The sequence below is a fragment of the Chlamydiales bacterium genome (assembly GCA_031292375.1).
Lineage (GTDB): Bacteria > Chlamydiota > Chlamydiia > Chlamydiales > VFKH01 > JARLHF01.
In genome coordinates, this window is sequence record JARLHF010000001.1 from 1 (window position 1) to 114,257 (window position 114,257).

Consider the following 114,257-nt stretch of genomic DNA (forward strand, 5'->3'; position numbering starts at 1 on the left):
ACCACTTTATTTGGATATCCTAAACGGTGTAGAACGCATCATAAATGATAAATTATAAGTCTCCGTGTCTCCGCGTCTCCGTGTTTTAACTATTCAAGTTATTGATTAGCAGATAGTTGAAAATCGAGCTGGCGTTATTTAATGTGGCGCCGTTATTCTCAAAAACAATATTCACAAGCCCTCTTCTATTGTACACTACCAATTATAATAGCCGTGATTTGTTATTTTTTAATCGAATCTCTTGGATCGTTTATTTTTTCATAAATCAATTACTAAATCCTATGGACCAATGGTGGACCAAAAGAATACATAAAAAAACTTCAAAATACAATAAGTCGCAGTAGATTAAAATTCATCTTTTCCTCTAGAATACTTGCTGCCAGTAACTGTAACTTGATGCTGCATGGAGAAGGCCAAGCCTCTCATAACCTGCTGGTCCCTGGTCTTCCCAGGCATTCTGAGCCGTCAAGTTGCCCCAAATAAATTGATTATTGGGATCGACTCCATGCCCATGGATTAATTTGGAGACTGGTAATATATCTCTTTTTGTTTCGCCATGCCTTACTTCTTGCTCCCTTTCCGCTGCCAAAACCACCCATATGGATTTTATCCGAAATTTATAAGCTAACTTTACCTATTTGTATTTATTTCTATCAATTATGATTTCATTAACTGTGGTTTCAAGAATCCAATCAGATACTGTATTTAAAACTACAGGCGCAATAGTTTCTTCAATTATTCCATACTCCAAAACAGATCCAGTTTCACATGTTTGAAAGAAATGATTCAGTTTTGGAAATTCAATAATCCTATAATTTCGGTTTCCAGTTCCTTCAAGAATTTTTGCGATAACAGGAAGGTTTTGTTTTGGAGAAACTTGTGAATCGAGTTCACCATTGATTACCAAAATAGGAATCTTAAGGTGCTTTAATGAAGTTATCGGATCGTAAGTCAGATAATATCGGAACCATCTTGAGTTGCAACGCTTCATCTGGGCTTCTATGGCGTCCGCACTTGCTTGTTGCTCTTCTTTGGGTAGATTGACCAACTGTTTTGCGACGATTTCTCGTAGGAGTTTCTCAGCTTTTTCAAGATCAGATTCATTTTTGATTACGGAGAACACTTGCTGTTGAAAAGCCAGTTGATGACTTAGCTGTTCTTCTGTAACTCCCATAGCGCGAGAAATTAGAGCTTCTTGCTCATAAACAATAGCTTCACCAGTGACGCAGGGTCCTGCCATTAACACGATAAAGGCTACATCACTCGATTTAACCGCTACTATTGGAGCAATAAGCCCCCCTTCACTATGACCAATCAAACCTATCTGTTCTGCATCAACTTCCTTCCGAGTTTTTAAATATTCGACACCAGCCAATGCGTCAGAAGCAAAATCTTCAGAAGTAGCAACGCCGTAATTTCCCGTGGACTCTCCAATTCCACGCTTATCTACTCGTAACACTACAAAACCTTGTTTTGTAAGATGGTCAGCTAAGACTAAAAAAGGCTTGTGTCCAAATACGGTTTCATCACGATCAATTGGGCCAGAGCCAGCAATAAGTAAAATAGCAGGAGATGGTTTTTCTGATCTGGGAAGGGTTAAAGTACCAGCCAAGGTCACATTTGCAGTTACGTTAGAATATTTAACTTCTTCTACATCGTAAGAAATGGTGCTTTTTGGCTCCTGAGGACGTAAAGGCGAAGAAACACCTTTAAGCAATTCATCTGAAGCAGCTAACAGACTGAATACAGTAAATAATTGCATAATCATCTAAGTCCTTGTTTTATTTTCTAGGCTCTCCAGAAAGCTAGAGGATGTGATGGCAGATTATCGCAGATTAAACATAATGTTTCAATTGAGAAGGATACAATTTGGTGCATGCGATTTTCTAAATCCATGGCACGCCAGGGGCACAATAGCCTTGACATACGATGAAATAATACTTCATAATACGCACAGATTTGATTTAATTCTTGATACCCATAAAGAATCAATTAGCAGTATGGTACAAGCTATTCAAAAAAAGACACTCAGCCCTATTCGTTCCGAAATTCAAAGAATTATAAATTCTATTGTACCCTTTGATAGCAAAGAAAACGAACATCTCAATTTTACAAAGCATTGGTTAGAAACAGGGGCTGATCTTTTTCGAACTACAAAACCTGCAACACCCGATCCTCATCTAGTTGCATATTTTCTACTAGTTGACCTTAACACTAATAAGGTATTGCTAACTGACCACAAAAAATCTGGACTTTGGCTGCCTACTGGTGGACATGTTGAAATAAATGAACATCCAAAAGATACTGTAAAGCGAGAGATCATTGAAGAACTTGAAATAGAAGCTATTTTCCTATCCCATGACCCTCTTTTTCTCACTGTAACTAAAACAGTAGGGCAAACAGCAGGTCATACCGATGTCTCTCTTTGGTATATTCTCAAGGGTTTTTCTTTCGATACCCTAAACTATGATAAAAACGAATTCCATCAGATTAACTGGTTTTGTCAGGCCGAAATTCCTTACCAACAATCAGACCCACATATGAATAGATGCATCAAAAAATTGATACACTTTAATATTCTGAAGGATGATTAATGTCATTTAATATGAGTCAAGACTTCGAGAATCAAACTTTTACAAAAAAAGATTTCACAAACATCGATCTTAAAAATAAATCCTTTTCATCCGTTCACTTTGAAAACTGCGATTTCACCCAAAGTGACATACGCAGCACAAGGTTTTTAGACTGTAGATTCAGTGGGTGCAATTTAAGCCTTAGCAAAGTAGATAATTCTAGATTCCAAAATGTAGAATTTCAAAGCTGCAAACTTGTTGGAGTTAACTTTACTCAATGCGACAATCTGTTCTTATCTATTAAGTTCCATAAGTGCCTAATTAATACATCCAACTTTTCAAATTTGAATTTAAAAAACACGCCTTTTCGTGATTGTATAATTCGTGACACTTATTTCTCTGAAACCAATTTAATGGGAGCAGATTTTTCTGAATCAGATTTAAAAGGCAGCACATTTCACAGCACAAATCTAAGTAATGCAAACTTTATTAGCGCTCTCAACTATTCTATCAACCCATTAACAAATAAATTAACAAAAGCTAGATTCTCTAGTCCAGAAGTCCTCACATTTCTAGATTACCTAGAAATCATCATCGAATAATTGAAGGCCAAATTAGCATATACAGAGAACTAAGCATCATAAAAAAATGTTCTCTTCGCAATTACCTTAAGGTTTTTCAAATAAAGCTAACATGCGAGAATGTAGCGCCTCTCGGATGGTGGGATTTGCTTTGTCAGGAGATCCAACATCAAAAGGTGGCTTAGGATCATATTCAATGCCAAGTTGTATTGCTTGAGCAAATTGAGGCCCTGCAATTTTTTCGGAAAGAGTCAATTGTCAAAGAGCAGCGAGAACGACCCACTTGGCGAGCAGCTCTTTGACAATTTCACCATACGAAGGCGAAACATTATCAAAAATAATTGATATCCACGCTAAAGCACTAGAAATTTATGATTTCGAAAAAAGGCTCAAAGCGATAGAGGAAAAGATGTTAAATGAAAAGTTTAAATAGAATTTGTTTAGAGAAATTAGAGAAGGCCATGAACGTAAACCCCAAGAAGAAATTTGCACTCGTGATATGTGACAACCCTTGTGACTTTGATACTTCAATGATCGAGGCTGATCATATTTCTCATGATCTGCACAGAAAAGTGCTGTTTTATTTGTATGACCAAAACTTAGCTAATTTCATGAATTTTTGAGATAATCATTGCTTTAGTTTTCTTTTTTAGCCCAGCATTTTACATTGCTTTTATACTCAGAAATATCGCATTTTTATGAATCTTTAATAGAAGGAGGTAGTATATGTTTTCAGTTGGTGGTCTTACAGGTGGTTTTACCCCTTCGCTAATAGATCAACAGAAAGAAGATCAAATTAGCAAGTTGATAGATGGGTTATTCATAAACAAGGAAAATATTGATATAGCATTTGACATTGCTAAAACCATGGAATCAGTTACCCTCCATTTTATGTTATCCGATATTTGCAATGCTTATCTAAAATTGGGTACCGAGGAAGGGTGCAGAAAAGCTTACAAAGTTGCTCAATATAAAGAACAACAACGGGCCGATGTAAGGAAACTTTTTGATTCTATTATTGAAACTTGTATTCAAATTAGAACCCCAAATTCAATAGTTTTAGCTGAAGAAATATATGAGGATAATTCAAAATGTTTAGCACTCTCCTCACACAAAAATGATTTTCACATGGCTAAAGCTCAATTAGAATACGATTATGAAACTGAAGTTGAATTAAAAAAAAAGAAATCAAAAGAATTAGATACGGTTTTTATTTCTGAAGAAAAACCTGTTAGTAGTGTGTCAAACATTAAAAGTCTTTCAGCTTCCTTGAATAGTAGTGATATTCAAGAAATTAGATCTAAAGACGTTCCTCTTCCAATCACTGAAGAATACATAAAAAAATCAATCTTTTACTTATTACAATCTGGTGAATTAGAAGCATTGTGTATTCATCTTGGTTCTTTAGATTCTTTGCAAAAATCAAAATATTTTTCATCTACTATGAAATTTGAGACTTCTTGGGCAAGAGGTGAGGAAGAAATGACTCCCTTACAATATGCATGTTTTTTAGGTAATATTGATGGCGTCAAATTATTAATAGAGAACGGAGCATCAGTAAATGACTTTCGTAACACATCGGACTCTACTCAAAGAGGTTCGTTGCATTTTGCAATAGATGCCGACCATTTTGATATTGCCTTGCTGCTTCTATCAAAAGGAGCCAAAGATCGCGTGGCTTCTTCCGATACATTTCATGCATTTAGAAAATACCAATTACCAGAAGAATGGGGTGGTAGCTGGACATGTTTATCAGCGCTCCATATGGCTATAATAAAGAATTCGCATGAGGTAACAAGGGAACTTTTAAGGACTGGTGATGCAAAAATTCTAGTAAAAGCGAGCGGGGTTAATTCGCCCCTTCACTTAGCAGCTCGAGGCGGAGATGAAGAAATGACTAAACTATTGCTTTCTTCAGGAGCAAATGCAACTTTGAATCTTAAAGATAATTTCGGAAAAACACCTAAGCAAGTAGCTGCAAGCAAAAAGCACGATCATTTACTGACTTTACTATCTTAATTTAAAAAATAAGTGACACATTTTTTTTTGAGTCATTTATTTTCGCTAACTCTCTTTTCTTTTCGATTTCACGGGTTTTTCATAGGGCTTTCTTTAGTACAGCCGCGATGCACTAGCGGTGCAATGATGTGCCCATTGCACCATCAAAATCCAATAAATTCCAGTAGCATTTTAGCCTTTAATCCTTTAGCATCATACTCATAGCGGTTGGATGATATTGGGTTATATGGTGGACCACCGCCCTCATAACCCGCTGGTCCCTGGTTCAAGTCCAACCTTTAATTTATTTTTTCAGTATATCCCTCAATCCAACCCTCATGTGTTTCCATTGCTTTAAGCAGTTTTTCGTATTCTTCATCATTTAGCGACTTAACAGTACGTTCCATATCTAATTTGCTTATGACACGAATGGCTTTTCGGTAAAGAATCACTTCTACTGCATCAATTGTGATAATTTTATTTTCATAGAGTTCAATATTGTCTGGCTCTTCTGTAAAAGAAGAATCTAAAGTTACCAAATTAGCATCGGATTCATCTTCTTTAAAGAGGCTCTAGATTATTTTTGTAGCCTTATTCCTCATCTCAAAAACTACACCAATCATGCTTTTGCAAGAATGAATAATAACGTAGCAGAGTGTACTGTAAGACCACTGGCAATTGGTCGAAAAAATTGGCTAGGCAACGAGAATGGTGGAGAAGCTGCTGCCATTATATTCTCTCTCGTTCAAACCTGCCGCACTCTCGGAGTTAATCCACGTGAATATCTTGAGGATGTCATGCGTCGTCTTATGTCCCATAATTCTCAAAAGTTATATGAACTTTTGCCTGATCAATGAATGGCTACTAAAAGTTCATTAATGCTAGATGGCCTTATTTGACGCTAACAATGCTAGTGTGGGCCAGTCATTTGCAGAAAGTTTTCTTTTATCTAGAAAATAAACTTTATTGTTGAAAGCTTACGAGCATGCTATATAAAACTTAAAGTTTAGTTATGTAAGGGAGATTCTTATGTTAAAACCTGTGAAATTGGGTATTGCTGCTGGAATAGTCTGGGGAGTATGCATGTTTATTAGCACGATTCTTGCAATTTATACTGGCTATTTTGAACAATTTTTAAGGTTGATGGCTGGCATCTATCCAGGCTTTGACATTTCATGGATAGGTGCTTTTCTTGGTTTAATTTATGGCTTTATTGATGCGGGAATTGGTTTCTTTCTTATTGCATGGATTTATAACAAGTTGAATAAACAAAAATAATGGCAAAGCTAGAATCTCTTGATGATTTAAAATCCCTACCCTTGCCTGAAGTACAAAAGAGATTAGGCTTTTCTTCAGAAGGTCTTAATAGCTCTGAAGCTAGAGAAAGGCTGATTCAGTATGGACTTAATGAGATTTCTGAAAAAAAAACGAATATCCTCTTAAAAGTTCTATCTTATTTTTGGGGGCCCATTCCATGGATGATAGAGATTGCAGTTATTTTGTCTGCTGTAGTTCGTCATTGGCCTGATTTTTTTATTATTATTCTTTTGCTTATTACAAATGGTATAGTTGGTTTTTGGGAGGAGTACCAAGCAGGCAACGCTATTGCAGCCTTAAAAGCCAAGCTTGCAATAAAAGCTAAGGTTAAGCGCGATGGGAAGTGGACTATTTTAGAAGCCAGAGAATTGGTTCCAGGAGATATTATTCATTTACGTTTGGGAGACATTGTACCTGCAGATGCACGCTTGCTTGCTGGTGACTCAATAGAAGTAGATCAATCAGCGTTGACAGGAGAGTCACTGCCCATTTTACATAAAGCTGGAGAAGCTGTATTTTCTGGATCTATAGTTCGTCTTGGTGAAATCGATGCGCTAGTTTATGCTACAGGTGCCAATACTTATTTTGGTAAGACTGCAAAGCTCGTTCAAGAGGCGCACACAGTCAGTCACTTTCAGAAAGCTGTTCTAAAAATAGGCAATTACTTGATTATTCTTGCAGCTATTATGGTGGCATTAATCATTACTGTTACAATTTTTCGTGGTGATCCCCTCTTTACGACATTGCAGTTTGCTTTAGTACTAACTGTTGCTGCCATACCTGTTGCAATGCCTACTGTTTTATCTGTAACGATGGCAGTAGGAGCTCGTTTACTTGCTAAGAAAGAAGCAGTTGTTAGCCGGCTTGTAGCCATTGAGGAATTAGCAGGAGTGGATATTCTATGTGCAGATAAAACAGGTACTTTGACAGAGAATAAGTTGACGCTTGGAGAAGTGTTTTGTGTAAGCAACACGACTGTTGATCAAGTTATTTTCTATGCTGCATTGGCATCGCATACAGACAATGAAGATATGATCGACCAAGCTATTCTGAAGGGCTTAAAAAACAATCAAGAGCTAAAAGATTATCAAATCATTCATTTTCAATCCTTTGATCCGGTACACAAACGCACTGAGGCATCTGTAAAAGCTATTAGTGGTAAAGAATTCAAGGTAACTAAGGGGGCTCCACAGGTAATTTTGGAATTATCGACAAATGTGGATCAGGTTAGAGTTGAAATTGGAAAAGTGATCGACAAGTTTGCAGAGCGTGGTTTTAGATCATTAGGTGTGGCTTATTCTGAGGGCAATAGTGGATGGCAGTTTCTTGGCGTACTTCCTCTTTTTGATCCTCCTCGAGAAGATGCAAAAGCTACCATTGCTACCGCTAAAGAGATGGGAGTGCACATTAAGATGATTACCGGAGATCAGATAGCTATTGCTTCAGAAACTGCTAAGAAGCTTGGAATGGGTACAAATATTTTTGATGCTAGAGCTTTGGGTGATGTAATACATCAACATCAAGATGAAGCTGTATGTATTGAGTCCATTCAAAAGGCTGATGGTTTTGCAGAGGTATTTCCGCAGCATAAATTTTACATTGTAGATGAGCTTCAAAAATGTGGTCATATTGTTGGTATGACTGGAGATGGGGTGAATGATGCGCCTGCACTTAAAAAAGCTGATTGCGGAATTGCAGTTTCTGGTGCAACAGATGCAGCAAGAGCTGCAGCAGACATTGTTTTATTAACACCTGGCCTTTCTGTAATCATTGATGCAATTAAGGAGAGTCGTCGTATTTTCCAAAGGATGAACAGTTATGCTATTTATCGCATTGCAGAAACTTTACGTATACTTTTGTTTATGACCTTGGCTATACTTGTTTTTAATTTCTATCCACTGACTGCTGTGATGATTGTGATCCTAGCATTGCTTAATGATGGAGCCATTTTATCCATTGCCTACGACAATGTTCATCACAAGAGCCAGCCAGAAGCTTGGAATATGCGTATAGTGCTTGGCATTGCTACGGTGCTTGGCATTATTGGAGTTTTTTCTAGCTTTGGATTGATTTATCTTGGAGAACAGATCTTTCATTTAGATCGTGATTATATTCAGACATTGATGTATTTGAAGTTATCTGTGGCTGGTCATTTAACAATATTCCTCACACGTACACGTGGACCTTTTTGGTCAATTGCTCCAGCCAAGATTTTATGGGTGGCAGTACTTGGCACACAAATGCTTGCGACATTGATAGCAGTTTATGGCCTGTTTATGACACCTTTAGGCTGGAGTTTTGCACTTTTTGTATGGGGCTATGCTTTTGTTTGGTTTCTTTTGAGCGATCGTATAAAACTACTTGCTTATCGGATTTTAGGCTCACAAACTTAAGTTCATTTCTCAAATTAAAATTAAAAAATAATATTTATAATCAGAAATTTACAATTGTTTGTTAGTCAAAAATAGTGTATCTTTGTCGTGGCTGTGTTAAAAAAAGTCACGTAAGTCCTTGAACAACTTTAGAATTTGATCCCATTATCAATGACTTACTTGATTTTTTCAACACAGTCCTTTGTCGTTTTTTTTACCTTAGATTAACGGAGGATTAATGTATTTAAAATTTAATGGTTCAGCTACGTCTACTATTGGCCTAGAGATTGAGTTACTAATTTTGGATGCACAAACTTTAGAGCTAACTCCACAATCAGAAAGTCTTTTGGATTTATGTGATTCTTATGGTTTACAACGAGTAAAAGCAGAAATACATCAGTCTATGATTGAAATTGACTCTGAAATTTCAGCAAATGTTAAAGAATGTCGGGAATTTTTGAGAAATAGGATGAGACAATTGCATGAAATCGCAGAAGAAAAAGGGCTGAAGCTCGCAATCATGGGTACTCATCCTACGCAACGCTGGACAGATCGTTTGATTTCAAAAAATGAGCGATATCAATATTTGCATGAAAAATATCAATGGCTAGCAAGAAGAATGAATGTTTGTGGCATGCACGTTCATGTGGGAGTAGAGGATGGAAAAAAGGCTTTAGCAATATCACAAGTAATGATTCGCTTCCTTCCACATCTTTTAGCTTTGTCTGCGAATTCTCCTTTTTGGCAAGGAATTGATACGGGCATGCATTCAAGTCGAGTTAATATTATGGAGTCTTTTCCTGGAGCGGGACTGCCTATTCTTTTTAACGATTGGAAAGAATTCAATCATTATTACCATACATTGAAGATGGCTGGTACTATTATTTCTTTTAAAGATTTTTATTGGTTTATTCGTCCAAATCCAGAATATGGAACCATTGAATTTCGCATATGTGATGCTATGTCTTCTTTAGATGAGACAATGTCTCTTGTCGCATTAATTCATTGCTTGGTAGTTTGGGTTTCAGAGGGTATAGAAATAATGCCTGATGCTTTTAAGTGGAGTAAAGAGCAACATTGGTTAGCGACTGAAAACCAATGGATTGCAGCAAGGGATGGCTTAAGTGGGTTAATTATTACTAATTTAGAAGGGAAACAAGAAAAAATTGCTGATGAAGTTCTTAATCTTGTAAATAAACTATCGCCTATTGCAGTAAAATTAGATTGTTTTGAGGAACTTCAAGGTTTAAAACATATCATTATTAATGGCAATGGTGCTGAAAAACAACGAAAAATCTATGACAAAACACAATCCTTTAAAGATGTAATTTCTGCAGCTATTAGAGAGTACCAATTGAGCTTTTAGATATTACGTACATAATATAAAAATTAATAATTTATGGATTTTTAACTGTAAATTTTAAATCTATTTTGACTTAAAAAGTTTGCCTATTAGCGCTCCTAGTTTTCTTTGCCTTACCGATTTTGTTAGTGGAATACCCATTAGCCTTGAAACACGGAATGTATCTAGCAAGGGCATAAGCTATAAATTTAATCAAAAGATGTTATTATTTAAATTTTTATTACTCTTAATAATTTTAAACAATTTATATAAAGCATCTTATGAGTAACTCTTGTTACGCAAAAACTTCAAAATAAGAAAGAAAGATTTCGCTGCTTTTTCTTAGCTTCATTCCCTTAGGAAAGATCGCACTGATGCGATATTCTTGTCGCTCTATACCAAGATCCCAAGACTTTAAAACGTCCTTACGCCTTATAGCGATATAGTCAGGAAGATAGCCAATACCCATTCCCTCTGCAACCAAATTGGCAATGGTCTCCCAACTCCCAACCTCCAAAACACAAGTGATTTCTCGGCCGTATTTCTTGAAATATGCCTCACTCAGCAAGACCATTTCCTTATTATGAGATGGTGTTAAAATAAATCCCAAATTTTTCAATTCTGAATGCTCGATTTTTGAAGAAGTATAGAACTCAAAATTTCCATAATAAACAGTGCGCTTTTCAAATGTTGCTAAATCCTCTTCATAAGGCTGACACCGTTGATTGTGACATATTTCCAAGGGCAGAATGCTAAAATCTACTGACCCATTCTTGACCAACTGAAGAATGTGATCATTCTGGCCCAAATAGAAATTCACTCTTACATGAGAATACTCTTCTCGAAATCTCTTCAAATAGGCGGGAATTACAGCAAGGGAAAAACTGTGTGTACAGGCAAATTCAAGATTCCCTATCTGAAAAGACTCTTCTTGGGACAAGTTCTGTTGAAATTGGCTAACCCTCTTTAAGAGATCAATGGCCTCTTTAAAAACACTCAATCCTTGGGGGGTTGGTCTCAAACGATTTGGATGGTGAGCTAGAAGAGCCACTCCTAACGATTTTTCAAGCTTGGAAATCCCCTGACTAATAGCTGATTGAGTGACAAAATTCGCTTTTGCAGCGGCAGATAAACCACCTAATCGAATAGCATCGCAAAAATATTTGAGATTCACCAAATTTAATATTTCTTCTTTCATAAGACATTAATTTATCTTAAGCATGGATTAACATCTATTAATTTTTCTTAATCCATGGAGTCGTTTACAATTTGGACATCTAAACCAAGGTATCCAATGAATTTATTATTTAAGAAGCTAAAGCCCGCTCCTCATCTCCCGGAAATAGCAAACACGGCAATAGTTAAAGAAAAATATAACTATTGGCGTATCCGCATTTTATATTCAATGTTCATTGGGTACGCTTTTTATTATTTCTCTAGAAAAAGCTTTGTGTTTGCCATGCCCGGCATTATGCAAGAATTGCAATTGGACAAAAGTCAACTTGGCATTGTAAGCAGCATTTTTGCGCTTACTTATGGAATAAGCAAATTCGCGAGCGGTGTGCTATCAGATCAATCTAACCCTCGCTATTTCATGGCTTTTGGCCTTATTTGCTCTGGGATTCTAACTATTTTTGTTGGATTTTCTTCCTCTCTTTATCTATTTGCAATTTTATGGGGACTTAATGGCTGGTTCCAGGGATTTGGTTCGCCTCCTTGTGTGAGGCTTCTTTCGCACTGGTATTCTCATTCTGAGCGTGGCTCGTGGTGGTCAAGTTGGACGGTATCACAAAATGTAGGCGCTTTTTTGATCCCTTGGATCGCAGGAATTTGCCTGCACTATTACAATTGGCAATTGGCTATGTTTGCTCCGGGGCTTTTATGTATCTTGGGCGGTTTTTTCCTCATTAACCGTTTGGCGGACACCCCCCAATCTCTTGGGCTTCCTCCAATTGAAAAATTTCGCAATGACTATATAAGTCAGAAGCGTAATGACCATGAAGAAGAAGAGCTGTCAACTCGATCGCTCCTCTTAAGCGTCTTAAAGAATAAATGCATCTGGATACTTGCTGTTGCCTATTTCTTTATTTACACTGTACGTGTTGGAATAGAGAGCTGGACAGCGCTTTTTATGATTGAATCGGAAGGGTATACCCCTATTTATGCCTGTGGCTTAGTCTCTCTTTTTGAAGTGGGCGGTTTTTTTGGAGGACTTTCCGTAGGTTGGATATCAGACCGTCTCTTTAATGCAAAACGAGGCCCTGTCAATGCCTTATTTGCAATCGTTTTGCTAGTTTCAATCCTTAGTTTTTGGTCTATGCCAAAAGGATGTGCCTGGCTCAATTCCTCTGTCATGTTCATTATCGGCTTTGCCACTTTCGGACCTCAAATGTTGATCGGGATTGCGGTCACAGAATTGGCTCACAAAAAGGCATCCGCAACAGCCAATGGTTTTGCAGGATGGGTAGCCTATATTGGCGCTGCATCCGCGGGATTCCCCCTTGGCAAAATCATTGATTATTTAGGCTGGAAAGGTTTTTTTCTCTCAATGATCCTCTGTTCAGGTATCTCCATTACCCTGCTTCTGTGGAGCATGACCTTTTCCCTCAAAAAAGAGATGAGTCAAATTTCTCCTTAGAATCAAAGATATTTTTTAACTCTAGGTTTTCTTGTAAATGCGTTTTAGATCTAAGACTCTTTTTCAGAATTCTTTGTGGTTGGCTTCCTCACGTAAATACTGTAACCTATTGTAATCATATGATATACACAAACAAGTTCAAGAATTATTTGTGTATAATTATTTTGATAGATGAAATAGTCGAACATTTACCAAGAGGACGCGCTTATCTTGCGGATCAACTTCAAAGAGCAGGTACTTCAGTGCTTCTCAATATTGCTGAAGGTGCTGGAGAATACTCTAGTAATGAGAAAGCTCGATTTTATCGAATGGCAAAACGATCTGCAACAGGATGTGCAGCGATTTTTGATGTATGTATCCGTTTAAAATTAGCTAACGAAGAACAATATAAACGAGGAAGAGAGCTATTGGTGCATATAGTAGCAATGCTTACAAAAATGACTCAAGCATATAGTTAAGGGGATTAATCGGGCAATGGCACGTATAAACAATTCTTGAACTTGTTTGTGTATAAATAATAACAGGGTAGACAGGATCAGCCGAAACGGCTAGCAGGATAGCCTTTGATTAAAAAAGCAATGTTTCTTAAAAAATGCTTTCTTGCCCTATCCTATCAGCCGTTTCGGCTGATCCTGTCTACCCTGTTATTATTAATTATTTTAAAGTTTTTGCGTAACATAAGTTAAGAATAGAAATAATCGATTTCCTCATTTTTTTTAGGGCCGATTACCCTCCAATTCAATCGAAGATTATACTGGTTAAAATGAATCTGCCCAAAATAAGTATCTCCTTCACAAAGATGCGAATCGACAGACGACAGGGAATGTTTATCAGAAGGCGCAAGGTGAAAAAGAAAAACAGGATGATCTGGACCTCGACGTAAATGTTCCAAAGAAATCACGCCAGCATTGCGATCTAAGGTCCAACGAAATATGTTGCTAAAACTGACCTCTCCACCCTGCTTGCCTTGCCAAGTCCCTTTTTCATTAAAGATTAACGTATTGGAACCATCCCTTAACATGACGACATCACCTTGACCTTTCCCATTCCATCCTTTTTCTTCTTTAGATTTTGTCCTCGCATGGAAGGTAAGCTGAGTAATGCTCGTGAGCTTCTCCCAGAAAGCCAGGAGAATCTGAGCTTTATTTTCTTGATAGGCTGATGATGTTTTAAACCCCTCCTTTACAACATAGTATTCTTTCTTGTTATGGGCTGGAAGCAGAGTATATGCTTTTTTTAGCAACTGTTCAAGTTCGCTCATTAAGGGATAAGATGGGTTAAATTGATACAGACGAGTCTTTCCTTCATAATAGCTTGTAATGAGCCCACCTTTTTCCAAACGATTCAATGCCTTTTGAAGAGGTGTAAGCGATGTGTCAAGAGATCGATGCAATTGGGTCCCATAGCATTTTCCATTTACAAACAGGAAAATCAGGATTCTTTGAACATTTTTGTTGCCGCATAAGACTTCAAGCATAAAAAACAACCTTCTTTCGAATTTTTATAAACTACTTTTTAGTTTTTCAGAATCGCATCATTTCCTTCGATAAAATCAGAAAAAGATCCATTTCTAAACTATTTTCGATTTTTTATAAACTATTTTCTAGTTTCAACAAGTCAATTTATGGATCATTTCCTATTGAAAATAGTAAAAAACCAGGCTAAAATCCATATTTCAAATACAAAACAGCTGAAATATGGGAGGCTTAAATGTCTATCAGACATGACTGGACTATTGAAGAATTAAAACAATTATATGCAATGCCCCTTCTTGAACTCATTGCAAAATCCAATCTTTTTCACAATCAGTTCCATGAACCAACTCAAGTTCAAGTTTGTAGTCTAATCTCCATTAAAACAGGAGGATGCCCTGAAGATTGCAAATACTGCGCCCAGTCATCTCGTTATCAAACATCTGTCTCTGCTCAACTAATGATGCAATATAAGACCGTCCTCAATGAAGCAAAAAAAGCCGCTGAACGAGGGGCCACTCGAGTTTGCTTGGGAGCTGCCTGGAGAGAAGTGCGTGATAGCAAGCAATTTGAAGAAGTACTCCAAATGGTTAAAGGGGTTACCGATTTGGGTGTAGAAGTATGTTGTACTTTGGGAATGCTTAAAGAGAATCAAGCTGAGCAGCTTAAAGAAGCTGGACTATACGCCTATAATCATAACCTTGATTCCTCTGAAAAGTTTTATAAAACAGTCATTACGACACGAACTTATCAAGATCGGTTAAATACATTAGACATTGTCGAGAAAGCCAATTTAAACGTCTGTTGCGGTGGCATCTTAGGACTGGGAGAAGAGCCTATAGACCGACTAGAACTCCTACTAACGTTGTGCAGGCGAAATCCCCATCCTGAATCTGTCCCTATCAATCGATTAAGTCAAATTCCTGGCACACCCCTTGAAAATCAACCAAAAGTATCTATTTGGGAAATGGTCCGTGTCATTGCTGTGGCTCGCATCGTTTTACCTGAGGCAATGATTCGATTATCTTGTGGACGCATTGAAATGTCCTATGAGCAACAAGCATTATGTTTTCTAGCTGGTGCCAATTCGATTTTTGCAGGCGAAAAGCTTTTAACAGTCGCCAATACTCCTGTTGACAAAGATGAGGAAATGTTCCAGCTCTTAGGCCTTAAGAAGCAACCTGCATTTGCCAAGGGCTACTCAAAATGACATTACATCTAGAAAATAGATTACAGAAACGCACAAAACTGGGAAATCTACGAACCTTAAAAATTACCCAGCCAATTATCGATTTTTCTTCTAATGACTACCTGGGGCTTGCTCGCTCCCCTCAACTAGCCACATCTGTTTTCCAAGAATGGGAAGCACACTTAAGCCATCTCAATGGGCTAGGATCAACAGGCTCTCGTTTACTGACAGGTAATTCGATCTACGCTCAAGAGTTAGAGGAGAAGATTGCCAAATTCCATGGCTACGAGGCAGGACTGCTATTCAGCTGTGGATATATGGCTAATGTAGGTCTTCTCTCAACAATTACAAGTCAAGAAAGTGTCATCTTCTTTGATGCTGCAATACATGCTTCCACTCATGATGGGACCCGCTTAAGCCGAGCCAAAGCATTTCCTTTTAGGCATAATGATCTCAGGTCTCTTGAAAATCGCCTTAAAAGCTGCCTCTCTCAAAAAGATTGCTTTATTTGCATTGAATCCATCTATTCCACCGATGGTTCCATGGCCCCACTCACTGAAATCAGTCAACTTGCCAGAGAATATAAGGCTCATCTCATCGTAGATGAAGCTCACGCTGTAGGAGCTTGTGGACCACAAGGACGAGGTCTTGTCGCAGAACACAACCTTATGGCTCATGTTTTTGCTCAAGTGACAACCTTTGGAAAAGCACTTGGCACTTACGGAGCCATTGTTCTTGGCAATCATACCTTAAAGCAAGCGCTCATCAATTTTGCAACACCTTATATTTATACAACAGCTCTTCCCTTTCAAACACTTGCAGCCATCAAATGTAGCTACGATTTATTCCCGGAAATGTCTCAGGAACGAAATCAATTGCAAAAGCTCATTCAAATTTTTCGTGCATCCTATCCAAGTTCTTCTATGAGCCATATCCAATCTGTGTCAATTGAGGGAAACGAATCCATAAAGCAAGCAGCTCAAGCTATTATCAAAAAAGGATTTGATATAAGACCTCTCATGAGTCCAACAGTCCAGAGAGGACATGAAGTGCTCCGTGTCTGCCTACACGCTTTTAATACAAATGATGAACTAGCACAGTTAATAAACAACATCCAACTCCATAGGAGTCCTTGCTATGCATAAAATTATGGTAGCAGGAATAGGCACTGATGTGGGAAAAACGGTGGTTAGCACCGTCCTTGCTATTCTTTTGAATGGTGATTATTGGAAACCAATTCAATGTGGCGATGAGGAAAATTCTGATACCATTATGGTAAAAAGATGGCTCGATACAACGACACATACTATCCACCCACCTGCTTACTCTTTAAAGGCACCCTTATCACCTCATCAAGCAGCTCGCTTAGAAAACACTCTAATTAGGCTAGATTCCATCATCCTGCCACAAACAACACGTCCCTTGATCATCGAAGGCGTCGGCGGTATTCTTGTTCCTCTAACTCCAAAAATTTCTAGTATAGACCTGTTCAAATCCTGGGATTGTCAATGGATTATTGTTTCAAAGCATTATCTTGGTAGTATTAATCATACCCTTCTTACCATTGAAGTCTTAAAAAAGCTTTGCCTTCCTATCCTTGGCATCATTTTTAATGGAGAACACAACCCCGATAGCGAGTCCGCCATCTTAGAAATTTCACAAGTTTCTGTTTTAGGAAAACTACTTCCTGAAGCCAATTTAAACCCTCAAACCATTCAAAGGTATGCAAAACAATGGCAACCACTCTTTTCCAAACTCCTTCTTTAATTGAAAAGGATCGCGCTTGCATTTGGCATCCGTTTACTCAAATGCATATAGCACGTCCACCAATCCCTATCATTCGAGCTAAAGGCCCCTATCTTTATGCTGAAAATGGAAGTAGGTATTTGGATGCCATTTCCTCCTGGTGGGTCAATCTTCACGGACATGCTCACCCTTATATTATTGAGAAAATCAAATCTCAGGCCGAAGTATTAGAACATGTGATTTTTGCAGACTTTACTCATGCCCCAGCAGTTGAATTAGCATCTAAGCTCCTTTCGATCCTCCCTGGAGCTATGTCAAAAGTCTTCTATTCAGATAATGGATCAACAACCGTTGAGGTTGCCCTCAAAATAGCACTACAATATTGGCATAATCGCAACACTCCTAAGACAAAAATTATTTGCTTCAAAAATAGCTACCACGGTGACACTTTTGGAGCCATGTCAGCTGCAGGGAGAAACGAATTCAATAGACCATTCTGGAAACATCTTTTTGATGTTGAGTCGATAGATCCGCCTCTAAAGGGCCAAGAAGATCTTTCTTTATTGCAACTTCGATCCATTCTAAATCAAGGCAACGTCGCTTGCTTTATTTTTGAGCCACTTGTGCTAGGATCTGGAGGGATGATTATGTATCCACCACAGGGACTAGATAAACTCATCCAATGCTGTAGGCAATATCATGTTTTAACTATTGCTGATGAAGTCATGACAGGATTTGGTCGCACCGGAACTCTTTTTGCCTGCCAGCAGCTAACTGAAAATCCAGATCTTATTTGTTTATCCAAAGGACTAACAGGGGGCTTTTTACCGTTGGGAGTCACTGCTTGTACAGAAGAAATTTTTAATACCTTTTTGAGTGATCAGATTTCCCAAGCATTTCTTCATGGCCATTCTTACACAGCCAACCCTCTTGCCTGTAGTAGTGCTCTTGCTAGCCTTGACCTTCTCTTGGATAATAACTGTTCTCTACAAAGGGAGATGATTGAAGCTTGTCACCAAGATTTTTGTAATCAATGGCGCTTTCATCCCAAACTAAAGCGGTGTGAACATCTTGGAACGATTTTAGCTTTGGAATACCAGACGAAAAGTCGTTCCTATTTTCAATCAATCCGTGATCGTCTCTATTATTTTTTCCTCAATAAAGGAATTTTGCTTCGTCCTTTAGGTAGCGTACTTTATGTGCTACCTCCTTATTGCATTCAAGCAAATGAACTACAATTTATTTACGCTCAGATCATTCTCACTCTTGAAGAAAATTTATGACTTCATTTACTTCTAACGCCTATCAAATTGAGCAGCTTCTAACTACTATTGTTGCTTCCAATACGTTGCATGCTAAATGGCTCAATACTCTTTCTTTTCTTGAAAACTGCGGGGCTAGGAAAATCGCAGCTTGTGAGCATCCTACACTTGTAAAAGAAGAAATGCTTAAACATGCAGCAGAAGAATTTCGTCATGCCCATCATTTAAAGTGCCAGATTAAAAGAGTTTCCTCTAACCCAATGGACACCTATTCTCCTTTCTTTATGCTCGGAGAAGCTGCAGCTCTGCATTATTTGACAGCCTTAGACTTAAAAGCATCACGCTATCTTAAGATGCTCGGGCTTTCTAGGCATTCCATTAAAGAAGCAGCCTATCTACTTGTTACCTATGCAATAGAGCTTCGAGCTGACGAGCTTTACCCAATCTATGATAAGGTCCTTCGTAAAGCGGGTTCGCGTGTTGCAGTTAAATCCATCCTTTTAGAAGAAAAAGAACACCTCAATGAAATGAAAGAGGGATTGAAGCAACTTCCTTCAGGATTTACACATGCAGCATATGTCTGTGCAATAGAGAGCGATTTATGCAAGCTGTGGCTGGCCGGAGTTGCCAAAAGTATACATCGAGTAATTCCCGCAGCAAAGAATTCCTCGATGTATAAACCAGTAGACTAAAAGCCATAAGCCATTTATCATCCTACCCATAGCGGTTGGATAAAATAATGGCGCGCGCCCAAGACATCAAAGTTTACGAACAAAAACCAAATGATTTCTCACACAAAGTAGAAGTAGCTGCGACCTATGTAAACGTGAGGGGCAAGTTGTTATTACTAGAACTTTCCCATAATAAGTCTGAGGCTGGAGCTTGGGGTGTACCTGCAGGAAAGCTTGAAGAAAATGAAACCTCCTTAAACGGTGCCAAAAGAGAACTATTAGAAGAGACTAGTATTGATGTTTCAAAAAATCAATTTCAATCATTCGGTCAGCTATATATTCGTAAACCAGATATTGATTACATCTATCACGTTTTCTCAGTTCGTTTAGCTAAGCTGCCGACTATCATCCTATCTTCTGAGCATTTATCATACAAGTGGGTCTCTTTGAAAGAGGCTGAAAACCTACCTTTGATGGATGGTGCACAGCAGGCCTTGGACTTTTATTACCGGCACTTATAGTTTCTAAATGTGAGTAATTTATTGATTTAAATTTTCTGATATATTTTGATCAACGGTATGAAAAAGAAACTTTTGCTAGGCTTGTTTGCAGTGATCATCGCAGTGATCGGTATTGTCATTGTATTGGCAAGTGAAAATGCTTTGGTAGTTCATCCTAAAGGGATAATTGCGAAAAGCCAACTAGAACTGATTATTACGAATATCATTCTCATGCTAATTATCATCGTTCCAACCTACCTCCTTTTATTTACAGTTGTATATAAATACTGCATCAAAAAAAAACATGCAAAATATAATCCAGATCACTCTTTTGGCCTTATTGGAGAGCTATTAATGTGGGGAGTTCCTTCCATTATAGTTGCTGTGATGGCTGTTGTGACATGGGATGCCACACATAAACTGAATCCCTATAAACCTATCGAGAGCGATATTAAACCACTTGCTGTGCAAGTCGTTGCTATGGATTGGAAATGGCTATTTATTTATCCAGAGCAAGGTATTGCGGTATTAAATGATTTTCATATTCCAGAGAGAACTCCAATTCACTTGAAATTGGCAGCAGATGGTACACCGATGAATTCATTTTGGATTCCGCAATTAAGTGGGCAAATATATTCTATGACGGGGATGACAACCCAGTTATACCTGATGGCGGATGGTCCGGGTGAATATAGAGGCAGAGCTGTTGAGATCAATGGGGAGGGCTATGCGGATATGACATTTCCCGTAACATCATCCTCTCAAGATGATTTTAATGCTTGGGTTACACAGGTAAAAAAATCATCTCTTTATTTAACCGAACAGACTTATAAAGAACTCGTCAAGCCTTCTGTGAATAAGGCCACCACTCCCTTTTCAGAAGTAGAAAAGGATCTATTTGATAAAATAATTCAAAAATATATGTATCCAACCAAACCGGTATTATGAAAGAATTCTTGCTTGGAAAATTGACTTTAGACGCAATTCCTCATGCCTGGAATACGATAGGAGGAACTTTTTTTATTATCATGCTAAGCATTGCAATTGCAGTGTACCTCACTAAAACCAAGCGTTGGAACTTTCTTTGGCATGAATGGCTCACATCTACCGATCCCAAAAAAATTGGGACCATGTACATGATCTTTTCATCTATAATGTTCTTTCGCGGGATGCTAGATGCAGGCATGGTATGGCTTCAGCAAGCCATTGCAGCAGATTCACAAGGATATCTTACTGCAGACCACTTCCAACAAATTTTTACATCGCATGGCGACATCATGGTTTTTTTCGTAACGATGGGCTTCTTTTTTGGACTCATGAACTGGATTATACCCCTTCAAATTGGTGCTCGTGACCTTGCTTTCCCGTTTGTGAATTCTTTAGGGTTCTGGCTCACTGTTGCTGGAGGACTACTTATTAACTTATTTTTTATCGTCGGAGGAGATTTTGCCAACACAGGCTGGCTTGCCATTGCCCCTTTCTCTGAGCTCGAATTTAACCCAAGTGTTGGTGTTGATTACCTTATATGGAGTCTACAACTCTCTGGACTTGGTAGTCTACTTGCTGGAATTAATTTTCTCGTTACAATCATAAAAAAACGAGCTCCAGGAATGACCTTAATGAAAATGCCTCTATTCACCTGGAATTCCTTGTGCGCAATGGTTCTTATTATTTCAGCCTTTCCAGTACTTACAGCAACGACATTGCTTCTTTGGCTTGATCGTGCTTATGGAATGCATTTCTTTACAACAGGGTATTCTGGAAATCAAATGATGTATTGGAACCTCATTTGGATGTGGGGTCATCCAGAAGTTTATATTTTGGTTATACCTGCATTTGGCATGTTCTCGGAAATTGTCTCCACATTTTCTCAAAAAAAAGCTTCTGGATACGTTTCCATGGTATTTGCAGCAATTACAATCACTGGCTTATCCTATCTAGTCTGGCTTCACCACTTTTTTGTTATGGGTGCAGGCCCGGATGTAAACTCTTTTTTTGGCATGGTAACAATGCTCATAGCAATACCTGCAGGCGTGCAAGTATTTAATTGGATACTTACTATGTATAAAGGAAAAATAAACTTAGCCTCTCCCATGTATTGGTTCATCGGTTTTTTAATCTTATTCATGTTAGGAGGCATGGGAGGACTGTTTATGGCATCACCTCCTGCCGATTTTCAAGTGCACAACAGTTTATTCCTAGTTGCCCATTTCCATACAATGATTGTCGGAGTAGCTCTTTTTGGAATTTTTGCTGGCATCACTTTTTGGTTTCCTAAAATTTTTGGATTTAAACTTGATGAACGACTAGACAAACAAGCTTTTTGGTGTTGGTTCATAGGATTTTTTGTAGCCTTTATCCCTCTCTATCTATTGGGGTTCATGGGAGCGCCAAGGCGTATTGATCACTATGACTCCTCAACTGGATGGCAGCCCTTATATATCACTGCAGCAATTGGGTTTGTCATCATTTCATGCGGAATTGCCACTCAAGTTTATCTGTTTATCAAAAGCATTAGGCAAAGAAAACAACACAGGGATACTACAGGAGATCCTTGGAATGGCAGAACGCTTGAATGGGCAACTCATTCCCCACCTCCATTTTATAATTTTGCAGTAATCCCTTCTATTACAAGTCATGAGGCCTTTTGGGAGATGAAAAAACAGGGCCTGAAGCCAGAAAAAAACTATCACGATATCGAGTGTTTTAAAAACACAGGTATGGGGATCTATATATCCTGTTTTGCTTTCTTAGTAGGATTTGCAATTGTCTGGCATATTATTTGGCTCATCGTTGTAGGTCTCCTTGGAGTCATTGCTTGCATCATCATTCTTTCTTTTAATGATGAAATGGAATATGTACTACCCGCTGCAGAAGTTGCCAAAATTGAACAATCTTACCTCAAGAAGTGAGCGATATAATGGAAGTAAGCAAAATAAGTGATGTAAGCGAAACAAAAGTATTTGGGTTTTGGGTCTATTTAATGACCGATCTTGTCATTTTTGCTGTACTTTTTGCCTGTTTCATTGTTTTGCATAACAATACTTTTGGAGGCCCCAGCGCAAAAGAGCTATTTCATCTACCATCTATGCTAGCAGAAACACTCATCTTGCTTACTAGCAGCTTTACCTGTTCTCTGGCAATGCTTGCAGTTCGCAGAGGATTAAAAAACTTAAGCATCATCTGGTTCATCATCACGTTTCTTTTGGGAGTGTCCTTTCTCTGCATCGAAATTTCAGAATTTACAGATTTTGTAGAAAGAGGAGCCAGTTGGCAGCGCAGCGCCTTTCTCTCCTCATTTTTTACATTAGTAGGCACACATGGATTCCATATCTCTGTAGGACTATTGTGGATGCTTGTAATGCTATTTCGCATCGCTTTTCGCCCCCTCTCAAAGCATAGTGTCTCCAGGATTTTTCGCATGGCCCTTTTTTGGCACTTCCTCGACTTTGTTTGGATCTTTATTTTTACCGTTGTATATGGAATGGGATATTTGTTATGAATCATGAACTATCATTACGCATCACAGGCTTTATTACAGCTCTCCTATTAACTCTTGCAGCCTACTTTATTATTTTACATCCAGAGCTTTTTAACTTTAACGTTAAAATAGCTATCATCGTCATTTTTACTCTTGCTCTCATTCAGTCTCTTGTTCAGCTCATCTTTTTTATCAATGTATGGAAAGAAAAAGGCCCTCTTTGGAACTTAGGTATTTTTATTTCTACCGTTTTCATCATCTTTATTATCATCTTCTTTTCTATCTGGATCATCGACCACCTCAATTACAATATGCGATGAAGTAGTTCTGCATAATATTGTAATGATTTTTTAAATTTTTTCCAGCAACTCCCGCAGCGGAAATTGCTCCTAATTTCTAGTGCATTAACAATTTCTCAACTGCTTGAGACGTAATTGTTTGATTAAATCTGTCGCCACGTTGTGGCTCCAATAGTTTAGAGAGCATTTGTCCATGGGTTCAATTCGCTTGCGCTCATTTTCACCCATGGCTAACAACATGTAACCACTTCGTGGCTAAGATACTGCTTCGCAGTTGAAAAATCGTATAAAACTTAGGGTCTTCTCCAAAACAGGTTAATTTTGCCCACTCCACAAATTCATACGAACAGAATTTCCTGACAGAAGATTAAAACTTAAACGAGAGAGTCGCCTGTTAAGGATGTCTTTCAATGCTCGTTCTGCCGTTCGGATGCTGAAACTTGGACTTTACAAGAATTGTTCGCTATAGCCGACCCAGATTCCAAAAAACTGTGGCAATCTCTGGCTTTTTTTTCTTTGAATCAAGTATACTCTTTCCTTTAGCTACTAGGAGAGACAATGATTCTCAAAAAAGAATTTTATTTTATTCGGCATGGACAGACCGACTACAATACCTCAAGTCAAAAAGTTGATCATGATGATGTGTCATTAAATTCTGTAGGTTTTCAACAAGCTAAAGCTGTAGAGCCAATCATGGCAAACCTTTCTATTAAGTCGGTGTGTTTTAGCCCTCTAAAAAGAGCGAAAGAGACAAAAGAAGCAATTGCTGCACGTTTGCAAGCAGCTTACTATGAAATTGCAGAACTTAGAGAATGCTCGACACAGATTTGGAACGATATGACAAGCTGTGGAGCTTACGCCTATCACGACTCGCGCGACCATGTAAGGAATTTTATGCAAAGGACTCTCAGTGGAATCAATCAAGCCCTTTCTTATGAAGGACCTGCTTTAATCATAGCGCATGGCGGCATTCATTGGGCTATGTGTTGTTTAATGAGCATAACTGGCCATGAATGGGCTATAGACAACTGTCTTCCTGTTCATTTCTCCTTGACATCTGAGGGTAACTGGAAAGCGAGAAAGCTTGCATGAAAAAATTTTATTTAACAGCATTAATATTGCTGCAACAATTTAACAAGAGAATTCTCGAAAATCAAAAGCATGGAAGATCTTCGCGTTAATGATTTAAAGCAATTAGGCTTGTAAAAAAATCTCTTTTAATTTTAGATTACTGGATCTTCATTAACTTGGATACATTATGCGTTCACTTTCTTGCTGTTACGCTTTTTAACAATTAAAGACGAATACTTAATGTCATTTCAATGAAAAAAGTACTTGGTAAAGGCAATCGAGAAATGAATACTAACTTCAACAATGTGCTTTACTGGACTCTTGATCTCAATGCAAAGATGCTCTTTAAATGCCTTTTAAGAACTTTTTCTATCCTTTTTCCATCTACTTGTTTGATCTGCTCTCAGCAAGTAGAACACAGGCCTATTCATTATATTGATAAAGGAGTGGGCGTATCTAGTAACCCAAGCCCCACTGATCACATTGGAACGGGGTATTTTGGAGAGAAGTTATTTGAAACATTTGGCTGGAGGGCAAAAGATGATGGCCTTACCTTAGAAAGTTTATGGATCTTAGATGGAAATCAACTTCTTTCAGGTGGCAAACCCTCTCAAGACAAAGGATCTGTAAATAACTTAGTTCAATTCGAATTGCTTTTCAATCCAGACAAAGTAAGTAATTGGAAAGGTGCACTATTTGCAATAGAACTTTTGCAGCTCAACGGCTCTCAAACAAATGCCAACGCAGGCCTTGTACAAGGCTTCGAAGGACTTATACAAGCAAGTCCTCTCAACCGGACAAGTCTGTACGAATGGTGGTACCGTCAAGAGCTTTTAGATGGTAACTTAATTACAAGAATTGGAAAGTCTACTCCTAACTCAGATTTTAACTGTGTTAATCGTTTATTTCCCATGAATGACAAAAGAGTCTCTCCAGTTGCCAGTGGGATTATTGCAGGCACGATTTTCACTCAAGGCTCTCTTTCTTCTTTTTTACCTAGTTATTATAATTCGGCCTTTGGAGCTAGCGTTTTTTATTTCCCCATAAAGGACTTTTACCTCTCTGTCGGAGGATATGATGGCAACAAAGCTCATGGGGAACAAACAGATTTAAAAGCTCCTCAATTCAATGGCTACTACCTTCTTATTAGCGAGTCGGGATATTCATGGTCTGATGCAGAATTACCAGGAAGAGTAGCTGTTGGTGTATGGAGGCAGACAGGTAAACTTACCCTCGATACAAAAGTCAAGTCCATTACACAACAAGGAGCTTATGGAAGCTATTTTTATGGATCCCAGCGCCTATGGTGGAAAGACAAAATGCATGCCAATAGTGGTATTGTTACCTACTTACAGCTTGGTATCAATAACACTAAAACGCTTCCTATCAATAAGTTTTTAGGCTGGGGGCTCTCTGCTTATGGCCTTGTTCCTGGAAGACTTAAAGACTCTTTTGGCTTGGGTCTTAGCCTTGCAGGTCTCAATAAAAATAGTGAACCTTATTCTAGTGAATGGATGTTTCAAACTTACTATCAATGCTGTGTATATGGTTCCTTCTATCTTGAGCCTGTAATTAGCTACATTCCTAGACCAGGAGCTGCAGAGAACCTTCCTCAAACTTGGGCAGCCACCCTAAGAGTATTAGCTCTTTTTTAAAAATTATGAGCCATTGCCTATTTACAACAAATTAGGTACAATCGAGCCACTATGAAAAAACCACTTCCTATTGGAATTAGCGACTTCAAAAAAATAATTGACGGAGGCTATGCTTATGTCGATAAAACTCTTTTGATCCAAGAGATCATAGAAAGAGGAACTCACGTTGCTCTCATTCCTCGTCCACGCCGCTTTGGCAAGACACTCAATCTTTCAATGTTACGTTATTTCTTTGAAAAGACAGCAGAAGACACGAGCTATCTATTTAAAAATTTAAATATTTGGAATAACGAAAAGTATAAAAGCCTGCAAGGACAATTCCCTGTTGTTTCGATCTCTCTCAAAGATGTAAAGCACATCTCTTGGGAAGAGAGCTTTAAAGTATTGCACACACTCATTGCCAAGGAAATGGAGAGGCATCATTATATCTTAGAAGTCCTAACAATAAGGGAGAAAGAACTTTATCATAAAATTCTCTCAGAAGAGAACAACAAACCTTTAATTGAACAAAGCCTACTTCTAATCACAGAATGGCTGCATCGCTACCATGCCAAGCAAGTTATTCTCTTGATCGATGAGTATGATACTCCAGCCCATGCAGCTTACATTGGAAACTATTACAATACCTTTATCGACTTTATCCGCAACTGGCTTTCAGCAGGCTTAAAAGATAATGTGCATTTAGAGCGAGGTATTCTTACTGGTATTCTACGCATTGCAAAAGAGAGCATTTTTTCAGGATTAAATAACATTAGTACCTTTACAATATTAAATGAACCATTTAGTGATAAATTCGGATTGTTAGAATCAGAGGTAAAAGAACTTTTAAAAAATCATGCCCTTTCTGATAAACTTCCTGAAATTAGTCAATGGTACAATGGTTACCGTATGGGATCTTGTACAGGAATTCATAATCCTTGGTCTGTTTTACAATGCATTGCTGAAAATGGTGCTTTATCTCCTTACTGGGTAAATACAAGTGATAATGCGCTTATGAAACATCTCATTGCTAAAGGAACTGATGATCTAAAAGCAGATATCGAGGAGCTTCTTAGAGGCGGTATTGTAGAAAAAACGATCGAAGATGGCGTTATATTTCCAGGCCTCGAGCAAGACCCAAGTAGCATATGGTCTTTACTTCTATACAGCGGCTATTTAACAATTGACACAACCCCCTCTTATGGTGTTCCATGCCAATTAAAGATTCCTAATATCGAAGTATCTGAACTCTATAAAACAATGATCTTAGATTGGTTTAAAACCAGCATTCATGAACATAAATATCGTATGCTCCTAAATAGCCTTGTCAGCGGTGATATTGACACTTTTTCTCAACTTTTTAAAGAATTTATGATCTCATCCGCAAGTGTTTTTGACGTATCCGCTGAAGAATCTGAAAAAATTTATCATGCATTTATTTTGGGTATGTTAGTTGGGCTCAAAGATCAATATGAAGTTAAATCAAATCGTGAAAGTGGCCTTGGTAGGTATGACGTCATGCTCATCCCTAAAAATACAAATGATTTAGGAATTATCATGGAATTCAAGAAGGTTGGTCGTTTTGAAGAAATTGACTTAGAAAAAGCTGTTCTTGCTGCCTTAAAACAAATAGAAGACAAACAGTACGCTCAAGAACTTCTTGATCGCGGTGTAAGCCGTATTTTGTATCTTGGGTTTGCCTTTGAAGGCAAACGCGTTCTCATCCGTTCAAAAATTAAAACTTAATCAAATGATGAGCTTCTAAAAAAGTGCTCTTGTTATAAGCATCATTCCAAAAATGCCATTCTAATAAAGAGCTATACATAAAGGCATTTTTCATGCTCTCTAATGTATTTACAGAGCACTTACTTGCTGTTTTATCTAGTATGGATATGGCCAAATCAGTTCCTCTTGAAAATTCCTGACTAGAATAAGTCTCTATCCAAAGCATGTAAGGGTTTTCTTCTTTAGCATATGCAGCTATATGCCTTCCTACTTCCCTATAAATCCAAAAACAGGGTAGCACTGCTGCAATAGCCTCTTCCAATGAAGCAGTTGACGCCGTTGAAATAAGGTAGTGAGTATAAGACATACAAAACACAGAAGGCTCAATCGTATCGCAAGTATAATTTGGAGCCAAAAATTTGGCATGTAGTTCACGCTCTGCAACGAGAGCTCCCAGTGCAAAATTCAAAAACTGATGAATCATTTCTGAAGAGCTTGCCCTACCTGCAATGAGCGCAAGCGCCCTAGAAAAGCTCTTTAAATAGTAAGCATCTTGCTCCATATAAAAAAGGAATCTCGATCTCTCTAATGTTCCCTCAGCAAGTTCCCTATTAAAGGGATGATTTATAATTCTTTGATAAATGGGAAAAGTTTGCTGCCAAAGATCACTAGAAAACGTCATATTAAAAGCTCCAAAAATGATGAACAGGACCATTTCCCTGACCTATTCTCAAGGATGCACCTGCACTAATTGCTTGTGTAAGATATTCTTTAGCCCTCTGAACGGACTCATGAATAGAAAAACCTTTTGCTAGAAATGCAGCTATCGCAGCTGAAAGCGTACACCCTGTCCCATGTGTATTTTGTGTCGAGATTCTTTTACTTGAAAACCAATGAATCTGCTTATTTGAATTTTTCAAACATAAACAATCTGAGCAATCAGCGTCTAAATGCCCTCCCTTTACAAGCACTGCCAAAGGACCCATCTCAATCAAATCCAAAGCTGCTTTTTCCATTTGGGCTTTATTTTGAATCTTTCTTCCTAAAAGCCTTGAAGCTTCCATCAAATTGGGGGTCAACACCGTTGTAATCGGGAAAAGGCGCTCTTTCATAGTAGCAATGGCATCTGGTTGTAAAAGCACATCACCACTTTTTGCAACCATAACTGGATCAAGAACAATGCAATTCACACCATACTGACACAAAATATTCACAACACTATCAACAATGTCCTTGCGATACAACATTCCTATTTTTACAGTATCTATACAAATATCATCTAAAATGGCTTTAATTTGTTCTTCTATACACTGAAGCGATACATCATAAACTGATCTAACTCCAATAGTATTTTGAACTGGAATAGCTGTCAAAACAGTTGTTCCATAACATCCCAAAGCTGAAAATGTTTTAAGATCTGCTTGAATACCAGCACCCGCACTTCCATCAAAACCTGCAATTGTAAGTACTTTATAAAGCCCCATACGCCTCCATTTTTTTCCCCATCATAGTAGCTGCATTTACAGGGCAATTTGCATCAAAAATTGCAGAAACTACAGCTACTCCTGCAACACCACATTCCAAAACTTCATCTACATTTGTCTTGTTTATACCACCAATTGCAATCATTGGATGGAAAGAAATAGAACATGCATATCTCAAATCGTCTAGTCTCCAATAAGTACTACAATCACTTTTTGTCTTTGTAAAAAACACAGGACTTGCAGCAAGATAATTCACATCCTCATTTTGAGCTTCTATGACATGAGTTATATTCTCTACAGATAATCCAATAATTGCTCGTTTACCAAGAATTTTTCTTGCTTCAGACACCTTTACATCAGACTGACCTAAATGAACTCCATCTGCATCTACCACATGAGCCACATCTACATTGTCATTAATGATTAATGGAACACTCATTGGCTTTAAAATAAGTTGTAGTTTTTTTGCAAGAGCCACAAATTCATGAGCTGAAATCCCCTTTTCTCTCAATTGAACGATTTTTACACCACCCTTAATAGCTTTATGGATAATTCTAAAAAAATCTTCCAACTCAAGACCTACTCGATTGGTAACTAAATAAAGTGATAAATCCAATGGATATCTATTCATAATACTCCACGCATATGTATTCTTCTATTTCAGCAAGTGATATTGAATAAAGTGTGTCCATGAATAATGGAATAAATGAACCTGGTCCATTTGATCTTCTAGCTGCTATTTCCCCAGAAATACTTATAAGAATTGCAGCATGAACTAACCCCAAAAAGGCATTTGGATTAATTGCTAAAAAAGCCCCTGCAATTGCGGTAGCACCGCAACCCATTCCTGTAACTTTTTCCATTAAAGGATGGCCATTATGAACAAATATGCATGACTCACCGTCCGTTATTATGTCACTTTTACCACTCATCCAAACGATGCATCTTTTTCTAGATGCCAATAATTTTGCTTGCTGTACATGTTCCATGGGATTTAGAGAGGTATCAACGCCCTTTGTCATTCCTTGAACATTACAAAGAGAGACAATTTCTGATGCATTACCTCTAATTGCAGTGATGATACCGTGAGCAATAATGGTATTAGCTGTTTTAGTTCGGTACTGAGTAGCACCCGCACCCACAGGATCAAATACCACTGGAATACCCTTTCGATTCGCTGTTTTTATCGCTAAAAGCATACTAGACACCCATGGAGAGCTTAGCGTGCCTATGTTTAAAACAAGGCTACTCGCAATCATAGTCATATCCTCTACTTCTTCTAGAGCATGAGCCATAACGGGGGAGGCACCAAGAGCAAGCAGGCTATTTGCTGTTTGCTCCATGACAACATAATTGGTTATATTATGAACGAGAGGAGAATTACTTTTGATTTTTTGGATGTCCGACCAGATACTGTGTGGATCTACTTTCATCTTCACGCTTCCTCCGCTGGTATTATCCAGATCAGGTTTTAGGGTATTTCTCAGCTAAGGTAATTACAAACCTTAAGCACCCCTGGTGATTAAAAACTTATTTCTCTAACAAAGCCAAACTTATACCCTTAATCACAAAATTATTTCAAGCATTAGTATTATGAACAAGTATTCTTAGTGCGAAGCTCTTTTATTTTTTCCAAGTCAAAGCAATAAGGCTCATGATCTTTTAATTCTCTCAAAATAGTTGCAAGGATTTTGTGTATCCATCCTTGCAAATTATTGTTTAGCCGATAATAAACCCATTGACTTCTACGCTCATCCGATATAAGACCTGATTGTCGCATAAGAGCCAAGTGCCTAGAAATCTTTGGTTGCATACTCCCAAGCACTTGACTAAGCTCACAAACGCATAATTCTTTTTCTTTTTGAAGCAATAATAAGCATCTAAGCCGTGTCTCATCAGATAGTATTGCAAATAACTCATCAGGAGTCATCATGATTTTTCTTTGGTTTAATTGCTTTTATTTTTGCTGATACAACATAATTTTCTGCATCAGAACCAGGTACCCAATCCTTGATAAACATACGACTATTTTCTTGTGGTTCAATCACAATATCTACAAATCCCGCATTAGACAAGATTTTTTTAAGTTCGCCTATTGTAATAGCACCCGAAATACAATTACAATAAAGCTCTTTATTATTAACCATTTCTTGCGGCAAAGGCTTGCTTGCAACCATGTCAGAAATTGCGATCCTTCCCCCTTCTTTCAAAACACGAAAAGACTCATTAAAAACTTGGGTCTTATTAGTTGACAAATTCACAACGCAGTTAGAAATGATTACGTCAACAGTATTGTTTGGAAGCGGTAAATGTTCTATTTCTCCTAAAAGAAATTCTACATTCTTATAGCCACTTTTTGTAGCATTAATTCTTGCCTTACTTAGCATTTCGGGCGTCATATCAACACCATACACTCTACCATAAGGGCCTACTTTACGTGCAGCTAAAAAAACGTCAAAACCTCCACCTGCACCCAAGTCTAAAACGATTTCACCTTGTTTTAAAGCAGCTATTGCTTGCGGGTTTCCACAACCAAGTCCCATATTAGATCCTTCTGGTGCACTCTCCAGCTCTTCTTTCGTATAACCTAATTCTTGTGAATAGTTATCATCCGGTTTATTAGACACTCCGCAGCAACTACGTGAATTACCACAGCTTTTATTTTGATTATTAGCATCAGCTACACTTCCATACGCACCTCGTACTTCTTGTTTTACCTCTTCTACGTTTTTAAATCCCTGGTTTTGTGCAACATACTGCACATATTCCATTTTTGGTGGTTGATAATAATCCATATTGCTCTCCTTAGTTATAAGCATTACATACATATATATGTATAAACGAATATGCAAATAAGATCAACATAAATTCATCACATATATAGACCACATTATTTACGATGAACTTTGTCAAGGAAAGGTATTTTCTGAATCTAAAGATGAGCTAATTCGTATCATAGAAGCTCTTAAAGACGATGGAGCAGAAGCTGTTTTACTCGGGTGTACAGAGCTTGGAATGCTCATTTCAGCAGAAGATGTAACCATTCCAGTGTATGATACAACCATTTTACATGCCAAAGAGGCGGCACGAATGTCTCTATTCTACACACAGACCAATTCTTAAATTGGTCTGTGTGTATACCGAAAGTCATTGGCTCTTTAACCAGATGTCATAGGTTTTTTGTACGGGAAGAGCTGCCTGTCCGCTTTCTACAAGAATTTGAATGCGCTGCATAATCTGCGAATTCCTTTCAAACTCTAAAAGGCTAGGGCTTGCAACTCCCAATTCTCTTAAACGACAAGCCAAAAGTTCTACTCTAGTAGCTTCTGGGTAATGTTGTACACCACCAGTAAGAGCAATTGACTTTTCTGTTGGACTTAAAGAGTCTTCATCTCGTGGATGAATAAAGTAAACGATTGAATAACGCTCTACATTTGGCTTTGCAACCACTTGATGAATAGCACTCTTAAAATATCCATTGGTCAAATTTTGAAGCATGTCACCGCCATTTACGATAAATGCATTCGCAGGTACTTTTACACTGATCCACTCTCCATCATGAAAGACTTGTAACCCCTCTTCTGTTGCGGCAGGAAGTATAGTAAACAGATCGATATCAGTATGTCTTGCTGCCCACAATCTTCCAGAGTCAGGGTTTTGAGGATAATGTAGGGTACGTAAAAGACATTCACCGCCCTTTGACATCTCAGGAAGAAAATCTTCATTTTCTCCTATAGCTAATGAAAAAACACCTTCTAGAATCTGTGCATACTGATCTAACACATCCATAAGATGAGTCATAGGGCTTTGCAAATCCATCCACTGAGGCCATAGGTTTTTTGCTCTTCCAATATGTACTAACTCCTTAAAATCTTTTGTTGCAAACCCTTGCGCCGTCTCTCCTGGAACATATCCTCTCTGTCCATTTAATTCTGGAGCATAAATCTCATTTTTGTATTCAAGAGGAGTAGAAAAAAATTCTTCAGATGCTCTATATGCAGCTTGCAATGCATCCTGATCAACACCTGTATTTATAACAGCAAAAAATCCTATCTCATGCAGTGCTTTAGCTACATCCTCAACAAATTTTTGTTTCTTTTCTGGATGATAGTAATCATTTAAATCAACCACTGGAATTGTAGAATCAAATGCCCCTACAACGCCTACTCCCAACACCATTAGACAAATCATCAAACGCAATAACATAACATTCTCCTTACTTTGCTATAAAAAACGAGGGATGATATCGATTAACACTTTAATTTTACAAGCCTTACGTTTTGAAAATCATGCGTATCATGCCAACATGAATATTTATATTGCCAAAATGCTACCTTAACAATATATTAACACATCATCGGTTACTTTTAAATTTTCAAGATGAAATTTTGGGTACTTTTTAAAGAAGATAATTTGGAGGCTTTTATGCGTATTGAAGATTGTTTTGTTCCTAACAATTTAGGATCACTTTCTGTTTTTTATGAGAACGAGGAGTTTTTCATAGAAACAACAGATGGGAAGCGCGCAATTCAAAAATGCGATCTCTCAAAAGAACTAAAAAATATTTCAGAGCCAGCATTATCAGCGCTGCTGTCCAAAGGCCAACTATGTGTTATACACAAACAAGTTCAAGAATTGGTTTTTGACAACGCGAAAGCTTTCGCGGTTCAACGATCATAATCAACTCCATATTGCTAATATTGAGTTGATTATGATCGTTGAGCCTCGGGGCTTTGGCGCAGTCAAAAAACAATTCTTGAACTTGTTTGTGTATAAACCAATAGGAAACGATCATGGCATTGAATTTAGAGCAAGAGTCTTAGGTGCTGGTCCTATTCTTGGCGCGCTTACGTTTGGTGTTATGGTTGTTGTTGGTGGCGCACTGACTCTTATTCCAGGTGGGCAGGCCGTGGGAGCAGCAGTTATAGCCGTTGCTCCCGAAACAGCTGCTGCTGCAACGGCCTTACCTACCCCATAAGCAAGAATTTAAGTTTTAGTATCCAAAACCAACTTCAATATAAGGAGTTTAGTCATGTCAATAACTGTACATAATATTCCAGAAAGCCGTCAAGCCCATCAAAGGGAAAATACGGATGTACCTGCAGGAGTTCGAAGGAACGGAAGATTTTCTTTTGGCGCTATTACTAGAGCAGCGCTCAAGGTTGCCACAGTGGCAGCTCCCCTTCTATTACTAGCAAGTCAAATCTCCGGAGCAGATGCAGGACCTGCTGCATATGCCATCTGTGTGGCAGCTTGCGGAACAATTGTAGGAGTTACCAGTGCTGGCACATTACTTCCAGCAGGAATAGGCCCTTGCATCAGTGCTTGTTGGACTGCATTCCTTGCACCTACTCTATAAACCTTGCTTAAAGTGCCAACATAACTAAATGTTGGCACTTTAAAGCTACAAAAGTGTGGTGCTTAAAAATGCTACACAACCCAGATTTTCCAAATGGCAACAGGAAGACCTTCGCGCCCCAATTGCACTGTAGAGTTCAAATGTAGTAGAGAAATTATGGCCAATGCAGTCGGAATTTATCGAGGATCATTTGATCCACCGCACAACGGGCATTTAGAAGCTGTTAACTATGTATTAAAAACTTGCATGGCTTCTGTAACTATCGTTTACAAGGACCTAAATTCGTCCAAACCTTTTCGAAGCAATAATAAAATTCGTAAAAAACTTTTGAAAACCATGTTCAAAGATATGCAAAACGTGGTTATATCAAAAAAAACCTATGAAGCAGCTTTGATTGATTTGCTATCTGATTCTACAATCATCAAAATTTATCACATAATAAGCTCAAAGACTTTAGATAAACCCATATGGCCAATTGGATTATCAACAAAATTAGCATACTTTATCATCCCAAAAAGGGATTATCCTATTGTAAGACCTGTATCGAGTTGGAATAATTTACCAGCAGAAACTACTAGTGTTGAGCACTTTACTGAGCGATACCATTCATCTTCCGAATTACGTGCATTGCTTTTTGAAAGAAATTTTCAAACTGCAAGCCTTGGCCTGCCTGCCCTAGTTTTTGATCAAATTCTGAGCCAAAACTTCTTTGTATCAAGTGAGAACGAATATTCATTTAGAACCATCATTCAAGATGTTAAAAAAATAGTAGAAAATGAAATTGTTCTTAAAAATAGTGTACCCATAGAAAAATATCCCCTTTCGTTTCATATAGGAAATGATATTGGTATTAGTGGTCTTTCCAATGATAAAGTCTGTTTTGTCAAAGATAAAGATGAACAAATATGCTTAGTTGTTAAAGTTTTTCTGGGAAATGATTATAAGGGTAATTATGAGAGTGAACTTTTAGGTTATGCAACTCTCAAAAAGTTAAATTTGCACTTGATACGGATTCCTGAGTTATTTTTTTCACATCAAAAAGAAAATTTTGCCTTCATTGGTATGAGCTTTGTCTTAGGCAAATCTCTTGCAGAGATGATGCAAGCCTCTCCTGAGGCAATACGTTTGTGCGCACAAGCCAATCTTGAGTTACACCTGGCTCAAAGATCACTGGCTACTGAAATATCGGCTCAACAAATAGCTGTTTATGAAGAGGTCATAGTAAGGGTTACTGATAGATTAAGCAATATACAAACTTCTTTTCTTCCCCCCGATATTGCAGCGAAATTAAAGACTCGTTGGTTACAGAAGCATCTATCGTTTGTTGCTAATCCAGGTTTACTTAGCTTCACACATGGAGATCCAAATCATAGCAATTGGATTGTCGATTTAGACAATCATTGCGTGACTTATATTGACTTAAGTTTATTTAAACGATCTATTTCCCCACAAGAGACCCCTAGTGGGTTTGCTATCAACGAAGTAGAAGAGGCTCTGATTATGTTTAGAGTTGCTGGAAAGCAAAGAGGGAATTTATCTAACGAACAAATTCGCGAAATACAAGATATATATGTAAAAGAATATATGGATCATGCACCTGTTGATATTACTACACCCGAAGCTAAAGATTATTTTTTTGCCTATTGGTCCTTGCGGATTATTGAAGAAATTTTAAAGGACTTTATTAATACTGATGTAGAAGAATCTAAGTTAAAATACCAAGCTCAATTAATAAAAAAAATTGACTCGTTTTTAAGCGATTCTTAACGTTTCTACCACCTGCAAAATCCTTTGAAAGATTTCTTGAGGGGTCGAAGAGGATTTTGCATGAATAACTATAACGCGATTTCGCTTAGTCATAATTGATAAAATTTGAGGAATATGTTCTTTAAAAAACTGCAATCGCTGCATAAGTTCTCTAGAGGAAATATCTTCTTTCCTTTTTATAAGCATACCTTCGCAATGCGGACAACATCCTTCTTTAGTTAATGAATCTTCTCTTCTAATTTGTATTTCACAGTTAGAGCAAATATAACGATGTTTTAGGCGATCCAGAATATCAGATTCATCAACGGAAAGGTATATGGGGATATGAATATCATCCGGTCTTAAAAGGCCATCATTATATACCGTAGATTGCGTTTCTGACCTTGGAAATCCATCCAAAATAAATCCTTTTTTACAATCAGGATCCGCCATTTTCTTCAGTAAAAGTCCATAAGGAATCTCGTCAGCAAATCGCGTTGGGCTAGAAATCTGATCATGATACAAAATTACCTCTCCAATAGGCGTATTGGCCCTACATTCATTACGATAAAGATCTCCCATCGATAAAGTAGGTATATTATATTGTTCTGAAAGTAACTTTCCTTGAGTGCCTTTTCCAACTCCAACTGTGCCTAAAAGATTAATAACTAATCTAGATTCTAAAGAAGATTTTTTTAAATTGCTTGGATCCTCTTTAGAACAAGCTGATTGAAAAGCTTCTTTATATCTTATCGAAGAAAGTGTGTGTTCCATATAATCATGGCCTACCCACTCTATTTGCGTTTCCGCTCCAGAGAGGCCTTCAATAGGATTGTTTTGCATGACACTATGAAAGACGTGCAAAATAGGATCTCTTTGATCCGTAGATGGTATCTTGCAACAATATGTAAAATTAATCTCCTCAAAGTCTATAGTTGTTTGCTTACGAACGAGTCTTATAATAGCCTGAAAGTAATCTTCAAGTTCTAAAACACGTCCTCCTGGAATTCTCCAAGATTCTGAAGTATCGGAGTGTTCATGTAAGAGTAAGAATGTTTTTTGATATTCGATAAAACAGATGGATTTTTGTGGTATCAAAGAACTTGTGGACATATTCCTCTAGAGTACATGTTATGTTGTAAATGTATTTCGCAGCAGATTATTCTATACAGCTTTTTTTGTAGATAAGAATTTTGATTTTAAGCACACTGTACCATTCTTGTCGTGAGTGATTGCATAAAACTTAAAAATAAATGAATTTGTTATTTTAAGTTTTATGCCACCTCAAATCATCTGGAGGCATAGATATGACTTTAACAGCGTTGGTGTTACATGATTTTAGAAGAGATGAAAAGCAGCCACTTGTAGTTAAGCCTGAAAAAGATCAAGACCCTTCTGAAACTGCTTTTAAAATTTTTATGGTCTCTTCGACCCGGCTCCAACAATATGGAACAGGAAAAATTATTTTTTTGTATGGAACGTCAAATGCGGGTAAAACATCGATTTGCAAAGAAGTACTAGCAATCCATTCAGATATAGTTGTTGATGGCATTGATGCTGCAATGGATAGGCATTATCTTAAAATCATTTCAAATATTGGATCTTTTAAGAAATATTTTTTTGACCGCTATTTGACTATTTCCAGGTGTATTGATGATGATGACATCTCAACTTTTGTTAAAGGACACGAGGTTAAATATAAACCATTAAGCACAGTAGAAGAGCGCAAAAATGCACTAGCAGCAGCTTCTTATGTTTCAATAATAGAAGAATTATTCTTTAGTGCAACTCACAGGGATGCAGCACAAGATAATTTGTTCGAAAGAGCTCTGCATTTATCAGCAAATGAAAAGAATGTTGTCATTGACGCTGTCGAATGTAATGATTTTTTTGGTTATAAAGTAAGCAGGATGTTTCATTGCCCTTTATTAATTACTCTTGTTCACTGTTCCTTTGTAAAACTAGCAGAGCATAAAGAAAGAAGAAATAGACAGGCCTTAGAAATAGACCAGGAGCACGATGCAAGATTTGGAACTTATCCTTTCCTTCAATTTACAGATTTTCTTAGGCCTCGAAGAAGCGGGCAAGAAGCGTACATGCATAGTGTCAATAAAACAACTGTAACTCAAATTTATGATAAGCATTTGAAAGAAGAGTGTCGATTTAGACCTACTCCAGGAACTGGAGAAGAAGATTTGCAGGGAAGACGCAATTTTGAATTAGGGATATTATACAGTAAGCTAGGGCTAAAAGAGGATCTGCAAGAAGAAGTGCAATTAACATCCAGAGGTTACTTTGACATAGAAATTGATACAGGGGTAGACACGCCTGCTCAGGGAGCACTGAAGGTTCTTCAGTTTATTTAATAATATTTAGGGGGAATTGACAATGGACATTATGAATAAATCAATTAGGCTTACTTATCTTTTGGATCCGCACTGCCAGGCATATGAAGAGCAAGGGCCAAAGATAAATGAGTTGCCAGACCCTCTTCTTAAAGAATACCAGCAAGGGATTATCCTTAGGGATGTAGAGCAAGCCTATTCACAATCTCTTGAGAAATTCCTGTCTGTTGCAGAATTTGGATGTGTAGATGCCATGTTTTCAATAGGTCTCTTATTAAAAAACGAGCTTAAAGATATTAAACAAGCGGCTATTTGGTTTACTAAAGCAGCAGATCTTGGTCATAAAGATTCTTTATTTTACTTAGGGTTTCTCTACGCAGTTGATCTTGGAGAGTTTGAAACAGCAGCAAGCTGGTATAAAAAGGCAGCAGAGAAAGGAAATCTCGAAGCTTTGTTTTTCTTAGGCATTATTTATAAAGATGACCTTCATGATTATCCAACGGCGATAGAGTGGTTTCAGAAAGTAGCCAATCTAGGGTATGCAGAAGGCATGTATTACTTAGGGCTTATTTACCGCGATCATTTCAATGACCAGAAAAATGCCCAGCAATGGTTTGATCAATATGCCGTTGCTATGCTTCAAAAGAAATACTTTTAGTGACTATGTCCATGGCCGTTAAAAAGAGCATTTTTTCTAACTTAAGCGAGAAGGAAGTACACGTTTGGATGATAGATATTGAGGCGCACCTTTCTTCTTTTAATAGCTACGTTCATATTTTATCTGCTGAAGAAACCCTACGGGCAAATGACTATATCTTCTTAGAACATTCTACTCGTTTTGTAATTAGAAGAGCTATCCTTCGTATTATTTTAAGTTTTTATACGTCCATTTCTCCTAAAAATATTATTATTAGAACAGATCAAAATGGTAAGCCATACTTGGGTTGTTATGAATCAAAAATTTTCTTCAGCCTGTCATATTCTCAAAACTTAGTTTATTATGCAATAAGCTCTAAACCTTGCATAGGCATTGATATTGAATATATTTCAGAGAAGCCCCCAGAAGAAGATTTAGCAAAGCTTGTTCTGCATTCTGAAGAGTACAAACTTTTTGAGAAGCTTTTTTCTTATCAGAAGAGAGATTTATTTTATCAATATTGGAGCCAAAAAGAAGCTTTAGTAAAAGCCATTGGCATAGGTCTGAGATTTCCTCTATCAGATATTCATATTGAATTCTCTAATCATCAAGTTTCACGCCTTATTAGTTTTGCAACGTCCCCTGTAGATATGTGGTCTTTATCTTCTCTTGAAATCCCTTCAAATTACGTAGGATACATCGCCTTAAAGGGTGAGCTCGGTCCTATTAAATATCAACAACTTACAAATAGTGAATATGTGTGAAGCGCAAACTTTTTTTATTTTAGGCGAAACTTCCTTAACAGCTCAATGTATAGAGCACTTATTAGATAGAAAGCATTGTATTTCAGGTCTTATTTCTGATGACCCCTGGCTCCAAGCATGGGCACAAGAGCGCAAAATCCCCCTATTTGATAGTTTTACCTCTTTAACAGAATTTGATTACCTTCTTAGTATCGTAAATCCAAAGCTTATCCCCAAAAAGATTATTCAGTCAGCTAAAAGATTAGCAATTAATTATCACGACTCACCACTTCCTGCTTATGCAGGAGTTCATGCAACATCATGGGCTATTTTAAATAATGAAAAGAAACACGGGATTACTTGGCATATCATTACAGAACAGATAGATGCAGGTGGTATTGTAAAGCAAGTAATTTTCCCAATCGATAATGGAGAAACTGCTCTCAGTTTGAATATAAAATGCTACCAGCATGCTTTGCAATCATTTAAAGAGTTGGTAGTTGAGCTAGAAGAAGGTAGCTGCGTATTCAAAAAACAAGATTTAAGCGGTCGTTCTTATTTTGGTTCTCATAAAAAACCAAAGCATGCAGGAATCATTTCATGGGATCAAAATGCAAGGGAAATAGAGACTCTTTTTAAGGCTCTTGATTTTGGAAACTACCCCAATAAACTTTGTAGCCCAAAATTATTGATAAAAGAGTATATTCTTTTTCCAAGCAAGATGGAAATTCTTGATCATTCTTCAGAGCACCCGCCTGGAACAATAATAAAAATTACAGGGACTCAGATAGAAGTCGCGACTAACACTTCTGATATTCTCCTAACAGTTCAGGAAAACGACTCTCAAAAAATATTGACTATGCCTGGGGAGTGTTTAGCTTCTCTGGATAATTCTCAAAAGTTAGAAGAGTTCTGTTATGAGCTCTCTTTCTATGAGAATTTTTGGGTTAAAGAATTACAAAAAACTACTTACTTAAACTTAGGACAGTATTCATCTTCTCTAGACATACCCTTTGATACGACTTTAAATTTGCCAACCTCGCTATCAAAAGAAAGCTTATTGGCAGCTATATTGATTTATTTCTATAGAATATCTCAGCAAAGTAATTTTACGGTAAACTACCAAAATATACCTGTTGGAAATGATTTAAACAGGTTTAGTGACTTGTTTATTACTGATCTTCCTTTAAATGTTTCGTTTGTTGCTGAAGACACCTTTCTTAGTGCTCAGGAAAAAATATGCAATGCCTTGCAAATATTAAAAAACAAGAAAGCTTACTTAAAGGACCTCCCCCTAAGATATCCTGAATTATCCAATTCTTCTCAACAAACTTCATTTATTGGAATTCAATACGTAGATGATATAGCTCAAGGTGTCGTTTCTAATAAATATAGCCTTCAGATTCTCATTTCGAACCCAGGAAATCAATGTAGAATTATTTCCTCTCAAAACTTAGCTTTTCTATTACGAAGTACTGAGCATCTTTTATCGCTTTTAGAGGCAATGAATACCAATACTCCGATTATATCTTTGCCTTTGCTTTCTCAAGTAGAGAAAAAGCAAATCTTAACATGGAGTGAAAACAATAGTTCTGATTGTTTTTCTATGTGTACTCATAAATTAATTGAGCGATATGCATTAAAGAATCCTAAGGCCCTTGCAATAGCCTGTGATGAATCCTTTCTCTCTTATGAAGAATTAAATAATCGAGCCGAAATAATATCAAAACATTTATGTCTAATGGGAGTTGGGCCAGAAGTTAATGTAGTCCTATGCCTAGAAAAATCTTTAGCGCTTGTTATTGCTATGTTAGCAGTGATGAAATCTGGAGGAGCTTTTGTGCCATTAGAGCCTAGCCAACCTGAAGAGCGCCTTCATTACATTTTAAATGATGCTAAACCTATATTAGTTTTAACACAAAAATCCTTAGAAGCCAAGTTGATGAGAGTCAAGACCCCTCTTTGCTTCATCGAAGAGGCACTTGCTCCAAAGCATGAAAAACAAGATAAACCCTTTAAGCAACTATACTTATCTAACCGTGCTTATATTATTTATACTTCAGGGTCTACAGGCTTTCCTAAAGGGGTAGAAGTTGAACACAAACAATTGGCCTTTGTACTGAAGGCAAAAGCATTACAATATCCCCTCAAACATTTAAAATTTTTGTGGGTAGGCTCAATTAGTTTTGATATCTCTATTGCTAACATTTTGTTGCCCCTTATTTCGGGTGGTACGCTTTATTTTTCTGCTAAAGTCTCTAATACAGATTCAGATAGTATTGTACAGCTTTTGAATCGACACAAGATTAATCATTTTGGTCCTCCTGTGTCTCTTTATTCTCTGATCTTAGAACAAAATAAAAAGCTTAGTTGTCCCACCCTAGAATACGTATGCGTTGGAGGTGAAGCTCTTACAGATTCTATTGTCTTACTACATCAAAAGTATTTTCCACAGGCTGTTTTATTTAATGAATATGGCCCTACAGAATGTACAATTGTATCTTCCTATTCAAAAGTATATGATCCAAATATATTCTCTAGTGCACCTATTTCTATAGGAAAGCCTATTGAAAGGGCTAAAATGTATGTTCTTGATCATCATCTTCAAATACTTCCTATCGGAGTTAGGGGGGAAATTTATATAGGTGGAGAAGGTGTTGCAAGAGGATATGTGAACAATCCAGAGCTAACTCATGAAAAATTTATTAACTCTTCTCTTTTTGGTCGTTTATATAAAACAGCAGATCTGGGTTGTTGGCTGCCCCATGGGGAGATTCAGTTTGTTGGAAGATCTGATCAACAAATAAAGTTTAGAGGTTATCGGATTGAACTAGAAGAGATTGAAAGAACTTTATGCGGCTATAAAGGCATTCAACAGGCAGTAGTTTCTTTAACAGACAATGGTAAGAGGCTTATTGCCTATTTAGTCTTAGAAGCTGATCATGATTCTTTAGTTGAAGATTCTCTTAGAAGTCACTTAAATACCTACCTTCCTGTATATATGATCCCTTCTGCTTTTTTTATTTTGGATAAATTTCCTTTAACAATAAATGGGAAAATAGATCGCAATGCTCTTCCTGAACCCATTGTAAGTAGGTCAGGCAACCTTAATTATAAAGCACCTAGAACTGCAGATGAACAATCAATTGCGGAAATATGGTCTTGGCACTTAAAAGTTGAGCGCATAGGATTGCTAGATAGCTTTTTCGAATTGGGAGGCCACTCGTTACTGGCTGTCCAGGTAATTGTTTCATTGCAGAATACTTTTAAAATAGAAATCCCTCTAAAAAGCCTTTATGAGCATCCGATTTTAGAAAAATTTGTACAATTCATAACTGATTCAAAAGCTTCGACTACTGTTGCGTCTGTTGAGGCGTATCCAAAAGTAATCTCCAATCCTTCTGATCGATTTTTAGAATTTCCTTTGACAGATATTCAACAAGCATACTGGATTGGAAGAAATGAAGTTTTTTCTTTAAGCCAAATTGCGGTTCACGGATATAGTGAATATGAGTGTGATCATTTGGATTTAAATCTACTAGAAAATAGCTGGAATCAATTAATTCGTCGACATGAGGCTTTAAGGCTTATTTTTCCTGGGGATGGAATGCAAAAAATTCTTCCGGAAGTTTCTCACTATACTATCCAATGTTTTGACTTTTCTAAAGAAACAGAAAAGGCTACAGAAACCCATCTTGACAAATTAAGAGAGCGTTTATCCCATCAGGTACTACCAACAGAAATCTGGCCTCTTTTTGAGGTATGTGTTACGAAAAAGAAAAACAGCTACCGTTTACACTTTAGCATAGATGGTCTTATTGTCGATGGTTGGAGTTTCAATATCTTGCTTTCCGAGTGGGCAAAACTATACTTTGAGCCAGAGATGGCTTTAGCGCCTTTAGGAGTTTCTTTCAGAGACTATGTTTTAACAGAAATTCAATTAAAACAACGTAGCCTATATAATAGAGATAAGAACTACTGGCTATCTCGACTTTCCGATTTTCCAATTGGGCCTTCTCTTCCTCTTTTTAAACATCCAAAAGAAATAGAAAAACCTGTTTTTGATCGATGTACAAAGAAGCTAGAAAAGCATCTCTGGGGACCCCTTAAGGAGCAGATCAAAGCGAGGGGTTTGACTCCAACATCTTTTTTGTTAGCGCTTTTTGGTGAAATTTTACAATTTTGGAGTAATAGTTCACGTTTTACCATCACCCTTACACTATTTAATCGTTTGCCATTTCATCCCCAAATCAATGAAATCATGGGAGATTTTACCTCTCTAACGTTATGTGAAATTGATAATAGAGAGAAAACCACTTTTGTAGAAAGAACTCAAAAGCTACAAGCACGCTTATTTTCAGATATTGACCATCGCTTGTTTAGTGGAATAGAAGTACTACGTGAATTAAGTCGACAAACCCAAAGCTCTTGGGATGCTTCACTAATACCTGTTGTTTTCACCTCTTTATTGGCGGAAGAATCTCAAGAAAATAAAACAAATTTTACTACAAATCAGGTGTACAGTATTACACAAACACCTCAAGTGTGGTTAGATTACAAAGCATATAGCCAATCAGGAGAACTTGTCGTAGAATGGGATTATGTTAAAGGATTATTTCCAGACAACTTAATTGAAGATATGCACCAAGCCTACTTCAGATTATTGGATAGATTAGTACATTCAAAAGAGGCTTGGGATCAAACTTGTTTTGATCTGCTTCCCATAAAACAAGAAGCTTGTCGTAATGATACTAATGCAACACACTGGGAAGTCAAACAGCTCCTTTTACAAGAATTATTCCATTGTAAGGCAAAAGAAATGCCTAATCAGACTGCAGTCATTTATGAAGGAAACTTTCTTTCTTATAAAGAGTTGCAAATAACATCTAATCAACTAGGCAGCTATTTACGTCATAAAGGAGCCACGCCTAATCGTTTGGTTGCTATCGTCATGGATAAATGTCTAGAGCAGGTTATAGCGTGCCTTGGGATCCTTAATGCAGGCGCGGCATATTTACCGATTAGTGCCGATCTTCCAGAAGAGAGAATCGTTGAATTACTTAAATTGGGAGAAGTAGATTTTATTCTGACACAGAATAAGTATCTTAAGAAGCTATCTACACAAAAACTGGAGAACAAGCTTTTAATTACATTAGATGGACTTCAAGCGGATGTATGGAAGCAGGAAAGCTGTGCGTATTTAAAACCTGTTCAAGTTCTTGATGACCTTGCTTATGTCATTTTCACCTCTGGTTCTACTGGAATTCCAAAAGGAGTGATGATTAATCATAGAGGAGCTGTAAATACAATTCTCGATATGAACGAGCGATTCAAAGTAAATCATCATGATCGAGTTTTAGCAATTTCTAATTTAAACTTTGACTTATCCGTCTATGATATCTTTGGCTTATTAGCTTGTGGAGGCACTATTGTCATACCTCGTTCTGAAGATATTAAAGAACCTGTTTGTTGGTTAGAATTGCTGCAGCTATATAAAGTGACTATCTGGAATAGCGTTCCTATGTTTATGAGCATGCTTGTAGAATATCTAAAAGATAGAGAAGAAGGCATGTCAACTAATACCGCTTTACGACTGGTCTTACTCAGTGGTGATTGGATACCTCTGGACCTACCACATTCCATTAAAGAGTTTTTTCACCAGCCTGACGTTATCAGCTTAGGTGGCGCTACAGAGGCCTCTATTTGGTCTATTATTTATCCTATCAACAACGTGCTTCCCGAATGGAAAAGTATTCCTTATGGCCTACCTTTACGCAATCAGGAAATGCACGTATTAAATGAGTATTTGCAATCTTGTCCAGACGGAGTGCAAGGAGATATTTATATTGGTGGTATTGGCCTTGCAAAAGGTTATTGGATGGATAAGAAAAGGAGTGATGCGCAATTTATCTTTCATGCTAGCTGGAAAAAGCAACTCTATAAAACAGGAGATTTGGGAAGATATTATCCTAACGGTGTAATTGAATTTCTTGGTCGTAGCGATAGTCAAGTAAAAGTCAATGGGTATAGAATTGAACTTGGCGAGATACAGAAAACATTAGAATCTCACAAAGACATTTCCCATGCTCTTATTACAACACTTGGAGAGAAAGATAAAGAAAAGCAATTGATTGCTTATTTGGCCCTAAGTAACAATCAGGCGCCTGAAATTCAAAGTGCTGAAATTCAAGATCCTGTAGACAGGATAAATTTTAAGCTGAGTCTTGCAAATACAAGAAGAGTTTTAAAAGAACATAAAAACATTCAGTTTGACATTCCAAAGAACGATTACTCAAAGCTTTTCCGTCGTAAAAGTTATCGTTGCTATGACGGGAACAAGATAAACTCTTCAATTTTGATTAATATATTATGTAAAAGTTTGAAATCTTCTGGAATTATGGGAAAAGCTAGAGAAGATGCAATTCCTCTCTCAAAATTTGATAGTTTTTTAATGCCCTTAACCGCTTATAGGTTTCCAGAGTCCCCTATTCCAAAATACACATACCCTTCTGCAGGTGCTCTTTATCCCGTCCAAGTTTATATAAAAGTAAATAGCATTTCAGGAATAGATGCAGGAGTGTATTTTTTCAATCAAACTGAAAGAAGATTATGTCTGGTTGATGATGAATTATTACCCCTTGATGATCCTAATGATCATTTTACTTTATATTTAGTAGGAAGAACATCACTTATTAAACCTATGTATGGAGACCTTTGGAGAGAATTTTGTGAACTTGAAATAGGCTATATTGTCCACCTATTAAACAAGTCAGCAGTTTCTCAGGATTTTCAGCTGATGATGAAACATATGGATGGCAATGAGCCAATCACTATTTTGGGAGCAAGCTATGTTAATGTAAAACAAGAATGCCCCTTAGCTCCTGAGGTTGAAGTTTGTGTGTATATTAAGCCAGAGGCCTTAATTGATCTCACAGAGGGATGGTATCAATTTGAGACAAAGGCAAAAAAATTAATTCTGATAAAAGATACAATCTCCTTCAACCCGCAATTGGCAGTTACTGACTATTACTCTATCCTAATGGAAGCTTCATTCACCCTATTTTTTTTAAGTGACGCTAAGAATTACGCCAGAAGAGTGCAAATTGGAATGTTTGCGCAGCATATTATGGAGAAAGGAATAGATGAGCTAATTGGTTTTTGCCCAATTGGAACACTAGACAACAACTGTACTGCTCAATATAGGGAAATTTTAGGTTCTCAACATGTGCTCCATGTCCTAACAGGCGGACCTGTTAGTCAAGCACAATTGCAAGAAAGAGGTAGCTCCATTCCCAAACCCCCAGAAGAGCGACTTTCTCAAGACTTACAACTTTTTTTAAAGGACAAGCTTCCTGACTATTTTATCCCTTCTTTTTTCTTAGTTTTAGAAAAATTTCCTCTCTCAGTAAATGGTAAAATTGATTATAAGTCTTTACCCATCCCACAGAACGGACAAAGCATTTCCAAACGTTATATACCTCCTCGCACGGACGTAGAAGAAAAATTGGCTACTATTTGGTCTGAAGTATTGAAAATAGGAAATATAGGGATCCAGGACCATTTTTTCCTCCTTGGAGGCCATTCCCTCTCAGGCGTGCAAGTACTTTCTCGTATTAGAAAAGTTTTTAGTCTAGATTTTCCAATTAAAAAAATCTTCGAGTATCCAATTCTTGAAGCTCTAGCAACTCAGATAGCTAAAGAAAGTGAAAAAACCTCTCAATTTGTCTATCCCCCAATAACAAAAGAACCCCATAGTAAGTATTATCCTCTTTCATTTACACAGCAGCGTTTATGGTTTTTAGATCAACTGTTAGATAACAAATTGGTTTATATGATTCCCTTGGCATTTAGGCTAAAAGGGTTTCTTGTCCTTGATAAATTAAAAATAGGATTAACAAATCTGATCAAGCATCATGAGATTCTTAGGACTGTATTTATCTCTGAAATGGGGATAGCAAAACAGACTGTCTTAGAAACAAGCTTTTTCGATCTTCCTGTTTATGATCTTTTAAAAGAAAACTCTCTAGTGACAGATCATATGGAAGAAGAAGCCATAACACCTTTTGATTTATCAAAAGGTCCTTTGATAAGAGGAAGATTACTAAAAATTGAAGAAAACGAGCATATTTTTTTGCTTACTATTCATCATATCATCACAGATGAGTGGTCTATTCGAGTTTTATTACGAGAAATAAGTTATCTCTATAACTCTTTAAGTGAACTTCCAAAGACACAAACGGCTTCTGATACTATTGAGTATGTAGATTTTACTTGTTGGCAACGCAATTGGCTAAAGGATAGTATTTTAGAAAAACAATTAAAATTCTGGAAAAATGAGCTAGAAAATTGTACCGATTTATTGCAACTTCCCACAGATAAACAGCGCCCACAGAGGCCCACCCATCAAGGGGCTATTTTTTCTTATATTATTCCTTCCAAGCTTACTGATCTTTTGAAAAAGACGGCGGAATCACAAAAAGTGACTCTATTTATGGTTTTATTGGGAGCCTTTCAAACATTTTTACATCGTTACTCTGGTCAAATAGACATTATAACTGGTTTTCCTGTAGCCAATAGACATTATCCTGGAGTAGAAAACCTCTTGGGATATTTTGCCAATACTGTTGTGCTTAGAACAACTTTCCACTCAGAAAGTAACTTCAAAGAAATTTTAAGCCAAATCAGAGATAAAACAACAAAAATTTATGAGAACCAAGATGTTCCTTTTGAATATTTAGTAGATTATTTGAAGATTCCAAGAGATTTAAGTCGCCATCCTCTTTTTCAAGTTATGTTTGTCTATAGAAATAGCAACTTGACTGAACTCATATTGAATGGATTAGAAGTTGAAGAGCTTCCTGTAAACCACCGTGCTGCAAAATTCGATCTTGTGTTAACAGCTGAAGAAACCCTGAATGAACTAAAGCTAGAGTTTGAATATGCAGTAGATTTATTTGATAAAAGTACTATTCAAAGAATGTCCCAAAATTTTATTAAGCTGCTAGAAAGTATTGTGGCAAATTTAGATCAACAAGTAAGTCTTCTAGATATTGTTGCAGAACAAGAGTATGACAAAATTATCCATGAGTGGAATAAAACAGAATGTTTGTTTACTGCTCCATTTTGTTTACATCAGCTCTTTGAAAAAAGAGCTGGTCAAAGTCCAGAACATCCAGCTCTCATCTTTGAAGAAAAAATAATCTCATACGCAGAATTAAATAAACAATCTAATCGTTTAGCTCGTTATCTTAGAAAATTAAATATATCTTCAGATGTTATTGTGGGCATTGCTTTAGAACGCTCTATTGAATTGGTTATCGCTATTTATTCTACTATGAAGGCAGGAGGCGCCTATCTTCCTTTAGAGTTGACCTATCCAAAGGATCGCCTTAACTATATGCTAGAGGATGCAAGTGTAGAGGTAGTGATTACACTTACAACAGATCGTGATAAATTTTTAAATTTTAAAGGAACGATTTTATGTTTAGATCAACTAGAAATAGATGAAAGCGAAGAAAACTTAAGCATTGATTACCCTCTTTCTTCTCTTGCGTATGTTATTTATACATCAGGTTCTACTGGGCAGCCAAAAGGGGTCTGTATTGAGCATAAAGGACTTGTTAACCGTATATTATGGATGCAAAATGAGTATCAGTTACTGTCTTACGATAGAGTACTCCAGAAGACGCCCTTTAGCTTTGATGTTTCTGTTTGGGAGTTTTTTTGGCCTCTCTCATTTGGAGCGTCATTAGTTATAGCCAAGCCAAAAGCCCACCGCGATACCGAAGAGCTCATCTACACCATTCAACGTTACTTTATTACATGCATGCATTTTGTTCCGTCTATGCTTGGTTCATTTTTAGAGCTTCAGGGAGGAGAAAAATGTTCTTCCTTAAGAATGGTGTTTACAAGTGGAGAAGCTTTACCCCCACATTTTGTAAGACAATTTTTTGAACAAACCTCTGCGGATTTGCACAATCTTTATGGGCCTACTGAGGCCTCTATTGATGTGACTTATTGGAATTGTCGCAATTCATTTTTGGATATATCCGTTCCCATTGGGAAACCTATTTGGAACACAGAAACGTATATTCTCGACAAACATTTAAATACTGTCCCTATAGGCGTGGCTGGAGAGCTATATCTTAGCGGAGCAGGACTTGCTCGTTGTTATTTGAATAAGCCTTCTTTAACAGCAGAGAAATTTCTTCAATTGCCATTTAAACCGTGTAAAAGAGCTTACAAGACTGGAGATCTAGCCCGCTATTTTTCTGATGGAAATATTGAATTTTTAGGCCGCTTAGACCATCAGGTAAAAATGCGAGGATACCGGATTGAGCTTGGAGAAATAGAAAATAGGCTAGGAGGCCATCCAGAGGTTCTTCAGTGTGTTGTTGATGTTTGTATAGAAAAAACGGGACATAAATCTCTTGTTGCTTTTGTTGTTTTGAAGAATCCAATTGACGATTATCTACTTCGTAATTATTTGAGTGAGAAAATTCCAGATTACATGGTCCCGTCTCAATTTATTGTTACAGATCATTTGCCTTTAACAACGAGTGGTAAAGTTGATCGCAAAGCATTAAAACAAAACCAATTAATCTATCATCGATCTCGTACTATTGTCGCTCCTCGTAACGAATTAGAGTCTGACCTTGTTCAAATCTGGAAGCATGTTCTTCAGGTTGAAACCATAGGTGTTACTGATAACTTCTTCGAACTAGGTGGGGACTCTATTCTAAGTATTCAGATTGTTGCTACTGCTAAGAAGTGGGGCTATTCATTGCAATTAGCAGATTTATTTAGCTTTCCTACAATTGAAAAGCTTTGGCCTAGAATCAAATGCTATGAGTTAAATGAAAAAACTCCTGATTATACTCCCTTCTCTTTAGTAAATTCTCAAGATAAGCAATTGTTGGACAGAGAGAATTTAGAGGATGCCTACCCTCTAGCTTCCTTGCAAGCTGGAATGATCTACCACAATGAGCTAAATCCAGATGAAGCTGTCTACCAAGATACGTTCAGTTATGAAATGGAAGGTGAATTAAAAGAAAATCTGCTTTCCTCTATTTTAGAGGCCATGATTTCTATTCATCCTGTATTACGGACTTCTTTTAAGTTTGAGGATTATAGCGAACCTTTACAATTAGTCCACTGCAAGGGTATTCTCCAAATAGAATTTGTAGATATTTCTTGTATGGATTTAACTACTCAAGATAAACATATCGAAGAGTGGTTTAGACAAGAAAAAGAAAAGCGCTTTATTCTTACTTCACCAACTCTTATTCGTTTTGCTGTTCACAGCAGGTCTGAACGTACTTTCCAATTTGGATTTACCTTTCACCATGCAATTCTTGATGGTTGGAGTATAGCTACTTTAGTAGCTCATATGATTCAAGAATATGAAACTAGAATTGAAGGCGGTCTTTCTTCTCTTCACCAACCGCGTTTGAGGTATGGAGCTTATATTCAACATGAAAAGCAGCTTACAAGTTCTACTGAACAGTTGGATTTTTGGAAAAAGAAACTCAATGGGTTTCACACATTAAAAGTTTATGACAATTTCAAACAGGGTGCAAATAAAAAAGGTTGGTCTTCAGATAGTAAAATTCTTAAGACATACATAGTAGAAAAGCTTCACGAATTAGCCAAAAGGCTCAATGTACCACTGAAAAGCGTTTTACTTGCCGCTTACTTACGAGTTCTTTCTCGGATTTCAGGAGAAAGTGATATCACTACAGGCTATATCCTAAATGGACGTCTTGAGGAACTTGATAGCGAGAATACGTTGGGATTATTTCTTAACACTGTTCCTCTACGACTTATTTTAGATGGTGGAAGATGGGAAGATCTAGTACTCGCTGTATACGAAGAAGAGAAGAAACTACTTCCTTATCGATGGTATCCTCTTGCTCAAATACAACATCAACACGGGGGGAGGGAGCTTTTTAACACATCATTTAACTATGCACACTTTCATGTATATGACAAGCTAAAGGAAAACAAACATCTTCAACTGATAAGTCATAAAGCCTATGAAAAGACAAATTTTGTATTTTCTGCTAATTTTTACGTCGATACTTTGCAAGAAAATCTTTGTTTATCTCTTGAGTATGACTCTGATAAGATTAGTAATAAAAAAGTTGGAGAAATTTTCGATTATTTTAAGAGAGCTTTAAAAAGTTTAGCTTATAACTCAAACTCTCTTTACCAGCACGACTCTCTTTTATCTAAAAATGAATTGAATACTTTATTTAATACTTGGAACAATAGCGAAAAGCAACTTGTGTGTGTATCTTCAGTTGTTGAGTTGTTTGAAGAGCGAGTGCAAAAGATCCCTGAGCAGACTGCAGCTATTTTTGATGGAAGATCGATTACTTATCAAGAATTAAATGAGCAAGCAAATCAGATTGCTTATTTTTTAAAAAAACAAGAACATATTTCTCTAATAGCCCTTTCTGCTGAGCGTTCCATAGAAATGATCGTAGGATTAATAGGGATTTTAAAGGCAGGAAAGGGGTTTCTTCCCCTGGACCCCAATTATCCAATAGATCGTTTAAACTACATCTTTAAAAGTTCAGATGCTCAAATCTTACTCACACAAAACCACCTATGGTCAAGATTCGAAAATTATCCTGGCAGGATCTTAGATATAGATTTTCTTATTCATAGTAATTTTGACAAAGTAGAACATAGTTGCCAGCAAAATGTCTCAGATGTAGCTTATGTTCTTTACACATCTGGCTCTACAGGTATTCCAAAAGGAGTTGTAGTGGGGCATGAAGCTTTACTGAATCAAATTCAATGGTTGCAACATACGTATCAACTGACAGAATTAGATAAAGTCTTACACCACAGCTCTCTGGCCTTTGATGTGTCAGTAGAGGAGATCTTCTGGCCTTTATGCAGTGGAGCTACTGTCGTGGTTGCAGCGAAAGACGTCCATCAAGACATTGAGGGATTGATCGACTTTATAGAAGAAAAAAAGATCTCTATTTTAGACCTTGTTCCTTCCTTATTAGAGGTTATTTTGCAACATTCTCGGCTCGAGCGTCTAAAATCTCTTCGCCAAGTTTTAGTAGGAGGAGAGGTTCTTCACCACCTGCTCATTAAGAAATTTTATAAAAACCTATCTGCAAATCTACACAATATGTATGGTCTTACGGAAACCACAATTACCAGTACTTATCATCCTTGTACTTCTAGTACTATTTTAGCAGATCTTTTAATTGGGCGTCCTATTTGGAATACCAAGACTTATATTTTAGACAAGCATTTGTGTCCCCTGCCTATAGGAGTTCCTGGTGAGATCTGTATTTCCGGTCGAGGTTTAGCCCATGGTTACTTGGATCAAGATGACTTAACTAAACAAAGATTTGTCCTAAACCCATTTACTAAAGATGGTACCCTCCTATTTAGAACAGGTGATCTTGGTTATTATTGCCCTGATGGTTCTATTGCGTTTTTAGGCAGATCCGATAATCAAATAAAAATACGTGGACAACGTGTTGAATTAGGAGAAATTGAGAGTATTTTAAGACAGCATTATACTATCCATCACGCTGTTGTAGAGCTTCAAGAGGATGTGAGAGGAAGCCAACAACTTATTGCTTATATTGTATTGAAGGATACTTTTTCTTTTGATGAAGAAGAATTAAAAAAATGGCTAAAACAGTGGATCCCTGAAGCTTGGGTACCTTTAACTATTGTATCTCTTTCTCAGCTTCCTCTTTTATTGAGTGGTAAGATTGATCGAAAAGCCCTTCCAAAGGTGGCGCTCATCAGTAAAAAACTTATTTTACCCAGTACTCCTATAGAAAAAATACTTGCTCAAATTTGGTGTGAAGTCTTGCAACTTAAAGAGATCGGAATCAACGAGAATTTCTTTGCATTAGGAGGTAACTCTTTATCGATTACTATTGCTGCCATGCATATTAGGAAGCAATTCGTACAAAATATTCCCCTTAGAGTTTTCTTAGAAAATCCAACAATTGCTAATTTAGCAAGTTTGTTAGATGAACAAATGGGCAAACTACAGCAAGTTCCCTCTTTCGAAGAAATATTCCTTCCTGCCAGCATTACCCCTCAGCCTAAACAAATCGTAAGTTCATCCATTGCTAATGTTTTATTAACAGGAGCAACAGGTTTTTTGGGTGCGCATTTATTGTTTGATTTACTAGAAAATAGTAAAGTAAATGTTTTTTGCTTAGTACGAGCAATAGATAAAGAAGAAGCTCAAAATAAATTAGTTTATAACTTCAAGCGCTACTTTCCAGAAGCTGTATTTTCGAAAGATCGAATTGTCGCTTTACCCGGTGACTTAAGCCTTTCTAGACTCGGTCTTGATGAGCAAAATTATCAAACCTTGGCAAAAAAATTAGATGCAATTTACCATTGCGGGGCCCTTGTTCACCACCTATATGATTATAAAACGCTCATGGCCCCCAATGTTTTAAGCGTAATTGAAGTGCTTAAACTAGCAGTAACGGGTACTTTAAAAAAGGTGATCTATATTTCTACTCTTTCGATTGCAGAAGAAGAGCAAGGCACGGCTCAAGAAAAGTTCATTACAGGAACATTACCCTCAATCCTCAATAGCGGATATGAACAAACAAAATGGATGGCTGAAAAGCTATTGACTGAAGCCTTTAGTAGAGGTATTCCGATCCAGATATTTAGACCAAGCACGATCATAGGTCACAGCCTGACAGGAGTTTCTTCCTACGAAAATGATCACTTAATGAGATTAATAAAGGGATGTATTCAGCTAGAAAAAGCCCCCGACTGGGAATTTAAACTCGATATGCTACCTGTGGATGGTATCAGCAAAATTATTACTAAAATCTCTCTAGATGAAAAAAATAAAAACCAGATATTTAACTTATCCAACCCAGAACAAATCAGTTGGTTAGATTTAATACGTTGGCTTAAGGATTTCGGTTATGAGATCGAAATAATATCTCATAATATATGGCAAGCATTGCTGACAAAAATAGATGCAGACAATGCTCTTTTTTCCCTTCTTGCCCTTTATATTGAAGATGAAGTAACTTTTGAAGAAGTAGTAAACAAGAACATCGAGATCCGAAATACTCTTGAAGCTTTGGCTAACTTGAGGATAGATATGCCTTCGGTTAACAACCAAATTTTGCATAAGGCATTTTGTTACCTATCAGAGATGTTTTTTACAAAGCAGAAGGATTTTTTGAATGAAAAATAAGTTTCTCATTATACCTCTAATTTGCCTAGTTGTTGTTGGCATTATATGGTTTGTCCAATCACCCACTTCATCAAAGGAAACGCCCCAACAATCTAGTGCACATGTGGTTCAAGACGTCACGTTTTCTGGTGGTATTATTCCGATTCAATCTTTTAATGATATTCGCTCAGAATTGGATAGTACGGATGCGGATACATTGGTTGTATTCGATGTAGACGATGTATTAATTACTTATAATGATATGGTATTACGTCCCAGTGGAGCACATTTTCGCCCTGCATCTTGGAAGGGCATTGATCCAAAAGAAATTCCTTACTTAATAAGCATTATGTTAAATGAAGGGCAAATAATACTCATAGATCATTCTACGCCTCTACTTATCAATAAATTGAAGAGTAAAGGAGTCAAAACTATAGCTTTAACCGCAGCCAGAACAGGGAAATTTGGAGTTATTGAAAGTGCAGAGGAATGGAGATTAAAAGTATTGAAACAATTCGATATTGATTTTTCTAAGTCGTTCTCTACAAAGCAGATTTATTTCGATAATATAGAAAAAAAAGAAACCGAGTATTCTCTTTTTAAAGATGGTGTTTTATTTCTTGGTGATGAAAAAACCACTAAGGGGGCTCTGTTGGTCCAGTTCCTAAAGAAAGTTCAATGGACGCCAAAAAAAGTAATTTTTATTGATGATAAAATGTCGCATCTTACTTCTGTTGAAGCCGCTTTAAATAAAGCCAAAATCCCTTTTCAAGGGTATCAGTACAAGGGAGCGGATAAGCTTCCTGGTAAACTTGATGAGCAGATAGCAGAGGTTCAATTTAGTCACCTTCGCAAAGACCATAAATGGTTAAGCGATTCTGAAGCTAAAAAGGAGGAGCAATGTTTATCTGCCCTCCATCAATAAGCATATCGGATCCTGTTATATAGCTAGAGTCATCAGATGCTAAGAAAACAGCAGCTTTTGCAATTTCTCTTGGTTGTCCAAACCGTTTGAGAGGAATTGCACTCTCACACTGTATAATCATTTCTTCTGAAATCCCTAATTTATCTTGAATGGGGGTGCGGATAAAACCTGGAGAAATCGAATTGACACGAATATTTTTTGACAACAAATCGGCGGCAAATGATTGTGATAGTGAGCGCAGGGCCGCTTTTGAAGCATTATAAACTGAAAAATCCGTACATCCTTGTATTCCAGATGTTGAGGCAATAAGTATTATTGAGCCACCCTCCCTAAGAAGCGGTAGAGATCTTTGCACCGTAAAGAAAGCTCCTTTCAAATTTATGTCCATAATCTCTTGAAAAGCATTCTCATCCGTGAGTTCTAAAGGAGTTGGCTTAAAAATTCCCGCATTAACCACTAATATATCGCATTTTCCAAATTTTTTACCTATAGTCTCGTAGACATTATCTAAGCTTTTTATATTAATAACGTCTCCGGCCATAACCAAAGAGTTACCATCAGATAGCTCTTTTTTTGCTACATCTATAGAATTCTGGTTTCTACCAAATACAGCCACATTAGCTCCTTCTAATAAAAACTCTTTAGCAATTGCCAAACCAATCCCGCTGGTTCCCCCGGAAATAATGGCAGTTTTATTTGATAATTTCATATATTTAACCTGAGTTGTATTGTTTTTTTTGATTTTACAAATAAATTTGAGACTTTTCTTTTAAAAAAAATAAATAAGCCAAAAAAATAATCAAACAACACAATTCCAAGTAATTTTCTAATTGTATTTTGCTTTCTAATTATTTCGCTTATTTTATTATAAGGAATTTCGGTTTGAGCAACTAAGTTATATTCAGAGTGCCATGTAAAGATTTTTAACTTTTTCAAGATATTATCTATTAGCCGTTGCGCTTCACAAATTGGAGAAAGGCTTTTTTGAGATAAATAATAAAAGTGAGATGCGCATAAGTCTGATAATGCACTTACAGATGTTTTTTGAATGGTCTCATATTTTGAAAGAGCCTCAAAATTATTTTTTTCTGAGACAAGCAAGGAAGCAAGTACCTGACAGTCTTGGAGGGCTGCATTCATTCCCTGTCCATAAAAAGGAAACACTGCATGTGCAGCATCTCCAATTAATATAATCTTATCTTCACAAGACCATTTTGATAAATGAACATTTAATAATCCCCCTATTTTAGAGTCATTTAGTGTGCCTCTTATGGTATTGCTTAAATCAAATAATTGCGGAAAATCCTCTATAAATTTGCTTTCTACGTATTTATGAGCCTCACTTGAACGAATATCAGATAATCCATTGATATCACAACAATAGATACTTGAAAAACTTTGATCTTGATTGGGAATAGCAAAAATAGTCGAATTGTGTTGTGGAAAAATATGCAAGGAACAAGGATCTATTTTCAGCATCCTTGCATCCACTGAAGAGAAGCTAAATTTTTTATAAATCCATTTAAAATACTTAACTTGAAAATCGATAAGTTGGCCTGATAGAACGAATTCCCTTGTCTTGGAATAACCCCCATCAGCTCCTATTAATAAGCTAAAAGGCATTATTAATTCTTGATTTGTCAGACGAGAGCGAACGGTTAGAGAGGAACCATTCTTATTAACATCCACCAATTCTGAATCAAATATCATTTTTGTATTTTTGTTTTTAGATGACTCTTCATAAAGGATTCTAATTAAGTCACTCCTTTTGATAGAAAAGATAATATCTTCTTTTTCTTTTCCATAACTTTGTACAATCCTATTTTGACTAATAGAATGAGAAATAGGAAGATGAATAATGCGATTCTTAATAGGTACCGCACATTCCAAAATTCTTTTTTCAACCCCAATTTTTCGAAAGCACTTCATTCCTCGTTCACTAATAGTCATATTAAAAGAACGGGGGTCTTCTAATTTGTTTGATTGAAAAGGAGGCCTTTTTTCAATAATCAAAATATTTTTCTGAAGTTTTTTGAGAAGAATAGATAAAACAAGCCCGCTGACACCAGCTCCAATAATAACGATGGGTCTATCGCTTGTGTTATTTAAGGTGAAATCCATAGCTTTCCCCAAAATATCATAGTATTAAAATCTTTGGACTGTGAGCATAAATGTTTAGCTTAGATAAAGCAACTTTTTAAAATATCTCGCCTGTAAAACCCCTAATTCTATATAGTCTTCCCTTAACACGCTGCGAATATAAAAAATGAGGTTACTGCCGTGGGAAAAATGTTGCTATTCTACAGTTTGATTTTTATTTGTTCTTTTACTCCATTCAATAATGCTAAAGAGAACACTTCATCTTTTGTTACTTATTCTTTAGATGGTGGGCGGTTTGGCGATCAATTGGTCAACTATATGAAAGCTTTATGGGTATCCTATAAATACGAAATCCCTTTGCTCTATCGTCCTTTTATTTACAGTGATCAGCTTGAATTATCCGAAGCACACGCGCCGCTAATGGATAATGAAAACGTCGAAAATATAAGAAAAATCGAAATCAAAGACAATTTGAAATTTCTTGAAGAGAATAGAGACGATGGTGTTCCTACCTTGTATCTAATTTCGTTCCGTAGTCATGTTTTAAATGATGAAGACTGGGAAAATGAAGTATTTCGCAAAAAACTTACTGAAGTTATCAGGCCAAAAGGGAACATCGAACCTATAGGACTACCATCAGATCGTCTCACTATAGCTATTCACGTACGTAGTCAGAATAACCGCTTTGATACTCCATTGGAGATCGAACAAATGCCAACAAAATTTCCACCACATTCTTTTTACCTAAACGGTTTGAAACAAATTGCCAATCATTTTGAGGGGCACCCTTTATATGTGTATATTTTTACGGATGATCCACAGCCCCAACTAATTAGGGATAAATATATTCGTGAGCTTAAAAATTGGAAAATTGATAATGATGTCATTATCCATTGTCGCGAATCTAAAAATGATCATGACATTAATGTGTTAGAAGATTTTTTTAACATGATGCAATTCGATTGTGTTATTCACCCAGATTCAATGTTTTCTTTAAGTGTGTGTTGTGTTTCTGGACCGATCGTTGAGGTAACTGCACCAGCTTGGAACTATTGTCGCAGGGATGAACAGAATCATATTATTAAAGATAAAGAGGGAAACGTAATAGTCGACAACCTGATCTATTTCAGGCCAGAGAAGGGTAAGCCTAGCTCTGGGACATGTTTTGCTCTAATCGAACAAGACATGTTATTTTAAGGCATAAAGAATGTCATTCCTAAGAGAATGATAATGGTCTTCCGGGATCTATTATAGATTCATATTCTTGTGGATAAACAATATGTGTTGCAGTCGATGTAGCGAGCTGTTTTACAACATAAATGGATGTTTTATCTTTTATACAAGGCTGTTTTCCACATTTAAAACATAGAGTATAGCATAATAAAGCCCTACTTATTTTATCGGGGAGTAACAGGGGTTTTTCATATTTTTTTTCTATTTGAAACTTACGCCCCATGTGCCAACAAGTTATCTTTTGACCCGTTTCATTAACAAGCCTCCCCTTTTGCCTAAAGTCTAGTACTTCGGTCCAGCTGCCATCATTTTCAAATTCTGTACATATTTTTACCATAAAGCCCTCCCAGATAGATTTTCCAACTCATGTTACAGAGCGATTGCAAAAAAAGATATTAAATCTTACAATTCTGTCTGATTTTTAAAACCTGAAGCAATTTATGAATAAAATATTTTTCTTAATTAGTTTATTCCTCTTCAGTTCCTTATTAGCTAAAAATGACTTGTACAAGTCACATTCAGTATCATTTATTATACCTTGTTATAATTGCGAAAAAACCGTTGAAGAATCGATTGCATCTATTTATCAACAAGAATTAAGCATTGCTTTTGAAGTGATTTGTACTGATGACTGCTCTACTGATGAAACAAAACTTGTTTTAAAAAAATGTGCCCAAAAATACCCAAATCTATTGGTTTTTTCTCATGAGAAAAATAAAGGCGGTGGAGCTGCCCGTAATACCTGTACACTTCATTCAAAAGGGGATCTAATTTTCAACTTAGATTCTGATAATGTTTTGGTCCCTAATTCAATAAACTCACTTATTAATTTGATAGATGAAACAAATTCTGATATTGCTTCTTTTCATTATGCAAAATTTTTTGAAGGAAACTATAATGAGATCCACCGTTGGAAATACATTTCTTCAAATAACTTTGCGGATCTTTATAGCCTGTTAGAAGACGAAAATTCTTTTCCATCTTATCAAGGAAATTATCTTTACACTCGTAAGTGTTTTGATTTAGTAGGAGGATATCCAGAAGATTGTGGAGCCCTTGACACAACGGTATTTGGGCTAGTTTTACTAGCAGCTGGTTGCAAAATAGCCATACTTCCTGATCCCGAAAGCTTTTATTGGCATAGAACAAGTACACATTCCTATTGGAGAAGAGAACATCTAAATAATATTATCAATTTTCAAAAAGCTTTAAGTACTATTTCTGAAGTTTTTGCTGATGAATTTTCTGATCTTTTATGGAATAAAGACAGAGCAGAAGAGTGCTTAGAAAGTTGGGCTACACATAAATTTAAATTAACTTCTCCAGATATTTTAGAAAGCTTATTTAAAGCTTATAGGCATAAAGAAAGGATGGAATATTTTGAGGCTGGAAATGAATTTAAAAATGCCCTTATACAAGGCTGTAAATCCACTAAGATCTACCAATACATGCAAGATATGATGGATTTAATTCCCTAAGGGGATGCGCCAACGGTGATTGTGAGTGTACCTCCAGGGCCACCTGCCAGCGACATATTGCCAGGATTTGGCAAAATAGGCTTCATAGCGGGCGCTGAAGGGATAAGTTGCGTTCCCCAAAGGCCAATATAGTTTCCCCCACCATATGTAACACCCAAATACATAGTAGCCCCTGACACTGTATCAAAAGTTTGTCCCGCAAAGTTTACAGACGGATTCGATGTAAAATCAGGATTGCTTCCAAATGTTACACTTACACCCGAGGGCAATTCATTAAAAATTACTGTATAGTTATTTGAGTCATTAAAAGGATCTGGAATGGGTATTCCACTCATATCTCCAATTGTTGTAATTACATGAGCCCCTGCATTGGCAATATTAGTTACAGTTACTGTGCCACTAGTACCCAAATAATCTCCATAAGGAGTCGTATAAAACTGTGTGTAATTACCACTACCCATACCAATAAATGTTCCTGAGTAAAAATCATACCATGGACCTGTACAAGGTATCAGTGAATTATTCGTAAAAAGCGTCTGTGTTCGAATAAAGCTTTGGCTTAAAGGGGCAGATTCACTTGTTACAAGCGGAATAACGCCAGAAATCACTGCAGCAGAAAGACCCTGCCAAATTGCTGTTGAAACATTAGGATCACCTGTACTTGTTGGAGTCGGAGAATAGTCGCTCAACGTTGATGTAAAAAACGCTTTTGAAGAGTTGGGTAAAGGAAGCGTAAGTGTAGAGCCTCCTCCTGTGCCTGAAAGAACAGAAAAATTAAAATTTCCCGACCCATCCATTACCCCTTCTGCAACTCCGTAGGTAGGGCCTGCAGTAGATAAATCAATATAGAGAGGATGTTCTTGAAAGGATGCAGTATTTCCTACGTTATACCAAACATTAGATAACCAAGAACAGGTTGTATAGTCAGGTTCAATGAAATAGTCTAATGGAAAAAGAGGTGTTCCTATTGCAGAACATGCTGAGTCTGGTGATAAAATACGCAAAAGGCCACTACTGCCACTTGGAGGTGCATATGTTAAGTAAAGCCCTTGCCACTTTGGCTCAGTTCCCCCATCTGGAGTAGAGGGAAGTGTTGCTGTAGCTGTTGTATAATTAGTAAAAATCTGAGTGCTTGTTAATGAAGGAGGAAGCCCTGCATAGGCAACTGTCGGTGTAGGAGTTATTTGAGTATAGTCCGTATACGAAATAGAAAATGACAAAGGAATCCCATAATAGTCTACAAGTGTTGGGTTCATTATATAACGATCCCCTCCATCCATTGTAAATTCTTGCTTGTCGAATAAAGTATAATAGTTATCCTGCAAGGGATTTTCAAAATCTTGTGGTTGAAACTGTACTGCCCCAACATAAGGAACAAGCCAGTCAATGGGCCCTCCAACTGAGTAGTAAATGCGAGCAGAGCTTAAAGTAAGCGTTGTTGGAAGGTAAAAAATACGTCCATTTGTTGTTGTAGAGTCTACAGGAAAGTAACTAAGTGGATAAGAGCCAGAGCCCATAGCAGAGACATATGTTTTTGGTGTAGGTACACTCAATTCACCTAAAAATAATCCATCTTGATTCTTTGTGAACGTAATAATATTTGTATAAGTATTTACAAGAATAAGAACATAGACATCAGAATCACTCTGGCCACTATTATTGACAATGGTAAAGGGCATATAACCAGTTGGAGGCGAAAGAGTCACGCCAGTTGCTGCTAAATGAGATTTTTGCTCTGATAAAAATTGCTCTGAAAAGTTAATGTAGAAGTCACGAGAGGGTAGCGCATACAAATAGGTTGCAAAAAGACATGCAAAAATTGTTAGCCAGCATTTTCTTACCATGATTTTTCTCCGTTGAACTTTTTCCTAGATTTTTTTCATAGAGCGTACTAGCATACATTTTTTTATACAAGGAAATTTCATCATGAAAATTTATTTACACCTTGCTACATGTATTATACCTTTAATGCTTTTTGGCCATTCTGGAGATGGCTCTTATTCCAATCAGAAAACTTGTTGTATTCTAGACAACTCTTATCTAACAGTTGGAGCAAACTACACTTATGCAAACCTTGAAGTGGGAGGTGAGCCCTCTTTTAACGGGAGTCTAGGAGGACTACAAGCTCTTTATGAATACCAACCTAAAAACAACTTTTACGGAGGTGTTGAACTTGCATGGAGAGATGGAAACACTCAAGGATCCTATGGAAACAGACATTTCATTGATGTCAATACTAATGAGCGCTTGGGGTATACCTGGTGCTGTGATCAGTGGCTTTGTACTGTTTACACTGGCTTTGGTTTTAGATTCATGTCTCACCATTTAACGCCCTCTACAAGTGCACCTACCTCATTCCTTGACTCCTATTTTCCTCCATTCTTGAGCGATTCAACCTCGTTGAGGTTTAATTACTATGAATTCTATTTTCCTATCGGAATTAAAACAGAATATGCCTTTAGTCCAAACTTTAATCTGGGCCTACAACTAGTTTGGTCACTACAAGCTTTTTCAACAGTGCGTATTGATACACTTGGGGGTGCATTTTGGGAATTACAAAATACATTTGGAAATATCCATGTTGAACTACCCCTTACATACACTCTTGAATGCGACAAAAGATTTTCTTTTACCTTAAGTCCATTTTACGAGCGCTGGCAAGATGGCCTGTCAACTGCAGAAACATCTGGAGGAACAGCTCTTGGCCTCCCAGAAAATACATATAATTTCTGGGGGGTCAACTTTAACTTCACCTATTTATTCTAATGTTCATAACTTCTTAATGACTTCAGCAACTCTTAAGGCATTAGCAACAATTGTAAGCGTTGGATTGACAGCTCCAATCGATGGAAAAAAGCTAGAATCCACTGCAAACAAGTTGTCAATGCCATGAGCTTTACAGTTTAAATCAAGTACAGAAGTCTTTGGATCTTCTCCAAAACGAAGTGTTCCTGCTTGATGAGCACAACCAGCAATGGGTATTTGCTGGGAAAGGTAAATTTTATTAGGGAAGATATGCGTATGCGGCCCTATTTGATGAAGAAGTGTTTTAAGCTTAGCAAGCAATCTTTCGTGTGCCTCTAAGTTATTAGGCGTGTAAGAAAGAATGATTTCACCATTTTTATTAAGGCTTACACGGTTGTTTTTATCAGGCAAATCCTCAGAGGTAAGCCACCAGCCAACAGAATGATCTGCAAGAAATTCAAGAGCAACTCCTGGAGCAAATGCTGGAGCTTCTTCTTGCAACATCTCTTTTTTAACATTGCCAAGAAGCTGTATATGTCCAAGGGGCAATTCTGAGTCCTCTGCTCTGTAGTAAAAATCATTGACTGCCAATGTTTTTTCATACTTTGTAGGGTTAACTTCTTTTGATATTGCGATCATCACAGAGTTGTTGTGAAACATATAGTGCCTTCCCACCAAATCAGAACCATTAGCAAGGCCATTTGGATGCTTTGGATGTGTCGAGCGCAAAAACAAAGCTGCAGAGTTGACAGCTCCACAAGAGACCACAAATAAAGGCGCTGTATACTTTTCTATCTTGTTATTTCGAAGTACTTCTACTTCCTTAATAGTCGATCCTGTAGCGTCGGGAATAAGCTTTTGTACCTTTGCAGATGTAATCAAAGTAACATTTCCCGTTGCCAAAGCAGGACGAATGCAACTGATATGAGCATCAGACTTGGCATCTACAAGGCATGCAAAGCCATCACACGTATCACAGCGAATACAAGCACTTTTTTCAGTATCTTGTTCATTTAGGCGAAGGCCCAAAGGAAGATGAAAGGGATTTAATTTAAGAGCTTTCAATTTATCCGCAATTTTTTGAATATAGGGCTCATGAGAGATCGCGGCATAAGGATAGGGAGAGCCTTCTTCTGGTTCAAGAGGATCTTCTCCTCTAAGTCCATGAACCGTGTAGAGCTTTTCTGCTTCTAAATAGTAGGGCTTAAATGTATCATACTTCAATGGCCATGCAGGAGATACACCGCCGTAGTGCTTAACTTCTTCAAAGTCATTCCTTCTAAGACGCAAAAGCGCAGCTCCATACATCTTCGTATTACCACCCACATAATAATTCATGCCAGGAGAAAACGCTTTTCCCTCTTTATCATACCAATGCTCTTTGGTGTGATAGCGATTTTCTAAGAAAACGGCTCTTGGCTCCCAGTTCTCTTTTTCACGTCGCAAATACTCCCCTCTTTCAAGAATCAAGACTTTTTTTCCAGACTTTGAGAGTGCATGGGCAAGTGTTCCGCCACCAGCGCCGCTTCCTATAATGATCACATCATACTTTTCCATGAAAACCTACCATTCGATTACAACTTTAATTTCATCTGCAGAGTGGTGCGAGAGCGCATTTGCAAATTGCTGATAAGGATATTTTTGTGTGATGAGCTTATCAACCACACCTGGCCATTTTTTTGATGCCGTCTCTAAATCCTCTATTCCTTTTTGAAAATGATGAATGCTTTCGTTGACACTTCCTACCATCACTTGATTTTTTAATACAAGCTTGCGCATAAGATCTGCACCGTCTACATTAATTAAACGTTGATCTCCAGGAACCCCTGTAAGTACAAAAACACCGTTGATACCCAGCATCTCCAAGAGATCAAAGTCTAATTTTGCAATGCCAGCACCATCTAAGATTAAATCGATATGATGATGATCCTTTTGAAAGGCAATGGGGTCTACTTGCTTGTCATTATAATATGTGCCACCAATTGCTTGTAAGATTTTCACTCTTGGGCTATTTGTGTCAACGACGTCGAGACCAAGAACTGTAGCTCCTCTTAGGGCAAGAGTAATAGCTGCAAGTAAGCCAATGGGCCCAAGTCCTGCGACAAGCACTTTTTTACCATTAAGCCACTTTGTTTTGTCTTTAATATAAGGAAGACGAGCAGCCTGAATGATACATGCCTCTTCAATAGCTTTTTGCACAACGGACATAGGCTCTGCAAGAACGCCGATATTTTGAATTTGAGGAGATGCTTTGATTGCATACATCTCTTGGTCAACAACAAATTCAGATTGAAATCCATGTCTTCCTTTAATCCCCCTTTCCGTGTAATTACCTGTTGTACACATATCTGATCTAAAACTTAAACAAGCAGGGCATTGATCGCATCCTCTTCGAACGGTGATGATAACAAAATCATCTACCTTAAAGTTTTTTACTTGGGCGCCAATTTCGACAACCTTGCCAAACATCTCATGGCCGATAATTAATTTTTTCTCTCCAGGAGGTGCATCCGCTCTACCACCAGAAGCTTCCTCTCTATCTGTTCCACAGATCCCTACTTTTAATATTTTGACTTTGAGCTCATCTGGTTTTTGAATCATAGGCTCTGGAACATCAACAATTGAAAGGTCTTTTGTTCCTGGAAGTAAGGCTATTGCTTTCATAAAAAATCCTGATTTTTTTTGACATGTATAAAGGTGAGTGATACAAAATGGTTCATACGAAGTCAATAAAAAAATTAAGGTTTATAAATTATGGTAAGCGAAGAGTCAAAACGGCTAAATGAACTCTCTAAAGATCGCGTATGCCCTTGGAGAAAGTGGGGACCTTATCTTTCTGAGCGGGCCTGGGCAAGTGTAAGAGAAGACTATAGCGCAGATGGCAATGCATGGCTCTATTCAACACATGATATGGCGCGCTCAAAAGCCTTTCGTTGGGGAGATGATGGCATTGCAGGCTTTTGCGACTACTATCAAAAACTTATTTTTTCTATTGCATTTTGGAATGGAAAAGATCCCATACTTAAAGAGCGCCTTTTTGGTCTAACCCCATTAGAAGGCAATCATGGCGAAGATGTCAAAGAATATTACTACTATTTAGATGCAACACCGACACACTCTTACATGAAATACCTCTATAAATATCCACAAGAAGAATTTCCCTACGATAAACTCGTACAAGAGAATAAAAAAAGAGGACTAAATGATCGAGAATATGAACTTGTCGACACTAAAATTTTTGATAATAACAAGTACTTTGATTGTTTCATAGAATATGCAAAGCAAGATCCTGAAGATCTCTGCATTCGTATTGAAATTGTCAATGCAGGTAAAGATGCTGCCACAATTCATGTTGTCCCTCAGCTCTGGTTTAGAAATACATGGACTTGGTCACAAGGTACCTGTCAAGCACCTAAAATTTCGGAAATCTCAAATCATCAAGATTACATTACACTCTTTGCAGATGCCTCTTTAGTGCAAACTCCAAAAGATCTCTCCTTTGAATATGCACTCCCCTCTTTCTATCTCTTTGCAGACCCCTCTGCAAAGACGCTATTTACTGAAAATGAAACAAATAATCAACGTCTATGGAATGCTCCTAACCAAAGGCCTTACGTAAAAGATGGATTTCACGAGCATATCATCCACAATAAACCTTCTATTAACCCAGAGAAAATAGGCTCAAAAGCAGGACTACACTATCAAGGAATCGAAATTCCGGGTGGAAAATCTCATGTAATTCGTCTTAGGTTAACATCTAAATTAATTGAAAACCCGCTAAAAGATATCGATACTATTATTAAAACAAAAAAAGAGGATGCAGATGCATTTTACGCCTCCATACAACCAAAAAATACATCTCAAGATGACTTAGACATACAACGCCAAGCAATCTCTGGAATGATTTGGAGTAAACAGTTTTATTTTTATGATGTCGATGAATGGCTAAAAGGAGATTTTCCACAAAATCCTCCCCCCGAAAATAGAGGTATGATTCGTAATGGTCACTGGACACATCTCAATATCTTAAGCGTTCTTTCTATGCCAGATAAGTGGGAATACCCCTGGTTTGCAGCTTGGGACTTAGCCTTCCACACCGTAACATTTTCTCTTGTAGACTTGGTTCTTGCAAAACAGCAACTCGAACTTCTCTTTACCTACCACATGCAACACCCCAACGGGCAAGTTCCAGCTTACGAGTGGGGATTTTCTGATCTCAACCCACCTGTACATGCTTGGGCTCTTTGGGAGCTCTTTCAAAAAGGAAAAAAGAATAATGATACGGAAAATCTTTTATTCTTAAAAAATGGCTTTATGGCGCTTGTGCGCAACTTTAGCTGGTGGATAAATAAAGTGGACAGCTCTGGAAACAACTTCTTTGAAGGAGGCTTTTTAGGACTCGACAACATTTCCGTTGTCGATCGAAGTAGGCCCCTTCCCAATGGAGGTCACTTTGAACAGTCTGACGGCACAGGCTGGATGGGATTTTTTGCATTAAAGATGATGAGAATCTCACTAGAGCTTGCAAAACACTATCCAGGCTTTGAAGAGCTTGCAGTGCATTATCTTGAACACTTTATGTATATCTCTGCAGCTATGGAGTCGACTAAACAGCGATCCATTCACCTTTGGAACGAAGAGGATGGATTTTTCTATGATGTAATTTCTTACCCAAATGATGGCCATGTTCAACTAAAAATTCGCTCATTTGTAGGTATTGTTCCTTTCTTTGCTATCGACTTCTTTGAAGAAGAAGAGCTCAAGCAATTTCCTAAATTTTATGAGAGCTTTACCTTCTTTTTTAAAATCAATCCAGAGCGCATGGAAAAGTGCACAATAAAGATAGAAAAAGAAGGGAAAAACTTCTACTTGTTTTCTATGATGCAGATCTCTCAGATGAAAAGGCTTTTAACCTATGTTTGGAATCCCAATGAATTTCGCTCAGAATATGGCCTTAGAAGCCTTTCAAAATACCATGAAAATCATCCTATAGATTTTCAAGGCTCTCGAGTGGGCTATGAGCCAGGAGAATCCTTAGAAAGAATCAAAGGAGGAAATTCCAACTGGCGAGGCCCTATCTGGTTTCCAACCAATTACCTCTTTTTAGATGCGCTAAAAACACTTGCATCTATTGCTAATGATTCCTTTCAAGTTACAGTACCTGGTGAAGCTCCCATCACCCTACAAGAGATGGCGATCTCTCTTAAAAATAGGCTCATCTCTCTTTTTAGAAAAGATGCAAAAGATGTGCGCCCCATCCATCAAGGCATGCACTTTTATCAAGATGATGCTCGCTGGAAAGAGCTACTTCTATTTTATGAGCATTACCATGCAGACAATGGCAGAGGCCTTGGCGCCTCTCACCAAACGGGTTGGAGTGGCCTTGTTGCTAACCTCATCGACGATCATTAAAGAGAAGGATTGCTTGAACTTAAACTTGCTTTTGTTTTCTCAAGAAGCCCTCTTGCCCTATTTTCAGCTATTTGCACTCTACCCTTAAACAATCCTAATAATTCATCGCTAGCATTGTTGAACTTTACTGTTCCAAAACAGTCACAAATCAACGAACCTCCAGAATTCTTGGCTGTTGTAAGCGAATAATAGATAATAGATGGGTTAATTTCTATGCTTCCAGGCACTCCAGGCCGTGAAATCACTGCCCTAGTACTCACAATTATATTGGAGGCTCTATTATTTTTATCATAGAGAGCTGTTCTAAATTGACATCCTATCTTTTCATCATCTACACGTCTAACACTCTTACCAACTTCTGGTTTACTCTCTTTGTACCGTTGAAACTCTACCTCCAAATCCTTTCCAAATATGTCCCTTAACCTACCTACAAATTCCCCTAAGTGCTCTTGTAACTTAGAGAGCATATTTTCTCTCTGAGCTTCTTGTTCCTCTGGCGAAAGACAAAAATACCCCGCAGGTTGTTCTATTGAAAAACGATGGAAATTTGCGGTTTTAGTTGCTTGCTCTTGTAATTCTTTTGTTTCTTTTTCAGCTTTCTCTATTATTCTACTAAACGTTGTAGCGATCTCTTGTTGATGTGTTGGCCCGCCACTGTGATACTGATTCTGCTCCGCAAAAAAACCATCTACACCACAAAGAGCTTCATTAATCTTTTGAACCTGCGCATCACTCTGACTTTTTATTTCCTTAATTTTACGCTCAAAAACACCTTCGCCCTCTGTTTTCAGGCTTTGAAGGGAAACTGTAATAGCTTTCTCAAAAACTTCACTGTATGACATTCGAAAAACATAGTGTCCAATCCATGTAAACACACGAGCAAACTTAGAGCGTAAAGTTAACTGTCCCTGAGCATCTGCGCTATACCGATATAAGTGCCCCGCCTCTTTTTCATCATACACTCGAATCAAATTAGTAATTGAGCTCTCTACTGTTGTTGACATAATGCTTCTCCTGCTTTAATTCATAGTCTATCTAAATTAAAACTAAATGTTAATAAAAAAGCACTATCACTAAATTCATTTTTCTTAATTTGGTCACCAAATTAAGGATTAACATGCTTCACTCATTTGTTGGTCGTAAAAAAGAGCTCCAAATGCTCAATGAGCTGTTTAAAAAGAAATCAGCAAGTCTTGTAGTGATACGTGGAAGACGTCGAATTGGAAAAAGTCGTTTAGCACAAGAATTTGCTAAAAAAACACTCCATTATGTTTTCTCTGGTCTACCACCAACTAGTGGCATAACATCCGCAGACCAAAAGGAAGAATATCTCTTGATATGATCCTAGAGGAACTCTCGCTTACAGAATGTAACGAATTTTGGAATGCAGAACAAGACCGCGTATCTGCAATCGATTTTAATGTCTTCTACGTGCACAATGAACTTACGACGTATATGCTTTAGACTGAGAGATATAAAGCCCTCTCCATACACCCAAAAGGATACAAATGATACCTATTATTTCCAAATAGGTTGGAAATACCTGTTCGAAGCCATAAACAAACAAGATACCAAAAACTGTCTCTAAGATAGCAATTTGGCCAGAGAGGGCTGCCGAAAGTTTTGCACTAGCAGAATTCCAAAGCGCATAGGCTATCCAAGAACATAAAACACCAAGAATAATAGAGCCTACAAGAAACTTAATTCCCATATCACTCGTAAACAAAAGCTCTTCCATATAGTCAGGGTCCATTGTAAAAACACGTACAGCCATACCGACAATAGTAAGACAAAGAGTTGCAACGCCAATGAGCGTTGTCCATTGCCACGGATTTACTTCTCTATTCTTTGCTAAAAAATTAGAGTTAAAAATAACGTACCAAGCCCATGCCACCAGAGCAACCAATCCAAATGCTATACCCTGTACGTACTCCCAAAATGTAAGCGCTTCGCTTTCTAATAAAAATGTCTGAATATTTACCAAATTCAGACCTAAGACAATCACTAAAGCAGGCACAAAATAACGCATCATCGATTGCTGTTTCCTACCACTAATAGCTACAATCACTAAAGGAGAAATTCCAACTAACAAAGCAATTACAGAAGGACTTGATAAGCGCATACCCATAACAAGGCTTATGAAATAGAGAAAGTTCATGACTAAAGCACAGAGAAAAGCTTGTTTCCAGTACTTAAACACTTGCCTTTGTCGGCTTACAACAACACTATAGAGAAGAAGAGCAAGCGATAAAGTTCCATAGCAAAAGTAGCGTCCAAGAACAATATCAAAGGTATTAATGCCCTCTAAAAGATAAGGGATTAAAAAAATTAGACCCCAAATTAGGCAAGCCAGTACGGAATAGATAATAGATTTAATAAACATTTATAAGCATGGGTTTTTTTAAGAAAAAAGACAAACAAGACGCAAGAGGAATATATACACAAACAGGTTCAAGAATTATTTGTGTATACACAAACAGGTTCAAGAATTATTTGTGTATACACAAATAAAGTAAAAACTTATGCGTATTACAGGGAATTGTTTTTTTTGATCGTTATCGACTTCCAAATTTATCTGGATTGCTTCATTGTACTATTTATGAATATTATTTAATAGCACTATTCTAGCCATAAAAAGCCTAGAACACACCTTTTACAAGGTGTGGGCCTAAAGCCCACACTATTTTTTTTCTAACGCATCGCGATTAGGCCGAGTAAACCTACAACAATTAAATATAACGCAACAATATAATTTAAAATTGTTGGAAAAATTAAAATAATAATACCGGCAATTAAAGAAACTATAGGGATTATAGCTGGATGGTTCATAAAAGGCTCCTTATTTTCAATTCACTTGTATATAACCTATCAATAATTTACTATGTATACTTTTATCCCATATTACAGCAACAAAAAAAATTATAACTTACTTTATGCCACCTATTTACCTAGATAACAACGCAACAACATCGCTTGACAAAGAAGTTTTACATGCGATGCTTGAAGACCTAGAAAATATACCTTTAAACCCCTCTAGCACGCATTTTTTCGGAAGAGAAGCAAAAGCAAAGCTTGCATTTGCAAGAGAGTCTGTAGCTCATTTTTTCAACGTATCACCATCTGAAGTCATTTTTACATCAGGTGGCACAGAAGCACTTAACCAAATCATTCGCGGTATCGACCTCAAAGGTGGTCATGTAATCACATCTAATGCGGAACATTCCGCCGTAAACAAAACCCTACAGAGCATCAAAGATATTGAAGTCACCCAATTACCAGTAGGTTCTTGGGGTGCTGTCCTTCCAGAAGATGTTCAACATGCTCTTCAACCCAATACAAAACTGATTGCACTAATTGGTGCAAATAACGAAACGGGTGTAAAAACAGATATCGAAGCAATTGGAATGATTGCTTCTGCCCGCAATATTCCTTTCATCGTAGATGCTGTCTCATGGATTGGCAAAGAGCCTTTTATAATGCATAAAGGAATTTTGGCTATTGCAGCAAGTGGGCATAAGTTTCATGGACCAAAGGGAAGTGGTTTTTTAATTCTACGAAAAAATCTAAAGTGCTCTCCTCTCATTACAGGAGGTTCTCAAGAATATGGAAAAAGAGGTGGAACGGAAAATCTTGCAGGGATACTTGGCATTGCAAAAGCACTTACATTACTACAAAACCAAGATAATATAACCAATTACACAAAAGCACTGAGAGATCATCTAGAAAAAGGTCTTCTTAATATAGAAGGCGTTAGCATTAATGGAGAGGGCCCTCGCATTTCAAACACAACTAATTTAGCTTTTCATGGTATTGATGCAGAAGCGCTACTTATCCACTTAGATTTATCTCAAATTGCAGCTAGCCATGGCTCTGCTTGCAATGCAGGAGCACTTGAACCCTCCAGGGTCCTTCTCAATATGGGACTTTCAAGAAAAGTTGTAAAAAGTTCCATTCGCTTCTCTCTTAGCAGAAACAACACAAAAGAGGAAATTGACACTGCTATTGAAATTATAAAAAACCTTGTATCTAAGTTAAGGTGTCTATCTTAAGGTACGCACTGAAACGGATTTAATACCAAGAAGAGAACTCTCCTCTACAGTAAGCTCAAAATTCTCTATGCGTACCTTGTCACCTTCTACTGGATGGTGCTCCAGGTGCCTGCTTATTAGCTCTTCAAGAGTTGTAGCTTCTCTACCCTCCAGGTGAGCCTTAAACTCTTTATTAAATTCAGCTATCGACATTTGCCCAGGAAACGTCTTATCAACTATTGCAAACAAGAGCTCACTTTCTTTTTCTTCATGAAAAATTTCGTCCAAAATATCATCTAAAGTAATTAGTCCTTGTGCTTTTCCTTTTTCATCTAACACGATTGCAGCATTTTGCCCGTTGCGACGAAACTGATTGAGAATTTCTGTTACAGTTGTCTCCTCTGTAATAAACCACGGAGGCCTTGCAAACTCTCTTACATTTTTATTATCAGGGATACGAACTAGGTCCCTAGGAGAAGTAATCGCAACTACATTAGCAGGATTTCTGTGATAAATCGGAATATTCGAATGAGGCGTCTCTTTTAAAATCAAACGAAGATCTCCTACACTACAAGTATTTGGCACCATTTTTAATTCAACAAGCGGTACCATCACCTGTTTTGCTATCTTTGTTCTAAGATGAAAAATATTTCCAACAATGACATTAAACTCCTCTTTTTCAGCAGTGATAGATGTTGTATCATCTTGTTCTTCAACGATTTTTTGGAGCTCTTCGCGGCTTAAAATACTCCCAAGCTCCTCTTGGTGGCTATGAAACAACTTATTCATTGCCTTTACTGACAAGCTAAAAAGCCAAATTACTGGAGCCATTACTTTAGATGCTCCATAAATGACAGGAACTTGTAACATAGAAGCATGTTCTGCATAGCGCCTTCCAGCAAAAAGGGGGGCAAGCTCTGCAATCACAACAACTAATACAAACTGTGAAACAAAAGCAAAATCAGGATTTAGTCCAGCAGCAACGTAAAACTGTCTTGAACACTCTGAGCCTACCTGGAGAGCAATATTTACACCCAGCAAAACAGTTCCAAATAAACGAGAGGGATTTTGTAGCAATTCATTAATCCACTCAGCTCTCTTTATTTTTTTATTTACATAGTAATGTAAGCGTACCTTATTAAAAGAGATAATAGCAATCTCTCCCATAGCAAAAAAGCCTTCAGCTAGAATACAAAGCATTGTCAAAATAAACCAAAATAGTGCGCTACGCTCCATGATAAGCCCCACTCTTTGCCAGCTTATGAGCATGCAATTTTCGAATATAAACACGTCTTACCCTGGTTGGATCTGCCGCCAAAACTTTAAATAAAAAGCCTGAAGACTCATATTGCGTTCCAGCTTTTGGGATATCTCCTAGCTGCTCTGTAAGCCATCCTCCTATCGTTACCTGGTTCACAGGGCTTTCTAGCTTCACATTGAATATTTCTTCAAACTCCATAAGTTCCAATTTACCGCTAGCAATAACAACATTCTCTCCAGAGCGTGTATAAAGCCTTTTTTCATCCCTTCTATCTGCAATATCCCCTACAACTGTCTCAACTAAATCCTCATGAGTAATTAAGCCACTAAATAGGCCATATTCATTTACAACAATTGCAAGAGACTCCCTTCTTTGAGAAAACTGTTTAAGTAAAAAGCGTGCTTTTGTCATTTCTGGCACAAAAAAAGGCTGTTTTAAAAAGGATACAAGATCTGAAGAAGTGTGTATCTTATCTCTATTAAGAAAAAAGTCCCTTGCAGAAATAACGCCTTTAATATCATCAACATTTGTTAAGCAAACCGGAATACGAGAACAAGCCTCTTCAACAAAAAGGTGCGTAAGCCTTGAAATCTGCTCATCCAAATGGTAGATCAACACTTCGTCTCTTGGACGCATAAGTTCTTTAACTGTAGCTTCTTGTAGTATTAAATACCCATCAATTAAATGAGCCTCTTCTTTCGATAAAATCCCATGAATTTGTGATGTCTTCAGCACATGGTGTAGTTCCTCTTCCGAAATCTCTTTCTCTTTTTTCAAAAAGAAAAAAAGTGCTGCAGACACATATGTTGTTATGACAGTAAGAAAATCTCTAATTGGCTCTACAATTTTTTCAATTCGAAAAATAGTTGGAGCTACAAGGAAAGCAACTTTTGACTTATGTGCAAAAGCCAATGATTTAGGAATAATTTCTCCAATAATAAGCGTTAAAAGCAAGGGCACACCTACTCTTAAAGCCCATGTAGAGTACATTCCAAAAAGACTGGATGCAAAATTCTGCACAAGAAGATTAACTAAAGTATCCAGCATAAAAAGAGTGACAAGAAGGTTTCTTGGCCTTGAAACTAGGCGTGCAATAAGAAGCTTTCTTTCATCTTTACTCTGTCCAAACAATTTAACCTGCATCGAGGAAAGGGAGAGCAAAGCTGTCTGAGATGCTGAAAAAAAGCCAGAAAGAAGACACAAAACTAATATAATAACAACAATAAGGACCGTCATGAACTTTCCAAAGAAGGTTCAAAAAACACTTTAGTCTGCCCTTCGGCAACCAAACCGAGCTTTCTCATTAACGTCATTTCGATCCAATCATGATCACTTTGACTATTAATACGCTGTTGTAGGTCTTTTTGTAAAGTAAGAGCCAACTCTTTCTCTTCGGTAAGTTCGTAAAGCTTTTGCAAAAGCAAACTTTCATCATTTTTTAAACGTGTATAATTTGGCTCATAAATCAAACTACAAGTGATCACAGCCAAAACCATCCACAAAAAGTAATTAATGATTAAGCGGCTCTTTTTTGCAGGCACAGAGGGCTTGTTTCTTACCTTTTGGTAAACCCAACGAAAAAAGCTCTTTTCCAATACCAAGTTCCTCTTCTATATATATACACAAACAAGTTCAAAAATTGTTTGTGTATATATTACAAGTTAATGTGCACTTGCAAAGCTTGTTGATTTTCCAGCTGGCTGCACAGTTGGCATCATAACAACTTCAGTTCCAGGGAAAAATTTCTCTAAAACAGTAATTGCATCTTGGCCATGTTCAGACAAACGATTTGCACTATACAAACAAAGCCCAACACCATGACCTTTTCCAAAACCTGTAAATGTCACAATATTTCCTTGGATATCCACAGCAAAGTCATTGCTCTTTATTTTATCTTCTCCGACAAGCTTTTGCAGAGCAACAAAGTCCATTTCCTTACTATCAGCTCCATTTTGAAAACGCACTGCATATACCTTACCAGAAACATTGTCTTTATAAAGAGAAACTTTAGAAAGTGTCTTAAATCCAACTACTTTTGCCATATCTTCTTTTTTAACAAGATAAGACCAAGAAGATCCTTCTCTATCACTTTCAGCAACAGAAGAGACCACACTTTCTTTAGGACCAGAAATAGGTTTTCTAAATACTATACTTCCTGAAGCTGTCTTTCCAGCGCAATGTGCAGACCATGTCGCAGGAAATAATCCAAGATATGCAGGGCTATCCTTCATGCGCATTACAAGATATCTAGTGGCATTAATTGCATGATCAACCTCTTTATTTCTTTTTCCATCGTATCCACGATAACATGCTTGGTGAGCATCAATTTGCCAAAATGCTTTATCAAAGCGTACAGATTGGTAATAGATATCCGTTCTGGCTGCAATAACGAGGGCTGCCATTGCCTCTTCATTTAAGTTTTCACTCACGCTTGAAGGCAATACTGTCGCTAAATAATCTTCAATTTTAACTTGGTTTACAATGTTGATCGTATTACCGACTTGAAATACAAAAATAGAACCAGGATATGCTGTCCCATCTACCATGATACGAGTTTTAGCACTTGCTGGAACAATTGCAAACTGATAGACACCAGGAAACTCTTCTCCCCACTTTAAGCCGTTAGTTGTTGGGTGGACAGGATATTTTTTCCCAAAAAGCCCATAACCAGAAACAGTACAATCTTCTGGGTTAAAAACACGATAAGCTCCATCAACTTCTATGGTAGTACAATTTAGATCTTTTGCTATAAGTACTTTTACAGTCGGATAAGAGGGATAAAGTTTATAATTGGCAGGCAACGTATCATTTGGCCCTGGAGCTGGTACTTTTCCAGCAAATAGTGAAAATGTAGTAAGTGTCGTAACACAAAGTAACATGAGGGTTTTTTTAAACATCAATCTTCTCCTCGATTATATTTTCTATTCATATGTTGATACGCTAACAACGTAGCTTCACGTCCCCTTTGAGTACGTTTAAGAAGCCCTTGCAATATTAGATATGGCTCATACACTTCTTCTAACGTATGAGCTTCTTCTCCAAGAGCAACAGCAAGCGTTCCAACACCCACTGGCCCTCCATCATAGTGATCAATAAGGACTTCTAAAAATTTCAAGTCCATCTCATCCAATCCTCTTTCATCTATAGCAAGCATTAACAGGGCTTTCTGAACCACTTCTTTATTTATGCAATTATTCGTTTTCATCTGAGAATAATCTCTAAGCCATCGTAATAAATTATTTGCTATACGCGGTGTTCCTCGAGAACGCCTTGCTATCTCCAAAGAGGATTCATCATCCATTTTTATGTTTAAAATACTTGCAGAACGAGTAATGATTTTTTGCAAAACAGCAGGCTCATAATAGTTAAGTCGGCAAGAAGATACAAAACGAGATCGTAATGGTGCTGTAAGCAATCCCATTCTTGTTGTTGCACCAACTAATGTGAACGGATTCAGCTTTACTTGTACACTTCTTGCAGAAGGACCACTATCTATCATAAGGTCTAAAGTAAAATCTTCCATTGCTGGATACAGATACTCTTCAATGGTCCGATTTAATCTGTGGATCTCATCAATAAATAATACATCCCCTGTTTTCAAACTCGTCAAAAGCCCTGCTAAGTCTCCTGCCTTTTCAATAACAGGCCCAGAAGTTACCACAAGCTTTGCATCCATCGATTTTGCTATAATATGCGCAAGCGTAGTCTTACCAAGGCCAGGAGGCCCGCTGAATAGTGTGTGTCCAAGAGCTTCTTTACGTGCTCGTGCAGCGCCAATTGTAACCTCTAACTTCTCACAAAGCTCTTTTTGACCACAAAAGTCTTTTAATGATTGAGGACGCAAAGGTACTTCAAACTTTTGATCTTCTTCTATTAAAGATGAGTCAATAAATGTAGTACTATCCATCGAATTTAAACTACCTGTATTTTATTTATGGTGTTTTAACATACAATCCATTTCAATATCTACAATTACTTTTTTTCAGAGGAATTTCTTAAAAAAACCTTTATCTTTATTCTGTTTTAGCATACCATTTTCACTTTAAGGTCTCTTTTTATGTATAAATTAATGGTAACATGTCCTCACCTATTGCTCTTTCTCCCAATAGTCCATGCGTAAGTCCATCCACAGCACATAGTCCTACAAGCCCTTCAAGTAACTCACCAATAAAAAAATCTGACAGCGCAAGCGAGGGTCTTTTTAAGAGAGTTAGTAGGGTATTTTGGTCTGCTGTTCAATCTACAAAGAACGCTATACATACTATTCACTCTCATCTTGAAGCAGAAACTCTTCTTGAAACGGAAGGTCACCTACCAAGCTCAAAGCCCCTAGAGCCTCTAAAAGATGATGCAATCATGAATGCTTGCACCGTTTCTAAAGAAAAAATTTTAAAACTAACTAATGGTATTCCCCCAGCTATTCGCAGCAATCTTGAAGCTGCAAGTATCCACGAAATGAACCCAGAAGAGCCCACATCACCCAGAAGTATTGAAGCTCACAAAAAACTAGTTAAGCAAGAATACTCTCAAAGAAAAAAGCTAGTTCACAATTTAATTCATTTTACAACCATAAGCGTCTTTAATCAAAAAATCTTTGGATGCAAAACATCTAACCCATTGGAATTCTACAAAAAACTAACAAGCAAAATGACAAGTGTAGAAATTGAAGAGAATGATAAAGAAGCACTTTCTATTCAAAAAGCAAGAGATGCGCTGAAAGATCTTCCACCCAACGAGTTGAACAGTAGTGAAATAAATAAAAAAATTCTTACACTCGACAAACGTGCTGAAAAAATCATTGGTCCTTGCCTTAAAGCCTACTATGAGGAGCTGATAGCACACCCAGAAATACCTATTAATCCTATGAAGGCTTATTACTGCTACATTGCAGACGAAAGTACCGCTTATTACTACCTTGCTAGAATTTTCATGCCTATCATCAAATGGTTTATAACTCTTATACTCCATCCAGAGGCCAATGCGAATTCAGGTATTAACCATGCAAAAAACACTCTCTTTGAATATTTTCAAGCAAAACAAAGTGTTCGAAACGATATTTTTGGTCTCTTTAACGAAGCAAGCGATTATTTTGATGCAATGCTCAAATATCATGTAGAATATAATGACATACAAGACACAATGCACCCTCTTCGGGTACAACACCCAAAGTATGCAACAGGAAGCCTTAAAGACCATCTAGCCACCCGTTTAAAAAAAGATTTAAAAGAAAAAACTAAGATATTAGCAAAAGATGCTAAAGAACGCACAGATCTTAAAGGCAGCGATTACTTAAACCATAAATTTAACCTATTCATTCAAAAACTTATTAATATTAAGTCTGGAATACCCCTCATTGGAGGTGTTCTTGATAGAATATTAAAAATGATCCTAGGTCTAATTATTCAAGACCTCAATATCATACCTAGCGCTCTAAATAAAACATTCTCACACCACGGTCTTAATCTAACCCTTACTTACAATATAAAAAAAATGCTTGTCGACAAGCTAAAAGCATTAGAAGAAAAATTAACAGCGCCAGACACCCTTCTTCCACAGCCTCAAAAAAATGATACAACTTTTGTACAAGACCCGCTTTTTGAGAACGAAAAAATCATCCTACAGATGTTTACCAAGAACTTGCTGAACTACCTTCCTCTAATACCTGTTACTAGCGATACTCTACATAAAACTCTAACTGAAAGATTAATCATACCCTTCACAAGGACCGGAGCAACTTTCGATGTAGCTGTGCGTAAAATAGCTCCAGCATTTGTAGGATTACTAAAAAAAATGGGTGCTACTGAATACGCAAAAATGGTTAAAGAGGGCAGTAAAGAACTAGATATCGATTGTAAAGTTGAAGAAGCATTAACTGACATTATGCTATCCGTGGGAGAAAGCCTTGTCAACCCCTGTTTAATGGGAGACTCCTCTCTAAATGCATGGACACAGACCTTGGAAAGGATCAACGAGGTATTTGATTTAAGTGACTCTAATCAACGCACAGATGATGATCTTCATGAAATTAATCGTCAACTTTCAGTAACTCTTGACTCTCTTACTAAGATTGCCTTAAAGAAAAAATTTACAGAACTTCCTCCCATAGCTAAGCGACGAGAAAGAGTAAGAAAAGTCAATCAACTAATTCATAATGCTAAAATTCACACCTCTCTTTACTCCAGTGCTTTGAAAAATATACACGACCAAATTTCTACAGAAACCGCAAACAGACAAATAGATAACGTTGAAGAAAATAGTTTTCGCCTCATTATCTCATTAAATGCTTACCTTGAAAAATTAAGACAATCACTAGACGATATCCTGAAATGCAAACGTAATAATAGAGCAGGAAACACAAGGGATTATCTTCTCGTAGGAAAAGATCGAGAACAATTAAAAATCAAAGTACAAGAAATTCTCAAACAAATTGACTTGATCCGTAAAGAGTATAAAAACTTAAAAAGTACCATTGCTATAACAAAAGTGCATGGGGCTTTAAAAAGCGCAATTCCTGCCAATTTAAACCTAGCAGATGATTCACCAAACAATACTGCAACTATTTTACAAAGATATTCAAAATTTGATTTTGAGCAATCAACAAATAGGCTGCAGACAAACCTCTTAGGACTCTTTGAAACTCAGCGCTCAAATTTACAGCCTTGCATTAAAGCGCAAGAAGATATCGTCCAAAACATTGATCAAATAAACAAAGAAATGATCTTAAGAGATGCTCAGAGTGCTTTTTTTAAAGAACTTTTAATAGACATTAAAAATGTAAAAGATCGTAACTATCTCCTTTTACAAAGACCCAGAAGGGCTATCTTAAGCACCCTTAAAGAGAAACTTACTTCTATGAAAAAACAGTTTGAAGAGCTTGCTAAGCCATCACCTGTTCTAACAACTCCATCAGAACGCATCCAAAACTTAAGTAGCCTATTTAATGAGATACAAAGGGACCTTGTAGCCTATACCGATCTTATTAAAGAAGAGAATAAACCACCTAAAGACTCTCTAAAATTAATTTTTTCACATATTACAGCTCTTTTAGAGCTACAGCAACCAAATACTATTTTACAAAACGAGGCAAAACTCCTAAGCAATATTCATGCCTACCAAAAAAACCACTCCTCTTCGTTTATAAATGCAACAAACAAACTATCTAAGGCTTTTGATGTTTTTTCAATAGAAGACCGAAGAGATTGTAATGAACTTGCAAATATGCTTCCTGCAATAAGCAGAAACCTCGCTAAACTTCCATCTCAATCTCTTCTAAAAGAGCCCTCCATAATTCAAGCTGAAACAACTGCATCCTATACAAAACTCATCAATGCATTAGAGGCATGTACAATAGGAAACGAACAAAACAATCCCGCAGAAGTTAATACTCAAATAGAACATCTTAAGATGCTTTTAGAAGATGAAAAGCAATTCAATACAGATAGAATGGAATTGATACGGGCTAATAAGCTGCAACAGCAAAAACAACTAAAAGAAAATTTGTCGCAAATGACAAGCTTAACAGGTAAGTGGATTGAAGATGATTGGCAATATATTGAAAAAATCAATACTCTCTTAGACAAATCTACTCACGAAATAAATCATGTAAAAGATCAATTTCCAGTAGCTCAATTAGCTTCTTGGAGCGGGCCTACAAATAACCTTAGTACCCAAATAGGGATGACTGCCAGCATAAGCATCGAAGTGCAACAGCGCGTTGTTGCACTAATAGACAATCTTACTAATATGTTATTGGAAAATAACCGTACATTCTTTGAGCAAATTTTTATGAGGGGAGTTCTTTCACGAATTGCAAAAGTAACCAGATATACATAAACCAATTCTTGAACTTGTTTGTGTATATTAATATTGCCTGAAAAATAACAAGCGTTATAGAATCGCCCATCTTTGTAGTTTCCAAATCCTTTTGCCGGGGACTTCTTGAAATAAAATAGCTCGAACCAGGTCAGGATCGGAAGATAGCAGCCTTAAGAGCGATGTTTATGTCTAGAAATAATCTCCGGCTTTTATATATACACAAACAAGTTCAATAATTATTTTTTGACAACGCGAAAGCTTTCGCGTTGTCAAAAAATAATTATTGAACTTGTTTGTGTATAATTTTCTTTTTAAAAAATAAAACAATAAGTACACTAAAAACATAGAGATAAGTTGCCTTTAAGAACTTAAACTCTCTAATAAACTAATTATTTTAGATAATTTATATTACCTTAATATATTACGTCTAAAATGTGGTTAAATAATATGAAAAAAGGCTAATTGCATGTCAATACCTGCAGACAATTTGAACAGTCCAGTACCTGCGCTTCCTCCTGCTATAATGCCATCTCCTCCTCCAGATATCGAAGTTGCCTCTGAACTAGAAGTTGGTCATCTTAATGAACATTCAGTTGCAGTGATTCCAGCAAATGCTGATAATCGGCCAGCAGGTATTTTTAGTCGGGCTTGGGGTGGAGTTTCCTGGGTTGCAAAAGGTGTTGCAAAAGGTACCTGGCAGGCTGTACGCCATCCTATTGAAACGTACCATAGTGTCAAACAAACTGTAGCTCCTGTTACAGCAAGACTAGTAACTATAAAAAACATAGCAAAAATTGCCATACGTCCTATGCTGCGTACTCCTCCCCCTCTTGAGAATGTTCCAAAAGACAATGATATTATAACTGCTTGTGCCGAATCTAAAGAAAAGGCTCGTGCACTAGTAGGCACTATTCCACAAGACTCTCGCATAGCTCTAGAAGAAACTCTACTAACGCCTCCTATAGTAGCACCAAAACCGCAATCTCCTGAAAGCATCGATGCCCACACCAAACTTGTTGATAAAGAGCGTCAGCAAAGAGAAAAGCTCATATACAACACAATCCATTTTGCAACAGTAACTGTTTTTGATCAAAAAATCTTTGGAAATGATCCGGAAAGCACATTAGAATTTTATAAGCAATTTGCAAATAAAAAAACACTTGCCGAGCTCGAAGAAAATGACAAAGAAGCAAAAGCTATTCAAAAAAAAAGACACGAAAATACATTAAAAAACCTTTCGCCTGAAGAGTTAGAATCGGCCGAAGCAGAGCTTAGTGAACGTGCTAAAAAACTCATCACGCCTCGCCTTGCAGCCTATTACAAAGAAGTTGCAATGGATCTAGACCCCAATAAACCCATTGATCCTATAAAAGCTTACTACTGTCATATTGCAGACAAAAGCACGTTCTACTACTGTCTTGCCAAAGTACTAGTGCCTATCATTAAATGGTTTGTAACTCTTGTACTTCGCCCTAATTCAAAGGTTGACTCTGGTATTAACCATGCAAAAAATGAGCTCTTTAAACACTTTCAAAATAAAGACGTTGTCAAACAAGAGATTCTTGACCTTTTTAATGAAGCAGGCAATTATTTTGAAACAGCATATAAATATTGTGAAGAATATAGAGATATAAAAGCAAACTCCCAACACCCCATTCGGCTAGCACATCCGGAATATGCAGACAGAGATCTTCCAACACATCTAAAAGTTCGTTTAGAAGAGGCCTTAGAAGCAAGAACTCAACTACTGGCAGCACAAACTAAGGAACATACGGATCTTAAAGGTAGTGATTATCTAAACCATAAATTTAATCTATTTCTTGAAAAACTCGTTAATATCAAATCTGGCGTACCCTTCATCGGAGGTATCCTTGATTTCATACTCAGAAGAGTACTAAAGCCTGTTATTAAGGGACTAAATATTGTACCTCGCTCTCTGAGCAATACATTTTCAGGTGAAGGTCTTAACTTAACACTTACTTACAATATCAAAAAAATACTCGTTGATAGGCTAAAAGAACTAAAAAATCAACTAAACCAGCCAGAAACAGCTCTCCTTGAAGGAGAAGAAATCAATACAACTTTTGCAGAAGATACTCTTTTTAAAACCCAGGAAGCTGTCTTTCAAAGATTTGTCAAGAACCTTCTCCAATACCTTCCTCTTGCATCTGTTAATACTACAAATGAGTTAAAAACAGCTTTAGCTCAAAAACCAACTGCCCCTAGCACATTTATTGGACACGCTTTACGTTCCTTAGAAGGTTTTACTGGCAAAGAAGAAAGTTTTTTTGATCTTGCACTTGAAAAAACTTTAACAGATGTCATGCTATCACTTGGCGCTGGCTTAATCCAAAACTCTTCAAAAGGAGACTCTACACTAAGTGCATGGACGCAAATTCTAGAAACAGCCAATGACACATTCGACTCAAGTAAAGACTCTGATAAACGCAAAGAAGCTGATATTCTTGCAATTAATAGCGAGCTTACTTCAGCTCTTAGCGATCTTACACAAACTGCTTTAAATAAAAAATTAGCTGAGCTTCCACAAGTAACTGCAGAACGAGAAAACTTTAAAAAAGCAACTCAACTTATCAACAATGCAACACTCCATATCACTCACTACTCTAGTAGTTTAAAAAAGATTCATGATCAAATTACAGAACAAACTACAACGAAACAAGTCAGAGACATTGAAAAAAGTAGTTTTCATCTTATTCTCTCCCTAAAGGAATATCTTGAAAAACTAGAAAGCGCATTATCTAATGCCCTAAAATGCCCAGGTGATAGTAAAACAGATGGTGTAAGAAATAATCTTCTTGTGGGAAGAGATAGAGATTTATTAAAAATCAAAGTGAAAGAGGTTTGTGCACAAATTGATACCATCCGTACACAATATTTAGAAATAAAAGAAACTATTACTACATTAAAAGTACATGAATCTCTAAGCCAGACAATCGAAGACTTGCATCTTACTAATTCTCAAGACAATACTACAACAATTTTACAAGGGGCAAATAAGTCTAAATTCGATCACTATATAAATAGGCTACAAGAAAATCTTTCAAGAATTTCTATTGCCCAACAAGAAACAGAACTAAAGCCCCATATTGAAGAACAACAAGAACACATCCAAAACATCCATAAAACAAACCAAGAAATTATCGCAAGGGATGCACAAACAGAGATATTTAAAAAAATCTCTACGGATATTACAAATGTAAAAAATCGCAATAATCTTCTTTCAAAAAGACCCAGAGGAGATGCTTTAGATGCTCTTAAAAACAAACTTACCTCTCAACAAAATCGCAATCTAAACAAAAACCCATCCTCTATACCCTTTTCAAAACTTACGATAAAAAAACAATTTGAAAGCCTTATTCGCCCATCAGATGAGTCAGGCCTAAAAGATCTTACAGAACGTATCCTCTATTTAAACACCACCTTTAACCAGTTCAAGCAAGACCTTGCAAGCTATACCGACCTTCTTCCAAATGAGTATGACCCACCTAAGGACTCTATAAAGCTAGTTGCTGAGCACATTGATGCTCTCTTAAAATTACAAACAACAGATACTGGCCCCAAAAAACTTGCTCAACTTACAGCAGATGTTCAAGCCTACCTAAATCAACACAAACGTTCATTCGACGATGCAATAGACAAGTTATCTGAAGCACTTAATCAATTTTCAATACAAGACCGAACAGATCGTAATAAAATTGAAAACGCATTATCTACAATAGAGAGAGAGAGACTAAAAACTTTGCCATCTCAGCTGCTGTTAGAAGATTCATCCATAGGTCCAGCAGGAGAAACCAAGTCTTATACAGAGCTCATGAATACATTACAAGCATGTATAATTGCAAACCGTAATAATGATCCTAAAGAAGTCGATGATCAGCTTGTACGTCTTGAAGCACTTCGAGCAAGTGAGCAAGAATTCAATGCGAATATGATAAGGGTGATACATAGATACAAAAAAAATCAGCAAGAAAAGTTAAAAGACAACTTATCACAATTGCAACTCTTACTTAATACATGGATTCATGCTGATTGGCAACATATTACAGAAGTTAATACTCGCTTTAATCAAGCTATCCGTAATATAAATGATATAAAAGAAGCCTTCCCTGTTCCTAAATTACCTAGCTGGATTGAAGAAGCAAAGCCTCTTCTGGATAGGGTAACACCCCCCATTCGTTCTGAAATGCAAAAGCGCATCAATAACCTAACCGGACACCTTTCTGATATGTTGTTAGAAAATAATCGTATGCTCTTAGAACAAATTCTTATGAGAGGACCTCTCAACATAATCGCAAAGAAATTAACACCCTAAACTCAAAAACTCATGTTACGCAAAAACCTCAAAATAGGCTCTTGCAAGAGATATATACACAAACAAGTTCAAGAATTGGTTGTTAAAATCTGATAAAATTGCTACCTTACGTTGCGTGGAACTGAGGAGTCAAGAATTGTTTATAAAATCTTTATCTTTGCGTATTATACTGAAATGCATTCTAAGCCTATTCTTAAGCACCCCATCATTTGCAGATGAGGGTATGTGGCCATTTGACAAAGTGCCCACCAAGCAAATTGAAGAAAAATATCATGTTCAATTAGATGATATTTGGCTCAAACACCTTCAACACTCCTCATTGAGAGTAAGTCTTGGAGGATCTGCTTCCTTTATATCCCCAAAAGGACTAATTATTACAAACCACCACGTAGGATCTCAAGCAGTACATAATCTATCCTCAGAAAATCAAAATTTTTTACAAAATGGCTTTTATGCAAGCAGCGATGAAAAAGAGCTCAAATGCCCTAACATGTATGTAGACGAACTTATCTTTATTCGTGATATCACAGCAGAAGTCAATAGTAAGCTTGCTATACACTTATCTTCAAGTAATCGAGCAGAAGAGAAAAAAGCTATTCTTGCTCGCATTGTAGAGCAAGCACAAAAAGAAACAGGACTACTTCCTGAAGTAGTTTCCCTTTATCAAGGAGCACAACATCACCTCTATTTTTATAAGCGCTACAGTGATATTCGTTTGGTAATGGCTCCAGAAAAGAGCATAGCTTATTTTGGTGGTAATGAGGATAATTTTGAATTTCCACGTTACTGCCTTGACATCTGCTTTTTTAGAGCCTACGAAGATAACAAACCCGCATCTACGCCCTCTTATTTGAAATGGAATTCACAAGGTCCCAAACAAAATGAGGTTCTTTTTATATCAGGCCATCCAGGACGTACTGACAGAATGAGAACAAGTGCTCACCTGGAATTTATGAAAACAGAAGAACTCTCTCTTCTACTCGATTTAATCTATGATAGAATCAATGCTCTAAGCTCTTTTGGCAAAACAAGCGATGAAAATAGACGTATTGCAGGGCACGCTTTGTTTAGCTATTTTAACTCCCAAAAGGTTCTTTCATCCGTTTATAAAGACTTAGAAAACATGTCTATCATCAACAATAAAAAACAATTTGAAATGGATTTTACAAAATGCAATAAGGAATTGCAAGAACCTTGGAACCAACTAAAAATCGCCCTAGACAATGCCAAAACATATTATGCGGAATACTTTATCTTAGAAGGGCCCGGCTCTCGCTACTCTAAGCTTTATACATGGGCAAAAAACATTGTAAGAAGCAATGATGAAAAATCTAAACCTAATGACCAAAGACTCGAAGAGTATACAGATAGTGAACTTCCAGCACTTGAACTTGCTCTTTTTTCAGAAGAGCCTTTTTATCCAAGTCTAGACCGTGTTCTTCTTGCTGACAGTCTTTCTAGACTCATAAAAATTTTAGGCCCAAATCATCCAGTTGTTCTTATTGCTCTTAACGGAAAATCTATCGATGCACGCGTTGAAGAGCTCTTCAATGAAACAAAGCTTGCAGACATCGAATACCGAAAAACTCTTTACAACAATAAAGAGCAGATTGAAAATAGCCAAGACCCCTTTATCTTACTTGCAAAGGCATTAGATCCTTATAGTCGAAAAATAAGAGAAAAAAAAGAAGATGAATTAGATGCAATTCAAAGCGATTCTTATGAAAAGATTGCAGCACTTCTTTTTGAAACTTATGGTGAATCGCTCTATCCAGATGCTACTTTCACTTTAAGATTGTCTATTGGAAAAATGAAAGGCTATAAACAAGATGGTCGAGACATTCCACCTGAAACACTTATCCAAGGAGCTTATACCCTATCCAAGGAATATAACAATAAAGAGCCCTATAACTTGCCTCAAAGTTGGATAATTCATGAAAATAGTATTGACAAGCAAACACCTTTTAATTTTGTCTCTACAAATGACATCATAGGTGGTAACTCTGGAAGTCCTGTTGTTAATGCAAATGGTGAGTTTGTTGGCATTGTCTTTGATGGAAACAGGCAATCTACCCTTTGGGATATTGAGTTTACTGAAGAGCAGGGAAGGGCTATAAGCGTTGACTCAGCAGCTATTACTGCCGCACTCAAAAATATCTATCAAGTTCACACACTTGTAGATGAGATAGACCACCAAGAAAGGAATTGATTAAAGAGCTTGCGTCCATTAAGGTCATGGATACAAGCACCCGTCGAGCACGTACGCAAAATAGGGCAGCGCTTTTCAAATATGCGCTCATAAGGACACTCTCCCTGGATACTGCCATGTTTTTTTCCAATCGGTGCATACTTTGCCTTGGACGATGCCCCAAAAAAAGCAAATGTTTTAGCTTTAGTCGTTGCCGCAAGATGCAAAGGCAATGAATCCATAGAAATCACTAGATCCATTTTATCCATTAAATTTTGAAGAGCTGGAAGAGGCATTTTGTCTACAACTGTGCTTGTTTCTAAAAAACTTTCGTGCAAACAAAAGGCGATCTCTTGCTCTTTTTTACATCCCCACACAAAAAGGAAGTAGGGAGCAAATTTTTTATCCATACACTTTAAAAACTCGTATAAGGCATCAACAGTGAGTTGTTTATTTGACCACAGCGATCCTGGACATATCATCACCCTCATCTTTTGATTTTTTTCAAGTATTTTACAATCAAATACTTCTGTTTTATCCTTCCAATTTAATAAAATAGAAGGCGCAAAATAGGGCTTATCATCTTGAAAGTAACATCTTGCAATATTAACATAATCATCTCTTATGTTAGCCTGCTTGGGCACATTAAAGCGCTTATTAGAAAAGAGAAGTGCTGGCCACTCCGTACAATTTTTCCTTCCAAAACCAACCTTTACTGAAGACTTTGTCATCCACAAAATAAGACCCGACTTACAATTGCCCTGCACATCGAATGTAATATCATAAGTCCTTGACCTCAGATTCTTTCTAAAAGAAAAAATTTCTTTCCATATGGCATATGAAAATATTTTTTTTCGAATGCGTCTGGTGTCAATGGATATTACTTTGTCAATTTGTGAATGTGTAGTTACAAGCTCTGACATGCGCCCTTCTACTACCCAATCCACTATACCTTCAGGAAAGCGTTCCTTTAAATAGGAAAGCAGGGGATACGTCTGTACTATATCCCCCAACGCCGATGTTTTAATAATTAAAATACGCAATAATCACTTCGATTTAATTTGAATTTTCTTGGGCTGACTTACCTGGGCCTTAGCAAAGGTTACCCTCATCACACCATCCTTATAAACAGCTTCTGGCTCTTTTTTTTCATCAATTTGGCCAGGAATTGCCACTCGATAGGAAAATGAGCTAGAAGCTTTTCGATAAAATTTCTTTTCTTTATCTTTTTCTTCCTCTTTTTTCTCACCCTTAACCCAAAGAACTCCCTTTTCAAAGGAAACTTCAATGTTATCAGACTTTAAACCAGGAAGTGCGGCTTCCACATAAACATGCGACTTATCTTCAGAAACACTCAAGCCAGAACTCTTTGCAAAGTCCCCTGTCCAAAAATCTGAGTCCACCAGAGCAAAAGGTGAATGCTCGTAGGAAAACGGCCAAAAACTTCTTGGGATTAAAGAATGCTCTTTATTGTTGTCCTTATTTGTCATAATACCTCTCCTTTGTTAGGGTATTGCTCATGTTACGCAAAAAACAAGGCAATGTCTACATAAATAATTTCAAAAATCCTTCAGGAAGCTCTGCTGTTATTGTCAGATTCTTTAGCAAAATAGGGTGCTCAAAAGTTAGTTCCAGGGCGTGTAAAAAAAGACGAGGAACCAAAACTCCCTTATAACCATAAAGGTAGTCCCCAACAATAGGATAGAGCACACAGCTTAAATGAGAGCGAATCTGATGCATACGTCCACTCTTTGGATAGCAATACAAAAGAGTTATATTCTCTCCTCTTTTTTTACATTCCCACTCTGTTATGGCACTTTTTGTGGATTCAGATGCACTCTTTACACATTTGCTAATCTTTTTTCCTTGCGAGGTTAGCACAATTTGCAAAGGGTTTGTAATCACACCTGCATTTTTTTCTACAATACCAGAACAAATAGCAACATAGGTCTTTTTTACAAGACGTTTTCTAAAAAGATCTTCTAAAAGAATTTGTACTTTTTTATTTTTAGCAAAAAGAAGAACTCCAGATGTCTCTTTGTCCAGGCGGTGCACAGGAAACCATTGTACCTGAGAAAAAAGCTCCTCACTACTCATAAAAGAAGGCTTATTATAAACAAGTAAGTAATCATCTTGATATAAAATGGATGCAGAATCAAACACACTCTTTTGAGCCTTAAGAGAATCTTCAAGTCCATTCAAAGTAAACTCTATCTTGTCTTTCGAATTTAACTTCATAGAAGCAAATCGCTCTACACATCCATTAAGAGTAAAAGCACCCCTTTCAATAGCTTTTTTAATTGATTTTGAGGGCATCTGCAACTTACTCTTTAAAAATTGGGCTAGCGACATCCCCGATTCTGCCTCTAAAACGCACCATGAGTTCATATTTTAAAACAAGGCGAGTCAACGGATGCGCCCATCGCATGCATACCATTGTCAACGTAAAGATTGACCCCAGTAATTGCAGAGGCAAGTGGAGAAAGTAAAAAAAGTGCACTATTACCAACTTCTTCTGCAGCAAGTGGTTTATCAACAAGGGGTGCATTAGCAAGAGCATAGTTAATCATCTGGTCAATAAACCCAATTGCCTTTGCAGCTCTGCTTCCAAGGGCACCTGCTGATATTGTATTCACTCTAACTTGCCACTTTCTTCCCATCTCATAAGCAAGTGTTCTTGTATCGCTTTCAAGAGCAGCCTTAGCAGAACTCATTCCCCCTCCATACCCAGGTATGGCTCTTTCAGATGCCATATAGGTTAAAGAAAGAGCTGCCCCTCCTCTATTCATAATGGGGCCAAAATGAGAAAGAAGACTTACAAAAGAATAGGAAGATGCACTTATTGCTGCTAAATAACCAGCCCTTGAAGTCTCCAAAAGAGGCTTTTTAACTTCAGGACCATTTGCAAGTGAATGTACAAGAAAATCAATCTTTCCAAAGTCTTTTTCTACAGCAGCTACAACTTCAGAGATTGTATACCCACCAGCTTCCTTGTAACGCTTATTTTCTCTGATCTCTTCTGGAACGTCGCTTGGCTTGTCAAAAGATGCGTCAAGCGGATAAATTTTTGCAAACTGCATGAGCGATCCATCTTTTAACTTTCTTGACTCATCAAACTTACCCATTTCAAGAGAAGATGTAAAAATCTTTAATATAGGAGTCCATGTGCCAACAAGAATAGTCGCTCCAGCTTCTGCAAGAGCTTTTGCAATGGCAAACCCAAAACCTTTATCATCACCAATACCTGCAACAAAAGCAATTTTACCCTTCAGATTAATATGCATTTCTCATCTCCCATTATTTCATTAAACAGGAGCAGTATACACTTTATTTGGCAATTTATGCTACTTGGAAAAAATGCATAAAAAAGATAGTCTTGTCCCACTTAAACTTTTAGTCAAGGTTCTATGATGATACATGCTCTTTTGCTTACTTTTTTCTTTGCAGATACGAGCGTGGCACCAGATGCATCACAACACTACGACTATAGTGGCGAAATCCTCAACATGGTTCTTACCCTAGGAAGTATCATCGCTGCTGTCATCTTTGTTAGTTGGGCCTTAAAGCGTTTACTTCACAAAAGAATGCACTTAGGCAATAGCGATAATAAGATAAAAATTATTGAAAGAAGGGCCCTAAGTCCAAAAGCCTCTCTATACTTAGTAGAAGTACTTGGAAAAACTCTTGTCATCGGCGAATCTCCTTCTGGACTTACTCGTTTAAGCGAAATTACAGATGAAGAAAAACCTATTGCTATTGAACAGGTCCAAATGGCTAGCCCCTCTTTTGCATCTATTTTAAAAAATAAATTTAAAAAACCCTATTTTGCTAAGGAAAAAAATTAATGCGCTACACTTTATTAGCTCTTGCTCTGCTTTTTACTCTAAGCTCTTGCATGTACAGAATGCCCGCTGAAGATGAATTCAGCACTGTTCCCATTACAAATAATCCTCACGTAACCAAAGATAAGGGTAATAGCCTATTACCTGGAATGAAATAAGGAACTTTTTGTCTTATGCAACTTAAACTTACTCTTAATACTCTTCTTAACTACTTGCAAAACAATAAATTTATGCCTCAATTGCAAGCTGATACAAATCAGATCTCCATCCTTTTTAGAAGTGCTACTATTGAATTTGCTATCTTCCTTCGACTTCTAGATGAGGGCGAACTTTTACAAATTTTAATTTACATTCCCATACAATTAAAAGATGAGACTCTAAATGATACTGCAAGGCTTTTACACAAACTTAACCACGATTTAGATGTGCCGGGATTTGGAATATCTGAATATGCAAAACTCATTTTCTATCGAATAGTCATGCCCTGTCCAAATAAAATCTGCAATACCGATCTACTCAACAAGTATCTTCAAATTGGGCCAAAAGCATGTACAGGGCTCTACCAACTTATCTCCTCCATTGTAGATGGCAAGAACACTTTTGATGAACTCATGCAGGCACAAAAGGAACAGTAATGCTTCGTCCTATTTTCTACGATACAGAAACCACAGGAATACGTATAGGTTCTGATCGTATTGTTGAGCTTGCAGCTTTTGATCCAGTAAATGATACCTCCTTTGTCTTTCTTATCAACCCCCAAGTGCCTATACCCAAGGAAGCTACAGCCATTCATCACATCTCTGATGCCATGGTTGCAAACAGCCCTACATTTGCAGAAATACTACCCAAATTTATTGAATTTTGTTCTGGTGAGTCTGTTTTAATTGCTCATAACAACGATGCCTTTGATGTACACTTTCTAAAAAATGAATGTGCTCTTGCAGATACTCCCATGCCTCCTTGGCTTTTCTTAGACTCTCTTAAATGGGCTCGAAAGTATCGACCCGATCTTCCAAGGCATACATTGCAATTTTTACGTGAAGTATATGGCTTTCCTGCAAATAACGCCCACAGGGCACTTGATGATGTCATTATTCTACATAAAGTCTTTAGCTCTATGACGGATGATCTCTCCTTGGAAACTATTTTTAAACTCCTTGAAAAAAGTAGCGCTCTCACACACATGCCCTTTGGCAAATATCAAGGCAAGCTTCTTTCTGAAGTTCCCAAAGACTACATCTTATGGTTAGAAAAAAATGGAGCTCTAGAAAAACCAGAAAATCATGCCCTCAGGGCAAGCTTCGATAAAATTGGAGTATTTGCTTGAAGATTGCAATTATTGGCTCTGGATACGTCGGCACAAAAGCTGCGCTATTTTGGAGTCAATCGCATTCTGTTGTTATTACAACCAGAAAGAAGGAGCGCATCAAAGAGCTCCTGCAAATGGGCCTAACTCCCTTACAACACATTCCAGACGACATTGAGTCTTGGTTAAACTTACTGCCAGGACTCGATGCCATCCTACTTTGCATGGCGCCAGACAGTATCGATCAATATACTTCATGTTACTTAAATACTGCTAAGGCATTAATTGCAGCCTTAAAGCAGGCTTCAACTCACCCATATATTCTTTATACAAGCTCTACATCTGTCTATCAAGATTCCAATGGTTCTCTTATCGACGAAGCCTCTTCTTTAAAAAATAATTCCATTCTAGTTGAAACAGAACAGATCTTACAAGAAGTAGATGCAACCATTTTACGTATCGGTGAAATTTATGGACCTGGAAGAATCGTAAGTGATAGGTTAAAAAAAACAGATGCACTCCCAGGTGATGGATCAAGTATTACTAATCTAAGCCATATTGAGGACATCATAGGGTTTCTTAATTTTGCTCTTAAAAATCGTTTAAAAGGCATATTTAACGTATGCAACGATACACACATCGATAGAAAAAATTTTTACAAACATTTATGCGATACATGCTGTATTCCAGAACCTACTTGGGATCCTTCTATGCCCTCTTCTCATAGTAGCAATAAGATCGTATCCAATGAAAAAATCAAAACTCTTGGCTATAAACTTATCCATCCAAACTACATCTATCCCCTAGCTACAGCCTTTTCACCTTGCCCTAATGACACTTATCTCTTTCATGCATGGAGTCACAATCTTATCAAAAACAGCATTCCCATCTACCCTGTTCTTCAGGATGTAAATACTCTTAATGAATGTGCAACAAAAGCTCTTTACCCCCTCACCAAACTCTCTTTTTATGCCTTTGGAAAGGTCTTTAATGAATATATCATGCTACCAACAGGAAGCGCTCTTGGCTTTGGTTGTGGTCCAAAAATCATCTCAAAAACCCCTTTTAAAGAAAATGCTCTCTCTCAAAAAAGAATCGCGATACCTGGTAAGCTAACAACTGCGCATCTTCTTTTAGAGCTATTTCTTCCAGAGCCAAAAGAAAAGATCTTTTGTACTTATGATGAAATTTTTTCTCTTATTGAAAGTGGATCTGTGGACTGTGGTATCATCATTCATGAGCAGCGCTTTATTTATGAACAAGCAGGCTTTACTGAAATTATAGATCTTGGAGCGCTTTGGGAAGAACAATTTCATTTGCCACTGCCACTGGGCTGCATTGCAGTAAAACGCTTACTTGGAAAAGATCTTATCGACAATCTTAACCAATACCTTTATGCATCTATCCTTTATGCTCAAGAAAACCCAGCCAAAAGCCTCTCCTATATTTTAGAGCATGCTCAAGTAAAAGATCCTCTCATCGTACAAAAACATATCGATCTTTATGTTGGAAAAGAGACCTTAAAGCTATCAAGCGATGGTCTACTTGCCATTCACACACTCTTTTCACTAGCACAAGAAAAGGGCCTTCTTGCAAAATCTTCCCTTCCACTAATGTGATGCTACCAAAGCCTTCTCTATTAGACTTCTTGCGTAATTACATTTGCTTGTTAAAATTGTCTTTTTTGACAAGCAAAGCTAATTATGCAAGAAGTCTATTGCATCTTTTAGGTTAGTGTAATCGATTGTATCGTTTTTATTTTCTACTCTAACACCATTTACAAAAATGGTAGGCGTTGAAATATGCCCCATCAATTGGTTTCCAATGGCTGTATTTTCTTTAACTTCGCGTAAATAATGCTCACTTTCAACACACTTTTTTAGCTCTGGTAAATTAATTTCTGAGCTTGCATGGGAGGCATAAGTCAGCAGCATACTCAATGTTGCCCAATCTTTTCTTTCTGGAAGCTGATTTTGATAGATATAGTCTAGATATTTAAAAAAGAGATCAGCCCTTGGTTTTGCATCTTGATGATAAACACATAAAAGTGCTTCTGCTGCCACGGTAGACTTAAAAAGAAAAGATGTTATAATCACAGTGTAGCGAATTTTATCTGTATCGATAAACTCTTTTTTAAGTTTAAAAAATGATTCATTATTATACCTTTTACTATCCGGACACTTTGGCTCTAAAAATGCAACTACGTGCACTTTAGAGTCTAGATTTCCAATAGTTGGCTGATTCGATACATCTGGAAAAAGTTCATTAGAATGAACAAAGCATGCTGAAAACAACATGACAAGTGTTAAAAATAGTGTCTTCATACTAACCTAGGTTTTTTGCGTAACATGAGTAAATTATCACACTTTTGTGTACGGGATTCACCCAATTTTTGAAAGCAAAAAAATTATACACAAAGAAGTTCAATGCAAGAAACGATCTAGAAAAAGCATATCTCCTTCGTCGATTGTTAAAGGGGTATTTCTATTTAAGGTAACACCCTTTTCTTTCAATGTTTTGCGAAGACGAAATGTTTTGATTTCACTTGGAAGATGAAGAGTAAACTCTATTTTTTTCACCCCTCTTATGATCACTTTAAAAAGCTTTGACTTTGTCCACTCAAAACTCATTCTTATAGCTCCATCAAATACCATTACATTAATCATTCTTCCACAATGCAAACTAGAAGGAAGTTTTGGAAAAATATGAAGAATGAAACCCGTCTCTTTTATAAAAAGTAGGCGAATAAGCTTCATTACTTCCTTTAAAAGAATGAGAGGAGAGCCTGATTTAATAGGTGGAACAGCAAAGCCTTGATATTCTTCGTCCACAATTCTTGGAGCTAAAATACCTGAAAAAGAGGCGCAGAAAAAATCTAAAAAAGGCTCTTCCAATGCATCTCTTGTAGATTTCTGAACAGATTCCTCCAAAACACCTAAGAGGGTTTCTTGTTTATCTACAGGGTATTCTAGAGTTATCCACTGCCCCATCATAAACAATAAAGGCAAAATTTCTCTTAGATCTTTTCTTCTTCTTACAAGAAACATATCTTGCTTCTTATGACTTCCAAATGAGAGCCTTTCTAAGGCTGTTTTTTTGATGAACTCTGATGTGAAAGGCATCAAAAATAACTTATCGTCTACTTTTTGTATAAAAGACAGCTTAGATAAAGCCTCACTAATTGCTTTTAAAGCATCTCTTTCTATTCTAAAAGCTATGTAAGACCCATCTTGTACATAGAGTGAATAGCGAAAAAGCCCACTCTTTGTCTTGCCACTAACAGAAATTTTTCCGCTTTCTAAATCATTTAATACCGTAAAGTCTTTGCAAGGCCCATTTAAAGGCACAAATATTTCAGTACTATTAAATATAATTAGCGAAGGAAAAATCTGGACAATAAGGTTCGAGCCAAGAAGCACTGTTTTTACTCCTGGATCATGCGAAAAAGGGCGAAAGGGCGCTACAACTTTTATTCTCACAGCAACTCACCCACAAGACCTTCTGGAAGAGATTCTATCAATCTAACCCTCACAAGAGTATTTGGCTGAAGCCCTTTCGAGTAAATCATAACTGGTAAAAAGTTTGCAGTAGATCCACAAATGAGATCTTCATTATCCCTTGACTCTGTAAGAACCCACATTTCACGACCAAGATATTCAGATCGCAATTCAAACGCTGTTTCTTCTGCAATTTTTATAATACGACTTTTCCTTTCCTTGATCACATCTGGCGCTACCTTGTTTGGAAATAATGCAGCTCTTGTTCTAGATCTTACGCTATAGGGAAACATATGCACTTTTGCAAACTTTACACGTCTCATGACATCAATTGTATCTTGCAAATCACTTTCAGATTCCCCTGGAAAACCTACGATCACATCCGTTGTAAACGTAAAATCTGGATTTTGTCGCCTTAATTTCTCGACTGTATCTAGAAAAATTTGCCTCGTATATTTACGGTTCATCCTTTTTAAAATAACATTAGAGCCTGACTGAAGAACAATATGCATTGAAGGGCATGTCTTTTTACCAAGTAAAATAACATCTGCAAGCTCTTCATCCACCTCATCTGGATCAATTGAGGAAAGGCGCAATCTTTCAAGTCCTGGTATGGCATCGATCGCCTTTACGAGATGAGCCAGGCGCTCAGGACTCTTTCCTTCTGCTTTTGCACCATCAAAATCGCCAATATTAATGCCCGTTAACACAACCTCTTTATACCCATTGGCTATCAATCCTTCCACTTCTTGAACGATCGATTCCATCGTACGTGACTTCGATCTGCCCCTCACATAGGGGATGATACAATAAGTACAAAATGAATTACAGCCATCTTGCACCTTCACAAAAGCCCTTGTATGGGCATCAAAATTGTTGATAGCAAACTCTGGAACGCTCTCTTCTGGAAAAAGTCTTTCTACTAATTGATCTTTATCTTTGTTGGGAACCACAAGGCTTACTCCAGAAATTTCTTGAATAAGCTCGGGACTTTTTTCTGAAGCGCATCCTGTAACAACCATTTTTGCATGCGGGTTCTTTTTAATCAGTTGCCTTACTTGTAATTTACTCTCTTTATGCGCCGACTCTGTTACTGTACATGTATTTACAATGCAAACATCTGCTTCCTCGTGGGAAAGAGCTGCTGTATAACCAAGAGCTTCTAATTGGTTCTTATAAGCTTGTGATTCGTATTGATTAGTTCTGCAACCAAGAGTTGCTATTTTAAATTTTTTACTCACTTATATACTCAAATTTTTAATATATTCATTTGCACCCGTAGTCATCATTTGCACCGCAATAAACATAAGAACCATTCCTGCAAATCTCTCAAATGCCTTCAGAACTTTTTCTCCAACTAGCTTCTGTAAATATGAAGAGAGTAAAAGAACACAAAGAGATGGAAACCATGCTGCTAAAATGCACAAAAACATCACCCAATGATTCGATTCTTGCAAAGAAAAAATCATGACGTTAGAAATTGTACCAGGACCTGCCATAATAGGAATCGAAAGAGGTACAATAAAGGGCTCTTGCTTAAGTGGATCTCCTTCCACCATAGGTTTTGGGAATATCATTTCTAATGCAATAAGGGCTAAAATAACTCCACCACCTATTCTTAATACTGAAATATTCAAATTTAGAAATGAAAGGACAGCTTCCCCTCCAAAACTAAAAATTAACATAATAAGAAGTGCAAAAAATAGCTCTCTTACAATGATACGTTTTTGTGCTCTTTGATCAAAATCTTTAAGCAAAGCTATAAAAATAGGAACGTTTCCAATCGCATTAAGAATAACAAAGAGTGCAACGATTATCGAAAGTTCAGACATGAGAAAACTCCTTCACAAAAACAGACGATAGTATACACTGTCATCCAAACTTTATACAACTAAACTTTATTAGATTAAACGCCTTTCTATGAATACTATTTTTAAAATAATACTTCCGGCAGCTTTTTTCCTCTCTCTAATTCTTATTTGGGAGGCTGTAGCTTCTTCTTTTCAAAACCTCACATTTGTCTTGCCCACCCCCTCTAAAATATTTGTGGGGATTATCGATAATTTTGATCGTTTCAAACTTCACACCATCGTAACATTAAAAGAAATTATTACAGGCTCTCTTTTGGCACTTGTTATTGCTGCACCTACTGCTTTTTTAATGCATGAATTTAAAACCGCAAAACTTACTATACAACCTCTTTTTATCATAAGCCAGTCGATACCTCTATTTACAATAGCCCCCATCATGGTCATATGGTTTGGCTGGTCGACAATTGCAATTATTATTCCAACAGCCCTCATGGTGTTTTTCCCGCTAACCCTAACCCTTTATCAAGGACTTAATGCAACACCTCCTGAATGGCTCGAATTTTTCAAACTGCACAAAGCATCCAAATGGCAAACTTTCACAAAGCTTTCTATTCCCTATGCACTTCCACATCTTTTTTCAGGATTAAAAATCAGTGCTGCCATTGCGGCAATTGGCGCTGTAAGTGCAGAGTGGACAGGGGCTCAAATGGGCCTTGGAATGCTCATACAAGATAGCAGAAGAAATACAGATCTTACAACGACATTTGGAGCCATCTTTTTTGTAATCCTGTTAAGTCTTATTCTCTATTTACTAACAATGCTTATTGAGCGCTTTGTTTGTCACAAAAAAAGGATCTCTTCAACAAATAAAATTCTTGCAAGTCTCTTACTATTAGCACTATTAGTTGGAACTACTGCATGCAATCAAAAAACCTTAGATCCAAAACCACAAACTCAAGAAGTGCACTTGCTTCTTGATTGGCTTCCTAATCCAAACCATGTACCTCTCTATGTGGGTATCAGTAATAACTATTTTGCGGAAGAGGGCTTATCTCTTCGACTACAAAGGCTCTCTGACCCTAATGATACAATCCTTTATTTGACTTCCTTGCAAACAGACCTTGCCATCTATTATATGCCACAAACTCTGCAAGCACTTGAAAGAAATGCTCAAATTAAAGTCATTGGAAGGCTCATTCCAAGGCCATTAAATTGCATTCTTTCTATTAAAAACTATGGTATTACAAAAGCCTCTGACTTAAATGACAAAGTTATTGGCTTCCCTGTAGGCTCATTAAGTAAAGCATACATTCAAGAGCTCTGTGAAACACATGATGTACATTTCAAAGATAGCGTACGCGTTGGCTGGGACCTAATTGCAGCGCTTAGCACAAAACAAGTCGATGTCGTAGAAGGTGCTTGCTGGAATATCGAATCAGAACAATTAAGAGCTCTCAACTTAGAACCCTCTTACTTACCCATTACCGATTTTGGCATTCCAACTTATGAAGAACTTGTTATACTAGCAAATGCATCCATTTCTCAAGACATAGCATTTGTTGAAGCCTTTCAAAGGGCTTTATCTAAAAGTATTCTCTTTTGTAAGGAACACCCAAATGAAGCTTTTGCTATCTATTTAAAGGAAAATCCAGACAAAATGAAGTACACTCAAACCTGGGAAGAGAGAGCTTGGAAAAACACCTACCCTCTTTTTGCAGACAACCAAGCGTTTGATCTATTATGCTGGCAAAACTTTGCAAACTGGATGTGGGAGCGAAAAGTCGTCTCAAAACCTCTTAACGTTTCGCTACTACAACCCTGAAAGAAAGAAGGAAAGATGAAACGCTGCATTATTCTTGCAAACTTTGGAGGCCCCAGAAATTTAGATGAAGTGGAAGAATTTTTAAAAGCATTGCTTACTGACCAAGATGTTGTCAGAACAAATCTACCACAATTTTTGCACACGCTTTTCTTTAATCGTATTGCAAAAAAAAGGGCTTTAAAAGTACGTCTTGATTATGAATCTATTGGTGGCAAGTCCCCCATCTATTCTGATACTGAAGCAATTGCTGAGCAACTTAAAAGTAAACTTAAAGAGACAATATTTACTTTCCATCGCTATTTGCCAAAAACACATTCTTCATTTATCCAAAAATTAAAAAATGAAGCCTTTGATCGATACCTTATATTTCCTTTGTTTCCTCAATTTACTTACGCAACAACTGGAAGCATTGCAAAATGGTTTGCAAACCATTTAGAGACTTCTTTAGTCAACAAAATACGCTGGATCAAATCATACCCAAGTCACCCCCTTTTCATAAAAGCACATATAAATGCCATACTCGATTTTCTCTTAAAACACTCTTTAAAAGAGGAAGAGACATATCTTCTTTTCTCTGCCCATGGCCTTCCGCAAAAATTTGTACTTGAAGCAGACCCTTACGAAGATGAATGCTACGCATCTTACAATAGTGTGATGAGTTATTTTCCAAAAGCAAAAGGCCTTCTTTCTTTTCAATCTAAATTTGGAAAAGATGAATGGTTAAGGCCTTATACAAGCGATGTATGTACAGATATTGCAAACCTTGCTAAAGGCAAAAAAAATGTCGTTGTTATTCCTATCAGCTTTACATCAGACCATATTGAAACCCTCTTTGAAGTTGAACAAGAATACTTGCCTCCCATCAAAAAACAAGGCCTAAATGCCTATAGAGTCCCTGCACTAACTCTTAGAGAGGATTGGATCCACGCAATCATAAACATCATCGAAGACAAAAATCTTTGTAATAATCAGATGTTGGTTAGAAAATAGACTCAATTAGGTTGAGGAATTGTATACACAAACAAGTTCAAAAATTGTTTGTATATATATAAAAAAGGCGTTGCTCTTAAAATAACAACGCCCTAATAGAAATAAAATCTTAGAATCTGATATCAGCAGCTACTGAAAGTGCAGTTTCATTAATGAACCTACCCTCTGCTGTTACTGACATGCGACCCATGTCTACAAGAGTTGCACCCACTACAAATCCCCATTGACGCTGGTTTTCGTAGTTAGACAAGTTCACAGTCTCTCCTAAAGCTCCTGGAACTCTTGTACCTATAGGAGATCCGCCAAAATTAGCTCTTGCCTTTGACCAAGTAGCTGCAACATAAGGGACCAAGTCGCAAATTCTATGAGAAATACCTAAGGCCACTTGACCCTCTTTATATTTTCTGCTCGAATTATTTGGAGCAACGCTTGTTCCATCAATGGTTGTCCTTGAAATCTGAGCTGGTCCCATCCACTCATATTGAGCATCAATACCAATATAAGTCGTTCCAAATCTGCCCCAGCAAGATTCCCAAAGGATTGCCTTTATTCCAACACCACCAATTGTTCTGGTGTTATATTTAGCAGTAAAGGCATCGATTGTTGTAGAATCAAAACCATCTACAGCACTTGTGTTTACACTTACATTTGCAGCACCTACAAACCCGTAAATGTCAAGCCTATCCCAAAGGTTTAAAGCAAGTGTTCCTTCATTAGCATAAAGGCTGAACCTGTCAACATGATGCCATTCACCCCTCATATGTTTGTTATAAACAAAATCGCCACGATAGCCGAATTTTATTCCCCAGCAAGCGTTATCATCGCACTTAAACGTACTATCTGTTAATAATGCGGGAGCACCTGGATTTAATACTGGCATTGCATATAGCAACGAGCCTGCTAAAAGACCTGTAATGACTGATAATAGCTTTTTCACGATACCTCCATTTAGTTCGTTCATTTAAGCTCATTTAAATAGCATTGAGGAGCGCTTAAACAACTCTCTCTCATCTTATTCACTTACTATTTGCCTATTAATTTTCTTTTTGTCAACTGTTTTATTTAACAAAACCTTAAAATCTTATATCAGCACATAAAGATAATGCCGTTTCTGTCAAAAATCTTGCCTCTGCAGTAACGTTTACAGATCCAATATCTACAATAGATGCACCTACTGCATACCCAAAATGACGACGACTTTTCATTGTATCTGTTTCAAAATAAACAAAAGGCGATTTAGCAGTAGACCATCTTACTGCAATATAGGGCACGAAAAAATGAATCTTGTGTCCAACCCCAACTGCAATCTGCCCCTCTTCAAACTTACTACTAAACGCTCCAACATTAAGTTCTGCACCACTTAAAGTCCCTCTACTCCAAGGAAATCTGTCTGTCCATTCATATTGTCCATCAATGCCAATGTAGGATGTTCCATAGCAATCCCAAACACTCTGCCAAAGAATTGCCTTTATACCGACACCACCTACAGTCCTTGTTCTCGTACTTACAATAAGGTTCTCACCAGAATCCTCTGCAATCATTCTAAAATCGATATTGGAAGCTCCAACATAACCATATATATCTATTCTATTCCAAAGATTGAGTGTTAGCACTCCCTCATTATTATAAATACCAAACTGATTGATGCTATCACTTAAAAGATCTTTAAAAAGCTTATTATAGACAAAATCTCCTCTATAGCCAACTTTTACACCCCAACAATCTCCCCTTTCAGCCCAAACCATCCCTTCCGTCAAGAGAGCAGGAGCACCAGGATTTAATACCGGCAGCCCATAAAAAATAGAAGTAAACAAACAAAACATGCCAGCAAAAGAGAATATCAACCTATTTTTCACAGTAATCTCCATAAAATACACATTAATGAATTAGAACCTAAAATCAGCAGCAATGCTCATTGCTGTTTCATCAATTAATCGAACCTCTGCAGTTACGAGCATGCGTTTTGCATCAACAAGAGACACACCTACCGCAAGGCCCCACTGTGAACTTGCATGGTATTTACCCAAATTTAAAACAGTTCCAGGCGTTAAAGACCCTTCAGCACCTACCTGCCCAGAAGCATTAGCTCTTGCATTAGACCACTTTCCTGCGATATAAGGAACCCAAGTGCCAATTTTATGCCCTACACCAAGAGACACCTGCCCTTCACGATAACTTCTACCCACACCATTCGTGTTTACATTTATTCCTTGAATGGTTGCTTTATCAATAGAAGTTTTACCCATCCACTCATATTGAGCATCAATACCAATATAAGTAATTCCGTGCCCAAGCCAGCAAATTTCCCATATGGTTGCCTTAACACCAAGGCCACCTATTGTTCTTGTACGTGATCGAGTAGTAAATGCATCAAATAATGTGCCTAAATTAGGATCTTGAGGATGCGCCTCTGTATTAAAGCTAGCAGATCCAATAAAGCCATAAATATCTACTCTGTCCCACATATTAAGGGCGATTACTCCCTCATTTGCAAAGAGGGCGAATGCAACGTCTGTGCCATTGACATTATAATGTCGATTGAATACAAAATCGCCACGATACCCAAGTTTTAATCCCCAAAAATCGCAAGCATCGCACTTAAATACTCCCTCTTTTACAAGGGCAGGAGCTGCTGGATTAAGAACAGGTAGAGCATGCAGAGAATACCCTAGAAACGAAATCCCCAAAAATAGTATTAACGACAATCTGCTCATGTTACCTCCAAATCAGGGAAAAGAATTAACACGAACTATGTTTTTACGTCTATACATATCGTTAAAAAGTAAGAGAATCGTGCACGCACATGCAGATACTCTATAAGAAAAAAACAATAGCGCTGAGAATTTCCCAGCTCTATTGTTTTTTAATACACGTTATACACAAACAAGCTCAAGAATTGTTTGTGTATATTATCTCTAGAATCTGATATCGCCAGAAATTGTAAATGCCGTCTCATCAATGAAACGAGCTTCTGCCGTTACTGACATACGCCCTGCATCAACCAAAGATAACCCTACCGCATAACCCCAGTGACGAGTTGCGCTTATATCATCAAAGCCAATACCATCCACTGTAACTGACGTACCATTTAAAGGAGCCCTTCCATTAGACCACTTTGCAGCGACATAAGGAATCAGGTTACAAATCCTATGACCAATTGCTAAAGAGACTTGGCCCTCACGATATTCTCTCTTAAAGTCACCAGAACCTTCGCTATCCCCATTGCGCGTCACCCTAGAAACAGGTGAACTTGCCAGCCACTCATACTGACCGTCAATGCCAACATATGTAGTTCCATAAGATCCCCAGCAAGTTTCCCAAAGAACTGCTTTAATTCCAACACCTGCAATTGTTCTTGTATTATAGTGGAATATAAATTCATCAGATTCCGCACCTGTAATATAGCGCAAATCATCTTCACTCATATTAGCAGCACCAACAAAACCATATATGTCTAATCTGTCCCATAAATTTAGTGTAAGAACACCTTCATTTGCATATAAGCTAAAGTCTTTGTGATGCCCACCAAATGCGCTTTTCATGTGCTTATCAAACACAAAATCTCCGCGATAGCCAAACTTAATGCCCCAGCAGTCGTTTTGATCACACATAAATACACCATCTGTCAAAAGAGCTGGGCCGGCTGGATTTAATACTGGTAATGCATAAAGAGCAGAACCCATAACTAATCCTGCAACTAAAGATAAAAGTTTTTTCATTGTTACCTCCATTTTAAACCTAAACATTCTATAAACCTAAGTTTTGGGTTTAAACTCCCATTAACTTCTGTCGAACACACAATCACAATTTCCATTTCTTTTTGTCAATAAAATATTTTTAATATAGATAAAAAAAAGAGCCTTTAAGTTTCCTTAAAGGCTCTAAAAAACGAAACACACCTAATGTGTATTTTAGAATCTGATGTCGCCAGCTATTGTAAACGCTGATTCGTCGATGAAACGAGCTTCAGCAGTTACTGACATGCGGCCTGCATCAACTAAAGACACACCAATAGCATATCCCCAATGACGAGTTGCACTATATCCATCTGGTGTAAAGCCAGCAATAGTTGCAGTATGGGATAGAGGAGCTCTTCCATTAGACCACTTTGCAGCAACATAAGGAACGAGGTTACAAATTCTATGACCAATTGCTAAAGAAACTTGGCCTTCACGGTATTTTCTACCTACACCACCCGCAGTCTCACTAGTACCATTGATTGTTACTCTAGAAGCAGGTGCATTGCCCATCCACTCATATTGACCATCAATGCCAACATAAGTAGTTCCGCAAGATGCCCAGCATGTCTCCCAAAGAACTGCCTTAAGTCCAACACCACCGATTGTTCTTGTGTTGGAATGGAAATCAGCTTCAGAAGCTGCACCAGAGTCTGTTGTTAGACCTTGTGAGCCCCAATTAGCAGCACCAACAAAACCATATACATCTACTCTATCCCAAAAATTCAGCGTAAGTACGCCTTCATTCGAATAGAGACTAAAGTCTTGGTGACGTCCACCAACACCACTTTTCATATGTTTGTTGAATACAAAATCGCCACGATAGCCGAACTTAACGCCCCAGCAGTCATCTTGATCACACATAAACACGCCGTCTGTCAAAAGAGCGGGTGCAGCTGGATTTGCTACTGGCAATGCATAAAGAGCAGAACCTGCAACTAATCCTGTTATTACGGATAAAAGCTTTTTCATGTTACTCCATTATTTGCTTTTGTAAAGTTACTACTTCAGATTTCCCATTCATTTAGTGTTAACTTTATATAATAAAACAATCTACAACAAACTTTAAACAAACGTAAGTTAACTTAACAAAACGTATGTAAATAGTCACTATCGTAAAAAATTACGTGGTTATTACCCCACACACCAGTCTAAGACTATTAAAGGAATTTAAACGCCCCTAAACATCAAAGACTACCTTACTATATAGAGATCTTACTATATTTTGACCAACATTTTTCTTTCTAATATGTAAAAAACATCCGAAACCTTAAAAAACATCCGCTTTTTTAAAACATTTAGAATGAAAATGCGTATCTTTAGTTAATCCAATTGTTAAAAACATTGCACACGATTTGATTTTTTTATTCTAAATTTAAAATCATAAAAATAAAAAAATCAAACCGTGCGAATTACAGCGTACCGTATAACAAGCACTCAGACTTTTTCGCAAGAACAAAATAAAAATTACGTCCAATATTTCTTTAAACGATTCACTATATCATTTGGACCCTCAATAAAGAGAATAATATCATTGCCTTCATACTCGCGATTGTGGATCTGACCATATTTTTCAATTTCCTGCAATACACTGTAATCCTTCTGAGGCACCCTAATAACAACTTTTTGTCGTCCCTTCTCAAGTTCTTGTATCATTAACTCTGCAAGTTTATTAAAACCCATACCCGTAAGAGCAGAAATCTGCACTGTCTTTGGATACTTATGCTGCAATGCATCCAAACTATCTAAATCTGTACATAAATCTACTTTATTCAGTACCGTAATAACGGGTTTTTCCGTAGCATTTAGCTCTTTTAAAACATCAAATGTTGCTTTTGCTTGCTCCTCTCTCATGGGATGGCTTGCATCGATAATATGCAAAAGAATATCTGCCTCAACAGCTTCTTCCAGGGTGCTTCTAAATGCCTTTACCAGAGTATAGGGTATCTTTCGAATAAAACCCACCGTATCAATAAGCAAAACCTCTTGCTGATTTGGAAGAACAAATTTACGCGTTGTTGTATCAAGTGTTGCAAATAATTTATCCTCCACAAGAACATCTGCTTCTGTTAGAGCCTTTAAGAGCGTAGATTTTCCCACATTCGTATAGCCAATAATTGCAAATGTTGGAATGAGCGATTTCTGCCTTGCCCCTCTTTGGGTCATACGATAATCGCGTACCTTTTTCAACTCTGACTCCAACCTTTCAACCTTCGCTTTCAATATCCTCTTATCAATTTCTATCTGCTTTTCCCCCTCTCCTTTCATATTTACACCACCCCCTCGTTGGCGAGAAAGGTGTGTCCAAAGCCTTTTTAATCTGGGTAGCTCATATCTAATTTTAGCAAGCTCTATTTGCAGCTTAGCTTCTTTTGTTCTTGCATGCTTTGAAAATACCTCTAAAATAACTTCTGTACGGTCTAAAACAGGTATCTGAAAAAGTTTCTCCAAGTTTCTTTGCTGCCCAGGAGATATTTCATCATCGATAATTAAAATATCTGCATTTTGCTCCCTAATGATTTGAGAAAGCTCTTCCAACTTACCCTTACCAAGATATGTAGAAGCCTCAAACTTTTTGATGGAACAGGGAATGCCTTGAAGTGTTTCCATTCCAAGAGTATCTACAAGTCGCTTTAACTCTTGCAGATTCTCTTCACACTCCGTTTTTTCAGATCCCCCTTTATAAACACTAACCAAAATAGCTCGCTTACAAGAAGACTCTATAAAACCTACAAACTCTTCATTTTCAACTTCTATACTATCCATAATTCAATCCAGCGTAAAATGTATTTTCAAACCATCAAAACCAAGATGAACTCCTGGTGGTAACTTTGAACTAACATCTTTATAATCTAATTCATGCGAAAGATGTGTCAAATAAACCTTTTTTGCATTTACTTTTCTTGCAAAAGATATGGCCTCCTCTAAATTAAAGTGAATAAAAGATGCGCTTTCTCGAAGAGCACTTACAACCAGGATTTCAACGCCATAAAGGTCTTCAAAAATCGATTCAGAATATTTTTGGATATCCGTAACATAGGCAAAATTCCCTATTCTAATTCCATTTACAGGCATATTTCCTTGTAAATAACTAAAATAAGTAATAGGAAGCCCAAAAAGCTCTACTATACCACGATCTTTTTCTAAGGCCTGAAAAGCCAAGCTGGCAGATCCATTATCTTTTGAATTCTTCTCTTTGAATAAATAATAGTACCTAATTTTTATCTCTTCATAACTTTGAGCTGATAAAATGCAAGGCAGTGCTCTCTTCTGTCTAAATGTATAAATACGAAGTTCATCAATTCCTGCAATATGATCAAAATGTGTGTGCGTTAAAATCATCGCATCTAATTTCTCTATACCATATTTAAGGGCCTGTATTCTAAAATCAGGGCCTGAGTCTATCAAAATGTGCTTACCCTGAACCTCTAACAAAGCAGATGTTCGAAGTCGCTTATTAAATTCAGAAGTCGACGTACACACCTTGCAATTGCAACCAATAACAGGAACACCTGTAGAGGCTCCGGTACCTAGTAATGTAAATGTTCCTTGCATTATTCACCCATAAACTTGACAATTAATGCCCCAGTATAAAACCAACATGTTTAACATGCAAATAGCCATTATCGGAGCTGGTTTTGCAGGACTTGCTCTTTGCTACTATCTCTCTCTAGAAAAAAATTCTTCTGTCACCATTTTTGATCCTTTCGATAGCAAGAAAAGCGCCTCTTTCTCATCCTCTGGTCTTCTACATCCTTTTGGAGGAGCTCACTGCAAAAAAACATGGCTTGCAAATGAATGCATGCATAAAGCAAATGAGCTCATTTCCACCGTAGAAACTAATTTAAAAATAACAGTTGCAAACCGCTCTGGTATTTTAAGACCTGTAATTAAAGCCTGTCAACTAGACGACTTTCAAAAAGCAAGTACATTACACGAAGATGCAATTTGGTGGGATCAAGAAACATGTTTAAAAAAAATTCCTTATCTTATCTCCCAGGGAGGACTTTTTATTCCTTCTGGAATTTCTATCGACTCTGAACAATATATTGATGGATTAAAAATATGCTGTAAACAAAATGGCGCTATATTCAAAACTCAAACATTTTCTAATTCCCAAGAATTTCATTCATTTGATGCAATTGTTGCATGTACAGGATCTGCTACTACAGACCTGCCAGGTTTTCACCATTTACCCCTACATTTTGTGAAGGGGCAATTAATCGAACTTAGTTGGCCACAAGAGTTAAAACCCCTCACCTACAGCCTAGTTTCAGATGGGTATATAACCATGACCTCTTCTAAACAATCCTGCATCGTAGGGGCCACTTATGAAAGAAATTATACTGACGCATGTACAACCAAAGCTGCAGAAATGGAACTTCGCAAAAAAGCAGAAGCCTTTATTCCGCAACTAGAAAACGCCCCTCTAATTTCTCAAAAAGCAGGCATTCGCGCCTTTTCACCAAACAACATACATCCCATTATTGGAAGAGTAGACACCTCTACAAAAGCTAATCTTTGGGTATTTACAGGACTTGGGTCTAAAGGCATGCTACAACATGCCTACTTTGGCGCAAACCTAGCGAGGGCAATTATAGAAAATAATCCAGAGATCCTTCCAAAAGAAGTGCGCTATCGATTGTGATTCTTACATGCAACATGTGCTTCTGCTGCAAAGTTAAAGAAAAATACAACAAAAGGACTTAAAAACAACGCCATAGGAAGCATCACAAAAAACCATTGTAATATCGCCTGCACAATGCATTTAAAAGGCAAGTATTCCATACTTACAAAAAATGCAGTAAACAACAAAAAAACAGTGACAATAAGTGCTGGTAGAGTACCCACAATAAAAAACACTACATTTCCAAGCACATTTTGCTTTAAGCGAGAAATAACTAGAGGAACCATTCTGTAGCTATCTTTTTCATTTAAAGCAACTAGAGGTGATACAAAAAATAATACAGATATTGCCAAAACCCCTAAAACTAAAAAACCCAAAACCAATAAATAGGGCACAAAAGCAAATAACATCTCAATAATTGTCCCAACTACAGGCATACCTCTTATAAAGACAAAAAAACCCAAAAAAACCCAAAGTAAAAGGTAGGACAAAATAAGCGGAAAAATAAGATATAAAGAGCTCGTTAAAGCCTTCCAAGATCCCATGCACACTTTTAAAAAACTTACTTCTCGTCTTTTGATCTCATCATGGTATAAGCGAATAAGTGTAATACCCGCAGGAAACAGTAAGGCACAACCCGCACAGAAAGGCAAAAAAACAAGCATCGTTGCCATCCAAGGATTTACATAAGAAATAATCCCCTTACAAATGACTGCAAAAAGACCAGAGCACGCAAGTATTACAAAAACAAACAAGAGCTTTTTCTTTGAAAACGCATGTAAAAAAGCTCTGTTAAACATATTACTAAGTTCTGAAAAAGTCATTATCTATACCAAGTGTGTAATGAATGCATCAATGAGGCTTCTCTCTTCTACAAGTTCTTTTTCTGTTAACATTATCTTGTGCCTTAAATCTTCATTCCAATCAAGTCCCTCAACAATTTCACACTTTCCATCCCCTGTTGAAATGCAAGGAAAAGAAAAAATTAAACCCTCTTGAATCCCATATGGATTATCATCTGAGCAAATTGCAAGCGAAAACCAAGAATCTTGCTTTGTTGGAAATAAAATATCTTTCATGGCATCAATGATAGCTTTTGCAGGGCTTCCAACTGAAGATCTTCCTCTTGTGGCAATGATTTGATCCCCTCTTTGCTGAACAGATTTGATTAATTCTTCCTTCTTAATGAACTCCTCAATATGTTTTCCTTGAATCCTTGCATGATATAAGTCTGGCACTTGCGTTGCTGAATGATTGCCCCACACAACTAAGTGACTTATATCTTTTACTGATACTTTAGCAGTCTTTGCAAGTAAGCATGAAGCTCTATTTTGATCCAATCGCATCATCGCATAAAAGTTTCTCCTAGGTATATCTGGAGCGCTATTCATTGCGATTAAACAGTTTGTATTGCAAGGGTTACCTACAACCAACACTTTTACATCTCTTGAAGCAACTTCATTAAGCGCTCTTCCCTGCTCTAAAAAAATCTTTCCGTTCACACTTAAAAGATCCTTTCTAACCATTCCAGGACCCCTAGGCGTTGCCCCTATTAAAATTGCATAATCCACATTTTTAAAAACTTCAAATGGATTAGATCCTATATGAACTCCTTGCAATAAAGAAGATGCGCAATCCTCTAACTCCATTACAACGCCTTCAAGAGCCCTTTGCATTTCTTCTATTTCTAAAAGATGCAAAACAATGGGCTGATCACTTCCAAAAAGATCGCCGTTGATCAATCGAAAAAGAAGGTTATACGCAATTTGACCCGCAGCACCTGTCACTGCTATATGTTTTGCTAATGTCATCTCCACCAACCTTTATTAGACTTCTTGCGTAATTACATTTGCTTGTTAAAATTGCCTTTTTTGACATCTTTATCGTTAAATTTTTCAACCATATGTTCACATATGGTTGAAAAATTTATTAATAAATCTACTCAAAAAATTTCAATTTTTCTAAGCAAAGCTAATTACGCAAGAAGTCTATTTTAATTCAACGTCGTGGATTATACATAACCTACTTAAAAAGTCATTTATTATTATACAGAAACAAGTTCAAGAGTTGGCAGCTTTTGACAAAAAGCCATGCTCCAATTGTTTAAGAGCATTTTCTATTATTGTTCTGACAGCGATAACGTCAATAGAGGACTCCTCATTTTTTAGAAATTCTCTTACCGAGTGTATCTCGCTGCCAATGCTATACGTTTTTCTTCCCCTTGTTTCCTCCAGGCACTAACAAGCAGTTTTTCATCCTCTTTAGCACACTTTTCAAGCTCTTGAAGCCTTTCATTTCTTTTATCTCGACCTAAAATATCCATACTAACCATCAAAGAAAATACTTTATTCCATGCTTTTTCTGTCTTTGCTCCAAAAGCTTGTCTATTTATTTCAAGAGGTAGTTCAAGAATTGCCTGTTTAATTACGTTCTGTTTTATCTTTATTCCCCTTGGCAGCGCCTCTTCTTCTGAGCGACCCGGGAAACCTAAATCACAACACATCTTCTGCTCTCTCTTCCATTCTTCTCTTGCAACAAACAAATCTTTAACTGGCGGATAGAGACGTTGACATGCCCTTTCAAATGCTTTATCAAATTCCTTGAAAAACTCTATAATCTTGTCTCTTGTTTCATCTATTGTCTCAAGGCTTACTTCATTAGGAACCAAATCAACAGGAAAGAACTGCAGCAAACTTGTTGATGCTTCATTTATTTTCATACTCATAATTACAAACCTCATTTAAAATTTGATTATAAAACTATTTGATTATTAAATTTATAAGGGCCAATTATACATAATTCTTACGCCGCGTGCAACCTTTTTTGAATCCGCGCTTCCTTAACCAAACGTCAGCTCGATTTTTAACCAAAATGGCTCAACGAAAAAATTAATCGGGAAAGGGCGGGCACAGGCACGGACACGCATAAACAATTCTTCAACTTGTTTGTGTATGAACTTCCTCGTCTAGTACAAGCGAATATTTAAAATGCTTTGAATAATCAGATACTTGAATAACTTAAAACTATCTCCTTTAGAGGCTTTAAAGGGATTTCTTTTACTGGATGGATTATTTTGCGTTAACAAGACAAGCTCTGCAAGAGACTTCATCTTTTTTTTATTTTTATCTTTTGTTTCTCTTTGACGTTTCTTTTCTTTTTCAGCATCTGTATCAAAAAACAAGATATTCCCTACCTTTGCAATTAGACTTGAATCTTCTATCTTACTTTTTTTCTGAAAGGAAGGTGCCATTATGCTTTCTCTTAGAGCTCCACTAACTATAGCTCTTTGCCAAAGTGCAAGACATTGATAAGCCTTTGTATCTACTTGTGGTGCTTTTTTTTCAGAGTTTCTTGAATAGATCGATAAAGAAGGATCATAGTATGCACCAGAAATATTTGGATCTATCACGTAAACGACCTCCATATTAAACTTAATTTTACCTCGATTTCATTAAGATACAACAAAGATAATCTTCATATTTTCTTAACGAAAGGTTAATATAGCATTAATATTTTAGTAAAGAAAAAAATCATATCTATAATAAATAATTAGAAACCAACGACTTACGGCTATATTAGACTCCTTGCGTAATTACATTTGCTTGTTAAAATTGTCTTTTTTGACATCTTTATCGTTAAATTTTTCAACCATATGTTCACATATGCTTGAAAAATTTATCAATAAATCTACTCAAAAAATTTCAATTTTTCTAAGCAAAGCTA

General features: G+C 37.1%; 96 protein-coding genes, 1 other RNA gene and 1 riboswitch. Of the genes, 49 read left to right on the plus strand and 48 right to left on the minus strand.

Annotation, left to right across the window (positions count from 1 at the left end; genetic code table 11):
* Positions 1 to 364 precede the first annotated feature (364 nt).
* Entirely contained in the window at positions 365 to 589 is a 225-nt protein-coding gene (locus P4L16_00005; GenBank protein ID MDR3623509.1) for a hypothetical protein, read from the minus strand.
* Between the two features lie 45 nt (positions 590 to 634).
* Entirely contained in the window at positions 635 to 1,768 is a 1,134-nt protein-coding gene (locus P4L16_00010) for an alpha/beta fold hydrolase (protein MDR3623510.1), read from the minus strand.
* A 232-nt stretch (positions 1,769 to 2,000) separates the two neighbouring features.
* Between P4L16_00010 and P4L16_00015 the strand changes: the two genes are divergently transcribed.
* The gene (locus P4L16_00015; GenBank protein ID MDR3623511.1) at positions 2,001 to 2,594 is read left to right on the plus strand and encodes an NUDIX domain-containing protein; all 594 of its coding nucleotides are present in this window, start codon (positions 2,001 to 2,003) and stop codon (positions 2,592 to 2,594) included.
* Complete coding sequence (locus P4L16_00020; protein ID MDR3623512.1) at positions 2,594 to 3,175, plus strand: pentapeptide repeat-containing protein; 582 nt, start codon at positions 2,594 to 2,596, stop codon at positions 3,173 to 3,175. The genes P4L16_00015 and P4L16_00020 overlap by 1 nt, the downstream gene beginning before the upstream one ends.
* Positions 3,176 to 3,241: 66 nt before the next feature.
* Here P4L16_00020 and P4L16_00025 read toward each other — a convergent pair whose 3' ends face one another.
* Positions 3,242 to 3,409: a hypothetical protein gene (locus P4L16_00025; GenBank protein MDR3623513.1), complete on the minus strand. Its 168-nt coding sequence runs from the start codon at positions 3,407 to 3,409 to the stop codon at positions 3,242 to 3,244.
* 471 nt (positions 3,410 to 3,880) lie between these two features.
* On the opposite strand from P4L16_00025, the gene P4L16_00030 reads away from it, so the two are divergent.
* Positions 3,881 to 5,173 carry an ankyrin repeat domain-containing protein gene (locus P4L16_00030; GenBank protein MDR3623514.1) on the plus strand — a complete coding sequence of 431 codons (1,293 nt, stop codon included), beginning with the start codon at positions 3,881 to 3,883 and terminating at the stop codon, positions 5,171 to 5,173.
* A gap of 278 nt (positions 5,174 to 5,451) precedes the next feature.
* On the opposite strand, the gene P4L16_00035 is transcribed toward P4L16_00030, so the two are convergent.
* Entirely contained in the window at positions 5,452 to 5,691 is a 240-nt protein-coding gene (locus P4L16_00035) for a hypothetical protein (protein ID MDR3623515.1), read from the minus strand.
* Positions 5,692 to 5,706: 15 nt separating this feature from the next.
* Here P4L16_00035 and P4L16_00040 point away from each other — a divergent pair, with 15 nt between their 5' ends.
* The 4 genes from P4L16_00040 (at position 5,707) to P4L16_00055 (ending at position 10,207) form a co-directional block, all read left to right on the plus strand.
* A complete protein-coding gene (locus tag P4L16_00040) occupies positions 5,707 to 6,009 on the plus strand; it encodes a transposase domain-containing protein (GenBank protein ID MDR3623516.1) in 303 nt (100 codons plus the stop codon).
* Between the two features lie 172 nt (positions 6,010 to 6,181).
* Positions 6,182 to 6,430, plus strand: coding sequence for a bacteriophage holin (locus tag P4L16_00045; protein MDR3623517.1), 249 nt, complete (start codon positions 6,182 to 6,184; stop codon positions 6,428 to 6,430).
* A complete protein-coding gene (locus P4L16_00050; GenBank protein ID MDR3623518.1) occupies positions 6,430 to 8,862 on the plus strand; it encodes a plasma-membrane proton-efflux P-type ATPase in 2,433 nt (810 codons plus the stop codon). The genes P4L16_00045 and P4L16_00050 overlap by 1 nt, the downstream gene beginning before the upstream one ends.
* A 217-nt stretch (positions 8,863 to 9,079) precedes the next feature.
* The gene (locus P4L16_00055; protein MDR3623519.1) at positions 9,080 to 10,207 is read left to right on the plus strand and encodes a YbdK family carboxylate-amine ligase; all 1,128 of its coding nucleotides are present in this window, start codon (positions 9,080 to 9,082) and stop codon (positions 10,205 to 10,207) included.
* Positions 10,208 to 10,478: 271 nt separating this feature from the next.
* On the opposite strand, the gene P4L16_00060 is transcribed toward P4L16_00055, so the two are convergent.
* Positions 10,479 to 11,381, minus strand: coding sequence for a LysR family transcriptional regulator (locus P4L16_00060; protein ID MDR3623520.1), 903 nt, complete (start codon positions 11,379 to 11,381; stop codon positions 10,479 to 10,481).
* 96 nt (positions 11,382 to 11,477) lie between these two features.
* Between P4L16_00060 and P4L16_00065 the strand changes: the two genes are divergently transcribed.
* Both P4L16_00065 and P4L16_00070 read left to right on the plus strand, forming a co-directional pair.
* On the plus strand, positions 11,478 to 12,821 hold the full coding sequence (locus P4L16_00065; protein ID MDR3623521.1) for an MFS transporter: 1,344 nt from the start codon (positions 11,478 to 11,480) through the stop codon (positions 12,819 to 12,821).
* Between the two features lie 149 nt (positions 12,822 to 12,970).
* Complete coding sequence (locus P4L16_00070) at positions 12,971 to 13,279, plus strand: four helix bundle protein (GenBank protein MDR3623522.1); 309 nt, start codon at positions 12,971 to 12,973, stop codon at positions 13,277 to 13,279.
* 224 nt (positions 13,280 to 13,503) lie between these two features.
* On the opposite strand, the gene P4L16_00075 is transcribed toward P4L16_00070, so the two are convergent.
* Entirely contained in the window at positions 13,504 to 14,298 is a 795-nt protein-coding gene (locus P4L16_00075; protein MDR3623523.1) for a DUF6314 family protein, read from the minus strand.
* Positions 14,299 to 14,531: 233 nt separating this feature from the next.
* Between P4L16_00075 and bioB the strand changes: the two genes are divergently transcribed.
* From bioB to P4L16_00140, 13 genes are all read left to right on the plus strand, one after another.
* Positions 14,532 to 15,503 carry a biotin synthase BioB gene (gene bioB / locus P4L16_00080; GenBank protein MDR3623524.1) on the plus strand — a complete coding sequence of 324 codons (972 nt, stop codon included), beginning with the start codon at positions 14,532 to 14,534 and terminating at the stop codon, positions 15,501 to 15,503.
* Positions 15,500 to 16,627: a pyridoxal phosphate-dependent aminotransferase family protein gene (locus tag P4L16_00085; GenBank protein MDR3623525.1), complete on the plus strand. Its 1,128-nt coding sequence runs from the start codon at positions 15,500 to 15,502 to the stop codon at positions 16,625 to 16,627. Before bioB ends, P4L16_00085 begins: the two co-directional genes overlap by 4 nt.
* Entirely contained in the window at positions 16,620 to 17,249 is a 630-nt protein-coding gene (bioD, locus tag P4L16_00090; protein MDR3623526.1) for a dethiobiotin synthase, read from the plus strand. The genes P4L16_00085 and bioD overlap by 8 nt, the downstream gene beginning before the upstream one ends.
* A complete protein-coding gene (gene bioA / locus P4L16_00095; GenBank protein ID MDR3623527.1) occupies positions 17,216 to 18,511 on the plus strand; it encodes an adenosylmethionine--8-amino-7-oxononanoate transaminase in 1,296 nt (431 codons plus the stop codon). Before bioD ends, bioA begins: the two co-directional genes overlap by 34 nt.
* Entirely contained in the window at positions 18,508 to 19,182 is a 675-nt protein-coding gene (locus tag P4L16_00100) for a hypothetical protein (GenBank protein MDR3623528.1), read from the plus strand. The genes bioA and P4L16_00100 overlap by 4 nt, the downstream gene beginning before the upstream one ends.
* Before the next feature lie 47 nt (positions 19,183 to 19,229).
* On the plus strand, positions 19,230 to 19,682 hold the full coding sequence (locus tag P4L16_00105; GenBank protein ID MDR3623529.1) for an NUDIX hydrolase: 453 nt from the start codon (positions 19,230 to 19,232) through the stop codon (positions 19,680 to 19,682).
* Between the two features lie 57 nt (positions 19,683 to 19,739).
* On the plus strand, positions 19,740 to 20,609 hold the full coding sequence (locus P4L16_00110) for a COX aromatic rich motif-containing protein (GenBank protein ID MDR3623530.1): 870 nt from the start codon (positions 19,740 to 19,742) through the stop codon (positions 20,607 to 20,609).
* The gene (locus P4L16_00115; protein MDR3623531.1) at positions 20,606 to 22,573 is read left to right on the plus strand and encodes a cbb3-type cytochrome c oxidase subunit I; all 1,968 of its coding nucleotides are present in this window, start codon (positions 20,606 to 20,608) and stop codon (positions 22,571 to 22,573) included. Before P4L16_00110 ends, P4L16_00115 begins: the two co-directional genes overlap by 4 nt.
* Before the next feature lie 8 nt (positions 22,574 to 22,581).
* Complete coding sequence (cyoC, locus tag P4L16_00120; protein ID MDR3623532.1) at positions 22,582 to 23,163, plus strand: cytochrome o ubiquinol oxidase subunit III; 582 nt, start codon at positions 22,582 to 22,584, stop codon at positions 23,161 to 23,163.
* Positions 23,160 to 23,462: a cytochrome C oxidase subunit IV family protein gene (locus tag P4L16_00125; protein MDR3623533.1), complete on the plus strand. Its 303-nt coding sequence runs from the start codon at positions 23,160 to 23,162 to the stop codon at positions 23,460 to 23,462. The genes cyoC and P4L16_00125 overlap by 4 nt, the downstream gene beginning before the upstream one ends.
* A 537-nt stretch (positions 23,463 to 23,999) precedes the next feature.
* Positions 24,000 to 24,533 (plus strand): histidine phosphatase family protein, encoded by a 534-nt coding sequence (locus P4L16_00130; GenBank protein ID MDR3623534.1) that lies wholly within the window; start codon positions 24,000 to 24,002, stop codon positions 24,531 to 24,533.
* Positions 24,534 to 24,763: 230 nt separating this feature from the next.
* Complete coding sequence (locus P4L16_00135) at positions 24,764 to 26,167, plus strand: carbohydrate porin (protein ID MDR3623535.1); 1,404 nt, start codon at positions 24,764 to 24,766, stop codon at positions 26,165 to 26,167.
* A gap of 51 nt (positions 26,168 to 26,218) precedes the next feature.
* Complete coding sequence (locus P4L16_00140) at positions 26,219 to 27,892, plus strand: AAA family ATPase (protein ID MDR3623536.1); 1,674 nt, start codon at positions 26,219 to 26,221, stop codon at positions 27,890 to 27,892.
* On the opposite strand, the gene tenA is transcribed toward P4L16_00140, so the two are convergent.
* The 8 genes from tenA to P4L16_00180 all read right to left on the minus strand — a co-directional run bounded on the left by tenA (position 27,882) and on the right by P4L16_00180 (position 33,561).
* The gene (gene tenA / locus P4L16_00145; protein MDR3623537.1) at positions 27,882 to 28,553 is read right to left on the minus strand and encodes a thiaminase II; all 672 of its coding nucleotides are present in this window, start codon (positions 28,551 to 28,553) and stop codon (positions 27,882 to 27,884) included. The two genes, P4L16_00140 and tenA, sit on opposite strands and share 11 nt — an antisense overlap.
* Position 28,554: 1 nt before the next feature.
* Positions 28,555 to 29,355 (minus strand): bifunctional hydroxymethylpyrimidine kinase/phosphomethylpyrimidine kinase, encoded by an 801-nt coding sequence (gene thiD / locus P4L16_00150; GenBank protein ID MDR3623538.1) that lies wholly within the window; start codon positions 29,353 to 29,355, stop codon positions 28,555 to 28,557.
* On the minus strand, positions 29,342 to 29,986 hold the full coding sequence (gene thiE, locus P4L16_00155; protein MDR3623539.1) for a thiamine phosphate synthase: 645 nt from the start codon (positions 29,984 to 29,986) through the stop codon (positions 29,342 to 29,344). Before thiE ends, thiD begins: the two co-directional genes overlap by 14 nt.
* On the minus strand, positions 29,979 to 30,788 hold the full coding sequence (gene thiM, locus P4L16_00160) for a hydroxyethylthiazole kinase (GenBank protein MDR3623540.1): 810 nt from the start codon (positions 30,786 to 30,788) through the stop codon (positions 29,979 to 29,981). The genes thiE and thiM overlap by 8 nt, the downstream gene beginning before the upstream one ends.
* Positions 30,779 to 30,882, minus strand: a riboswitch (TPP riboswitch). Its footprint overlaps the gene before it by 10 nt.
* A gap of 64 nt (positions 30,883 to 30,946) precedes the next feature.
* Complete coding sequence (locus P4L16_00165; GenBank protein MDR3623541.1) at positions 30,947 to 31,288, minus strand: metalloregulator ArsR/SmtB family transcription factor; 342 nt, start codon at positions 31,286 to 31,288, stop codon at positions 30,947 to 30,949.
* A complete protein-coding gene (locus tag P4L16_00170) occupies positions 31,275 to 32,150 on the minus strand; it encodes an arsenite methyltransferase (protein MDR3623542.1) in 876 nt (291 codons plus the stop codon). Before P4L16_00170 ends, P4L16_00165 begins: the two co-directional genes overlap by 14 nt.
* A 114-nt stretch (positions 32,151 to 32,264) precedes the next feature.
* Positions 32,265 to 32,420 (minus strand): hypothetical protein, encoded by a 156-nt coding sequence (locus P4L16_00175; protein ID MDR3623543.1) that lies wholly within the window; start codon positions 32,418 to 32,420, stop codon positions 32,265 to 32,267.
* A gap of 82 nt (positions 32,421 to 32,502) precedes the next feature.
* On the minus strand, positions 32,503 to 33,561 hold the full coding sequence (locus P4L16_00180) for a 2-oxoglutarate and iron-dependent oxygenase domain-containing protein (protein ID MDR3623544.1): 1,059 nt from the start codon (positions 33,559 to 33,561) through the stop codon (positions 32,503 to 32,505).
* Between the two features lie 219 nt (positions 33,562 to 33,780).
* On the opposite strand from P4L16_00180, the gene P4L16_00185 reads away from it, so the two are divergent.
* The 4 genes from P4L16_00185 to P4L16_00200 all read left to right on the plus strand — a co-directional run bounded on the left by P4L16_00185 (position 33,781) and on the right by P4L16_00200 (position 36,481).
* Positions 33,781 to 34,035 carry a hypothetical protein gene (locus tag P4L16_00185; protein ID MDR3623545.1) on the plus strand — a complete coding sequence of 85 codons (255 nt, stop codon included), beginning with the start codon at positions 33,781 to 33,783 and terminating at the stop codon, positions 34,033 to 34,035.
* An 88-nt stretch (positions 34,036 to 34,123) separates the two neighbouring features.
* Entirely contained in the window at positions 34,124 to 34,333 is a 210-nt protein-coding gene (locus P4L16_00190; GenBank protein ID MDR3623546.1) for a hypothetical protein, read from the plus strand.
* A gap of 54 nt (positions 34,334 to 34,387) precedes the next feature.
* Positions 34,388 to 34,714: a hypothetical protein gene (locus P4L16_00195; GenBank protein MDR3623547.1), complete on the plus strand. Its 327-nt coding sequence runs from the start codon at positions 34,388 to 34,390 to the stop codon at positions 34,712 to 34,714.
* Between the two features lie 156 nt (positions 34,715 to 34,870).
* A complete protein-coding gene (locus P4L16_00200; protein MDR3623548.1) occupies positions 34,871 to 36,481 on the plus strand; it encodes a phosphotransferase in 1,611 nt (536 codons plus the stop codon).
* Here the strand turns inward: P4L16_00200 and P4L16_00205 are convergent.
* Positions 36,467 to 37,573, minus strand: coding sequence for a nucleoside monophosphate kinase (locus P4L16_00205; GenBank protein ID MDR3623549.1), 1,107 nt, complete (start codon positions 37,571 to 37,573; stop codon positions 36,467 to 36,469). The two genes, P4L16_00200 and P4L16_00205, sit on opposite strands and share 15 nt — an antisense overlap.
* A gap of 194 nt (positions 37,574 to 37,767) precedes the next feature.
* Between P4L16_00205 and P4L16_00210 the strand changes: the two genes are divergently transcribed.
* From P4L16_00210 to P4L16_00230, 5 genes are read left to right on the plus strand one after another with little or no spacing between them, the layout of a single operon-like run.
* On the plus strand, positions 37,768 to 38,826 hold the full coding sequence (locus P4L16_00210) for a hypothetical protein (protein MDR3623550.1): 1,059 nt from the start codon (positions 37,768 to 37,770) through the stop codon (positions 38,824 to 38,826).
* A 31-nt stretch (positions 38,827 to 38,857) separates the two neighbouring features.
* On the plus strand, positions 38,858 to 39,463 hold the full coding sequence (locus tag P4L16_00215; GenBank protein MDR3623551.1) for a tetratricopeptide repeat protein: 606 nt from the start codon (positions 38,858 to 38,860) through the stop codon (positions 39,461 to 39,463).
* A 5-nt stretch (positions 39,464 to 39,468) separates the two neighbouring features.
* On the plus strand, positions 39,469 to 40,206 hold the full coding sequence (locus P4L16_00220; GenBank protein ID MDR3623552.1) for a 4'-phosphopantetheinyl transferase superfamily protein: 738 nt from the start codon (positions 39,469 to 39,471) through the stop codon (positions 40,204 to 40,206).
* The gene (locus tag P4L16_00225) at positions 40,199 to 55,405 is read left to right on the plus strand and encodes an amino acid adenylation domain-containing protein (GenBank protein MDR3623553.1); all 15,207 of its coding nucleotides are present in this window, start codon (positions 40,199 to 40,201) and stop codon (positions 55,403 to 55,405) included. The genes P4L16_00220 and P4L16_00225 overlap by 8 nt, the downstream gene beginning before the upstream one ends.
* A complete protein-coding gene (locus tag P4L16_00230) occupies positions 55,395 to 56,309 on the plus strand; it encodes a DUF2608 domain-containing protein (GenBank protein ID MDR3623554.1) in 915 nt (304 codons plus the stop codon). Before P4L16_00225 ends, P4L16_00230 begins: the two co-directional genes overlap by 11 nt.
* Here P4L16_00230 and P4L16_00235 read toward each other — a convergent pair.
* Both P4L16_00235 and P4L16_00240 read right to left on the minus strand, forming a co-directional pair.
* Entirely contained in the window at positions 56,269 to 57,018 is a 750-nt protein-coding gene (locus tag P4L16_00235; GenBank protein ID MDR3623555.1) for a glucose 1-dehydrogenase, read from the minus strand. The two genes, P4L16_00230 and P4L16_00235, sit on opposite strands and share 41 nt — an antisense overlap.
* A complete protein-coding gene (locus tag P4L16_00240) occupies positions 57,015 to 58,430 on the minus strand; it encodes an NAD(P)/FAD-dependent oxidoreductase (GenBank protein ID MDR3623556.1) in 1,416 nt (471 codons plus the stop codon). The genes P4L16_00235 and P4L16_00240 overlap by 4 nt, the downstream gene beginning before the upstream one ends.
* A gap of 159 nt (positions 58,431 to 58,589) precedes the next feature.
* On the opposite strand from P4L16_00240, the gene P4L16_00245 reads away from it, so the two are divergent.
* Entirely contained in the window at positions 58,590 to 59,606 is a 1,017-nt protein-coding gene (locus P4L16_00245; GenBank protein ID MDR3623557.1) for a hypothetical protein, read from the plus strand.
* A gap of 19 nt (positions 59,607 to 59,625) precedes the next feature.
* Here the strand turns inward: P4L16_00245 and P4L16_00250 are convergent, their stop codons facing one another.
* Positions 59,626 to 59,979, minus strand: coding sequence for a hypothetical protein (locus P4L16_00250; protein ID MDR3623558.1), 354 nt, complete (start codon positions 59,977 to 59,979; stop codon positions 59,626 to 59,628).
* A gap of 103 nt (positions 59,980 to 60,082) precedes the next feature.
* Between P4L16_00250 and P4L16_00255 the strand changes: the two genes are divergently transcribed.
* A complete protein-coding gene (locus tag P4L16_00255) occupies positions 60,083 to 61,120 on the plus strand; it encodes a glycosyltransferase family 2 protein (protein ID MDR3623559.1) in 1,038 nt (345 codons plus the stop codon).
* Here the strand turns inward: P4L16_00255 and P4L16_00260 are convergent.
* Complete coding sequence (locus P4L16_00260; GenBank protein ID MDR3623560.1) at positions 61,117 to 62,964, minus strand: beta-1,3-glucanase family protein; 1,848 nt, start codon at positions 62,962 to 62,964, stop codon at positions 61,117 to 61,119. The genes P4L16_00255 and P4L16_00260 overlap by 4 nt on opposite strands.
* A gap of 82 nt (positions 62,965 to 63,046) precedes the next feature.
* Between P4L16_00260 and P4L16_00265 the strand changes: the two genes are divergently transcribed.
* Positions 63,047 to 63,886 (plus strand): hypothetical protein, encoded by an 840-nt coding sequence (locus P4L16_00265; protein MDR3623561.1) that lies wholly within the window; start codon positions 63,047 to 63,049, stop codon positions 63,884 to 63,886.
* A gap of 3 nt (positions 63,887 to 63,889) precedes the next feature.
* Here P4L16_00265 and P4L16_00270 read toward each other — a convergent pair whose 3' ends face one another.
* Positions 63,890 to 65,422 (minus strand): GMC family oxidoreductase, encoded by a 1,533-nt coding sequence (locus P4L16_00270; protein MDR3623562.1) that lies wholly within the window; start codon positions 65,420 to 65,422, stop codon positions 63,890 to 63,892.
* A 6-nt stretch (positions 65,423 to 65,428) separates the two neighbouring features.
* Positions 65,429 to 66,529: a glucose 1-dehydrogenase gene (locus tag P4L16_00275; GenBank protein MDR3623563.1), complete on the minus strand. Its 1,101-nt coding sequence runs from the start codon at positions 66,527 to 66,529 to the stop codon at positions 65,429 to 65,431.
* A 90-nt stretch (positions 66,530 to 66,619) separates the two neighbouring features.
* Here P4L16_00275 and P4L16_00280 point away from each other — a divergent pair, with 90 nt between their 5' ends.
* Complete coding sequence (locus P4L16_00280) at positions 66,620 to 69,277, plus strand: hypothetical protein (protein MDR3623564.1); 2,658 nt, start codon at positions 66,620 to 66,622, stop codon at positions 69,275 to 69,277.
* On the opposite strand, the gene P4L16_00285 is transcribed toward P4L16_00280, so the two are convergent.
* Complete coding sequence (locus P4L16_00285; protein ID MDR3623565.1) at positions 69,274 to 70,281, minus strand: hypothetical protein; 1,008 nt, start codon at positions 70,279 to 70,281, stop codon at positions 69,274 to 69,276. The genes P4L16_00280 and P4L16_00285 overlap by 4 nt on opposite strands.
* A gap of 113 nt (positions 70,282 to 70,394) precedes the next feature.
* Between P4L16_00285 and P4L16_00290 the strand changes: the two genes are divergently transcribed.
* A complete protein-coding gene (locus P4L16_00290; GenBank protein MDR3623566.1) occupies positions 70,395 to 70,619 on the plus strand; it encodes an AAA family ATPase in 225 nt (74 codons plus the stop codon).
* A 102-nt stretch (positions 70,620 to 70,721) separates the two neighbouring features.
* On the opposite strand, the gene P4L16_00295 is transcribed toward P4L16_00290, so the two are convergent.
* Entirely contained in the window at positions 70,722 to 71,660 is a 939-nt protein-coding gene (locus P4L16_00295) for a DMT family transporter (protein MDR3623567.1), read from the minus strand.
* Between the two features lie 308 nt (positions 71,661 to 71,968).
* Positions 71,969 to 72,106 carry a DUF3096 domain-containing protein gene (locus tag P4L16_00300; protein MDR3623568.1) on the minus strand — a complete coding sequence of 46 codons (138 nt, stop codon included), beginning with the start codon at positions 72,104 to 72,106 and terminating at the stop codon, positions 71,969 to 71,971.
* Between the two features lie 104 nt (positions 72,107 to 72,210).
* Here P4L16_00300 and P4L16_00305 point away from each other — a divergent pair, with 104 nt between their 5' ends.
* Positions 72,211 to 73,326 (plus strand): cysteine desulfurase family protein, encoded by a 1,116-nt coding sequence (locus P4L16_00305; protein MDR3623569.1) that lies wholly within the window; start codon positions 72,211 to 72,213, stop codon positions 73,324 to 73,326.
* Here the strand turns inward: P4L16_00305 and P4L16_00310 are convergent.
* From P4L16_00310 to ruvB, 5 genes are all read right to left on the minus strand, one after another.
* Positions 73,318 to 74,541 (minus strand): hemolysin family protein, encoded by a 1,224-nt coding sequence (locus tag P4L16_00310; protein MDR3623570.1) that lies wholly within the window; start codon positions 74,539 to 74,541, stop codon positions 73,318 to 73,320. The two genes, P4L16_00305 and P4L16_00310, sit on opposite strands and share 9 nt — an antisense overlap.
* Positions 74,531 to 75,802, minus strand: a complete 1,272-nt coding sequence (locus tag P4L16_00315) for a hemolysin family protein (protein ID MDR3623571.1) — start codon at positions 75,800 to 75,802, stop codon at positions 74,531 to 74,533. The genes P4L16_00310 and P4L16_00315 overlap by 11 nt, the downstream gene beginning before the upstream one ends.
* The gene (locus tag P4L16_00320; protein ID MDR3623572.1) at positions 75,799 to 76,161 is read right to left on the minus strand and encodes a hypothetical protein; all 363 of its coding nucleotides are present in this window, start codon (positions 76,159 to 76,161) and stop codon (positions 75,799 to 75,801) included. The genes P4L16_00315 and P4L16_00320 overlap by 4 nt, the downstream gene beginning before the upstream one ends.
* Before the next feature lie 66 nt (positions 76,162 to 76,227).
* Positions 76,228 to 77,463, minus strand: coding sequence for a SpoIID/LytB domain-containing protein (locus tag P4L16_00325; protein MDR3623573.1), 1,236 nt, complete (start codon positions 77,461 to 77,463; stop codon positions 76,228 to 76,230).
* A complete protein-coding gene (gene ruvB, locus P4L16_00330; GenBank protein ID MDR3623574.1) occupies positions 77,463 to 78,473 on the minus strand; it encodes a Holliday junction branch migration DNA helicase RuvB in 1,011 nt (336 codons plus the stop codon). The genes P4L16_00325 and ruvB overlap by 1 nt, the downstream gene beginning before the upstream one ends.
* Before the next feature lie 170 nt (positions 78,474 to 78,643).
* On the opposite strand from ruvB, the gene P4L16_00335 reads away from it, so the two are divergent.
* The 4 genes from P4L16_00335 (at position 78,644) to P4L16_00350 (ending at position 88,923) form a co-directional block, all read left to right on the plus strand.
* The gene (locus P4L16_00335) at positions 78,644 to 82,399 is read left to right on the plus strand and encodes a hypothetical protein (protein ID MDR3623575.1); all 3,756 of its coding nucleotides are present in this window, start codon (positions 78,644 to 78,646) and stop codon (positions 82,397 to 82,399) included.
* 93 nt (positions 82,400 to 82,492) lie between these two features.
* An RNA gene (gene ffs, locus P4L16_00340) (signal recognition particle sRNA small type) lies at positions 82,493 to 82,591 on the plus strand.
* Positions 82,592 to 82,847: 256 nt separating this feature from the next.
* Positions 82,848 to 86,714 (plus strand): hypothetical protein, encoded by a 3,867-nt coding sequence (locus P4L16_00345; GenBank protein MDR3623576.1) that lies wholly within the window; start codon positions 82,848 to 82,850, stop codon positions 86,712 to 86,714.
* Between the two features lie 136 nt (positions 86,715 to 86,850).
* The gene (locus P4L16_00350) at positions 86,851 to 88,923 is read left to right on the plus strand and encodes a S46 family peptidase (protein ID MDR3623577.1); all 2,073 of its coding nucleotides are present in this window, start codon (positions 86,851 to 86,853) and stop codon (positions 88,921 to 88,923) included.
* Here P4L16_00350 and P4L16_00355 read toward each other — a convergent pair.
* The 4 genes from P4L16_00355 to P4L16_00370 are packed head-to-tail and all read right to left on the minus strand — an operon-like array spanning position 88,881 to position 92,186.
* Positions 88,881 to 89,945: a glycosyltransferase family 9 protein gene (locus P4L16_00355; GenBank protein ID MDR3623578.1), complete on the minus strand. Its 1,065-nt coding sequence runs from the start codon at positions 89,943 to 89,945 to the stop codon at positions 88,881 to 88,883. The two genes, P4L16_00350 and P4L16_00355, sit on opposite strands and share 43 nt — an antisense overlap.
* Positions 89,946 to 89,948: 3 nt before the next feature.
* Entirely contained in the window at positions 89,949 to 90,392 is a 444-nt protein-coding gene (locus tag P4L16_00360) for an Hsp20/alpha crystallin family protein (protein ID MDR3623579.1), read from the minus strand.
* Positions 90,393 to 90,447: 55 nt separating this feature from the next.
* Positions 90,448 to 91,254, minus strand: a complete 807-nt coding sequence (locus P4L16_00365) for an RluA family pseudouridine synthase (GenBank protein MDR3623580.1) — start codon at positions 91,252 to 91,254, stop codon at positions 90,448 to 90,450.
* Between the two features lie 32 nt (positions 91,255 to 91,286).
* Positions 91,287 to 92,186 (minus strand): enoyl-[acyl-carrier-protein] reductase, encoded by a 900-nt coding sequence (locus P4L16_00370; protein ID MDR3623581.1) that lies wholly within the window; start codon positions 92,184 to 92,186, stop codon positions 91,287 to 91,289.
* A 123-nt stretch (positions 92,187 to 92,309) separates the two neighbouring features.
* On the opposite strand from P4L16_00370, the gene fliO reads away from it, so the two are divergent.
* From fliO to P4L16_00395, 5 genes are read left to right on the plus strand one after another with little or no spacing between them, the layout of a single operon-like run.
* Positions 92,310 to 92,747, plus strand: a complete 438-nt coding sequence (fliO, locus tag P4L16_00375) for a flagellar biosynthetic protein FliO (protein MDR3623582.1) — start codon at positions 92,310 to 92,312, stop codon at positions 92,745 to 92,747.
* Positions 92,747 to 92,902, plus strand: a complete 156-nt coding sequence (locus P4L16_00380) for a hypothetical protein (protein MDR3623583.1) — start codon at positions 92,747 to 92,749, stop codon at positions 92,900 to 92,902. Before fliO ends, P4L16_00380 begins: the two co-directional genes overlap by 1 nt.
* 15 nt (positions 92,903 to 92,917) lie before the next feature.
* Entirely contained in the window at positions 92,918 to 93,379 is a 462-nt protein-coding gene (locus P4L16_00385; GenBank protein MDR3623584.1) for a YbjN domain-containing protein, read from the plus strand.
* A complete protein-coding gene (locus P4L16_00390; GenBank protein ID MDR3623585.1) occupies positions 93,379 to 94,071 on the plus strand; it encodes a DUF3820 family protein in 693 nt (230 codons plus the stop codon). The genes P4L16_00385 and P4L16_00390 overlap by 1 nt, the downstream gene beginning before the upstream one ends.
* Positions 94,068 to 95,669, plus strand: a complete 1,602-nt coding sequence (locus P4L16_00395) for a hypothetical protein (GenBank protein MDR3623586.1) — start codon at positions 94,068 to 94,070, stop codon at positions 95,667 to 95,669. The genes P4L16_00390 and P4L16_00395 overlap by 4 nt, the downstream gene beginning before the upstream one ends.
* Before the next feature lie 78 nt (positions 95,670 to 95,747).
* Here the strand turns inward: P4L16_00395 and P4L16_00400 are convergent, their stop codons facing one another.
* From P4L16_00400 to P4L16_00415, 4 genes are all read right to left on the minus strand, one after another.
* Positions 95,748 to 96,374, minus strand: coding sequence for a thioredoxin domain-containing protein (locus P4L16_00400; GenBank protein MDR3623587.1), 627 nt, complete (start codon positions 96,372 to 96,374; stop codon positions 95,748 to 95,750).
* Between the two features lie 99 nt (positions 96,375 to 96,473).
* Positions 96,474 to 97,529, minus strand: coding sequence for a hypothetical protein (locus P4L16_00405; protein MDR3623588.1), 1,056 nt, complete (start codon positions 97,527 to 97,529; stop codon positions 96,474 to 96,476).
* Positions 97,526 to 98,788, minus strand: a complete 1,263-nt coding sequence (gene mtaB, locus P4L16_00410; GenBank protein ID MDR3623589.1) for a tRNA (N(6)-L-threonylcarbamoyladenosine(37)-C(2))-methylthiotransferase MtaB — start codon at positions 98,786 to 98,788, stop codon at positions 97,526 to 97,528. Before mtaB ends, P4L16_00405 begins: the two co-directional genes overlap by 4 nt.
* Positions 98,789 to 99,379 (minus strand): MarC family protein, encoded by a 591-nt coding sequence (locus P4L16_00415; protein MDR3623590.1) that lies wholly within the window; start codon positions 99,377 to 99,379, stop codon positions 98,789 to 98,791.
* Between the two features lie 88 nt (positions 99,380 to 99,467).
* Here P4L16_00415 and P4L16_00420 point away from each other — a divergent pair, with 88 nt between their 5' ends.
* Both P4L16_00420 and hemH read left to right on the plus strand, forming a co-directional pair.
* Positions 99,468 to 101,180 carry an ABC transporter substrate-binding protein gene (locus P4L16_00420; protein ID MDR3623591.1) on the plus strand — a complete coding sequence of 571 codons (1,713 nt, stop codon included), beginning with the start codon at positions 99,468 to 99,470 and terminating at the stop codon, positions 101,178 to 101,180.
* Between the two features lie 15 nt (positions 101,181 to 101,195).
* Positions 101,196 to 102,170 (plus strand): ferrochelatase, encoded by a 975-nt coding sequence (gene hemH / locus P4L16_00425; protein MDR3623592.1) that lies wholly within the window; start codon positions 101,196 to 101,198, stop codon positions 102,168 to 102,170.
* Positions 102,171 to 102,279: 109 nt separating this feature from the next.
* Here the strand turns inward: hemH and P4L16_00430 are convergent, their stop codons facing one another.
* From P4L16_00430 to P4L16_00460, 7 genes are all read right to left on the minus strand, one after another.
* The gene (locus tag P4L16_00430; protein MDR3623593.1) at positions 102,280 to 103,107 is read right to left on the minus strand and encodes a hypothetical protein; all 828 of its coding nucleotides are present in this window, start codon (positions 103,105 to 103,107) and stop codon (positions 102,280 to 102,282) included.
* Positions 103,108 to 103,243: 136 nt separating this feature from the next.
* A complete protein-coding gene (locus P4L16_00435; protein MDR3623594.1) occupies positions 103,244 to 104,038 on the minus strand; it encodes a hypothetical protein in 795 nt (264 codons plus the stop codon).
* 18 nt (positions 104,039 to 104,056) lie between these two features.
* On the minus strand, positions 104,057 to 104,884 hold the full coding sequence (locus P4L16_00440) for a hypothetical protein (GenBank protein ID MDR3623595.1): 828 nt from the start codon (positions 104,882 to 104,884) through the stop codon (positions 104,057 to 104,059).
* 201 nt (positions 104,885 to 105,085) lie between these two features.
* Positions 105,086 to 105,889: a hypothetical protein gene (locus P4L16_00445; protein ID MDR3623596.1), complete on the minus strand. Its 804-nt coding sequence runs from the start codon at positions 105,887 to 105,889 to the stop codon at positions 105,086 to 105,088.
* A 192-nt stretch (positions 105,890 to 106,081) separates the two neighbouring features.
* Positions 106,082 to 106,879, minus strand: coding sequence for a hypothetical protein (locus tag P4L16_00450; protein MDR3623597.1), 798 nt, complete (start codon positions 106,877 to 106,879; stop codon positions 106,082 to 106,084).
* 495 nt (positions 106,880 to 107,374) lie between these two features.
* Complete coding sequence (hflX, locus tag P4L16_00455; GenBank protein ID MDR3623598.1) at positions 107,375 to 108,673, minus strand: GTPase HflX; 1,299 nt, start codon at positions 108,671 to 108,673, stop codon at positions 107,375 to 107,377.
* A 3-nt stretch (positions 108,674 to 108,676) separates the two neighbouring features.
* Positions 108,677 to 109,462, minus strand: a complete 786-nt coding sequence (locus tag P4L16_00460; GenBank protein ID MDR3623599.1) for an MBL fold metallo-hydrolase — start codon at positions 109,460 to 109,462, stop codon at positions 108,677 to 108,679.
* A 55-nt stretch (positions 109,463 to 109,517) separates the two neighbouring features.
* Between P4L16_00460 and P4L16_00465 the strand changes: the two genes are divergently transcribed.
* Positions 109,518 to 110,555 (plus strand): FAD-binding oxidoreductase, encoded by a 1,038-nt coding sequence (locus tag P4L16_00465; GenBank protein ID MDR3623600.1) that lies wholly within the window; start codon positions 109,518 to 109,520, stop codon positions 110,553 to 110,555.
* Here the strand turns inward: P4L16_00465 and P4L16_00470 are convergent.
* From P4L16_00470 to P4L16_00485, 4 genes are all read right to left on the minus strand, one after another.
* Complete coding sequence (locus P4L16_00470) at positions 110,543 to 111,358, minus strand: hypothetical protein (GenBank protein MDR3623601.1); 816 nt, start codon at positions 111,356 to 111,358, stop codon at positions 110,543 to 110,545. The genes P4L16_00465 and P4L16_00470 overlap by 13 nt on opposite strands.
* A 3-nt stretch (positions 111,359 to 111,361) precedes the next feature.
* On the minus strand, positions 111,362 to 112,345 hold the full coding sequence (locus P4L16_00475) for a malate dehydrogenase (protein MDR3623602.1): 984 nt from the start codon (positions 112,343 to 112,345) through the stop codon (positions 111,362 to 111,364).
* A 365-nt stretch (positions 112,346 to 112,710) separates the two neighbouring features.
* Positions 112,711 to 113,259, minus strand: a complete 549-nt coding sequence (locus tag P4L16_00480) for a hypothetical protein (protein MDR3623603.1) — start codon at positions 113,257 to 113,259, stop codon at positions 112,711 to 112,713.
* Between the two features lie 240 nt (positions 113,260 to 113,499).
* Positions 113,500 to 113,943, minus strand: coding sequence for a hypothetical protein (locus P4L16_00485; GenBank protein ID MDR3623604.1), 444 nt, complete (start codon positions 113,941 to 113,943; stop codon positions 113,500 to 113,502).
* Positions 113,944 to 114,257: the final 314 nt, after the last annotated feature.

Bases quoted from the DNA above. Each gene is read 5' to 3' on its own strand.
- P4L16_00010 (MDR3623510.1), bottom strand. From the start codon at position 1,768: ATGATTATGCAATTATTTACTGTATTCAGTCTGTTAGCTGCTTCAGAT.
- P4L16_00015 (MDR3623511.1), top strand. From the start codon at position 2,001: ATGGTACAAGCTATTCAAAAAAAGACACTCAGCCCTATTCGTTCCGAA.
- P4L16_00020 (MDR3623512.1), top strand. From the start codon at position 2,594: ATGTCATTTAATATGAGTCAAGACTTCGAGAATCAAACTTTTACAAAA.
- P4L16_00030 (MDR3623514.1), top strand. From the start codon at position 3,881: ATGTTTTCAGTTGGTGGTCTTACAGGTGGTTTTACCCCTTCGCTAATA.
- P4L16_00045 (MDR3623517.1), top strand. From the start codon at position 6,182: ATGTTAAAACCTGTGAAATTGGGTATTGCTGCTGGAATAGTCTGGGGA.
- P4L16_00050 (MDR3623518.1), top strand. From the start codon at position 6,430: ATGGCAAAGCTAGAATCTCTTGATGATTTAAAATCCCTACCCTTGCCT.
- P4L16_00055 (MDR3623519.1), top strand. From the start codon at position 9,080: ATGTATTTAAAATTTAATGGTTCAGCTACGTCTACTATTGGCCTAGAG.
- P4L16_00060 (MDR3623520.1), bottom strand. From the start codon at position 11,381: ATGAAAGAAGAAATATTAAATTTGGTGAATCTCAAATATTTTTGCGAT.
- P4L16_00065 (MDR3623521.1), top strand. From the start codon at position 11,478: ATGAATTTATTATTTAAGAAGCTAAAGCCCGCTCCTCATCTCCCGGAA.
- P4L16_00075 (MDR3623523.1), bottom strand. From the start codon at position 14,298: ATGCTTGAAGTCTTATGCGGCAACAAAAATGTTCAAAGAATCCTGATT.
- bioB (MDR3623524.1), top strand. From the start codon at position 14,532: ATGTCTATCAGACATGACTGGACTATTGAAGAATTAAAACAATTATAT.
- P4L16_00085 (MDR3623525.1), top strand. From the start codon at position 15,500: ATGACATTACATCTAGAAAATAGATTACAGAAACGCACAAAACTGGGA.
- bioD (MDR3623526.1), top strand. From the start codon at position 16,620: ATGCATAAAATTATGGTAGCAGGAATAGGCACTGATGTGGGAAAAACG.
- bioA (MDR3623527.1), top strand. From the start codon at position 17,216: ATGGCAACCACTCTTTTCCAAACTCCTTCTTTAATTGAAAAGGATCGC.
- P4L16_00100 (MDR3623528.1), top strand. From the start codon at position 18,508: ATGACTTCATTTACTTCTAACGCCTATCAAATTGAGCAGCTTCTAACT.
- P4L16_00105 (MDR3623529.1), top strand. From the start codon at position 19,230: ATGGCGCGCGCCCAAGACATCAAAGTTTACGAACAAAAACCAAATGAT.
- P4L16_00110 (MDR3623530.1), top strand. From the start codon at position 19,740: ATGAAAAAGAAACTTTTGCTAGGCTTGTTTGCAGTGATCATCGCAGTG.
- P4L16_00115 (MDR3623531.1), top strand. From the start codon at position 20,606: ATGAAAGAATTCTTGCTTGGAAAATTGACTTTAGACGCAATTCCTCAT.
- cyoC (MDR3623532.1), top strand. From the start codon at position 22,582: ATGGAAGTAAGCAAAATAAGTGATGTAAGCGAAACAAAAGTATTTGGG.
- P4L16_00125 (MDR3623533.1), top strand. From the start codon at position 23,160: ATGAATCATGAACTATCATTACGCATCACAGGCTTTATTACAGCTCTC.
- P4L16_00130 (MDR3623534.1), top strand. From the start codon at position 24,000: ATGATTCTCAAAAAAGAATTTTATTTTATTCGGCATGGACAGACCGAC.
- P4L16_00135 (MDR3623535.1), top strand. From the start codon at position 24,764: ATGAAAAAAGTACTTGGTAAAGGCAATCGAGAAATGAATACTAACTTC.
- P4L16_00140 (MDR3623536.1), top strand. From the start codon at position 26,219: ATGAAAAAACCACTTCCTATTGGAATTAGCGACTTCAAAAAAATAATT.
- tenA (MDR3623537.1), bottom strand. From the start codon at position 28,553: ATGACGTTTTCTAGTGATCTTTGGCAGCAAACTTTTCCCATTTATCAA.
- thiD (MDR3623538.1), bottom strand. From the start codon at position 29,355: ATGGGGCTTTATAAAGTACTTACAATTGCAGGTTTTGATGGAAGTGCG.
- thiE (MDR3623539.1), bottom strand. From the start codon at position 29,986: ATGAATAGATATCCATTGGATTTATCACTTTATTTAGTTACCAATCGA.
- thiM (MDR3623540.1), bottom strand. From the start codon at position 30,788: ATGAAAGTAGATCCACACAGTATCTGGTCGGACATCCAAAAAATCAAA.
- P4L16_00165 (MDR3623541.1), bottom strand. From the start codon at position 31,288: ATGATGACTCCTGATGAGTTATTTGCAATACTATCTGATGAGACACGG.
- P4L16_00170 (MDR3623542.1), bottom strand. From the start codon at position 32,150: ATGGATTATTATCAACCACCAAAAATGGAATATGTGCAGTATGTTGCA.
- P4L16_00175 (MDR3623543.1), bottom strand. From the start codon at position 32,420: ATGGTTGTATCATACACTGGAATGGTTACATCTTCTGCTGAAATGAGC.
- P4L16_00180 (MDR3623544.1), bottom strand. From the start codon at position 33,561: ATGTTATTGCGTTTGATGATTTGTCTAATGGTGTTGGGAGTAGGCGTT.
- P4L16_00185 (MDR3623545.1), top strand. From the start codon at position 33,781: ATGCGTATTGAAGATTGTTTTGTTCCTAACAATTTAGGATCACTTTCT.
- P4L16_00195 (MDR3623547.1), top strand. From the start codon at position 34,388: ATGTCAATAACTGTACATAATATTCCAGAAAGCCGTCAAGCCCATCAA.
- P4L16_00200 (MDR3623548.1), top strand. From the start codon at position 34,871: ATGGCCAATGCAGTCGGAATTTATCGAGGATCATTTGATCCACCGCAC.
- P4L16_00205 (MDR3623549.1), bottom strand. From the start codon at position 37,573: ATGTCCACAAGTTCTTTGATACCACAAAAATCCATCTGTTTTATCGAA.
- P4L16_00210 (MDR3623550.1), top strand. From the start codon at position 37,768: ATGACTTTAACAGCGTTGGTGTTACATGATTTTAGAAGAGATGAAAAG.
- P4L16_00215 (MDR3623551.1), top strand. From the start codon at position 38,858: ATGAATAAATCAATTAGGCTTACTTATCTTTTGGATCCGCACTGCCAG.
- P4L16_00220 (MDR3623552.1), top strand. From the start codon at position 39,469: ATGTCCATGGCCGTTAAAAAGAGCATTTTTTCTAACTTAAGCGAGAAG.
- P4L16_00225 (MDR3623553.1), top strand. From the start codon at position 40,199: ATGTGTGAAGCGCAAACTTTTTTTATTTTAGGCGAAACTTCCTTAACA.
- P4L16_00230 (MDR3623554.1), top strand. From the start codon at position 55,395: ATGAAAAATAAGTTTCTCATTATACCTCTAATTTGCCTAGTTGTTGTT.
- P4L16_00235 (MDR3623555.1), bottom strand. From the start codon at position 57,018: ATGAAATTATCAAATAAAACTGCCATTATTTCCGGGGGAACCAGCGGG.
- P4L16_00240 (MDR3623556.1), bottom strand. From the start codon at position 58,430: ATGGATTTCACCTTAAATAACACAAGCGATAGACCCATCGTTATTATT.
- P4L16_00250 (MDR3623558.1), bottom strand. From the start codon at position 59,979: ATGGTAAAAATATGTACAGAATTTGAAAATGATGGCAGCTGGACCGAA.
- P4L16_00255 (MDR3623559.1), top strand. From the start codon at position 60,083: ATGAATAAAATATTTTTCTTAATTAGTTTATTCCTCTTCAGTTCCTTA.
- P4L16_00260 (MDR3623560.1), bottom strand. From the start codon at position 62,964: ATGGTAAGAAAATGCTGGCTAACAATTTTTGCATGTCTTTTTGCAACC.
- P4L16_00265 (MDR3623561.1), top strand. From the start codon at position 63,047: ATGAAAATTTATTTACACCTTGCTACATGTATTATACCTTTAATGCTT.
- P4L16_00270 (MDR3623562.1), bottom strand. From the start codon at position 65,422: ATGGAAAAGTATGATGTGATCATTATAGGAAGCGGCGCTGGTGGCGGA.
- P4L16_00275 (MDR3623563.1), bottom strand. From the start codon at position 66,529: ATGAAAGCAATAGCCTTACTTCCAGGAACAAAAGACCTTTCAATTGTT.
- P4L16_00280 (MDR3623564.1), top strand. From the start codon at position 66,620: ATGGTAAGCGAAGAGTCAAAACGGCTAAATGAACTCTCTAAAGATCGC.
- P4L16_00285 (MDR3623565.1), bottom strand. From the start codon at position 70,281: ATGTCAACAACAGTAGAGAGCTCAATTACTAATTTGATTCGAGTGTAT.
- P4L16_00290 (MDR3623566.1), top strand. From the start codon at position 70,395: ATGCTTCACTCATTTGTTGGTCGTAAAAAAGAGCTCCAAATGCTCAAT.
- P4L16_00295 (MDR3623567.1), bottom strand. From the start codon at position 71,660: ATGTTTATTAAATCTATTATCTATTCCGTACTGGCTTGCCTAATTTGG.
- P4L16_00300 (MDR3623568.1), bottom strand. From the start codon at position 72,106: ATGAACCATCCAGCTATAATCCCTATAGTTTCTTTAATTGCCGGTATT.
- P4L16_00305 (MDR3623569.1), top strand. From the start codon at position 72,211: ATGCCACCTATTTACCTAGATAACAACGCAACAACATCGCTTGACAAA.
- P4L16_00310 (MDR3623570.1), bottom strand. From the start codon at position 74,541: ATGGAGCGTAGCGCACTATTTTGGTTTATTTTGACAATGCTTTGTATT.
- P4L16_00315 (MDR3623571.1), bottom strand. From the start codon at position 75,802: ATGACGGTCCTTATTGTTGTTATTATATTAGTTTTGTGTCTTCTTTCT.
- P4L16_00325 (MDR3623573.1), bottom strand. From the start codon at position 77,463: ATGTTTAAAAAAACCCTCATGTTACTTTGTGTTACGACACTTACTACA.
- ruvB (MDR3623574.1), bottom strand. From the start codon at position 78,473: ATGGATAGTACTACATTTATTGACTCATCTTTAATAGAAGAAGATCAA.
- P4L16_00335 (MDR3623575.1), top strand. From the start codon at position 78,644: ATGTCCTCACCTATTGCTCTTTCTCCCAATAGTCCATGCGTAAGTCCA.
- P4L16_00345 (MDR3623576.1), top strand. From the start codon at position 82,848: ATGTCAATACCTGCAGACAATTTGAACAGTCCAGTACCTGCGCTTCCT.
- P4L16_00360 (MDR3623579.1), bottom strand. From the start codon at position 90,392: ATGACAAATAAGGACAACAATAAAGAGCATTCTTTAATCCCAAGAAGT.
- P4L16_00365 (MDR3623580.1), bottom strand. From the start codon at position 91,254: ATGTCGCTAGCCCAATTTTTAAAGAGTAAGTTGCAGATGCCCTCAAAA.
- P4L16_00370 (MDR3623581.1), bottom strand. From the start codon at position 92,186: ATGCATATTAATCTGAAGGGTAAAATTGCTTTTGTTGCAGGTATTGGT.
- fliO (MDR3623582.1), top strand. From the start codon at position 92,310: ATGATGATACATGCTCTTTTGCTTACTTTTTTCTTTGCAGATACGAGC.
- P4L16_00380 (MDR3623583.1), top strand. From the start codon at position 92,747: ATGCGCTACACTTTATTAGCTCTTGCTCTGCTTTTTACTCTAAGCTCT.
- P4L16_00385 (MDR3623584.1), top strand. From the start codon at position 92,918: ATGCAACTTAAACTTACTCTTAATACTCTTCTTAACTACTTGCAAAAC.
- P4L16_00390 (MDR3623585.1), top strand. From the start codon at position 93,379: ATGCTTCGTCCTATTTTCTACGATACAGAAACCACAGGAATACGTATA.
- P4L16_00400 (MDR3623587.1), bottom strand. From the start codon at position 96,374: ATGAAGACACTATTTTTAACACTTGTCATGTTGTTTTCAGCATGCTTT.
- P4L16_00415 (MDR3623590.1), bottom strand. From the start codon at position 99,379: ATGTCTGAACTTTCGATAATCGTTGCACTCTTTGTTATTCTTAATGCG.
- P4L16_00420 (MDR3623591.1), top strand. From the start codon at position 99,468: ATGAATACTATTTTTAAAATAATACTTCCGGCAGCTTTTTTCCTCTCT.
- hemH (MDR3623592.1), top strand. From the start codon at position 101,196: ATGAAACGCTGCATTATTCTTGCAAACTTTGGAGGCCCCAGAAATTTA.
- P4L16_00435 (MDR3623594.1), bottom strand. From the start codon at position 104,038: ATGGAGATTACTGTGAAAAATAGGTTGATATTCTCTTTTGCTGGCATG.
- P4L16_00440 (MDR3623595.1), bottom strand. From the start codon at position 104,884: ATGAGCAGATTGTCGTTAATACTATTTTTGGGGATTTCGTTTCTAGGG.
- P4L16_00445 (MDR3623596.1), bottom strand. From the start codon at position 105,889: ATGAAAAAACTTTTATCTTTAGTTGCAGGATTAGTTATGGGTTCTGCT.
- P4L16_00450 (MDR3623597.1), bottom strand. From the start codon at position 106,879: ATGAAAAAGCTTTTATCCGTAATAACAGGATTAGTTGCAGGTTCTGCT.
- hflX (MDR3623598.1), bottom strand. From the start codon at position 108,673: ATGGATAGTATAGAAGTTGAAAATGAAGAGTTTGTAGGTTTTATAGAG.
- P4L16_00460 (MDR3623599.1), bottom strand. From the start codon at position 109,462: ATGCAAGGAACATTTACATTACTAGGTACCGGAGCCTCTACAGGTGTT.
- P4L16_00465 (MDR3623600.1), top strand. From the start codon at position 109,518: ATGCAAATAGCCATTATCGGAGCTGGTTTTGCAGGACTTGCTCTTTGC.
- P4L16_00470 (MDR3623601.1), bottom strand. From the start codon at position 111,358: ATGACTTTTTCAGAACTTAGTAATATGTTTAACAGAGCTTTTTTACAT.
- P4L16_00475 (MDR3623602.1), bottom strand. From the start codon at position 112,345: ATGACATTAGCAAAACATATAGCAGTGACAGGTGCTGCGGGTCAAATT.
- P4L16_00480 (MDR3623603.1), bottom strand. From the start codon at position 113,259: ATGAGTATGAAAATAAATGAAGCATCAACAAGTTTGCTGCAGTTCTTT.